We start from the raw sequence: 92,778 nt of genomic DNA, 5'->3' as shown, positions 1-92,778 counted from the left end.
TGGTCCCTGCCAGACTTCAGTCATGGAAGGCAACTGGGGGCCGGGAGAGGCTCCGGACGAGACAGGCCGCGGGATCACGGTTAGGGACCTCATTGGTCTCTTGGCCGCGATCCGCCCCTGCAACGACAGCGCCGCCCTGATTGACCAGCTACGGGATCTGGAAGATCTAAAGTCGGCCGCTGCCGCGATGCAGGCCCGCGACTCGGTCGCGTTCGATGTCCAGCAGCGCTGCGCCCAGACTGAGGCCGGGCTTCCGGCAGATGAACTCGGCAAAGGCGTCGCCGCCCAGATCGCTTTGGCCCGTGGTGAATCGCCCGCCCGCGGCGGACGCTTGCTCGGCATGGCGAAAGCCCTGGTGACGGAGATGCCCCACACCCTGGCGGCCCTCAGGACCGGGCAGCTCAATGAGTGGCGCGCCACGCTGCTGGTGAAGGAAACCGCCTGCCTGTCCGCGGCGGACCGGTGCGCCGTTGATGAACAGCTCGCCGCAGACACCGGTACCCTGGCCGGCGCCGGCGACCGGACGATTATCACGGCAGCGCGGACAGCGGCCTATCGGCTGGACCCTCACTCCGTGGTCAACCGTGCCCGCAACGCCGTTGCCGACCGGCACGTGAGCCTTCGTCCGGCTCCGGATACCATGTGCTATTTGACCGCGCTGCTCCCGGTTACTGCCGGCGTAGCCGTCCACGCCGCGCTCACGCGGCAGGCGGACACCCTGCGCTCGGCAGGAGACACCCGCTCCCGCGGACAGATCATGGCCGACGACCTCGTCGACCGGATCTCGGGCACCCCCGGGGGGATCAGCGGCATCGAGATCCAGCTCGTGATGACCGACCGCGCCCTCTTCCAAAGGGACAGCGAACCGGCGCGCTTGCCCGGGTACGGAGTCGTCCCTGCAGGCTGGGCCAGGGCGGCGGTTGCAGGGTTGCAGCAAGGTGGGGGCGGCCAGTGTGACGCGGCGTTGACTACCTGGCTGCGCAGGCTCTACACCGCCCCGGGGACGGGGGAGCTGGTGGCGATGGATTCCCGTGCCAGGATCTTCCCGGACGGGCTGCGCCGTTTCATCCAAGCCCGGGATGACACATGCCGCACGCCCTACTGCGATGCGCCGATCCGCCACCACGACCACATTGTTGCGTGGCACCACGGAGGACCCACCAGCCACAGCAACGGCAGCGGGCTCTGCGAATCCTGTAACTACGCCAAAGAATCTCCCGGTTGGCATACCGAACCAAGGCCTGGGCCACGGCACACCCTGCAGGTCCAGACTCCGACCGGGCACACGTACCGGTCGACCGCCCCGCCGCTGCCCGGGACATCATCACCCGGCGCGCCAGCGCCGCTGAGCCGCCGCCAGAGACGCGAGCTTCTCCACCGCGTCAAGATTCTGAAACGCACACGCCTCAGCCCACTGGCAGCCTGAAGAAACAGGCGAGCGTGAAGCAGCGGGCCAGCCTCCAGAAACGGCCCAGCAGGAGTCGGTGCGGCGGCTGCTATGCGACGGCGACTAACCGTTCATGATCTCGTCGCGCCGGGCCATGTATTCCTCCATGGCGATTTCGCCGTTGCTGTACTGCTGGTCGAGCTCTGCCAGCTTCCGCGCGCGGTAACCCTGGGGGGCCGACGGCAACGGGGGAGTTGCCGGGGCCGACGGCTGCTGCTGCGGTTCCTGGCGTGACTGGTTGGCTGGATACGAGGGGCTGTCCTCGTAGGGGACCTGTCCCGGGGCGCCCGGAGCCGGGTAACCCGGATTTTGGTAGCTGGAGTCCTGGTACCCGGGGTTCTGGTAACCAGGGGCCGGGAAGCGGGGGTCCTGATACGGCTGGTCGAGCGGGGGCTGCTGCCCGCGGCCGAGCTGCCGGAAGCCACCGCCGAAGTAGTCCTGCTGGGTGTAGCCGTCACGCGGCTGGTTATTGGGGCGCCCTGGCTGCTGGCCCGGGAACTGCCCGGGAAACTGGCCCGGGTACTGTCCATTGAAATCCTGGTTCTGGTTCCTGGCAACGCGCTTCCGGTACATGCGCATGGCGAAGGGAATCAGGAACGACAGGACGATGATCCAGAAGAACACGTTGTTCACGGGGGAGGGCCTCTCAGAAGTGTCCTTTCAGTTTAACCCCCGCCCTCACCGCGGGCACTCCCAGGAACGTCCCGTACCCGGCAATCGCCTCATCAATCGCGCGGTTGCCGGCAGGTCCGGGATCCTGCTCCGTGCGGATGACCAGCTCACAGCGTCCAGCAGCAAGGACATGACGCCAGGAGCCGATCATCCTGCCATCCCTGAGCACCACATGCATCGGGGTGTCGCCGTCAGGACGGGCCGGGGCGGTGCCACCCAGGAAATAACGAGACTGGGAATAGCCCATGATGTATTCGTCGTAGCACTGGACCAGGTCGATCCGGGGTTGCCCTCCGAACTCCACATCAGGCCCGGCAGTCCCGTCGCCGGCGGGACAGAAGTGGAAGTCCAGACCGTCCAGCACGGTAGTTTCGAGCACGCCGGGATCGGCTTCCAGCGACCGGCCGAGTCCCAGCCGGACGTCCGCGATCGTGAGCCCGGACCAGTCGGCACAGTCCTTGACTGTGGCCGGTCCGCGGCTGCGGAAATAGCGGCGGACGAGTTCCGCCAGCGCCGCGGGACGGTCGGCGGGGTCTCCCGTTAACGCAGGGACCCGTTCCTCGAAAAGCGCGTAGGTCTGCTTCAGCGCGCCGCTGGTGCTGCGCACGGGTGTGCCGCTGGCCAGGACGCCACTGATCTCCGCATGCATGATCAGGTACGCGAGCCCCAGGCCTTTGGCCTCGAATCCGTGACGCTGCAGTTCCCCAGCGAGCTCCTCGCGGGTTTTGTGGGCGCCGCCGGCCACTGCCGCGCCCAGGACCCGGGCGCTCCGGGACGCCGCGTCGGCATCGATGCCCGTCTGGCGGTAGATCGCCCCGTTCCCCCGGTGCAGCCGGGGCGCGGAGAGCGTCAGCAGCCAGCGAAGGTCATCGCGGTGCACGAAATGCCAGGTGGGCCGCAGGATATGCGTTCGGAGGATCAGGCCGTCGGCCACAGCCTGTTCGACGTCGGCTGCGGAGGCTCCCGCCGTGCGCTGCGCCAGTGACCAGCGGGCATACGCAAATTCCTGCGACTGGACGGCCAGGAGGTTCTTCAGCGCGGCTTCAGCGGAAACTGCGCGGGGAGGACGGAGCTGCTGCTGTCGCAGCCGCTGCCGAACGACGTCGTCGGCGTCCACCCGCGCCCTACCCCCGTTCGGACTCGAATCCCGGCGCTTCGCCCGAGCCCAGCGGCATCCCGGGACCGAACACCGGACCCGGCGTCGGCCGCTTGGCCGTGACGCCGTCGCCGGATGATTGATGGCGCAGCCGGCGGACAACCCAGGGAACGAAGTATTCGCGCGCCCACACCAGGTCTCCGGACCGCGCCTGCCGCCAGCTGCGCTGGGGCAGGGGCTTGGGGGAGAGCGGCTCCAAGGTGTGGTTGATATTGAGCGAATCAAGCACCATCGCCGCGATGGTGTGGTGGCCCAACGGCGAGAAGTGCAACCGGTCCTGGTCCCACATCTGCGGATTACCGAGCTGGCGAAGCGACCACATATCGGCGATGACGGCGTCGTGCCGCGCGGCTACGGTCCGGAGGTTCTCGTTGTAGATGGCGATCTTGCTGCGGACCCTGCCCAGGACGGATGAACCGGTGTCCGGTCCGTTGAACAGCACCACAGTGGCCCCGCCCAAGCTGAGGATGTGCACCACCGAGTCCAGCTTTTCGGCCAGCGCGTCAGGGTCTCCGCCTGGCCGAATGAGGTCGTTGCCTCCGGCCGAAAGCGTCACCAGGTCCGGCTTGAGGGCCAGGCAGGGTGCAAGCTGCTGGTCAACGATTTGTTCGAGGAGGCGTCCGCGCACTGCAAGGTTGGCGTAGGCAAAATCTGTGTGGCCCCGGCTCAATTCTTCGGCCACGCGGTCCGCCCAGCCGCGGTGCCCGCCCGGGCTTCCCGCTTCCGGGTCGCCGATGCCTTCGGTAAACGAGTCACCCATGGCGACGTACCGGCCCCAGGGATGGGCATCAACGGTGTCCTGCGGGTTCGGAATGGCTTCAGTTTCGCTCACGTTTCCATCCTGCCTCGTGCAACCAAAGCTACGCCACCGTAGGTTGTTACCGGGCGGTAACTGCAAGAATGGTTCCATGACTGAAGCCGAAGTTTCCACTGCCCCTGTTGTCCTGTGGTCCACTCCTGACGAAGAGCGCTCGGGGAAACCCCTGCTGGTTCTGCTGCACGGCTACGGTGCGAATGAACAGGACCTGCTCAGCCTGGCGGACCTGTTGCCCGGGGATTTTGCCGTGGTGTCTGTCCGTGCCCCTATTGCCATGGGGCCGGGCTTCACGTGGTTCCCCCTGACGGACTCCGCAGAATATTCACTGGATGCGGTCAAGGACGCCGCCGCCTTTGTGCTTGACTGGCTCGACGGCGTCAAGGACGACCACCCGTCAGTCACGTTGCTCGGGTTCTCAATGGGAATGGCGATGGCCACCACGCTGCTGAGGCAGCGCCCCACGGACTTTGCCGCCGTCGTCGGGCTTTCCGGCTTTGCGGTGAACGCCGGAGGGGATCCCAGTTTCCGCGACGACGAACTGGACGGCTCCGTCCCGCTGTTCTGGGGCCGTGACCAGCAGGACCCCGTCATCACCCAGGACAAGATCGAATACACCATGGGCTGGGTGCGGAAGCACGTGAAGCTGACGAAGGTCCTCTACACGGGGATGTGGCACGGGATCAACCAGCAGGAGATCGGCCACGTTGGCGAATTCCTCACGCACGAGGTGCTGAAGAAGTAGCTCAGGAACCGGAGGGTGTCATGATCCGCACGGTCCGGCCGTTGACGGTGACAGTGTCGCCGTGGTGCAGTTGCCGGCCGCGGCGGTCCTCGATCTCGCCGTTGACCTTGACCAGCCCGTTCTTGATCAGCTCCGTGGCCTCAACGCCATCTTCCACGAGGCTGGCCAGCTTCAGCAGCTGGCCCAGGCGGATCATGTCGTCGCGGATGGGGATGTCTTCGATTTCCGGGGTGCTCATACAGCAATGATGCCTGACGTAAGGTGAATCCAGTGACCCATTCACCCCGTCTCCCACTCATTGCAGGACTGCCGATGGCCGTGGCCGCCGGACTCGCCATCCCCGTCCAGGGCCGGATCAACGGCGCGCTGGGCGCCAGGCTGAACGACGGCATAGCCGCCGCTGTGGTGAGTTTCACCACGGGCCTGGTGGTGATGATCGTGGTGTCGCTGGTCCTCCCGCGGGGACGCCGCGGCTTGGCCCAGATCCTGCCTGCGCTCCGGGAACGCCGTTTTCCGCCGGTCTACGTGATGGCCGGCGGCATCGGCGCCTTCTTTGTTTTTGCCCAGTCCTTCACTGTGGGCCTGCTCGGTGTGGCGCTGTTTACCGTGGCCACGGTCACCGGGCAGACGCTGAGCGGGCTGCTGGTGGACCGGCTCGGCATCGGCCCTGCGGGCAAGAAGTCCGTCACCGGGATCCGGGTCCTCGGCACCGTGCTGACCATCGCAGCCGTCGCGTGGGCGGTGTCCCCGCGGTTTGGCGGTGCCGGCGGGACGGGCGACGGCAGTGCGGACCCGGGCCGGCTGCTCCTTCCGGTGATCCTGCCCGTCCTGGCCGGTTTCCTGATGAGTTTCCAGCAGGCCATGAACGGGACCGCCACCGCGCACTACGGCACGCCCATTGCGGCCACCCTGGTGAACTTCGTCTCCGGCGCCACGGTGCTGTGGCTGGCCTGGCTGATCAAGGTGGCCGTTGCCGGGCCCGGCAACGGACTGCCCCCGGAGTGGTGGTACTACCTCGGCGGCCCGATGGGCTGCGCCTTCATCGGGCTGGGCGCGCTGCTGGTCAGGAGCCTGGGGGTCCTGGTCACCGGACTGGGCATGATTGCCGGCCAGCTGCTGGGTTCGCTGGGCCTGGACCTGGCCTTTCCCGCACCCGGCACGGTGGTTGCCCTGCCCACCGTCCTCGGCACGATCCTGACCCTCGGCGCCATTGTGCTGGCCACGCTTCCATGGCCGCGCGGCGCCCTCAAGGGGCGGCCGGGCCGGTAGGCTAGGACACGCAGCTTCCTGCACATCTTTCCTTCGCACCGCCCCGCCCGGCAACCAGCCGGGTGCAAGGGGCCTAGAAACCGCGCGGACCGCACCCAGCGGCCCTGTAGAAATTGGAGTTCCCATGGCAGCAAAATCCGTTCTCGACCAGGTCATCTCCCTCTCCAAGAGGAGGGGCTTCGTTTTCCAGGCCGGTGAAATCTATGGTGGCTCCCGTTCTGCCTGGGACTACGGGCCCCTCGGCGCGGAGCTGAAGGAAAACATCAAGCGCCAGTGGTGGCAGTCAGTGGTCCGCGGCCGCGAGGACGTGGTGGGCCTTGATTCCTCCGTCATCCTTCCCCGCCAGGTCTGGGAAGCTTCCGGCCACGTGGAGGTCTTTTCCGATCCCCTGGTGGAGTGCCTTTCCTGCCACAAGCGCTACCGCGCCGACCACCTCGAGGAAGAGTACGAGGAAAAGAAGGGCCGTCCGGCCGAAAACGGCCTGAAGGACATCGCCTGCGCCAACTGCGGCACCCGCGGCGAATGGACCGAACCCCAGGAATTTTCCGGCCTGCTCAAGACCTTCCTCGGCCCGGTGGCTAACGAGGAAGGCATGCACTACCTGCGCCCGGAAACCGCGCAGGGTATCTTTGTGAACTTCAACAACGTCCTCACCACATCCCGGAAGAAGCCGCCGTTCGGCATCGGCCAGATCGGCAAGTCCTTCCGCAACGAGATCACGCCCGGAAACTTCATCTTCCGCACCCGTGAGTTCGAGCAGATGGAGATGGAATTCTTTGTCGAGCCCGGCACGGACGAGCAGTGGCACCAGTACTGGATGAAGGAACGCATGGACTGGTACACGGGCCTGGGCCTCAAGGCCGAGAACCTTCGCTTCTTCGAGCACCCGCTGGAGAAGCTGAGCCACTACTCCAAGGGCACCACCGACATCGAATACCGCTTCGGGTTCCAGGGCTCGGAGTGGGGCGAGCTGGAAGGCATCGCCAACCGCACGGACTTCGACCTCTCCACGCACTCCAAGGCCTCCGGCCATGACCTGAGCTACTTCAACCAGGCCACCAACGAGCGCTACACCCCGTACGTGATTGAGCCCGCGGCCGGCCTGACCCGGTCCTTCATGGCGTTCCTCATCGACGCCTACACCGAGGACGAGGCCCCCAACGCCAAGGGCGGCGTGGACGTCCGCACCGTGCTGAAGCTGGACCCGCGCCTGGCCCCCGTCAAGGCCGCCGTGCTGCCGCTGAGCCGCAACGAGGACCTGTCCCCGAAGGCCAAGGCCCTGGGCACGCAGCTGCGCAAGAACTGGAACATCGACTTCGACGACGCCGGCGCCATCGGCCGCCGCTACCGCCGCCAGGACGAGATCGGCACCCCGTTCTGCATCACCGTGGACTTCGACACCCTCGAGGACCAGGCCGTCACCATCCGCGAACGCGACACCATGAGCCAGGAGCGCGTCTCCCTGGACAAGGTGGAGGGCTACCTGGCCGCGCGGCTGATCGGCGCCTGAGCATGGCCATCGAATACCGTGAATGGCGCGAGGGCGACGACCTTGCACTGCTCGAGCTCTGGGGAGGCCCGGAAACCGAGCAGGCACGGCAGTTCCGCGGCACCCTGGCGCCTTCGGGCAACTCGCCGTGGCGCCGCTGCATCGTGGCCGAGGACGTCGTCGACGGCGTGGCCATCCCGGTCGCGGCAGGCGTGGTCCACGAGGCATCCCTCCATCCCGAACGGCTCTGGGCCTACATCGAGGTGGCAAAGGACCACCGCCGCGCCGGCGTCGGCTCCACCCTGCTGACCATGCTCCGGCACGAGGCCGGCCGGGCGCCGTCGGGCGTTTCCCGACTCCGGACCAAAGTGGAACCCGGCACGCCCGGAGCCGCTTTCGCCGAAGCCGCCGGCCTGGCTCCCATCCAGCGCTCCCGCCTGGTCGTGGTGGAACCGGGGGCGCTCAAGCTGCCCGTCTTCGGCGACGGGTCGGAGGCCGCGGCGTCTGAACAGATCGAGGACCTCGCCACCGGATCGGTGGAGCTGAGCGACGTCGTGGGCCGGTACTACACGGCCGTGCACGGCTGGGACAGCCCGGGCGAGCTGGGCATCGGCACCGTGCAGCGGTTGTTCCTCGACGAACTCAGCGGAGCGCACGGCGCCATTGTGCTGCGGGCGCCGAAGGCCAGCGCTTTCGGCCAAGGTGTTCCCGCCAGCAGGAAGGGCCGGCTCGAGGCTTTCGCCATCAGCTATGCGGAGTTCGTTCCCGGCGGGGAGAACCCGGCAGCGGGCGGCGACGGCTCGGGCCAGCCCACGGACGTATTCGTCGGCCATGAGCCGAAGCTGTCGGAAGAGGAAGCCCGCTCCGCGGTCCGCGACCTGCTGGCGCTCATTGCGTTCCAGCACCCGGTGGTGCTGGAACTGGACGACTCGATGACTGCGCTGCGCGCCGTCGTCGAACCTTTGCTGGAGGGCGGCAAGGCCAGCCTCCGGGGCAACGAAACCCTGGTGGTTTCCGACCCCGCCTAGGCGCCGAACGCTACCGGCCCGCAGTAGTCCGCTACTGCGGGCCGGCGTGCTTAACGTTTCCGGCCGCCCGCGCGGCGTGGTCCTTCGGCCCGGTCCAGCCGCCGGCGTTCCGCGTCCGTGGGGGCGCCGCCGCCCAGGTGCGCCGGCATCCACCAGGCCCCGGGCCCGGGTGTGAGCGGGAAGTCCGCGATGGCGGTGTCAATCCCGGCCTGCAGGACCCTCCTGAGCTGTTCGGTGGCAGGCTGGGCGTCCTGGGCGGGGCCGGGCAGGTCCGCGGCAGCAGCGGCCGGCCCACGTGGATCCGCACCGGCGCGCGCCAGGCGCGCCGCGGTGAGAAGCCGTGGTGGCGGGTCAGCAGGCGGTGCGCTCCCCACACCGAGACGGGGATCAGGGGCACGCCGGCTTCGGCCGCCATCCGGACGGCGCCGGTCTTGCAGTCGCGGACCGTGAAGCTGCGGCTCACGCCTGCTTCGGGAAGGACCGCGATGATTTCCCCTTCGCGAAGTTTCGCGACGGCGGCGTCGTAGGCGCCGCTGCCCGAACCGTAGGGCACCACAACGTGCCCGGCGGCGCTGATGGCGGGACCTGCGAACCAGTGGTCGGCCGCGCCCTGCGTGACCAGGTAGCGCATCTCGGCCCGGTTGTTCCACCACAGCGCCAGCTCGGCGAAGGCAAAATCGACGTACCCGAAGTGGGTGATGGCGACGACGGCTCCCTGGCCCGGAACCACCTTGCGGGATGGTCCATTAAGCGGTCCCGGCGGTGGCAGGTGTTCCCGGCCCGTGACGATCACACGGATCCCGAAGAGCCGGCGCAGCGCCAGCCCGGTGCGGACAATGAAGCGGTAGAAGCGGTCATTGGGCTGCGGCCGCCACGGCATGTCAGCGTCCGCCCGGCGGACCGCCAGCCGGACGGCGAGGCGGCCATGGGATAAAGCCCGACGTCGACTCGACGTATTCCTTGTAGCCCGGCCGGGCGGACATCGCCTTCTCCGTGAGCGGCTTCCCCGTTTTGCCGGCCAGCGCCCAGACCATCAGGGCAGGGGACAGGATGGTCAGGATTCCGGGCCAGGAGTCGGCGGTAATCAGGAACAGGCCGGTCCAGACGGCGGCGTCGCCGAAGTAGTTGGGGTGGCGGGTGTATCGCCACAGCCCGGTGTTCAGGACGGTTCCCTTGGTGGCCGGGTCCTTCTTGAACTGTGCGAGCTGCCAGTCACCCACGGTCTCGAACACAAAGCCGATGACCCACAACAGCACGCCCAGAAGGGCAAGCCAGCCCAGTGGACCGGTGGCGAACATTCCCACCTGCACCGTGAGGGAGACGAAGAACATCACCATGCCCTGGGGCAGGTAGACACGGCGCAGAGCGTACACATTGCGCGAGCCGGGGGCCTCGCTGAGCATTGCCTCGTAGCGGGGGTCCTCATGGCCCCCGCGGGCGCGCCAGCCGATGTGCATTCCGAGGCGCAGCCCCCACAGCCCTGTCAGCAGCACGAGGAGCAGGCGCCGGCCGTCGTCGCCCGTTCCGGCGGACAGCAGCCACGAGACGGCAGCCACGGCAACGAAACCGGGCCCCCACGCCACGTCCATGACGGAGTGCCGTCGCTGCGCGACGGCCACGGCGAAGGTGACCGCCAGGACGCCTGCCACGGCCAGGGCCATCCACGGAAGGCTGGCAAGGAATTCGGCGAGGGGAAAGACGGCCATGGTCAGAGCACCACCGGAATGCCGGGTGAGGTGGCCGGCAGCAGCGCATCAAAGCGCGCGGCGCTGCCGCCCGTTTCCGCGCCGGTAGATTCCGCGAAGGCCTTGAGGACAAAGCCGGTGGCCAGGGTGTGCCACAGCCGGACCTTGCGGAACATAAAATGCCCTGCCCCGGCCAGCGACACGTAGCGCAGCTCGTCAGCCGGTCCCAGGGCACGCTGCGCGAACTTGAGTGATTGGGCGGGGCTTGTCCAGCGGTCCATGGAGCCGTGGACAATAAGCACCTTGCGTCCGGCCAGGTTCCCGGCCGGCGCCTCGGCGTTCAGCCACGGCGCCAGGGCCACGACGGCGTCCACCTGCGGATCGTCGGCCGCGCAAATGGCCGTGAGCCCGCCCATCGAATGCCCCAACAAGTACACGGGAACTCCCGGGTGCTCCTCGTGGATCCGGGAGAGCGCCCACCGGGCATCCTGCAGCGGCGACATGTCCGGGCCGTTCCAGCCGCGCACGCTGTTCCGAAGCGTCCAGACCGCGAGTCCGTGCTTGCCGCCTGCCCGGTGCAGATGCTTTGCGAAAGGCACCATGCGGGCGGGGCTCAGATGGCGGGCCTCCACGGGCTCGTAGCTGTGCGAGCGGCCGCCATGCAGGACCAGGGCCACGCCCCGGGTGACGCCGGCCGCCTCCTGCACAGTGAGTACAGGCTTGGTACTTCCTACGACATTTTTGCGATTACCCATGCGGGCCTCCAGACTCCTCGTCCTACATTTATAAACCCGCGGGTTCCGGTGTTTAGTTCCCCGCCCGACATTCCGGCTTACACAGGGCATTCGAAGCAGCCGGGCGTGAAGATTGGCGGTCGCCGGCATGCAGCACATTGCCCTTGACTGCGCCCGCGGGCGGGTGTAGTCCGGACGCGTAAGCTCCGGTCTCTGAACCCGATGGGAGGCGACGTGGGCGGCCGGATCCGAAGTCGAAGAGGATCGGCGGTACTGGAAAATGAACGCACAATCGCTTGACGCGCTGCGGGAACAGGTGCGGGGGCAAGTGATCACACCGGATGACGCGGACTACGACTCCGCCCGCGCCGTCCACAACGGAATGATTGACAAGCGACCCGCTGCCGTCGTGCGGGTATCGCAGGTGGCGGACGTCATCGCCGCCGTCAATTACGCCAGGGACAACGCCCTGGACGTCGCGATCCGGGGCGGCGGACACAGCGGTCCGGGCTTTGGCACGGCGGATAATGCGGTGGTCATCGACTTCTCCAACACCAGGGGGGTCCGGATTGATCCGGCCGGCAAGACTGCCAGGACCGAGGCCGGCGCCACGTGGGCCGACTTCAACCACGCCACGCACGCCTTCGGGCTGGCTACCACCGGCGGCATCGTCGGTTCGACCGGTGTTTCGGGGCTGACCCTCGGCGGAGGCATTGGCTACCTGGACCGGAAATACGGGCTCAGCTGCGACAACCTCCTTTCCGCCGACGTCGTCACCGCGGACGGGAAGTTCCTCACCGCCAGCGAAAGCGGGAACGAGGATCTCTTCTGGGCGCTGCGCGGCGGTGGCGGGAACTTCGGTGTGGTGACCTCGCTGGAATTCCGCCTGCATCCCGTGGACATGGTCCACGCCGGCATCATCGTCTACCCGCTGGAGCAGGCCGAAACCGTCGCGAAGTTCTACCGCGAGTACATTGCGGCGGCCCCCAGGGAGTTCGGCGCCTTCCTCGCCTTCCACCAGGGGCCGCCGGTGCCGTTCCTCCCGGAGGAGTGGCACGGGAAGCCGGTCTGCATTGTGGTCGGCATGTGGACAGGCGACCCGGCCGAAGGGCCTTCCCGCTGGCAGCCGTTCCTCGACGCCGCGCCGGTGGCAGGCTCCATGGTGGGGCCGATGCCCTATCCGGCCCTGAATTCGGCTTTCGACGGAATGTACCCCAAGGGGCTGTTGGCCTACTGGAAGGCGGCCTTCCTGACGGAACTCAACGACGGGGCCATCAACGCGCACCTGGAGTACGGGAAGCGGGTGCCCAGCGTGCAGACCGCAGTGCACATCTACCCGATCGACGGCGCCGTGCACGATGTTGGAGTGACGGACACAGCCTTCCCCAACCGGAACGCCAGGTTCTCGCCGGTCATTGCGTGCCATTGGGAGGATCCCGGGGACAGTGAAGCAAACATCGCCTGGGTGCGGGACTTCGCGGCGGCGCTTCAGCCCCACTCTGAGACCGCGGGCTACATCAACTTCATGGACGGCGATGACACGTCCCGGGTCGCGGAAAACTACGGCGGAAACTACGCGAGGCTTGCCTCGATCAAGGGCAAGTACGATCCGGGGAACCTGTTCCGGGTAAACCAGAACATCAAGCCCCAGTAAAGTGCAGGCATGAGGTTTTACTGCTGATGGGTGCCGGACACCCGCACGGCCACACAGATCATTCGGAGCCCACACCCCGGGCCCTCGCTGCGCGCAAACGGGCCAACTGGCTTCTGGCGGCAGTGCTGATTCCGCTGACGCTCCTGACCCTGGCGGCCATGGCCATGATGTGGCCGTCAGGGAACAAGGAGGACCTGAAGCTGGCCAGCCCGTATGCGGCCGCACCGGGCGTGACGTTCGATACCGGCACGATCCAGCGGGTGGTGGTGGAAAGCTGCACGCAGGGCGGCAGCGCCCAGGGCGGCGCCGCCCCCGGTACGGGCCAGGACAGTACTGGCCAGGACGGTACGGGGCAGGACAGTACAGGCCAGGGGAGTGCGCCGCAGGGGAGCGACTGCACCTTCGCCTACACCGAGCCTGACAAGGGCGGCAACCCTGTCAAGGTGGTCATCAACCCGGACGTGGTGAAATCCCACGGCGTCAAGGTGGGGGATGACATCCGCTACCTGAACCTTTCCAACGCCCAGGGCGCGTCAGCAGGCCAGGGTGCGCCGGCGTACATCTTCGTGGACTTCGTCCGCACGCTGCCCATCATCCTGCTGGCCGTTCTCTACGCCGCCGTGGTGATCGCCGTGGCACGCTGGCGAGGGCTGCGGGCACTGATCGGCCTCCTGGGAGCCTACGCCGTGCTGGTGACCTTCATGCTGCCCGGCCTGGTGGAAGGAAAGCCGCCCCTTTTGCTTGCCCTGGTGGGATCCACCGTGATCATGATCGGCGTCCTCTACTTCGCCCATGGCTTCTCGGCGCGGACCTCCACGGCCTTGCTGGGCACCATGTTCGGACTGGGCATCACGGCGCTCCTGGCTGCCTGGGCCACCGACGCGGCCAACCTGGCCGGCGTCGGCAGCCATGACGCAGCCACCCTCGCGAACATTTCGGACAACATCTCCATATCCGGCATCATCCTGTGCGGGCTGATCATTTCCGGACTCGGTGTGCTGAACGACGTCACCATCACCCAGTCCTCCGCTGTGTGGGAACTCTACGAACTCGCGCCGGAGACAAGCGCCCGCCAGCTCTTCTCCTCCGCCATGCGGATCGGCCGCGACCACATCGCGTCCACTGTCTACACCATCGCCTTCGCCTACGCGGGCGCGGCGCTGCCCATCCTCATCATCGTGATGCTGTACGACCGTCCCCTGGGCGAGGCCCTGACCAGTGCGGAACTGTCCGAGGAAGTCATCAGGACGCTGGTCGGTTCCGTGGGGCTGGTGCTGGCCATCCCCGTCACCACGCTGATTGCGGTGCTGGTGGTCAAGGCCACGGGTATCAGGCAGGCTGCCGTTCCCGAAGGGGGCGGCGCCTCGTCCGGCGGCAGATCTTCCGGGCGTGCGCCCGTAACGCCCGACGACGTAGGGGACACCGGCGCGCTCGCAGCGGCGGCGGCGGTCTCACGCGCCGGGCGGACGCGCGCGGCCGGTGTCCCCGCCACGCGTGAAGGCGGGCGGGACCCCGGAGGAGCACCCCTGCCCGGCAGCCGCCGCGCCCGGCGCGCTGCGGAAGGGGAGTAGCCGGCGCTCACCGGCGTCGGACGGACCGGCGTTTCGGCAGGCGGCTCGCCGATTTGCCCGGCTTTGCGACAATGGACAGGTGACTGTCGTAGCAACGCCTCCCGCCCCTAAGCTGGAACTCCCGCCCCTGAAGCTGGGACCCCTCACGGTGGATACCCCCGTGATCCTCGCTCCCATGGCGGGCATCACCAACTCCGCTTTCCGCAGGCTCTGCCGTGAATACGGTGGCGGCATGTACGTGGCGGAGATGGTCACCTCCCGCGCCCTCGTGGAACGCACGCCCGAGTCGCTGCGCATCATCTCCCATGACGACGACGAAAAAGTGCGGTCCGTCCAGCTCTACGGCGTGGACCCCGTGACTGTCGGCCAGGCGGTCCGGATGCTCGTCGAGGAAGACCGGGCTGACCACATCGACCTCAACTTCGGCTGCCCCGTTCCCAAGGTGACCCGGCGCGGCGGCGGCTCGGCGCTGCCATGGAAGATCGACCTGTTCACCTCGATTGTCCAGACGGCAGTCAAAGAGGCGACCAAGGGCAACGTCCCGCTCACCATCAAAATGCGCAAAGGCATCGACGAGGACCACCTGACGTACCTCGACGCCGGCCGGATCGCGCGCGATGCCGGCGTCGCCGCCGTCGCCCTCCACGGCCGCACCGCGGCGCAGTTCTATTCCGGCCAGGCAGACTGGTCCGCGATCGCACGGCTGCGCGAAGCACTGCCGGACATTCCGGTCCTGGGCAACGGCGACATCTGGTCCGCCGAGGATGCCGTCCGCATGGTCCGGGAGACCGGCGTCGACGGCGTGGTGGTGGGCCGCGGCTGCCAGGGCAGGCCCTGGCTCTTCGGGGACCTCCAGGCGGCCTTCGAAGGCAGCGACACCCGCCACAAGCCGAACCTGCGGCAGGTGGCGGAGGGCGTCTACCGGCACGCGGAACTCATGGTGGAAACTTTCGGCGACGAAGGCAAGGCCCTGCGTGAAATCCGCAAGCACATGGCGTGGTACTTCAAGGGCTACGTAGTTGGCGGGGAACTGCGCACCAGGCTGGCCCTGGTCACCAGCCTGCAGGTGCTGCGCGAAACCCTGGCCGAACTGGACCAGGATTCCCCGTACCCCGGTGTGGACGCCGAGGGCCCCCGCGGCCGTGCCGGTTCCCCCAAGAAGCCTGCACTGCCCAAGGACTGGCTGGAGTCCCGGGCCCTGAACACCGAACAATCCCAGGACATCGCCGCCGCGGAACTGGACGTGTCAGGTGGCTGAAACGCGGACCACAGCCCCCGTGCTGCCGGGCTACGAGGCCCACGACTCCGCCCGCTGGGTGGAGGAACCGCCCAAAACCACCTACCGCTCCGACTTCGAACGGGACCGGGCGAGGGTCCTGCACTCGTCCGCACTGCGCCGGCTGGGCGCCAAGACCCAGGTGGTCGCCCCGGACACTGACGACTTCGTCCGGACCCGGCTGACGCACAGCCTTGAAGTGGCCCAGGTGGGCCGCGAACTGGGCCGGACGCTGGGGTGCGATCCCGACGTCGTGGACACAGCCTGCCTCAGCCATGATCTCGGCCACCCGCCGTTCGGGCACAACGGGGAATCCGCACTGAATGAGATGGCGCACGCCATCGGCGGCTTCGAGGGTAACGCCCAGACCCTCCGGCTGCTGACCCGGCTGGAACCCAAAGTGCTTGCTGCCGACGGAACGCCCGCCGGGCTGAACCTCACCCGCGCCAGCCTGGATGCTGCCGCCAAATATCCCTGGTCGGCACTGAACGCCCCGGTGATCCACGGCCAGCGGACCAGCAAGTTCGGCGCCTACGAGGACGACCTTCCGATTTTCGACTGGATCCGCGAGGGTGCACCGGAGCGCCGGTCCTGCCTGGAAGCACAGGTCATGGACCTCGCGGACGACATCTCCTACTCGGTCCACGACGTCGAGGACGCCATCGTGGCAGGGCACTTCCAGCTGCGCTGGATGGACAACCCGGACCACCGTGCCCGCGTGGTGGGGTACGCCAGGCAGTGGTACCTGCCGCACAACGATCCCGCAGCCATCGACGCCGCCCTGGCCCGGCTCGAGGCCACCGACGTCTGGGTGCGCGAAGCCGACGGCAGCCGCAAGGCGATGGCCGCCCTCAAGGACATGACCAGCCAGCTGATCGGCCGGTTCTGCCAGAGCGCCCTGGAAACCACGCGGGCGGTCTACGGTCCCGAAGACCTCACCAGGTACAACGCCGAGTTGATGGTGCCTGATGAAACCGTGATGGAAATCGCAGTCATGAAGGGCCTGGCCACCACCTTCGTGATGACCACCGAGCACCGGCAGCCGATCTATGAGCGCCAGCGCGAGGTCCTGCATGCCCTGGTGACGGCGCTGAACGCCACCGGCGACCGCCACTTGGAGCCGATGTTCGCCGCTGACTGGCGGGACGCGGCCGACGACGGCGCCCGGCTTCGGGTGGTCATTGACCAGGTCGCGTCACTCACTGACGGTTCCGCGCTGGCCATGTACGAGCGGTTGGTGGGCAGCCTGCCGTCGCTTTGGTAAGGACTAGGATGGCTCTGTGGCCGGGCTGATTAAACGCGAAGATATTGACGAAGTACGCCAGCGCACGGACATCAAGGAAGTCGTGGACGGCTACGTGACGCTCAAGGGCGCCGGGCTGGGATCGTTCAAGGGCCTGTGCCCCTTCCACGACGAGCGCTCGCCGTCGTTCACGGTCCGCCCCCAGGTGGGCAGGTACCACTGCTTCGGCTGCGGCGAGGACGGCGACGTCATCTCCTTTGTCCAGAAGCTGGACCACACCTCGTTCCATGAGGCTGTGGAAAAACTGGCTGCCAGGATCGGCTTCGAACTGCGCTACGAAGACGGCGGCACGGGCCCCAACCGCGAGGAAGTGGGCAAACGCCAGCGGCTCCTGGACGCCCACAAAGTGGCTGATGAGTTCTTCCGCGCCCAGCTGCTGACTCCCGGCGCAGCCGAGGGCCGCAACTTCCTCTACGGCCGGGGCTTCGACCGGGCAGCCGCTGAGCAGTTCGGCGTCGGCTACGCGCCGCAGGGCTGGGACGCGCTGCTCAAGCACCTGCGCGGCCGGGGATACACGGATGCTGAGCTCAAGCTCACGGGCATGTTCAGTGAAGGCAACCGGGGCATTTATGACCGCTTCCGCGGCCGCCTGATCTGGCCCATCCGCGACATCGCCGGCGACACCATCGGCTTCGGCGCCCGGAAGCTCTACGAGGACGACCAGGGCCCCAAGTACCTCAATACACCGGAAACCACGCTCTACAAGAAGTCCCAGGTGCTCTATGGCATCGACCTCGCCAAGCGGAACATCGCAAAGGAACGGCAGCTCGTGGTGGTGGAGGGTTATACCGACGTCATGGCCTGCCACCTGTCCGGCGTTACGACGGCGGTGGCCACCTGCGGTACCGCGTTCGGCGCCGACCATATCAAGATCGCCCGGCGGCTGCTGTCCGATGACGGAACCGGGGGAGAGGTCATCTTCACGTTCGACGGCGACGCCGCGGGCCAGAAGGCTGCCCTGCGCGCTTTCGAGGAGGACCAGCGCTTTGTGGCGCAGACGTACGTGGCAGTCGAACCGACCGGAGCCGATCCCTGCGACCTGCGCCAGGCCAAGGGTGACTCGGCGGTCCGGGACCTGATCAGCAGCCGCCGTCCGCTCTTCGAATTCGCCATCAGGGCCTCCCTGAAGCGCCACAACCTGGACACCGTGGAAGGCCGCATTGCGGCCCTGCGGGAGTCCGCCCCGGTGGTGGCCCAGATCCGCGACGCGGGAATCCGCCCCGGCTACGCCCGCGAGCTTGCCGGCTGGCTTGGCATGCCGGTTGAGGAAGTGAGCCGCGCGGTGGCTGTTGCCGCCAAGCGCGCCCAGGGCGAAACGCCCGCAAGCCAGGCTGCAGGCCCCGGCGTTGCCGCACTGCCGGCGTCGGGCGTTGTGCCGTCCTTCAACCGGCCGGACCCCCGGGACCCCGTGGCGTCCATGGAGCGCCAGGCACTGGAAGTGGCGCTTCAGGAGCCCGCCATGCTGGCCGGCGGGACTTGGGAGCGGTTCAGTGCTGCCGGGTTCAGGACCCCCGCCTACCAGGCCGTCCACGACGCCATGCGGGCCTCCGGGCCGGACTTGGCCGGGGATCCTGTGCGGTGGGTGGAGCAGGTGATGAATGAGGTGCCCGAGCCGCTCCGCCCGTTGGTCTCGGAGCTAGCGGTGGTGCCGCTGCCGGCAAGCAACGCGGACGGCGTGCTCAGGTACTGCCGGGATATCCTTGCGCGGCTGTTCGAACTGCAGATCACAAGGGTCAAGGCGGACAAGATGGGTCAACTGCAGCGGCTGGATGCCTCGGCCCATCCTGAGGAGTTCCAGCGTCTGAACCGTGAGCTGATGATGCTGGAGATGGAGCGCCGTTCACTGCGTTCCGATGCCTGACGGGAGCCGCACGCACGGCCCGCTGTAGCGTCGGTGCGCTCAATTTCGTTTAGGGGCCGGGTGTTTGCTAGGCTAGTACCCGCTTCATTCCTCCTTAGCTCAATTGGCAGAGCATTCGACTGTTAATCGAAGGGTTGCTGGTTCAAGTCCAGCAGGAGGAGCGCACAGTCCCCGTTCCGGGTCACCGGGACGGGGACTTTTTTATACCCGGGCGGGGTATTCGGGGGAGCCGCGGACGCCGATTTCACATTGGGGCAAAACCTTTGCTAATGTCATACCTGCTTCATTCCTCCTTAGCTCAATTGGCAGAGCATTCGACTGTTAATCGAAGGGTTGCTGGTTCAAGTCCAGCAGGAGGAGCGGACAGGCCCCGTGACCGGCGAACAGCCGGGTGCGGGGCCTTTTTTGTTCGGTTTTCAGACGAAGTCCATCTCCACCTGCAGGAACCGCTCGGCCTCATCGATGGCGGCCCGGAACGCTTCCGCTTCCGTGGGGGACTTCCGTGGCTCACGCGGGTGCCATTCATGGGGCGCTGAGTGCACTCTGGTGAAGCCGCTACTGGGCGGGGCATAGAAGATGCCAAACCGCTGTACGGGCCATTCAGGGGACGTTTCGGGGGCCACCAGGAGTGCGGCGTTGAACGCGGGGTTGAACCATTGCGCGATGGGGCGGCGCCGGTCCTCAGTGAAAAGTCCCGCGGCGTACAGGGCTGCCGACTGGGGACTTGTCTGCGCGCACAGCCGTTCCCACCACAGGGGCAGGATGCCGGCGTCGCAACGCTGCCAGGTGGCCGGAAGGGGCGGATGATGCTTCTGCCAGTCGGGCACAGAACAACTTTATCGCGCGGGCAATTGCCGGAACAGGGGCACAAAGCCCGTGCCCGGGGGAGCTTGTCAGGGCCGGTTCCACGGGCCGGGATTGACCCGGAAGAGCAGCGCTGAACCGGCGAGCGCCCCGAGGATGATGCCCATGGCGGGGTTCCCCATCGCCCGCCCGGCGAAGTAACCGGCGACGGCGCCAATCACCGCGCCGAGGAACAGCCCCCTGCGGTTGCGGTGCGGTCTTTTGGCCATGGACCCAGCGTACCGGTGCGGCTGCGGCGCCAGCGGATGGGTGGCGCTAGTGGATGGAGGGAACCGTGCGCGGGCGGACCACCAGCCACAGGGCTGCCGCGGCCAGCAGGATGCTGGTGGCCTGGACTCCGCCCATGACGGTTGCGGAAATTTCGCCGAACCAGCCCACCACCGGGGACACGATGCCGGCCATCATGAAGGTTGCAGCGCCCAGCAGCGATGCGGCGGTTCCTGCCTGCGCGCCGTGCTTGGAGAGGGCGAGGACCTGGACGCAGGGGAACGTGAATCCCGTGCCCAGGATGTAGAACCACAGTGGCACCATCACGCCCCAGAGCTCGAAGCCGAGCTGGTCGAAAATGACGATCAGCACCGCCATCAGGAACATCCAGGCGGTGGAACAGGCCAGGATCCATTGCGGCGGAACCCGCTTGATCACCCGCGAGCTGGTCTGCACACCGGCCACGATGCCCAACGAGTTGATGCCGAAGAGCAGGCCGTACTGCTGGGGGGTAAACCCGTAGATGTTCTGGAACAGGAACGGGGAAGCGGAAAGGTAGGCGAAAAGCCCGGCGAAGTTCATGCCGCCAAGCATCAGCAGGCCCACGAAAATCCGGTCCGAAAAGAGCAGTTTGTACCGCTGCCCCGCCGTCAGGCCGGACTGGCCCCGTAGTTCCCGGGGCAGGGTTTCGCGCACCAGGAGGATGGCCGCGATGATCACCAGCGTGCCGTAGCCGGCCAGGAAGTAGAAGATGCCCGGCCAGGGCATGATCAACAGGAGCTGGGAACCGATGACCGGCGCCAGGATCGGGGCCAGGCCGTTGACAAGCGCCATTCTGGAGAACATCCGCACCATGGCGTATCCCGAGAAGAGGTCCCGCACCATGGCCATGGCCACCACGCCGCCGCCAGCCGCGCCAATGCCCATGAGCACCCGGAAAAGCCCCAGCGTCGCCAGATCCGTGGACAGCGCCGCGCCGAGAGAAGCGGTGATGTGCAGTGCCGTGGCCAGGATCAGCGGCAGCCTCCGGCCGAACTTGTCGCTGAGCGGCCCCACCACCAGCTGGCCCAGGGCGAAGCCCACGGTTGTGCCGGTCAGAGTGAGCTGGACTTCCGCTTCCGATACCCCGAGGCTCGCCTCGAGGGCGGGGAATGCCGGCAGGTAGAGGTCGATCGTAAAAGGACCGAGCGCTGTCAGGGCGCCGAGGAGGAGGATGTACAGGATTTTCCGGTTGCGGCTCAGCGAATCGCCCGGATTGGCGGGAATGCTCACAGGGACCAATCCTAGGGCCCTCAGATCATACTTTTACAGCGTTGCAGGGCGCGCCACGGGTTATTACCCGAAGAACGGTACGAACGTGAATGATAGTTTTGTCAACGGGGAGTGTGTGAAGCCGCGCAGGCCCCCGGAATCCACCGGAATCCGAATCAAAGATGGAACCAGTTAGGCGGGATCGATGAGCGGACGACACAGCGGCCGGACAACAAGCGGACTGAGCATTGGAGCACTGCCCAAAACGCTGAGGCTTGTTGCCAAACTGGCACCACGCCAGCTCAATGACGAGATTGCCCTCGCGAAGATCGAGGTCAAGCGCAAGGGTATCCAGGTCGGGGCGGCCGCCGCGTTCCTGGCCGTGGCACTGGTGTTCGTCGCCTTCCTCATCACGGGGCTCATCGTGGCCGCCATCATGGGGCTCGCCACCATCATGCCCGCCTGGCTGGCAGCCCTCCTGGTGTGCGCGGTCTTCCTTGTCATCGCCCTTATCGGCGCCCTCATCGGCATGCGCAAGTTCAAGAAGGCCATGCCGCTTGTACCGGAAGACACCATCCGCGGACTCAAGCACGATCTCGGCATCATGAAGGAAGGCTCGGAGTTCAACCCCGCCGTCCTTGATCCGACCTCCGAAGAGGCCAAGGCCGCCAAAGCCGCCAAGGAAGCCGCCAAAGCCAAGGAGAAGGCAGAAAAGGAAGCCAAGGCCGCTGCCGAAAGGGTTGACGTGCCCGCCCCCACGGAAGCCGAACTGCGGAGCCGCCTGGACAAGCGCCGCCGGCACCTGACGGGTGTGCGCGACGAACTGGACGAGGAGCTTGACGTCAAGACCCAGGCGCAGCTGCTGCTGGCTGCGACGGAAGCCCGGCTGAAGTCCGGCAAGGCCCGCGCCGGCCATCAGGTGGAATCCCTCAGCCACTCCACGTCCAGCTTCCTGAACCGCGCCGGCGAAAGCCAGGCCGGGGCACGCTGGAAGCCGCTGGCAGCGTTGGTCGCATCAGCGGCTGTCCTCGTCGTCCTCCTCCGCAAGCTCCTCAAGGGCTAGGACTTACCGGCGCTACCCAGGCAGCCGAAGCGGGAAGGGAAGGAGGCGAGGGATGAAGTTCATTAACGCAGGTGCGCGTCCGGGCCAGCGGCACGTTGACAGTGACGCCGTTTTCACCATCCCCAACATCCTGACTGTCGTCCGCTTCATGGGTGTTCCGCTGTTCATCTGGCTGGTCCTGGGGCAGAAGGAGTACGCCCTCGCCACGATCGTGCTGGTGGTCATGGGCAGCACGGACTGGGTGGACGGGTACATCGCCCGCCGCTTTAACCAGACGTCCAGACTGGGCCGGATCATGGATCCGATAGCCGACCGGATGGCACTCATTGCCGTGGCCGTCACCCTGGTGATCGCCGGCGTCGTGGAATGGTGGTACCTGACTGCCCTGGTGGTCCCGGATGCCATCCTGATGGCCGCTTCGCTGTACTACTTCCGCAGCCACCCCGACCTCCCCGTCAGCCGTATCGGAAAGATCCGCACCGCGCTCCTCCTTGTGGGCACCCCGTTGCTGGTGCTCGCCAAACTGCCCATTCCGCTGACCGAGGTCTATTTCGTGGCGGCATGGATCTTCCTGGGCTTCGGCCTGGTCGGCCACTGGGTGGCGGCGTACAACTACTTCCGGGCCATCATCCGCAAGGGCAGGCTCAAGACTGCGGACGACGGCGGACGCGGCTGATGGTGTGGCTCGCCGTCTTCCTGGCGGTGCTGGGTGCCTTTTGCCTCGCCATCGGCGCACAGCGCCAGGGAAGTGCGGTCAAGGCGGACACCGGCGGGCTGGCGCTCAGCTCGCACGGCTTCCTCCGGCTCATCCGCAACCCGCGCTGGGTGTTCGGGCTGTTGCTGCTCGGGGCCGGCATGGCCATGAACGCTGTCGCCCTCGTCTCAGCGCCGCTGACAGTGGTGCAGCCGATCGGGGCCATCGCCCTGGTGATCACCACTGTCGTCAATGCCAAGGACCAGGGCCTGAGCATCAACCGGGCCACGGTGGTGGCCATCTCGGCCTGCGTCACCGGCTCCGCGGCCTTCGTCCTGCTGGCGGTGAACGCGACGCAGGAGAACCATCATGTGAGTTTCGACGACGAACTCACCATCGTCCTGCTGCTCACCCTCGCGGTGGGCCTGTTCGGTACGCTGGCGCTGGTGTTCAAGCACCGCATGAGCGCCTTCATCTACATCCTGGGGGCCGGGGTACTTTTCGGCTTCGTGGCAGTGCTGACGCGCATCATCGGCAAGCACCTGCTCGACCCCAACGGGCTGGCTTTGCTCAACGTGCAGTGGTATTCGGTGGTGGCCATCGTCGCAGCGGGCGGGCTGGGCTCGTGGTTTGTCCAGTCGGCGTACTCAGGCGGCCCGCCGGACCTCGTCATCGCCGGGCTGACGGTCATCGACCCTATCGTGGGTATCGCCATCGGCATTGCGATCCTCGGCGAACTCCGGCCGGATGTCCACGCCGTGCTGGCGATTGCCATGGGGGCGGCGGCTTCGCTTGCTATCGTGGGGGTAATCGCCCTCTCGCGGCACCATCCCGAAGTGACCAAGCGCAAGAAGGACGCGCGCAAGGCCGCCGGGCGGGTGTCCTAGGGGCGAGTGATACCCAGACTTCACCGGAAGTCCCGGCGCGACTGCGCCGAGGGGCAGCAGGCCGCCACAGCCAGCGCTGACCGCACCGTGACCACCAGGAGCTCTCCACGTGACCATGCCCGACAGCCAGCAACCACTTACTATCCTGATCGCTGCGGACACCTACCCGCCCCACGTCAACGGAGCCGCGCAGTTCGGATACCGGCTGGCGAAGGGCATGACGGCCCGCGGACACGACGTCCATGTGCTCGCGTGCCGGCCGGACAAGGGCAAGAGCTTCACCGAGTTCCGGACCGAGGGCACCGTTCACCGGATCCGCTCCCACTCAGTGCCCACGCACGAGTACTTCCGGATCACGTTCCCTTGGGAGATCAAGAAGGAAATCAGCCTCCTGTTTGACCGCGTCAAGCCGGACGTAGTGCACATCCAGAGCCACTACATGATCGGCGAGCACGTGCTCTACGAAGCCGAACGGCGCGGAGTGCGGATCGTGGCCACCAACCACTTCATGCCGGAGAACCTCAACCCGTTCCTCCCGTTTCCGCAGTGGTTCAAGGACATCGTGGGACGTATCTCCTGGAAGGACATGGGCAAGGTCATGGGGCGGGCTGACGTCGTCACCACCCCCACGCCGCTTGCCGCCAAGGCCATGCACCAGCACGCGTTCCTGCGCAAGGTCCTGCCGCTCTCCAACGGCATTGACTCGGCTGCCTACGAACTCCGCGAGGGCGAAGTGATCGAGCGCCACCCGCACCCCACCGTGCTGTTCGCGGGCCGCCTGGCCGAGGAGAAGCACGTCAACGTCCTCATCGATGCGGTGGCGAAGACCCCGGCGGAGCTGAACGTCCACCTGGAGATCGTCGGGGGAGGCGAGGTACGCGCCCCCCTCGAAGCGCAGGTGGCGCGGCTGGGGCTGGAACCGCGCGTGAAGTTCCTGGGCCTGGCCAGCGACGCCGAACTGCGCGAGGCCTACATCAGAGCGGACCTGTTCTGCATGCCGGGAACGGCCGAGCTCCAGTCCCTGGTCACACTGGAGGCCATGTCCGCTTCCACCCCTGTGCTGCTGGCGGATGCCATGGCGTTGCCGCACCTGGTGCGCGACGGCGGGAACGGCTACCTATTCACGCCGAACGACAGCGACGACCTCGCGGCCAAGATCACCAAGGTGCTGCAGCTGCCGGCCGAGGAACTGGCGGCAATGGGCAAAGCCAGCCGCTGCATGGTGGAACCGCACAGCATCCAGGGGACCCTGCAGACGTTCGAGGATCTGTACCGCGGGGCCACCTACGACGACAAAGTGGTGTAATCCCGACGCGGTGCCCCTGTGCGCCGCCGGCAGCGAGACCGCTGGTGCGCGTTCAGGCCATTACTATTGCTAGAGTGTTTTTGCCCCGGAACTGCCGAGGCTCCCTGCGGAGCCGGCAGCCCGCAGGGCGCACGGGGCTATAGCTCAGCTGGTTAGAGCGCGGGACTCATAATCCTAAGGTCCTCGGTTCAAGTCCGAGTAGCCCTACCAAACTTCCAGCCGCCGGCCCTGCCGCAGCCGGGAAGCCTGTGCCAACAGCACCCACGCCAGGAGCCGCGGCCGATGTCCAGACATCGGCCGCGGCTCTTTTTGTTGCCCGGCGAGCCCGGGACAGCGTGGGTTTCGCTTGCCCGGCACCCCGCCCTGCGGTATGTTACTCATGAGTAACTTAAGCGCATGCGCGACACCCGCGCCTTTTGGGCGCTGCTGATCACCCGTGAAGGAACAACATGTCCAAAGCTGCCATCGACATCAATGACCTGCCGTACGCCGACGGCGACTTCTTCGCCTTCGAGCAGCTGCTCAGCGGCAAGGAACGCGACCGGCTGGCCGAAGTCCGGGATTTCCTGGCCCGCGAGGTCAAGCCGATCGCGGTCGATTGCTGGAACCGGGCGGAGTTCCCGATGGACCTGATCCCCAAGTTGGCCGAGATCGACCTCGTCAGCCCCGTGCGGCGCCAGGGATACTCCAATCTGTTCGCCGGTATCCTGCACGCCGAAGCCACGCGCGCGGACACGTCCATTGCCACCTTCCTGGGCGTCCACGACGGCCTCTTCACCGGCTCCATCGAGGCCCTTGCCTCGCAGGAACAGCAGGAAGCCTGGCTGCCGGACATCTATTCGCTGAAGAAAATCGGCGCCTTCGGCCTCACAGAGCCGCTGGGCGGTTCCGATGTTGCCGGCGGCACCCGCACCACAGCCCGCCGCGAGGGTGACAGCTGGGTCCTCAACGGCGCCAAGCGCTGGATCGGCAATGCCACCTTCTCTGACTGGGTGGTCATCTACGCGCGGGACATCGCCGACAACCAGGTCAAGGGTTTCCTTGTTGATACCCGGACCGAGGGCTACGGCGCCACCAAGATTGAAAACAAGATCTCCCTGCGGACCGTCCAGAACGCCGACATCACGCTCGACAACGTCGTGGTGCCGGACTTCTTCAAGCTCGCCAACGCCAACAGCTTCCGGGACACCAACAAGGTCCTGAAAGTGACCCGGCTTGCCGTGGCCTGGCAGGCTGTCGGCCAGCAGCTCGCGGCCTTTGATGTCGCCCGGCGCTACGCCGTGGAACGCAGCCAGTTCGGCCGGCCGATCGCTTCCTTCCAGCTGGTCCAAAACCAGCTGGTACAGATTCTTGGCAACGCCGTCAGCTCCATGGGCATGATGGTGCGCCTGTCCCAGCTGGAAGATGCCGGGGAGGCCAAGGACGAGCAGTCCGCCCTCGCCAAGGCCTTCACGACGGCCCGGATGCGCGAAAGCGTTGCCATCGGCCGCAGCCTCCTGGGCGGCAACGGCATCGTCACGGACTTCGAGATGGCCAAGATCTTCTCCGACGCCGAAGCGATCTACTCCTACGAAGGCACGCACGAGATCAACACCCTGGTCACAGGACGCGCGATCACCGGGATTTCCGCCATCGTGTAACCGTCCCGGGTGGCCGTTCGCGGGCGCCCGCCGCTGATCCATCGCGGCCCTTCATCCTCAACCCGGTGCACCCACGGGAAGCAGGATGGAGGGCCGCAGGTCTGTCACGAGGGACAGTGGATTGAGATAGTCCTCGCCCCGGCGCACTCCCCAGTGCACGCACGGAGTCGACGCACAGTGCCCCGTCACCACTGTCCCGATGACATCCCCCTTCGATACCGCCGCTCCGGTCCGCAGGCTGCTTTCCACCGGCTCGAAACTGCTTCGCAGGCCGTTGCCGTGGTCGACGGTGATCACAGGCCGGTCCACCACTACTCCCACGAAGCTGACGGTGCCGGACTCCGGTGCGGTGACCGGGGCGCCGTCGGCCGCCGTCTGGAGGTCCACGCCGCGGTGCCCGCTCAGCCACGGCTTGTCCGGGGGATCGAACGCCCGGACTACTGCCGGCCTGGGTGCTACGGGCCAGTCCCAGGTGCCGGCGCGGGGCGTGACGGCCCCGCCGGAGGCAGGGGCGATGGCTAGCATGGACAGCAATACGGCGGCCGGGATGGTTCGGGCTTTCATCTCTTCAGCCTGCAATCCCGGGGCGCCGGCCGGAAGGGATGCCCATCGCTATGTGGACAAGCCGGGTGGGCGGCTTGTCGGGCAAGGGGACCGGGCGTGGCGGGGCGTGAATTTGGTCTGATCCGGCGGGGCCGCTGTAGTACACTTGACGGAGCAGTTTGCTGTGCCCTCAACGATGCCCGGCCGGCGGTTCATGCCACCTCTTGGTCGCTTGGTCTTTCCGGTCGTTCTAGTCAGCACGTCTCATTCAGAGGTGCGGGGGAGCAGTGGCTGACTACGCGTATCCAGCCCTCCTCAGAAGAAGCTTCACGCTTCCGGTGCGGAGGACTGCGCCTCCTGCGGTCCGTGCCATGTGGCACGGATGGGAAGCGCAGTGGATACCAGGAGTAACGCCCGCTGGGCGAAACTAATCAACCGTCAACTATTGGCAGGGTAAGAGAGCCATGGGCTCTCTCATGAATGACCTGCCGGAAGGAGCGTCGGCATGCCCGTCGTAACTATGCGCCAGCTGCTTGACAGCGGCGTCCACTTTGGACACCAGACCCGTCGTTGGAACCCGAAGATGAAGCGCTTCATCTTCACGGAACGCAACGGCATCTACATCATTGACCTGCAGCAGTCGCTGTCCTACATCGACCGTGCCTACGAGTTCGTCAAGGCCACCGTTGCACACGGCGGCACCGTTCTCTTCGTCGGCACCAAGAAGCAGGCACAGGAATCCATCGCCGAGCAGGCCACCCGCGTTGGCCAGCCTTACGTGAACCAGCGTTGGCTCGGCGGTATGCTGACCAACTTCCAGACGGTCTCCAAGCGCATCCAGCGCATGAAGGAACTCGAAGAGATCGACTTCGACGACGTCGCCGGCTCCGCTTACACCAAGAAGGAACTGCTGCTCCTTCGCCGTGAACTCACCAAGCTCGAGACCAACCTCGGCGGTATCCGCAACCTGACGAAGGCACCGTCCGTGCTCTGGATCGTGGACACCAAGAAGGAACACCTCGCCGTTGACGAGGCCAAGAAGCTGAACATCCCGGTTGTTGCCATCCTGGACACCAACTGCGACCCCGACGAAGTCGACTTCCCGATCCCGGGTAACGACGACGCCATCCGCTCCGTCAACCTGCTGACCCGCGTTGTTGCCGACGCCGTTGCCGAGGGTTTGATCGCCCGTAACCAGCGCGCAACCGGCACCACGGAAGCTCCGGAAGAGCCGCTGGCCGAGTGGGAGCGCGAGCTCCTCGAAGGCAGCAAGGCTGAAGAAGCTCCCGCTGCTGCAGAGGCTCCCGCCGCAGAGGAAGCCCCGGCAGCTGCCGAGGCAACCGAAGCTGAAGCCGGCGAAGCAGACGCTGCCAAGTAGGCAGACAAGTAAATCTGGACCATCCCCGGCACTGTCCGCAGTGCCGGGGGTTTCTGACAGGATGGCCGCTCACTCGGTGAGCTGCCGTCCTGTCAGTCCGTACACCACACAAAATTTCTAGACAGAGGGGTTCACATGGCGAACTACACTGCCGCTGATATCAAGGCTCTGCGCGAGCGCACCGGCGCCGGCATGATGGATGTCAAGAAGGCTCTTGACGAAGCCAACGGTGACGCCGAAAAGGCCATCGAGATCATCCGCATCAAGGGCCTGAAGGGCGCTACCAAGCGCGAAGGCCGCTCCACCGCGGAAGGCCTGGTTGCAGCCAAGGTTGCCGGCGGCGTCGGCGTAATGATCGAGGTCAACTGCGAGACCGACTTCGTCGCCAAGGCTGACAAGTTCATCCAGCTGGCCGACAAGGTCCTGGCCGTCGCGGTCGAGTCCGGCGCAGCCGACATCGAGACCCTGCTGGCCACAGAGGTTGACGGCAAGCCGCTGTCCGAGGTTGTTGTCGAAGAAGGCGCAATCCTCGGCGAGAAGGTTGTTGTCCGCCGGATCTCCCGCATCGAGGGCGGCACGGTTGACGCCTACCTGCACAAGACCTCCAAGGACCTCCCGGCCCAGGTCGGCGTCCTCTTCGCTGTCGACGGCGAAGGCGAAGGTGCAGCGACCGCTGCACACGACGTCGCCGTCCACATTGCCGCAATGGCTCCGAACTACCTGAGCCGCGAAGACGTTCCCGCCGAGCTGGTTGAGTCCGAGCGCCGCATCGCCGAGGAAACGGCAAAGGCTGAAGGCAAGCCCGAAGCTGCCATGACCAAGATTGTGGAAGGCCGCGTGACGGGCTTCTACAAGGGTGAGGTTCTGGTTGACCAGGCATTCGCAAAGGACGCCAAGAAGTCTGTGGCGCAGGTCCTCGAAGAGGCCGACGTTAAGGGCACCGCTTTCGCGCGTTTCCGCGTCGGTTCCTAGTTAGACACGCAAAGGGGTGGTCACTTCGGTGGCCGCCCCTTTTGCATGCAACCGCAGCGTTGCAGGCTGCATTTACGGCCCGGGGAAATAACACCTTTGGCCATCCGGCACGATAACCTAGCTCAGAGCTCATTTACGGGAAGGCACCATGGAAACCGTCAACAATTCTGTCCAGTCAGAGAAGAGCCGGCGTCGCGTCCTCCTGAAACTCTCCGGCGAGGTCTTCGGCGGCGGAAAGCTGGGCGTGGACCCGGACACCGTCCGCGGAGTCGCCAAGCAGATCGCCGCGGCCGTTCCCGATGTCGAGGTTGCGATCGTAGTGGGCGGCGGTAACTTCTTCCGCGGCGCCGAACTGTCCCAGAGCGGCATGGACCGCTCCCGCGCCGACTACATGGGCATGCTGGGCACTGTGATGAACTGCCTCGCCCTCCAGGACTTCCTGGAACAGGCCGGCGTGGAGACCCGCGTGCAGAGCGCCATCACGATGGGCCAGGTGGCTGAGGCATACATCCCGCGCCGCGCCATCCGCCACATGGAAAAGGGCCGCGTCGTGATCTTCGGAGCCGGCGCCGGACTGCCATATTTCTCCACCGACACCGTGGCTGCCCAGCGTGCGCTGGAAGTGCATGCCGACGTCGTGCTGATGGCAAAGAGCGGCGTGGACGGCGTCTACACCGCAGACCCCAAGAAGGACCCCGGCGCCGAGAAACTTGACCGGCTGAGCTACGACGACGCCCTGCGCCGCGACATCCGCGTGATGGACCAGACCGCCATGACCATGTGCAAGGACAACAACCTCACCATGGTGGTGTTCGGCATGGAAGGCGAGGGCAACGTCACCCGGGCGATCCGCGGAGAGCAGCTGGGCACCGTAGTCACCCCCTAGCAACGGCTAGGATGATTTGAGGAGGGCCGGCCCGGAGGGCGGGCCGCAAAGACGGAACGAACCGTGCATTCCGGCCAACCGGCATGCACCAATTTCTGAGGAGAGACCGTGATCGAAGATACCTTGCTCGAAGCCGGGGACAAGATGGACAAGGCAGTCGAGGTAGCCAAGGAAGACTTCGCCTCGATCCGAACCGGACGGGCAAACCCCGGCCTGTACAACAAGGTTCTGGTGGACTACTACGGCTCACCCACCCCGCTGCAGCAGCTGGCCTCCTTCGCGATCCCCGACGCGCGGACCATCCTGATCACGCCGTTCGACAAGACGGCCCTGCGTGACATCGAGCGGGCCCTCAGCGACTCCGAAGTAGGCGCCAACCCGTCCAACGACGGCAACGTCATCCGGATCACCATCCCGGAGCTGACCAAGGAACGCCGCAAGGAATACGTCAAGATCGTCAAGGCGAAGGGCGAGGACGCCAAGGTGTCCATCCGGAACATCCGCCGCAAGGCCAAGGAAACCCTGGACAAGCTGGTCAAGGACGGCGAAGCGGGCGAGGACGAGGGCGCGCGCGGCGAGAAGGAACTCGACGCCCTCACGAAAGCACACGTTGACGGCATCGACGATCTGCTCAAGCGCAAGGAAGCCGAGCTGCTCGAGGTCTGATGGATCAGGCACAGCAGGCGCCCGGACCCAGGGTCCGGGCCCGGGGGAAGCAGCGCTCCAACCCAACGCCCAAGGCGGGAAGGAATCTTCCAGCCGCCACCGCGGTGGGTCTCGCGATGCTTTTCGCCGTTCTGGGGGGCCTCCTGTTCCTGCCGCTCGGCTTTGTCCTGGTCACCACCACGTTTGCGGTGTTCGGCGTCTGGGAGATTTTCCGGGCGCTTGAGGTCAGCGGCACCCGCCTGCCCATCGTGCCGGTGATGGTGGGCACGGTGGGGATGCCGCTCGCCGCGTACTTCGGCGGACTGGAGAGCCTGCTGTTCGCGCTCGTGGCAAGCAGCGTGGCCGTGCTGCTGTGGCGGACCATTGAGAGCGCCGCCGGATCCGCCCGCAGCATCTTTGCCGGCGTTTTCACCCTGGCGTGGGTGCCGTTCTTCATCAGCTTCGCGATCCTGCCGCTGCACGGGACGGGAAGCGTGGCACCCGTAGGCCTCTGGCCGGGCGGAGTGATTCCGGCCGGTGCTTGGCAGATCGCCACCATGCTCCTGCTGGTTGTTTCCAATGACACGTTTGGCTACCTGGTGGGGGCGTCCTTCGGGAAGCATCCCATGGCGCCCAAGATCAGCCCCAAGAAATCCTGGGAAGGGTTCGCCGGCTCCATCGCCGGCGCCACTGCCGTCGGCGTCCTGGCCTGCCTCTTCCTGCTGGACAAGCCCTGGTGGGTGGGCGTGGTGCTCGCCGTAGGCATGGTGGCCGCGTCGACCATCGGCGATCTTGCCGAGTCCATGGTCAAAAGGGAACTCGGCATCAAGGACATGAGCAGCATCCTGCCCGGACACGGCGGAGTGATGGACCGGCTCGACTCAATCGTCTTCGCCTCCCCGGCGGCGTTTATCCTGTTCACAGCCGTTTCCGGAGCCTGAGGCGTCCTGCCCGGCAACAACTCGGCGCCTTAGACTGGTGCGGAGCAAAACAGCTGATCAGCACTGAAGGAAAGCAAAATGACAGTGGACATTCAACGGCAGATCCCTGCGTCATTTGACCGCGTGCAGCGGAACGAATACGGCTACAACGCCAAGCAGGTGGACCAGTTCCTCCAGCGCGCACGGATTTCGTTCGAGAACCCGGGAGCAGCCGCCCAGGTTATCAAGAGCGCCGACGTCCGGGCTGTATGCTTCGATCCCGTCAAGGGCGGCTACGCCGCGGCGGGGGTCGACGCCGCCCTGGACCGCCTGGAAGACGCCTTCGCCCGGCGCGAACGTGATGAGCTCATCGCAGCCCGCGGCGAGGACGCCTGGCTCCGTGAAATCGGCAAGCTGTCCGGCCTCCTGCGGGGCCGGCTGCACCGCCACGACGGCGAACGGTTCCGCCGGCCGGCAGGCGGCCGCGGCCGGAGCTACAACACGGTGGACGTGGACAACCTGTGCCACGACCTCATCGGCTACCTCGAGCATGACCAGCCGCTCAGCGTCGACAACGTCCGCCGCGCGGTCTTCCGCCAGGCCAAGGGCAAGGACGGCTACGAGGAAACCCAGGTGGACGCCTTCCTGGACCGCGTCGTCGAGCTCATGGCGGCCATCGACTGACGTTCCGGGCTTTCGTGGGGGCCGGCCTTCAGCGGTATCCCTAGCGTTCCGTGGTGCCCAGGCGTTCGGTGGCCAGCGGGCGTTCCGGCGTGTGCAGCCTGGTCATGACCTTCGTCAGGTTCCGCGGCACCCGCGCCTTGGTGGCACGGGAGACGAGGACCATCACGGCGAAGGCCGACGGAACTGTCCAGGCGGCCGGCTGTGCCAGCCACTGCGGCATCGCGGCACCGGACAGGGCCGGACCGGACAGGGCGCCGGCAACCAGGGCTCCGCCGCACAGCACCCCGCCGGTCACCATTCCGGCGATGGCTCCGGCATCCGTCAGGCCGCGCCACCAGATCCCCAGCAACAGGGCGGGGCAGATCGTGGAGGCAGTGAACGCGAACACGAGGCCCACGCTGCCGGCCAACGCCAGGGAGTCGGTCATGAAAGAGAAGCCCAGCGGCACGGTTGCCGAAATCAGGGCGGCCAGCCGGAAACCGCGGACGCTCCCGCCCAGCACGTCCTGGCTGATGACGCCGGCGAGTGATACCACCAGCCCGGACGTGGTGGACAGGAACGCGGCGAACGCCCCCGCCACCACGAGCGCGGAGAGCATGTCCCCGGCCGGTCCGCCGATCAACCGGCCCGGCAGCAGCAGGACCAGCGCATCGGACCTGCCGCCCTGCGCCAGACCCGGCGCGAACATCCGCCCCACCAGTCCGTAGGCGGTGGGAAAGAGGTAGAAAACAGAGAGCAGCCCCAGGACGATCAGCGTGGTGCGGCGCGCCGAATGCCCGTCCGGGTTGGTGTAGAACCGCACCAGGACGTGGGGCAGCCCCAGCGTCCCAAAGAGCAGGGCCACCAGCAGCGAGATGTTCTGGTATGGGCCGGTGGGTGCGAGCCCGGTGGGGTTGGCATTGGCTTCGGCCACCGACGGCGTCCCGTTGCCCGCCAGGACGAGGGCGATGAATACGATGGGCACGGCCAAGGCTGTCAGCTTGAGCCAGTACTGGAACGCCTGCACAAAAGTGATGGAGCGCATCCCGCCGGCCACCACCGTCAGGCACACGACGATGACCACCGCCACGGATCCCACCCAGGACGGAAGCCCGGTGGTGATGCGGATCGTCAGGGCCGCGCCGTGGAGCTGCGGCACAATGTAGAGCCAGCCCACCACCACTACCACCAGGCTGGTGACGCGGCGGACAGCCCGGGAGTCGAGCCGCACTTCGGTGAAATCCGGGATCGTGTAGGCGCCGGAGCGCCGGAGCGGTGCGGCAACGAAGAGCAGCAGCATCAGGTATCCCGCCGTGTAGCCGATGGGAAACCAGAGTGCATCCGTGCCGGACAGCAGCACCAGTCCCGCCACACCCAGGAAGCTGGCGGCGGACAGGTACTCCCCGCCGATCGCGGACGCGTTCCACCACGGCCGGACGGTCCGCGAGGCCACGTAGAAGTCCCCTGTCGTGCGTGAGATCCGCAAGCCGTAGAACCCGATGACGGCGGTGGCCACGGAAACGGCCACCAGCGCCACTATGCCCACCACAGGGTTCACCGCCGCCTCACCTGTCCTCGGCCAGGTCGCGGTACCGGGCTTCGTTCCTTGCGGCCGTGCGGATGTACAGCCAGGCACTGAGCCCGATGACCGGGTAGATCCCGGCGCCGAGGAGAAGCCAGCCGAAGGGGATGCCCGCGATCTTCGCCTCGGCCAGGCCCGGAACCAGTCCCAGCATGAGCGGAAACGCCAGCAGGATCAGCAGGAAACCCGCGGCCACAACGAGCGCCAGGCGCAGCTGGGAGCGGATCAGGGACCGGACGAACACCTGGCCCACGTCGGACTCCTCGGCGGCTACCCGGGAATCCATCACGGGCTTGGCGGCGGACCGCGGGGCCGTCACTTTGACGCGGGTCATGCCTGCGGCCGGATCCGCGTGGCTTCGAGCTTCTCCCGCACGGACGGCAGGTGGCGGCGGCTGATGGGCAGTTCCGCCCCGGCCACGGTAACGGTCGGCCGGGCGGCGGCGAGCTTCATGTGGCTGACGTGGTTGAGGGCAATGAGGTAGGACCGGTGTGTACGAAGGAACCCGGCCTCGGCCCACTGCTGCTCCAGGTCGGCCAGCGGTACGCGGATGAGGTAGCTGGCATCCGCCGTGTGCAGCCGGGCATAGTCGCCTTGTGCCTGGACGTACGTGACGTCGTCGCGCCGGATCATGCGGGTGGTGCCGCCGAGGTCCACCGTGATCATTTCCGGTGTTGCGGCGCCGTCCTTCATGAGTTCGCTGATGCGGCCCACCGACCTGGCCAGGCGCTCTGCGCGGACGGGCTTCAGCAGGTAGTCGACGGCGGCAAGTTCGAACGCTTCCAGGGCGCAGTCCTCGTCCGCGGTAACGAACACGACCGCCGGGGGATTGCTGCTGCGCGAAATGGCGCGGGCAATGTCCAGGCCTGACAGGGCGGGCATGTGGATGTCCAAAAACACCGCATCCACCGTCTCGGCGTCGAGCACCCGCAGGGCCTCGGCGCCGGAGGACGCCCGGTGGATCGCCCCGATCCGGTCGTCCCGGCCCAGCAGGAACGCCAGTTCCTCGACGGCGGGCAGCTCGTCGTCTGCGACGAGGACGTTAATCATGGTTCTAGATTATCCCGGCGTTACGGCTGGCGATGCCTGTGGCGCTCAGGCGTCGTGGCCGGGCTGCGACTTGGGAACGCGCATGGTGATCAGTGTTCCCTCCCCGGGTGCCGTTTCGATGACCAGTCCGTTGTCTTCGCCGTAGACCTGGCGGAGCCGGGCATCGACGTTCCGCAGCCCCACATGGTCGCCGTCGCTGTGGCCGGCCAGCATGGACCGCAGCTGTTCCGGATCCATCCCCACGCCGTCGTCCTCAATGGTTACCTCCGCGAAGGCGCCGGAATCGTTCGCCGCAATGGTGATATGGCCCGGACCTTCCTTGGCCTCCAGGCCGTGCCGGACGGCATTTTCGACGAGGGGCTGCAGGCTAAGGAACGGGATTACCGTGCTCAGCACCTCGGGGGCGATCCGCAGGCTCACCTGTACGCGGTCGCCGAAGCGCGCCCGTTCCAGCAGCAGGTAGCGGTCGATGCAGCGGAGCTCTTCGGCGAGGGTGGTGAAGTCCCCGTGGCGGCGGAACGAGTAGCGGGTGAAGTCGGCAAATTCCACCACCAGTTCACGGGCCCGCACGGGGTCGGTGTTGATGAAGGACGCGATGGCGTTGAGGGAGTTGTAGATGAAGTGCGGGCTGATCTGGGCGCGGAGGGCGCGGACCTCGGCCTCCATCAAGAGGGTCCGCGAGGCGTCGAGTTCGGCGAGTTCAACCTGCGCCGCCACCCAGTCGGCCACTTCGCTGGTGGCCCTGACCAGCCCGGCGCCCGCGGACGGCGCAAAGGCCGCCACCACGCCCACCACCCGCGCACCCGCCTTGATGGGGGCGATGACCACTGCGCGTTCGACGTCGGGCGTGATCGGACCGGAGGCGGTGTCCCCGGCGAGCATCTGCAGTTCGCCGGCCGGGATGACCGCCGTGTGGCCGCCGTCGAGCACTTTCGCGGCGAGTCCCATCAGGGACGGTTTCAGTTCCTCGGCCGCGCCGTCCCAGGCGAGCACGCCCGACGTGTCGGTGATGGCCAGGGCATCGCAGCCCAGGATGGTGCGGAGCTGCCTGCTGGCTTTGGCAGCGCCCGCGGGGTTCAGCCCGGTGCGCAGGTGCTGGCCCGCCCGTGACGCCGCGTGCAGGGTCTTGTAGGTGGCCCGTTCCGCGTCCGTCCCCAGCTCCCGGAAGGACCGCAGGACTTTGAGGCCCACGAAGACGACGACGGCGATCGCCATCGCGATCACGGCAACGGCCGCAGCTGTGAACAAGGGGGAGTCCGGCATGGTGCCAGCGTAGCCTGCCCGGCGTAGCCGCGGGACGCCGTTTGGCGCAGCAGCGGGACCGCTGAGCGACGGCCCGGCGGGCTTCTATGGAATGTAAGCCGCATCACGGGGCACAGTGATTGGAGTCACATTGGCTGGACTGTCTGTGGGGGACAGGGGCAGCAGGTGTGGACGGCAAGTCTCAATGAGGAGGAATGATGGGTAACGATGCCCCAACTCCGGACGCAGCGGCGTCCGTGGACTTCAAGCAAGTCCAGTCGACCAAGCAGTTCCAGGAACTGCGCAAGCGTCACCGCAGCTTTGTCTTTCCGATGGCCATTGCGTTCCTGCTCTGGTATTTCGCATACGTCCTCCTGGCCGACTACGCCGTCGGCTTTATGTCCACTAAAGTCTGGGGCAACATCAACATCGGGCTGATCATGGGCCTGCTGCAGTTTGTCTCCACGTTCGCGATCACCGGCTGGTACGTGAGCTACTCCAACCGGCGGCTCGATCCCATCGCGGCCGAAATCCGGCACGAAATTGAAGGCCACGAGTTCGATAAAGAAGGCAACAAAATCAGTGGGGTAACCAAATGACGCTTATGATTCCCGCAGCCGTGGACGTAGCGGACCTCAAGGAAACCACCCTGCTGAACATGGGCATCTTCGGCCTGTTCGTGGCGGTCACCATGATCATCGTGATCAAGGCCAGCCGCAACAACAAGACGGCGGCCGATTACTACGCTGCCGGACGGTCGTTCACCGGTCCGCAGAACGGCACCGCCATCGCCGGAGACTACCTCTCCGCCGCCTCGTTCCTGGGGATCACCGGCGCCATCGCCATCAACGGCTATGACGGCTTCATGTACTCCATCGGCTTCCTGGTCGCCTGGCTCGTCGCCTTGCTGCTCGTCGCCGAGCTCCTCCGCAACACCGGCAAGTTCACCATGGCCGATGTGCTCTCCTTCCGGCTGAAGCAGCGCCCGGTCCGTATCGCGGCAGCCATCTCCACCCTCGCAGTCTGCTTCTTCTACCTCCTGGCGCAGATGGCAGGAGCCGGCAGCCTGATCTCCCTGCTCCTGGGCATCAGCGACTGGACCGGACAGGCGCTGGTGATCATCGTCGTCGGTGCCCTGATGATCATGTACGTACTGATCGGCGGCATGAAGGGCACCACCTGGGTCCAGATCATCAAGGCCATGCTCCTGATTGCCGGCGCTGCCGTGATGACCTTCTGGGTGCTGGCCATCTACGGCTTCAACCTCTCCGACCTCCTCGGCGGGGCAGTGGAAGCTTCGGGCAACCCGAACGTCCTCAACCCCGGCCTGCAGTACGGCAAGACCGAGACGTCCAAGCTTGACTTCATGTCCCTGGGCCTGGCCCTTGTGCTCGGCACCGCGGCCTTGCCCCACGTCCTGATGCGCTTCTACACGGTTCCCACGGCCAAGGAAGCCCGCAGGTCCGTGGTCTGGTCCATCTGGCTGATCGGCCTGTTCTACCTGTTCACCCTGGTGCTGGGCTACGGTGCTGCGGCACTGGTTGGCGCCGAAACCATCAAGGGTGCTCCGGGCGGCGTCAACTCGGCTGCACCGCTGCTGGCGTTCCACCTCGGCGGACCGCTGCTGCTCGGCTTCATCTCCGCGGTCGCCTTTGCCACCATCCTGGCCGTGGTCGCCGGCCTCACCATCACCGCTGCCGCATCGTTTGCCCACGACATCTACGCCAGCGTTATCGCCAAGGGCAAGGCCGACGCCGACACCGAGGTTAAGGTGGCGCGGCGAACCGTAGTGGTCATCGGCCTCCTGGCCATTGCCGGCGGTATCTTCGCCAACGGCCAGAACGTGGCGTTCCTTGTGGCGCTCGCCTTCGCGGTAGCGGCTTCGGCCAACCTGCCCACCATCGTGTACTCGCTGTTCTGGCGTAAGTTCACCACCCAGGGCGCAATCTGGAGCATGTACGGCGGGCTGGGCTCGGCGATCATCCTGATTGCCCTGTCGCCGGTGGTCTCGGGCGCCAAGACGTCCATGATCCCGGGCGCCAACTTCGCGATCTTCCCGCTCAGCAACCCCGGCATCGTCTCCATCCCGCTCGCGTTCTTCCTGGGCTGGCTCGGTTCGGTGCTGGACAAGAAGCTGGAAGACACCACCAAGCAGGCCGAAATGGAGGTCCGTTCCCTGACCGGCGTTGGTGCCGAGAAGGCGGTGGACCACTGACCACTGTCCTGCCAGGACATAGCTGAACACCACAGGAGCTCCCGTCAATGACGGGAGCTCCTGTGGTGTCTCTGCAGGGGGCGACTTGGCTGTGTGGCCTTAGGCCTTCGGCCGGAGTTTGATGGTGATCATCTTCATGTCCTTGTTGCCGTCGAAGCGGTACGCGAGGTCCACTTCCTTGCCTGTGCAGTTGATGACCCCGGCGACGTCGGCAGCGTTGTTGCCGTTTTCGCTGCTGACCTTGAAATCGTTGTACGTCGGCTTGCAGGACCCGTCCAGTTCAAGGCTCTGCACACCGGCGGCGAATTCCTCCTTGGAGAGCTTGTCCTGGAGGGCCGGGTCGAGGAAGTCGTTATAAGCGGTATCGGTGTCGCCGGCGATCACGAGCTGCGTGAAATCCTGCGCCAGGCCTTTGGCTTTGCTGGTTGCGCCGCCCACAAGGTTGACCAGCAAGGCCACTCCCACGATGGCGAGGAGCAGAACACCGCCCACAATGCCCAGAATGATCCACATTTTCTTGCGGCTCTTTGCAGGCGGCTGCTGGCCGGGGACGCCGTAGGGCCCGGGATCGTTGTATTCCGGAGTGCCGTACGGCGGGCTTCCGTACTGCGGGTGGCCGGGCTGCGGGGTCCCGGGCTGGGCAGCCGCCTCCTGCGGCTGCCCCTCGCGAGGCTCTCCGGTCCGGGGATCTTCGGGCCTGGGCTCTTCGGGTTGGGGCTGTCCGTGCCGGGGTAGCCCGTACCGGGGTTCGCCGTAATGCGGGATCGGCGGCTGTCCCGGAACTCCGTGCCCGCCCTGGGCCCCGTGCTCGGGGGACCCGTAGTGCGGTGCGGGTGGCGGCTGTGGCCCCGAAGGCGGCGTGGGTTCTGAAGGATCGTAGGGCGGGACGGGAGGAGGCTGCCGGCGCCGGCGCCGCTCGCCAGCATCCGGTTCGCCAGGCTGCTGCGGTTCCTGAGGATTGCTCAAGCTCAAGCCTTTCCGGCAGCCGGCCTGGCCCCTGCCTGATTGCACGGGCCGTTCCCGGCCGCGGTTCGTTCAACTCGACCCAGCCTATAACCCCCGGCCCCATCAGCCGGAAGTGGACACTTCACCCTTCGGCGGGGCCCCGCTCCAGCAGCGGCTGGAGCCGGAAGGGGATGAGCTCTCCCATGGCGAGCGCCGTGTCGGTCCGGTCCACCCCGTCACAGGCCAGGATCTTGCCGTTGATCCGGAAAAGGTCTTCGGCGTCCAGCGCCACCACCCGGAGCAGGAGATCAGCCGAGCCGGTCAGGCCGTAGCCTTCCAGGATTTCCGGGATGCCTGCCAGGTCCACCGCCAGCTGTCCCAGCTTCTGCTGCTGCACGTGGACGGAGATAAACGCCATCAGCGGGTATCCCAGGGCCGCCGGATTGATCCGGCGTTCGAAGGACAGGAAGACATGTTTCTTTTCCAGCTGGGCCATCCGGGCCTGCACGGTGTTGCGCGAGAGCCCGAGCTTCTGCGCCAGGGCCACCACCGTTCGTTTCGGATCCTTCGCGAGGGCTGATAGGAGCCGGGTGTCAGTGCCATCCAAAGCTTGCATAATGCGCAAGATTAGCACGGGCACTGGGGCTCTTGTAGGGCATTCTGCTCAGTTTTTCAGGCGGTGGTTGTACCCAATGAGCATTGTGAGTATCGTCACAATTATCCGGGGCAACGGCGCCCGGGCGGCTGGCGTGCACGGGGATCACGAGTTCCTTGAGCGCCGGTGACACGACGTATGAAGGTTGCGTGCAACTGTGTTTACAGACGAGTTGGGCCAGGGCGGCAACGCCGCGGGCGGCCCGGACAACAGTGCAGGACATCACCACGGGACGGGCGCGAGCCTGGTCCAGCTGATCACTCCCGGGGGTGAGCGTGTCAGCCATCCGCAGTACGACGCCTGGGTCCGGGATGTCACTGATGAGCAGCTGGCTTCCCTTTATGAGGACATGGTGGTCATCCGCCGGATCGATACCGAGGCCACCGCCCTGCAGCGCCAGGGGGAGCTCGGCCTCTGGCCGCCGATGCTCGGGCAGGAGGCCTCCCAGATAGGTTCCGCGAGGTCGCTCCGCGACGATGACTTCGTGTTTTCCAGCTACCGCGAGAACGGCGTCGCATACTGCCGTGGCGTGGACCTTGCAGACATCCTCAAGGTATGGCGGGGCAATGCCTCGTCGGGCTGGGACCCGTACACGGTCAACATGGCCACTCCGCAGATCATTATCGGGGCCCAGACACTCCACGCGACCGGCTACGCAATGGGCATCCAGAATGACGGCGCCGACTCCGTGGCCATCACGTACTTCGGCGACGGCGCCACCAGCGAGGGCGACGTCAACGAGGCAATGGTCTTCGCCGCCAGCTTCCAGTCCCCGGTGGTCTTCTTCTGCCAGAACAACCACTGGGCCATTTCCGAGCCGGTCCGGCTGCAGTCACACATCAGGATCGCCGACCGTGCGGCAGGATTCGGGATTCCCGGCATCCAGGTGGACGGCAATGACGTCCTGGCGGTGATGGCTGCCACGCGCGAGGCAATCGAACGGGCCCGTCACGGCGGCGGCCCCACGTTCATCGAGGCACTCACTTACCGGATGGGACCGCACACCACTGCCGACGACCCCACACGGTACAGGGATGCCAACGAACTTGAGGACTGGGCGGCCAAGGACCCGATTGCCCGGGTCAGGGGCCTGCTGGACCGCAAGGGCCTGCTGACGGAGCAACTGGAGGCCCAGGTGGCTGCCAAGGCCGACGCCGTGGCCCGGGAAATGCGGGCCGGGTGCATCAATATGCCGGACCCGGAGCCGATGGATATTTTCAAGAACGTCTACAGCACCCCCAACTCCTGGCTGGACCGCCAGGAGGACCACTACTCCCGCTACCTGGCTTCCTTCGGCGATCCCGCAGGAGCCAACTCAGAAGAAGGTGCTCGCTGATGACCCAGATGACCTTTGCCCGGGCAATCAACTCCGGGCTTCGCAAGTCCCTCGAAAACGACCCCAAAGTTATCCTGATGGGCGAGGACATTGGCACCCTCGGCGGTGTTTTCCGCGTGACCGACGGTTTGCAGAAGGACTTCGGCAAGCACCGCGTGGTGGACACCCCGCTCGCCGAGTCCGCCATCATGGGCACGGCCGTCGGCCTTGCCTACCGCGGCTACCGGCCGGTGGTGGAAATCCAGTTCGACGGGTTCATCTATCCCGCCTTCGACCAGATCGTGTCCCAGGTGGCCAAGCTCCACTACCGCACTCAGGGCGCCGTGAAGATGCCCATCACCGTGCGGGTTCCCTTTGGCGGCGGCATCGGTTCACCGGAACACCATTCCGAGTCTCCCGAGGCGTACTTCACCCACACGTCCGGCCTCCGCGTGGTCAGCCCCTCCACTCCGCAGGACGCCCACACCATGATCCAGCAGGCCATCGCCCTCGACGATCCGGTGCTGTACTTCGAACCGAAGCGCCGGTACCACGACAAGGGCGAGGTGGATGAGTCGATCGAGCCCGGCGCCGCACTGTCCATGGAAAAGGCTCGGGTGGTGGCCGAAGGCAAGGACGTCACGCTCGTCGCGTACGGTCCGCTGGTCAAGACCGCCAAGGACGCAGCCCTGGCCGCGGCGGACGAGGGCATTTCCATTGAGGTGATCGACCTTCGCTCGCTGGCCCCCGTGGACTTCGCAACGCTGGAGGCCTCGGTGCGCAAGACGGGACGGCTGGTGATCACACACGAGGCCGGTCAGTCCGGCGGGCTCGGCGCCGAAGTGGCCGCCAGCATCACCGAACGCTGCTTCTACCACCTTGAAGCCGCCCCGGTCCGCGTCACGGGCTTCGACATCCCTTACCCGTATTCGAAACTTGAAATGCACCATCTGCCAGGTCTGGACAGAATCCTTGACGGTGTGGACCGTGCCCTGGGCCGTCCCAACTCCCTCAGCGGGCTGGAAGGATGAGCGCCGCCATGATCAAGGAATTCAGGCTCCCCGACCTCGGTGAAGGGCTGACGGAATCGGAAATCCTCAGCTGGAAAGTGGCCGTGGGCGATACGGTGGCACTGAACCAGGTCATCGCCGAAGTGGAAACCGCCAAAGCGGTGGTCGAACTGCCGTCGCCGTTCGCGGGCGTGATCACCGCCCTCCACGAAAAGCCGGGAACCGTGGTGGAGGTTGGCAAGCCGATCGTTTCGTTCGAGGTTGAGGGCGACGACGGCGGCGGCGCCGCCGGAGGTCCGGCTCAGGCGGAGACCGCCAAACGGGAACCCAACCTCGTGGGGTACGGCGCCGTCGTCGAAAGTTCCGGCCGTCCGGCACGGCGTGCCCGCACGTTTGCATCGCCGGCGGCGGCGCCCGCCAAAGCCGCGGCACAAGCGGACGCTGCTCCGGCGCCTGAGCCGGCGGCGGAACCGGCCGCCGAAACCCGGGCCCCGGTGGCCGGGCGCGTCGAGACCGCAGTCCCTGCCGAACGTCCGAGGTCCACGCCGCCGGTCCGGAAGCTGGCCAAGGACCTGGGGGTTGAGCTCACGGAGGTGGCCGGCACCGGCGCCGGCGGGCTCATCACCCGCGACGACGTGCGGAACTTTGTCGGCGGGGGAGACCTTCCGGCGGCTGCCCGCGCCCTGGCCGGAGCGGGGACCGGAACCGGCACCCCGGGAGAACGCGAAACCCGGACGCCCATCAAGGGCGTCCGCAAGCTGACCGCGGCGGCCATGGTGTCCAGTGCCTTCACGGCGCCGCACGCCACGGAATTCCTGACCATTGATGTCACTCCCACCATGGAGCTGCTGGCCCGGCTCAAGGCAAGCCGGGCTTTTGAAGGACTCAAGCTGACGCCGCTGACACTCGTCGCCAAGGCGTTGCTGATCGCCCTCCGCCGCCAGCCGTCGCTGAATTCGCGCTGGGAGGAGGCCAGCCAGGAGATCGTGCAGTTCAACTACGTGAACCTAGGCATTGCCGCGGCCACTCCCCGGGGACTGACCGTGCCGAACATTAAGGACGCGGACCGCATGTCCTTGACGGAGCTGTCCACGGCGATCACGGCCCTGACCGAGACCGCCCGCTCCGGCAAGACCAGCCCGGCCGGGCTCTCCGGCGGAACCATCTCCATCACGAACATCGGAGTCTTTGGCATCGACGCCGGCACGCCGATCCTCAACCCCGGCGAAGCTGCCATCCTCGCCATGGGTGCAGTGCGGAAAATGCCGTGGGAATACAAGGATGAGGTGGCACTCCGCCAGGTCATGACCCTGAGCCTGTCCTTCGACCACCGGCTGGTGGACGGCGAACAGGGGTCCCGCTTCCTGGCGGACATCGGGGCGATCCTCGCGGACCCGGGCATGGTCCTGGCAATGGTTTAGCCTGCGGGCTCCGGCAACTGACGCCGCAAAAACTGCCGGCCGCCTCTTCCGAAAGGAAGCGGCGGCCGGCAGCGTTCGGCTGCGGAAGGCTGCGGGTCCGGCGCCGGTCTATTCGGCAGGAACGGGTCTGGCCGTCACCAGGAGGGCGGCGAGGGCCATGCTCTCGAGCAGCGGGTGGGCCGATTCGACCGCGTCCCGCCGGCCGTGGCTGCGGACCGAATGCGGTGTGGAGTTGATGAGGCCGAACACGGCGTGGGCACGCATCCGGAGTTCGGCGGTGTCCGTGCCTGCGTGCAGGGCCTGCAGCACCTCCACCCACAGCTCCACATAGTTGCGCTGCAGGGTGCGGACCTCGGCCTGGTCGTCGTCGGAAAGGTTGCTGAAATCGCGGTCCTGGACCCGGATGACGTCAGGATTGCTCAGGGCGAAATCGACATGGAACTGAACCAGTCGGGCCAATGCGGCGGCGGGATCACCGGCGTCCGCAACCACGCGTCGCCCGCCCTCCAGCAGCTCCTGGCTCACGCTGAGCAGAAGTGCCCCGAGGACGGCCTGCTTGCCCGCGAAATGCCGGTAAACGGCCGGGCCGCTAACACCGGCGGCGGCGCCCAGGTCTTCCAGCGAAACGCGGTTGAAGCCGTTGACGGCAAAAAGCGTGGCCGCCGAGGAAAGCAACGCCTGCCGCCGGCTTTCCTTGGCCTGACTGCGCTGGGTGGCCTGGCTGCGCTGGGTTGCCAGGCCGCGCTGGGTGGCCCGGCTGCGCTCAGTGATCGGCACATTTCCTCCTTGGAACTGCAAATCCTAGCAAGGCGTGCGCGTGTTGGACATCACAGTTAATAGAGACTAACCTAAATCTCAGTTATGCGGTACTAACCGAATCGCTCAGGACGGCCCCGCCGGGTGTCCGGGAACGGAAGCAGTCAATGGAGACAATCGCCAGCCTGGTGGACACCGGCAGCGCCGGCTACGCCGCGAACCGCGAGGCCCAGCTGGGGCTGGCCCGCGAGCTGAAGGAACGCCTCGCCACGGCAGCCCTCGGCGGCCCGGAGAAGTCGCGGGAACGGCACATGGCACGCGGCAAGCTGTTGCCCCGCGAGCGCATCGACCAGCTGCTCGACGACGGCAGCCCCTTCCTCGAGATCGCGCCGCTAGCCGCCAACGGCATGTACAACGACGATTCGCCGGGTGCCGGCGTCATTGCGGGGATCGGCCTGGTCCACGGCCGCCAGGTGCTGGTCATCTCCAACGACGCCACGGTGAAGGGTGGAACCTATTATCCGATGACGGTGAAGAAGCACCTCCGCGCGCAGGAAATCGCGCTGGAGAACCGGCTGCCCTGCATCTACCTCGTGGACTCCGGCGGGGCGTTCCTGCCGAAACAGGACGAGGTCTTTCCGGACAAGGAGCACTTCGGCCGGATCTTCTTCAACCAGGCCAGGATGTCCGCGGCGAAGATCCCGCAGATCGCCTCCGTGATGGGTTCCTGCACTGCCGGCGGTGCCTACGTGCCGGCTATGAGCGACGAAACGGTGATTGTCCGCAACCAGGGCACCATCTTCCTGGGCGGTCCGCCACTGGTGAAGGCCGCGATCGGTGAGATTGTCACGGCCGAGGAACTCGGCGGCGGCGACGTGCACTCGAAAATCTCCGGCGTCACCGACCACCTGGCCGAGAACGATGAGCATGCCCTCCAGATCGTCCGGGACATCGTCTCCACCCTGCCCCGCCCGGCCGCCCCCGCCTGGGACGTTGACACCGCCGTCGAACCGGTTGCGGATCCGGAGGAGCTCTACGGCGCCGTCCCCACGGACGTCAATGCGCAGTATGACGTGCGAGAGGTGATCGCCCGGCTGGTGGACGGAAGCCGCTTCCACGAGTTCAAGAAAAACTACGGCACCACCCTGGTGACCGGCTTCGCGAAGCTGCACGGCCATCCGGTGGGCATCGTGGCGAACAATGGCGTGCTCTTCAGCGAATCGTCGCTCAAGGGTGCCCACTTCATCGAGCTCTGCGACCAGCGCGGCATCCCGCTGATCTTCCTGCAGAACCTCTCCGGCTTTATGGTCGGCAAGGACTATGAGCAGGGCGGCATCGCCAAGAACGGCGCCAAGATGGTAACCGCCGTCGCCACCGCCCGGGTGCCCAAACTGACCGTGGTGATCGGCGGTTCCTTTGGCGCCGGCAACTACTCCATGTGCGGTCGCGCCTACTCACCGCGGTTCCTCTGGATGTGGCCGGCAAGCCGGATCTCCGTGATGGGCGGCAACCAGGCCTCCAGCGTCCTCGCCACCGTGAAACGGGACCAGTACGAGGCCCGGGGCGAGGAATGGTCGGCCGCGGACGAGGAAGCCTTCAAGGCACCCATCAAGCAGCAGTACGAGGACCAGGGCAGCCCCTACTACTCCACCGCCCGCCTCTGGGACGACGGCGTGATCGACCCCGCGGACACCCGCACCGTCCTGGGACTGGCGCTCGACGTCGTCTCCCGCACCCCGCTGCCGGAGACCTCCTTCGGCCTCTTCCGGATGTGAGCCAGCTGTGACTACTCCTTCAACACCCCGGCAGACAACGCCTTCCCCGAAGCCGCTCTTCGGCACCGTGCTCGTAGCCAACCGCGGCGAGATCGCCTGCCGCGTCATCCGCACCCTGCGTGCCCTGGGCATCCGTTCGGTGGCCGTCTACAGCGACGCCGACGCCGGAGCGCGCCACGTGCGGGAAGCCGACCTTGCCGTCCGGATCGGTCCGGCGGCCGCCGCCGAGAGCTACCTCAAGATCGAGGCGATCATCCAGGCCTGCCGCGAGACCGGCGCCGAAGCCGTGCACCCGGGGTACGGCTTCCTCAGCGAGAATGTCGACTTCGCCCGCGCCCTGGAGAAAGCCGGCATCACGTTCATCGGCCCCGGCGTCGAGTCCCTCAATGTCATGGGGGACAAGATCCGGTCCAAGAACCACGTCACGGGCTACGGGGTCCCGGTGGTCCCGGGCATCGCCGAACCCGGCATGACGGACGCGCAGCTGATTGAGGCCGCGGCCGCCGTCGGCTTCCCGCTGCTGATCAAGCCTTCCGCCGGGGGCGGCGGAAAAGGCATGCACATCGTGGAACGTCCCGAGGAGCTCGAAGCCACCCTGGCTACCGCACGCCGCGTCGCAGCCAGCGCCTTCGGCGACGACACGTTGTTCCTTGAACGCCTGGTGCTGACGCCTCGGCACATCGAGGTCCAGGTGCTGGCGGACAACCACGGCAACGTCATCCACTTGGGGGAGCGCGAGTGCTCACTGCAGCGCCGCCATCAGAAGGTCATCGAGGAAGCCCCCTCGCCGCTGCTGGAATCCCTCCCCGACGGAGCCGCCGTCCGCGCCCGGATCGGCGAGGCCGCCTGCAATGCGGCCCGCAGTGTCCACTACAGCGGTGCCGGGACCGTGGAGTTCCTGGTCTCGGACAACGCCCCGGACGAATTCTTCTTCATGGAGATGAACACCCGGCTGCAGGTGGAGCACCCCGTCACCGAAATGGTCACCGGAATCGACCTCGTCGAATGGCAGGTGCGCGTCGCCGCCGGCGAGGAACTCACCGTCCGCCAGTCCGACGTCGTGCTTAACGGGCACTCGGTGGAAGCGCGGGTCTACGCCGAAATTCCCGAACGGAACTTCCTGCCGTCCACCGGCGAAGTGGTTCTGCTGGACGAGCGGGGGGAAATCTTCACTGCCATGGACGATCTGGATTCCTTGACTCCGGCTGCCGCCGATCCGGACATCCGCATCGATTCCGCCCTGCTCAGGGGACTCGAAATTTCCAGCGATTACGATCCCATGGTGTCCAAAGTGATCGCCTGGGGCCCGGACCGCGCAGCTGCGCTGGACAAACTCGACACGGCACTTTCGCGCTATACAGCGCTCGGCATCGACACCAACGTAGAGTACCTGCGCCTGCTCATCAACGACCCCGAGGTCCGCGCCGGCCGGCTCGACACCGGGCTGATCGAACGCAAAATGCCGGACTTCACCTTCCGGCGCATCGGGGATGCCGAGCTCATCGCCGCCGCCGTGCAGTTCTGGGTATTGGCGGAGGCCCCCGCCACGGTGAAATCCCCGTGGGACACCACCACCGGCTGGCGCCTTGGCGCATCCGCGCCCTGGCGGATGAGCTTCGGAACGCCCGGCGGGGGACTGGCCACCGTGGCCGTCACCTGGCTGAGCAACATGGATCTTGGCCACGCCCAGGTCCGCGTCAACGGTGGCCCCGTGCACAAGGTGATTGTCATCGGCCTGTCCGATGACAACGTCTACCTGGAGATCGACGGCGAGGAACTCCGGTTCGCACTGGGAGCCCTCTGGGCGGACTACCCGCCGCGGGGCAATCCGCAGACAGTCTTCCTCGGCAACGGGGGCTGGTCCTGCAGGCTGGAGGTGCTCACGCGCGAGGCCCGGCTTGTCCGGGTGCTGGCGGCGATCGAGCGCGAGGAGGGCGCGGCGGACCCGGCGGTGCGCTCGCCGATGCCCGGGACGGTGGTGTCCGTCTCTGTCAGCGACGGCGACCACGTGGAGGCCGGCCAGGTCCTGCTCTCGGTGGAGGCGATGAAGATGGAGCACCAACTCGTGGCACCGCTCGAGGGCACCGTCCACATCAGCGCCGCGTCCGGCGACCTGGTCAAGGCGGATCAGGTGCTTGCCACTGTCCACCCTGTTGCGCCGCCATCGGCGTCGGACGCAGCCGAGGACGCGGTGGAGGAATCCGTCATCGCCATGGGCGCGGCAGAGTAGCCGTCCCGCAGCACGGCACCCACCACAGACCAAGCAGTACGCCAACAGACCCGTTACAGAGTTAAGACAAGGAAGTCCCAACATGGCTGATTTTGAGCTCAGCGAGGAATACCAGGACCTCAGCAACACCGTCCGCGAATTCGCCGACGAAGTGGTGGCACCGGTTTCCGCAAAACACGACGAGGAACACAGCTTCCCCTACGAGGTGGTCTCCCGGATGGCGGACATGGGCCTCTTCGGCCTGCCGTTCCCGGAAGAGTTCGGCGGCATGGGCGGGGACTACTTCGCGCTGGCCCTGGCCCTGGAGCAGCTGGGCCGGGTGGACCAGTCCGTGGCCATCACGCTGGAAGCCGGCGTTTCCCTGGGCGCCATGCCCGTGTACCGCTTCGGCACCGAGGCCCAGAAGGAGGAGTGGCTCCCGTCGCTGGCGTCAGGCAAGGCGCTCGCCGGGTTCGGCCTGACGGAGCCCGAGGCCGGCTCCGACGCGGGCGGAACCAAGACCACCGCCCGGCTCGAGGGCGTTGGAGACGCAAAAACCTGGATCATCAACGGCAACAAGGAGTTCATCACCAACTCCGGCACGGACATCACCACCCTGGTCACCGTAACGGCCGTGACGGCCAAGCACGAGCGCCCGGACGGCAGCGTCAAAAAGGAAATCTCCACCATCCTGGTGCCGACCAGCACACCCGGGTTCAAAGCGGAGAAGGCCTACAACAAGGTGGGCTGGAACGCCTCGGACACCCACCCGCTCACGCTCAAGGACGTCCGCGTGCCGGAGGCGAACCTCCTCGGCCAGCAGGGCCGCGGCTACGCGAACTTCCTGTCCATCCTGGACGAGGGCCGGATCGCCATCGCCGCACTCGCCACGGGAGCGGCCCAGGGCTGCGTGGACCTGTCGGTGAAGTACGCCAAGGAGCGCAGCGCGTTCGGGCAGAACATCGGCAAGTACCAGGCCATCGCGTTCAAGATCGCCCGCATGGAAGCACGGGCACACACGGCCCGGCTGGCCTACTACGACGCCGCCGCCAGGATGCTGGCAGGCAAGCCGTTCAAGACCCAGGCGGCCATCGCTAAGATGGTCGCAGGCGAGGCAGCCATGGACAACGCGCGGGACGCCACCCAGGTGTTCGGCGGCTATGGCTTCATCAACGAATTCACCGTGGCACGCCACTACCGCGACTCCAAGATCCTTGAGGTGGGGGAGGGCACCACGGAGGTCCAGCTGATGCTGATCGCCCGCGAACTCGGCCTTTAGCTACCCCTGCAGGGAGCAGCGCGGGGAGCGAAACAGGGAACGAAACCAGGAAGGATCGATGATGATTGACAAGGTTGTTGCCAGTGCCGAGGCCGCGGTTGCCGATATCCCCGACGGCGCCTCGCTCGCCGTCGGCGGTTTTGGGCTGTGCGGCATTCCGGTGGCCCTGATCGATGCCCTCCACCAGCACGGGACCACCGGACTGGAAACCGTCAGTAACAACTGCGGCGTGGACGACTGGGGGCTGGGAATCCTGCTGAAGGACGGCAGGATCCGCCGCACCATCAGCTCCTATGTCGGGGAAAACAAGGAGTTCGCCAGGCAGTACCTCTCCGGCGAACTCGAGGTGGTGCTGACGCCGCAGGGCACGCTCGCGGAGAAGCTGCGCGCCGGCGGTGCCGGCATCCCGGCGTTCTACACGCCTGCCGGGGTGGGAACCCAGGTGTCCGACGGCGGCCTGCCGCAGAAGTACGACGCCGACGGGGCCATCGCCATCGCGTCCGCGCCCAAGGAAGTCCGCACCTTCAACGGTGCCGACTATGTGCTGGAGGAGTCGCTCACGCCGGATTTCGGCCTCGTCCACGCCTGGAAAGGCGACCGTCACGGAAACCTCGTCTTCCACGCCACGGCCATGAACTTCAACCCGCTGTGCGCCATGGCCGGGCGGATCACCATCGCCGAGGTCGAGGAACTGGTGGAGCCGGGCGAGCTGGATCCGGAGCACGTCCACGTTCCCGGCATTTTCGTCCAGCGGGTTGTCCTTGCACCCCAGGGCGAGAAGCGCATCGAAAAGCGGACGGTCGCAGTGTCCGCCGGCGGCAACCCCGTACAAGGGGCTGACCGGCGAGGGACTGACCAGCAAGCATCCGACCAGGCAGGAGCATGACCGTGGAATCGAACAGCACGCCCGAAGCACCGCCCCGCCCCGAAGCCGTACGACACGAATACCGGCCGCCCGCCGTCGGGCATCCGGAGGGGACCCTCCCCGAAACGAAAGGCTGGACGCGCAACGAACTCGCTGCCCGGGTGGCTCGCGAACTCCACAACGGACAGTACGTGAACCTCGGCATCGGAATGCCCACACTGATCCCCAACTACATTCCGGCGGGCATCGAAGTGGTGCTGCACTCGGAAAACGGCATCCTGGGCGTGGGGCCGTACCCGGGCGAGGACCAGGTGGATCCGGACCTGATCAACGCCGGCAAGGAAACCGTCACCGTCAACAAGGGAGCCGCGTTTTTCGACTCCGCAGCCTCCTTCGGCATGATCCGCGGCGGGCACGTGGACGTTGCCGTGCTCGGCGCCATGGAAGTGGCCCAGAACGGGGACCTGGCCAACTGGATGATCCCGGGAAAGATGGTCAAGGGCATGGGCGGTGCCATGGACCTGGTGTTCGGTGCCAAGAAGGTGATCGTGATGATGGAGCACGTGGACCGCAACGGCAAGCCCAAGATTGTGCAGCAGTGCACGCTGCCGCTGACCGGCAAGGGGTGCGTGGACCGGATCATCACGGACCTCGCCGTGATCGACGTCGTCACCGAAAACGGAGCCTCCCGGCTCGTGCTGCGCGAACTCGCCCCCAATGTGACTGCCGAGGAAGTCGCCGCGGCCACCGGAGCGGAACTCTTCGAAGAAGACCAGGAACTGACCGTATGACGCTGGAGCCGGATATCGCCCCCCGCGTTATCGAACAGCGGGGCCTCTACTTCGACGAGCTGGAGGAAGGCGTCACTTACGCCCACCGCCCGGGCCGGACGGTGACCGAGACGGACAACGTCCTGTTCACCACCATGACCATGAACACCCAGGCGCTGCACCTGGACGCGGCCTGGAGCGCCGGGCAGCCGTTCGGCCAGCGGCTGATGAACTCGATGTTCACCCTGGCCACCGTGGTGGGGCAGTCGGTCACGCAGCTGACCCAGGGGACCATCATCGCGCAGCTGGGACTGACGGATGTGTCGTTCCCGCATCCGCTGTACCACGGCGACACCCTGTACACGGAGACGGTCATCACCGGTAAGCGTCCGTCGGCGTCACGGCCGGGGCAGGGCATCGTGACCATGGAGCACACGGGCCGGAACCAGGACGGGACGGTGGTGGCACGTGCCTCGCGCAGTTGCCTGATGTGGACGCGGGAGGCGCACGAAGCCGCCGAAAAGAGGACAATCTAAGCATGACTTTCCTGATGGGTCCCGCCCTGCTCTTCTGTCCTGCCGACCGTCCCGAGCGCTACCAGAAAGCCGCGGAACGTTCCGACGCCGTCATCGTGGACCTCGAAGACGCCGTCGCCCCTGCCGACAAGCAGCGGGCCCGCGGCGCCATCCTGGCCCAGCTCGGTGCCACCGGCGACGTTCCGGAGCTGGATCCCAGCCGGACGATCATCCGGATCAATCCGGCCGGAACGGAGGAGTTCGAGAAGGACCTGCACTGCCTCAAGCACACCCCGTACCGCCATGTGATGCTCGCCAAGGCTGAAAACGCCGGCCAGCTCAAGGCGCTGGAGGGTTACGAGGTGATTGCGCTGTGCGAGACGGCGGCCGGAATCATCAACGCCGCCGCCATCGCCGCCGAACCCAACGTGGTGGGCCTGATGTGGGGCGCCGAGGACCTGCTCGCGTCACTGGGCGGGACCTCCAGCAGGAACGACGACGGCGGCTACCGGGCAGTGGCGCTGCACGCCAGGTCCACGGTGCTGCTCGCGGCGGGGGCCTTCGGCAAGGAAGCCATCGATGCGGTGTACGTCAACATTCCGGACCTTGAGGGGCTGGCGGCCGAATCACGCGACGCTGTCGCCTCCGGGTTCGGGTCCAAGGCCTGCATCCACCCCAGCCAGGTTGCCATCGTCCGGGGGGCCTACGCTCCCGCGGAATCGGACGTCGCGGCGGCCAAAGAGCTCCTGGAAGCTGCCGCCGCGGCCGGGAGCGGCGTGTTCCAGTTCAACGGAAAAATGATCGACGGGCCCATCCTGAGGCACGCGGAATCCACCCTGCGGCGGGCAGTCCACTAGGGAGCGCCGCCTGGAAAAGGACTGAACCAATACGGGTGCTGAACCAATACCGGTGCTGAACCAATAACAGGACTGAGCCGCGGAGAGGCCGGGAGTCAGATGACTCCCGGCCTCTCTGGCATGTTCAGCTGTATCGCTTAGCCGGCCTTCACAGCGAGAACGGGGCAGTCCGCTTCCAGGAGTATCCGCTGGGACGTGCTGCCCATGATCAGCTTGCCGACGGGCGTGCGCCGCCGCAGCCCAATCACAATCAAATCGGCCTGGTGTGCCTCCGCCGCTTCCAGGACCTCATTGGCGGCGTCGTGGCCGCGCACCGGCTGGAGGATGATGTGCTCGATCCCTTCCTTGCCGAGACGCAGGTCGATGCCCTCGATTTCGGCTTCCCCGGCATACCGCTTGTCCACCAGGGAATCGCCCCGGGAGGAATTGATGACCACCAGCTTGGACTGCGCCTTCCGTGCCTCCTTGATGGCCTGGTCAAAGGCCGCTTCGCCCTCCGGTGTTGGTACGTAGCCCACAACGATGGTCATGGTTTCTCCTTATCGTGCTGGGTGGTGTCACGGGGGACGGTGTCGTGGGGGACCGTGCTGCGGCGTGCGGCGTCGCCGTCGTCGGTGGTGTGGCGGGCCCCGGGTGCGAATGAATCCTGCTGCTGCTCCGTGTGGTCTGCAGCTGCGGGCTGGACTGCAACTGCGGGCCTGACTACAGCGGCGGGCCGGCTCCGGCGGATCAGCTTGAACAGCAGCGGCCACAGGAGAATGAGCGCCACGATGATGTAGACGGTGACGGCGATCGGCTCGCTCCAGAGGCCGGCAGGGTCGCCGGCGCTGAGCTGCAGCGTCTGGCGGAGCTGCTTTTCCAGGCGCGGTCCGAGGATGACACCGAGGATAAGCGGCAGGACGGGAAGTCCGAAGCGCCGCATCATGAAGCCCAGCGCGCCGAGCGCCAGCAGGAGCACCAGATCGAACGCCTGCAGGTTCACCGAGTAGGCGCCCAGGGTGGCGAAGAACAGGATGCCGGCGTACAGGTAGGGCCGGGGGATCTGCAGGAGCTTCGCCCACATCGGTGCCAGCGGCAGGTTGATGATCAGGAGCAGCAGGTTGCCGATGAAGAGGCTGGCGATGAGGGCCCATACCAGCGGTCCCTCGCTTTCGAACAGCTGCGGCCCGGGCTGGATGCCGTACTGCGTGAACGCTGCCAGCATCACTGCGGCCGTGGCATTGGTGGGCAGGCCCAGGGCCAGCATGGGCGTCAGCGTGCCTGCAGCTGCAGCGTTGTTGGCTGCTTCCGGACCGGCCACACCCTCGATTGCGCCTTTGCCGAACTCTTCGGGGTGTTTACTGAGGCGCTTCTCCGTGACGTAGGAGAGGAACGTGGGAATCTCGGCGCCGCCGGCGGGCAGTGCACCGAAGGGGAAGCCGAAGGCGGTGCCGCGAAGCCAGGGCTTCCAGGACCGCTTCCAGTCCTGCTTTCCCATCCACGGGCGTCCCACGGGAATGACCTGCAGGGGGTTGCGGCGGAGGTGCGCGGCAACCCAGAGTGCCTCGCCGACGGCGAAGATGGCCACTGCCACCACCACGATGTCCAGACCGTCCGCCAGGAGCGGCACGCCGAAGGTGAGCCGGGCCTGGCCGGTGACCACGTCCAGGCCCACCAGACCGATGGCGAGGCCAAGGCCCAGGGATGCGAAGCCCCGAAGCCGCGAGGAGCCCAGGACGGCGGTGACCGCCAGCAGGGCCAGGACCATGATGGCGAAGTAGCTCGGAGCGCCCAGGCTGACGGCGAAGTCCACCACGATCGGAGCACAGACTGCCAGAAGGGTGGTGCCGATGGTGCCGGCCACGAACGAGCCGATGGCCGCCGTCGCAAGTGCCTGTGCGGCCCTGCCCGCTTTCGCCATCTTGTTGCCTTCGATGGCGGTGACCACCGACGACGATTCGCCTGGCGTATTAAGCAGGATGGAGGTGGTGGAGCCGCCGTACATGCCGCCGTAGTAGATGCCGGCGAACATGATGAAGGCGCTGGTGGGTTCCAGGGCGTACGTGACCGGAAGCAGCAGTGCCACGGTCATGGCCGGGCCGAGGCCCGGGAGAACCCCGACGGCGGTACCCAGGACGACGCCGATGACGGCGTAGAGGAAATTCATGGGGGTCAGGGCGGTGGCAAAGCCGTCCATCAGGGAGGAAAAGACATCCATCAGAGAATCCCTTCCAGGAGACCGGCGGGCAGCGCAATGCCGAGGCCAAGGTAGAAACCATAAAAGGTCAGGAGGGACAGGGCTACGGAGATGAGGCCGTCACGGATGTACCTCCGGCCACCCAGTGCCCAGACGCTGCCCCAGAACAGGATGCTTCCCGAGATAACCCAGCCTGCCCAATCGATCAGCAGGATGTTGGCCACGAAGGCTCCCACCAGCGGCAGGATCGTCTTCCAGTCGGCGGGGTGGGTGAGGTCCACGTCCTCGCCGCCTTCGGCTTCGCCCTGGCCACCGCGGAGCACGTCGACGGCCAGCATGACAGAGCAGACCAGCAGCAGGCCGCCCACAATGAAGGGCAGGGTTTTTGGTCCCACGGGATCAGACTGGGAATAGGGGGTGACGATGCGGGCCGCGTCCGCGATGACCAATGCCCCGGCCGCCCCGAGCAGGAGGGCAACCCCCAGCTCGGAGCGGCCTTTGAGCCGTGAGGCCAGTGTTGGTGAGGAGCTCACGCCAAGCCAAGCTTCGTGAGGACGTCCGCCACCCGCTTGTCCTGCTCTGCCAGGAAGCTTTCGAACTCAGCGCCGGTGATGAAGGCGTCGCTCCAGCTGTTGGTCTTCAGGGCTTCTTTCCAGGCGGCCGTGCCGTGCATCTTTTCGAGCGCGCCGATCAGCTTGGCCTTGTCAGCGTCAGTGATGCCCGGAGGGGCCACGATGCCGCGCCAGTTGGTGAACACCAGGTCGATGTTGGATTCCTTCAGCGTGGGGGCATCCACGCCTTCGAGCCGCTTCTCGCCGCTGGTGGCCAGGACGCGGACAGCGCCGGATTCGATCTGCTTGAGGTACTCACCCGCACCGGAGGCCGCGAAGCCCACCTTGTTGCCCAGGATGGCCGGGAGGAGGTCTCCACCGCCGTCGTAGGACACAAAGTTGACCTTGGTGGCGTCGATGCCCAGGGCGCCGGCCAGCTGCATAGGCAGCAGGTGGTCCGGGCCGCCCGGCGAGGAGCCGCCGCCAACGCTGATGGAACCCGGGTCAGCCTTCCAGGCGGCGACCAGGTCGTCGATGGTCTTGTAGGGCGAATCCTTGCTGACCATGATGGCGCCGGGCTCTTCAATCAGCTTGGCCAGGGGAGTGGTGGCCGTCAGCTTGGACTCGGACTTGTTGGTGTAGCTCGCGCCCACCACGCCCAGGCCCATCAGCATGGTGAGGTCGCCGTTGCCCTTTTCGTTGACGATGCGTGCGAGGCCCACGGTGCCACCGGCGCCGGCGAGGTTGAAGACTTCGGGGTTCGTGGCGATTTTCTCGTCTTCGAGGACCTTGGCCGCCACGCGGGCGGTGGTGTCGTAGCCGCCACCCGCAGTGTTGGGGACCATGATCTGGAGGCCGGTCAGCGGGCCGGCAGGAGCGCCGGAGGTGGCGCCGTCGGTGGAGCTTTTTCCGGTGGCACCGCAGCCGGTGGCCATCAGGGCGATGCCGGCGGCGACGGCGGCAATACGCAATGCGCGGATCTGGCGCATGGTGTTCCTCTTCTCAGTAAAGTTCTCGGTAAAGCTGGTCAGCAAAACTGACTGGTGATTTGATGCTAGGCCCGACCGTGACGGGCATCACTCTTGTGTACGCAGAGAAAGTTAAGTTCATTGCGTTCACGTTTCCGCTGTCCCACCGGTGCTCCCTCAGGCACCTGCGAAGGAGCGGCCGTGCGCCCGCCCGCCGGAGTGCGTTGGGGTATAGTTCCGGTACCCCAACCACCAGAGGAAAGAACCACAGTGACTCGACGTAGAGGAATGTCCCTCGCGGGGCAGTACCTGGTTCTGCAGTTGCTGATTGTCTTCGCGGTCCTGGTGGCGGTGGTGGCGATCTCCCTGGCGCAGTCCGCTGCGGCCTTTGAGCGGATCGAGGGCAGGCGGGCACTGTCCGCTGCGGAGGCGCTGGGCAACAACCCCGCCGTGCGGGCCCTGCTGCCCTCCGCGGAACCACGGGCCGGGTCAGCCCTTCCGGCGGTTGCCGAGTCGGTGCGGACGGTGTCCGGATCGTCGCACGTGGCGCTCGCCAAACTGGACCGCACAGTAGTGGCATCGTCCGATCCCGGCTTGCTGGGCAAGCCGTTGGAGCTGGGCGGAAGCCGGGTGCTGGAAGGAAGGGCCTGGACCGGAGTCGTTGGCGGATCCGGTGCGGAGGCGCTGTCCGCCCACGTCCCGGTCCTGGACGACACCGGGAAAATGATCGGCATCGCCTCCATCAGCCGGAACTACCCCTCCACCTGGGAGCGGCTGGGCGACGCCGTCCCCAACCTGCTCACCTACCTGGGCGTGGCCAGCGTTCTGGGCGTTGCAGGCTCGCTGCTGCTGGCCCGCCGCGTCAAACGGCAGACCCTGGGCATGGAACCCAGTGAAATCACCGGGCTGGTGGAGAACCGGGAAGCCATGCTGCACGGCCTGAAGGAAGGCGTCGTTGCTCTCGACCCGCACGAACGCGTTACCGTGGCCAATGACAGCGCCCGCGAACTGCTTGGCCTGCCGGCAGACTGCGTAGGCAAGGTCCTTGCGGTCCTGCCGGTGGATCCGGCGCTGAAGGACGTCCTGACCCGGGAACAGCCCGGGCCGGACCAGCTGGTGCTGGTGGGAGAGCGGCTGGTGGTGCTGAACCGTGTGCCCATCCGTTCACGCGGCCGCGACATCGGTTCGGTCACCACCCTGCGCGACCGGACCGAGCTCTCGTCCCTGGAGCGGGAACTGGGCGCCACCCGGACCGCCACCGATACCCTGCGCGCGCAGGCCCATGAGTTCGCCAACCAGCTCCACGTCATTTCCGGCCTGATCCAGATCGGCGAGTACGATTCCGTGGTGCAGTTTGTTAATGGCGCCACCCTGGACAGGACCCGGCTCAACGATGAGGTGACCAGCCGCATCCAGGACCCGGCGCTTGCCGCCCTGCTGATCGCCAAGTCCAGCCTCGCCACAGAGCGGGGAGTCACCCTCCAGCTTGACCCTAAGTCCGCGCTGGAGCGGGTTGACGACGAGCTCTCCCGGGACCTGACCACCGTGGTGGGCAACCTCGTGGACAACGCACTCGACGCCGTCACCGGAGCCGCGGAGGCGTCTGTCCGGGTCCTCGTCGAGGACAGCCCGGAACAGGTGGTGGTCACGGTTCGGGACACCGGCCCGGGCATCGACGCTTCGGCCACAGAAGATATCTTCCGGCAGGGCTTCACCACAAAAAAGCCCGGGCCCGCGGGCGGCAGGGGCTTCGGCCTGGCACTCTCGCGCGTCGTGTGCCGGCGCAGCGGCGGCGAGCTTGCCGTTGCCAATGACGGCGGTGCGGTGTTTACCGCGCGACTGAAAAGGGCGCCGCTGAAACGGACGCCCACCAAGGGAAAGGTGGCCACGCCATGATCAATGTCCTGATCATCGACGATGACTTCATGGTGGCCAAAGTCCATGCCGGCTTTATCCAGCGCACGCCGGGATTCGCCGTCGTCGGCGTTGCGCACACCGGAGCCCAGGCGATGGCGGAAACCGCCCGCCTGCAGCCTGACCTGGTCCTGCTGGACATCCACCTGCCCGATATCAACGGGCTGGACCTCATGACCAAGCTGCGGGAAGCGGCGCCTGAACTGGATGTGCTGGTGATCAGTGCCGCCCGCGAGGTGGAGACGGTCCGCCGTGCGCTGCGTGGCGGGATTGTCCACTACCTGATCAAGCCGTTTTCGCAGACGGACCTGCAGGAACGCCTGGAGCATTACCGCAGCGCCTACCAGGGCCTGGACCTCGCCAAGGACGTTGCTGAGCAATCGGACGTCAACCGGGTCTTCGGGCTGGAAAGCGCCGAACGCACTGAACCGCACCTTCCCAAGGGCTGCAGCCCGGAAACCCTCAAGCGCGTGGTGGACGTGCTCAACTCCGCCGAAGCGGATCTGTCGGCGGCCGAAGTCGCCGACCTGCTGGGCACGTCCCGGGTCAGCGCCCGCCGGTACCTCGAATACCTGCACGACGAGTCCAGGGTGGAGGTGCGGCTCAAGTACGGTGCGGGCCGGCCCGAGCGGCGGTACGCGCTGAAGTCAGCGTGACCCCGGCGGGAGGGACAACGGCGGAATGGCCTCATACAGCCGGGTCCTGACCCATCGCTGTCCCGTCTCCCGGTATTCCGCCCTGCTTGCGAAACGGTACAGGTAGCTGTGGACACGCACCCAGCGGGGGCGGACGCCGTCGAACGGGTCCTTGCGCAGGAGCCGCAGCACCGCCCGATCAGCTTCCAGCAGCTTGGCCAGGAAGGCATAAAACCATTCTTCGTGGACGGTGCGCAGCGGCAGGAACCACATCAGCCAGTCCAGCCGGAGATGGTAGGGAGCCCACTGGCGCGGCAGCCGGCGGACGTCACCGGGCTTCCCGCGGAAACCGTACTCGCGCCAGTCGGAGTCGTCGTCGGGCTCGGGGTCGAGAGTGCCTTCCACCACAATCTCGATCCGCATTTTGGTCACCGTGCCGAACGCCCCGTAGGTGTTCACCAGCTGCCAGCGGTTGAAGCTGGCGTTCATGAGCTGCCGGTGCTGCAGGAGGTTCCGGGCGGGCCAGTAGCTGAGCACCAGAAGCAGCACCGTCACAGCAAGTACGACGGCGAGCCACCACACCGGGGTCTGCGCACCGCCGGCGCCCATACTGTCGGCTGAGCCGTACGTGTGCCAGTCCAGCGGGATAACGGGTAGGACAGCGTGGGCCACCGGATCGCTGACAGCGGCGAAGGCCAGCAGGATCGCCATCCAGTTCAGCCAGGCGAAGTTTCCGCTCGCCACGAGCCACAGCTGCGTGAAGATGATGATGCCCGCAGCGATCCCGGCCAGCGGCTGAGGGGCAAACAGGAAGAAGGGCACCACCAGTTGCGCGAAGTGGTTGCCGAGGACCTCCATCCGGTGCAGGGGCTTGGGGAGGAGGTGAGCCTGCCGGCTCAGCGGACCCGGCATCGGCTGGGTCTCGTGGTGGTAATACAGTGCGGTCAGGTCACGCCACTCGCTGCCCCCGCGGATCTTGATCATCCCGGCGCCGAACTCCAGCCTGAACAGCAGCCACGCGAGCAGGATCAGGATGGTCCGGGGCGGCGGGGTCTGGTCCGAGCCGAGGAAGGCCACGGTAAAGCCGGCCTCCAGCAGCAGCATCTCCCAGCCGAAACCGTAGAACGTCTGGCCCACGTTGACGATCGACATGTACAGCAGCCACAGGGCCAGGAAGGCGATCATCGGCAGCCACGGCGGTCCCAGCTGCGGAAGGCCCAGGACGAGTGTGGCCGAGATGGTCATGCCGCACCAGCAGACCCCGTGCAGCAGCCGGTCGGAGTAGCGCCATAGGAAAAGGCTGGGCCGGCGGCGGCGCCTGAAGCTGTCCAGGTAGTCGGGGACGGGAAGCAGGCCGCGCTCGCCGAGCAGCGCCGGGAACTGGTTGCGGCAGGAGAGGAACGCCACAAAGAAGATCGTGGCAATGCCGCGCTGCAGCACCTGCCGGGCGAACTCGTACTCCGGCGCGTCGAACCAAGCGGCCCACTCCACGTTGTTCACGTTACGCCTGCCGCGCACGGCGTCAATGTCCGGCGAGACAGGCATTGGCGGAGGATCGATCTGCCTCGTGCTGGACCACTCTGCCGCGGGGCTAGGATCGAACCATGTTTGCTCTGGTCCTCATCGCCGTCGTCGCCGGGGCGCTGGCCCAGCGGATTGCGGGGCTCGGCTTCGGCCTCCTGGTGTCACCGGTACTGGTGGTGCTGCTGGGACCATTTGACGGGGTGATGATCATCAACCTCTGCGGTGCGGCGTCGTCGCTGCTGATCCTGTCCAGGGTGTGGCGGCACGTCAACTGGCGGCGCTACGCCGGCCTGGCCGCGTCCGCTGTGGTGGGTGTGGCACCAGGCGCCTGGCTGGCCAGCAATGTCCCGGCGGCGCCCCTGGAAATCTGCATCGGAGTGCTGCTCATCATCGCCCTGCTCGCTTCGCACCGGCTGAACCGGAGTTCCTGGCGCGCCACGGGGCCGGTCCCCATGGTGTCATTGGGCTTTTCCAGCGGCCTCATGAACGCCGCGGCAGGCGTGGGCGGACCGGCAATCACCGCATATGCGATCGCCACGCGGTGGGACCAGAAGAGCTTCGGTGCCACCCTGCAGCCGTACTTCGTGACCACCGGCCTGACCTCGCTCGTCACCAAGTACTTCTTTTCCGGCGGACATGTTCCCGCTTTGGCCGGCTGGCAATGGCTTGGCGTGCTCGCGGCCATGCTGCTCGGTATCGTGGCAGGCGACCTGCTGTCCGGACGGGTGCGGCCTGGAGCCGTCCGCCGGATTGTTGTGGTGATCGCCTACACCGGGGCGGTGTCCACGATTGCCAAGGGCGTGGTTGAGCTGGCCTCCGGGTAGGCCGGGGGAGCGCAGGCGGGCACGCCAACGTGCGGGATACTTAACGGATGCAGCCACGCAGAATCGTTCTCCTCGGATCCACCGGTTCCATCGGCACCCAGGCGATTGACGTCGTCGACGGCGCCCCGCACCTTTTCGAGGTTGTGGCACTGAGTGCAGGCGGCGGAAACCTGGAGCTTCTTGCCCGCCAGGCCGTCCATACGAAGGCCAAGGCCGTGGGCACGGCCGGCAGGGACGCGGCCGGGCTGCAGGAAATGATCGATGAGGCCGCCCGCGCGGCCGGGATCACCGGCTACCGCCCGGAGATCATCACCGGCCCGGACGCCTCCACCCGGATTGCGGGGATCGACGCGGACGTCGTGCTCAACGGCATCACCGGTTCCATCGGACTGGCACCCACGCTGGCGGCCCTGAAGTCCGGGGCAACACTGGCGCTGGCCAACAAGGAGTCGCTGATCGTCGGCGGCGCCCTCGTGAAGGCCGCCGCCCGGGACGGCCAGATCGTGCCCGTCGATTCCGAGCATTCGGCCATCGCGCAATGCCTGCGGTCCGGGACATCTGACGAGGTGGACCGGCTCATCCTGACGGCGTCCGGAGGGCCCTTCCGCGGCAGGACCCGCGCGGAGCTTCACAACGTCTCGCCGCAGGAAGCCCTGGCGCACCCCACCTGGGACATGGGCCTGATGGTCACCACCAACTCCGCCAGCCTGGTGAACAAAGGGCTTGAAGTGATCGAGGCGCACCTGCTGTTCGACATCCCGCTGGACCGTATCGACGTGGTGGTCCACCCGCAGTCCGTGGTCCATTCCATGGTCCAGTTCGTGGACGGCTCCATCATCGCCCAGGCTTCGCCGCCGGACATGCGCCTGCCCATCGCCCTCGGGCTGGGCTGGCCGGACCGTGTCCCGAAGGCGGCCACGCCGTGCGACTGGACCCAGGCAACCAGCTGGACCTTCGAGCCGCTCGACGCCGACGCGTTCCCCGCCGTCGGGCTTGCCAAGGACGCTGCCAGGCAGGGGAGCACCTACCCCGCCGTTTTCAACGCGGCCAACGAAGAGGCCGTGATGGCCTTCCACTCAGGCCGGATCCGGTTTACCGACATTGTGGATACCATCGAAGCGGTGCTCAGCGAACACCCAGGATCCTCCGGGCTGACAGTTGAGTCCGTGCTGGATGCTGAAACGTGGGCACGAGCGCGCACCCACGAACGTTTAGCAGTGAGCAGTCTCTAGGAAGCAGCAGATCTCAGCATGAGTCCCGTCATTCTTTTTATCCTCGGTGTCGTCTTTGTGGCCATCGGCATCGCCGTCTCCATCGCGCTCCATGAAGTGGGCCACCTCGTTCCTGCCAAGCTGTTCAAGGTGCGCGTCACCAAGTACATGATCGGTTTCGGCCCCACATTGTGGTCCAAGCGCAAGGGGGAGACCGAGTACGGCGTCAAGGCCATCCCGCTGGGGGGCTACGTGTCCATGATCGGCATGTACCCGCCGAACAAGGACGACGGCACAGTACGTCCCTCCAGCACCGGGATGTTCCAGACCCTCGCCACCGAGGCGCGTTCCATGGCGCACGAGGAAGTGGGACCCGGCGATGAGAAGCGGGTCTTCTATCGGCTGCCGGTGTGGAAGAAAATCATCGTGATGCTCGGCGGCCCGGCGATGAACCTGCTGATCGGCGTAGCGCTGACAGCGGTTCTGCTGATGGGATTCGGGATCAGCACCCCCACCACCACCATCGCGGACGTATCCAAATGCCAGGTCAAGGCGGGGGAGACCGTGGACCCGGATTCCGCGGACTGCAAGCTCACGCCCGCGGCTGCGGCACAACTCAAGCCCAACGACACCATTACCTCGTTCGACGGCAAGGCAGTGACCAGCTGGGATGAACTCACCGGCTGGATCCGTGCATCCGCGGGCCGGGAAGTCAGCATCACCGTGGAGCGGGACGGCTCGCCCGTCACCACCACAGTGACCCCCGTGCTCTCCGCGCGGCCGGTCGTCGGCGCGGACGGCCGCCAGGCCACCGATGCAAACGGAACCCTCCAGTACCAGGAGGTCGGCTTCCTGGGCATCGGTGCCCAAACCGCCCTGGTGGCCCAGCCGGCGTCGTCCGTCCTGCCCATGGCCGGGGAAAACATCCAGCAGGTTGCCGGCGTGGTCCTGAATCTCCCTGCACGGGTGGTGGGCGTTGCGAAGGCAGCCTTCAGCGAGGAACCGCGCGATCCCAACGGACCCATCAGCGTGGTGGGGGTGGGCCGCGTCGCGGGTGAAGTTGCCGCCATGGAGGAAGTTCCGCTGCAGTCCAGGTTCGCCGCACTGGTGGGACTGCTGGCCGGACTGAATTTCGCGCTTGCGGTGTTCAACCTGGTTCCGCTGCTCCCGCTGGACGGCGGCCATGTGGCCGGCGCCCTGTATGAGGGAGTTCGACGGCGGCTGGCCAAATTGTTCGGCCGGCCCGACCCCGGAGCGTTCGACATCGCCAAGCTCCTGCCGGTGACCTACGTGGTGGCGGCGCTGCTGATGGGCATGAGTGCGCTGCTGATCTACGCGGACATCGTCAAGCCGGTCAACCTCTTTGGCTAGTCAGCTCTTTCCGGCTTATTTTCATAAATCAGCCGAAAGCGATTGATTCTGTGTAATCAGTCGATTATGTTTGTGCCATGTACGTACTCACCATCGACCAGAAGGGCAGTACGGGCGACAAGGACCGGGTCCCCGGGCTCCTGGCCCAGCTGCACGGGATGTCCACCGCCGGCCGGTTCGAACGCTCCGTGGGCGACGAAGTCCAGGGCGTGGTGGAAAAGCCGGCGGAAGTCGTGGAAATCGCCCTTCACAGCCTGCGCAGCGGCCAGTGGTACGTGGGCATCGGGGTGGGCGCCGTGGACCTGCCGTTGCCGGCGAGCCCGCGGGAAGGGTCCGGGGCGGCCTTCGTCGCCGCCCGCCTGGCCGTTGAAAAAGCCAAATCCGCTGCGGCCCACGTGCCCTTGTCCGTCGTTTCGGGCGGCCTCCGCCGCGGCGGTGCGGCGCCGCCCGAAGCCGGACCCGGCATCATTGCCTGCGCCAACGCCGAGGCTGTGCTCCGCCTCATTGGCCGGCTGGTGCAGGACCGCACGGAGGCCCAATGGAAAGTGGTGGACGCCCTCCGTGAGCTGCAGCAGGACGCAGCAGCCAGGCACGGCAGCCAGAAGCTTGCGGCCGCAAAACTCGGAATCACCGAGCAGTCGGTGAGCCGCGCCGTCCTGAGGTCCGGCTGGCAGGAAGAATGGGCGGCACGGCCGGCCGCCGAGATGCTCCTGGCCCTGGCCCATGACGCAGTGCTGGAAGGACACAGGTGAACGCTCTCTGGATTACGCTCGCCCTGCTTACGGCAGGCTTCGCGGGCTGGCCCGTCACTGCGCTGGTGTTCCGGCTGGCCCGGACCATCGACGACAAAGCGGACGCGGCCAAGGCCGCCGAGGACCGGGCCGCCGAAGAGTCCGCCGACGACCCCGCCGCCGATGTCACCGTGGACAGGACCGGCCCGGACAGGGAATCAGCAGCCCGGGGGGCGGTCGACGGCGAGATCACCGTTGCCGCCGACAAGGCCGCCGAGGACGCCGGAAACGCGCCCAAACCTTCAACCGCTGCACCGGTACCCACCACAAGGATCCTTCGCGGCGGCGCCATCATCGGCGTCCTGGAAAGGCTGGCGGTCTGCCTGGCCATCCTGGCGGGCCAGCCAGTGGCCATCGCCTACGTGGTGGCCATCAAGGGCCTGGGGCGCTTCGCCGAACTGAAGGAGACCCCTGTTGCCGCCGAGAGGTTCATCATCGGCACGCTGTCATCCATGCTCTGGGCCGCCGGGGTAGCCGCCCTCGCCAAGATCCTGTTCCTCAGCTGAACGGGATACGTACTCGGGCGGGCAGGGCGATAGGGTATCCGTATGACTGTTTTTGCTGTTGAGTACGTATACGCCGCCGAGTCCGCCGAAGCACGCAACGCCGCCCGCCCGGCACACCGGGAATGGACTGCCCGCCTTGCCGATGAAGGTGCGCTCCTGGCCAGCGGACCTTACGGCGATGGAGCCGGTGCACTGCTCATCTTCAAGGCCGCCGACGAAAACGCGCTGAACGGAATGCTCAAGCAGGATCCTTTCGCTGCGGCCAACGTTATTGCGGGCACGCGCACCACGGAATGGAACCCGGTGACCGGCCTCCTGGCCGAACACGCCGCCTAGCCCGCCGGAACCATCCACCATCGACAGTTCGATACAAAGAGGAGTCCACGTGACCTCGGTCAGCCTGGGAATGCCGTCAGCACCGCCCCCCGTCCTTGCCCCGCGCAGGAAGACCCGCCAGATCAAGGTGGGGTCGGTGGGGGTCGGCTCGGATTCGCCCATCAGCGTGCAGTCGATGACCACCACGCCCACCACGGATATCAACGCCACCCTGCAGCAGATTGCCGAACTGACGGCTTCAGGCTGCGACATCGTGCGCGTCGCCTGCCCGTCCGCGGACGACGCCGAGGCCCTGCCGATCATCGCGCGGAAGTCCCAGATCCCCGTCATTGCAGACATCCACTTCCAGCCCAAGTACGTCTTCGCCGCGATCGAAGCCGGCTGCGCGGCAGTGCGCGTCAACCCCGGCAACATCCGCAAGTTCGATGACCAGGTCAAGGAGATCGCCCGTGCCGCCAAGGACCACGGCACATCCATCCGGATCGGCGTGAATGCCGGATCCCTGGAGCCGGGGATCCTGAAGAAGTACGGCAAGGCAACCCCGGAGGCCCTCGTGGAGTCGGCGGTCTGGGAAGCCTCGCTGTTCGAGGAGCACGGGTTCCACGACTTCAAGATCTCCGTCAAGCACAACGACCCCGTCATCATGGTTGCCGCCTACGAGATGCTGGCTGAAAAGGGCGACTGGCCCCTGCACCTCGGCGTCACCGAGGCCGGACCGGCGTTCCAGGGAACCATCAAGTCCGCCACGGCGTTCGGCGCGCTCCTGTCCAGGGGAATCGGCGACACCATCCGTGTTTCCCTTTCGGCTCCTCCGGTCGAGGAAATCAAGGTGGGCAACCAGATCCTTCAGTCGCTGAACCTGCGTCCCCGCAAGCTCGAAATCGTCTCCTGCCCGTCCTGCGGCCGTGCCCAGGTGGACGTCTACACCCTTGCCGAACAGGTCACCGCCGGCCTCGAAGGGATGGAGATTCCGCTGCGCGTGGCCGTCATGGGCTGCGTCGTCAACGGGCCCGGCGAAGCACGCGAGGCTGACCTCGGCGTGGCATCCGGCAACGGCAAGGGACAAATTTTTGTGAAGGGCGAGGTCATCAAGACTGTCCCCGAGAGCGAAATTGTTGAGACACTGATCGAAGAGGCCATGCGAATCGCTGAAGAGATGGGGGAGGCCGATGGCGAAGATGCTGTCAAGGGTAGCCCCGTGGTTAGCGTCTCGTAAGGAGACTGCGGGGCCCGGGATATCACTCCGGGTCCTGTCCGGGCCGGATACCGCACAGCTGCGGGACCTGGCCCGGACGGACGTTGTAGCCAACGTCTTCATCCTGTCGCACCTGGCTGCGACGGGAACGGCCGCGCCCACCATGGGCGGGGCAAGCATCTATGGAGTGTTCGACGGCGACGCCCTGGTGGGCGCGTGCTGGGCCGGGGCGAACCTTGTCCCTGTCCAGCTGGACCCGGACCTAGCCGGACTCGTGGCCGAGCACGCGCACAGGTCCGGCCGCCGGTTCGCGTCCATCTTCGGCCCTGCGGATACGGTCCTGGCCATGTACGGGCAGCTGGAGCAGCTCGGGCAGCCCGCCCATGAGGTCCGGGAGGACCAGCCCCTGATGACCATCACCGGATCGCCGGCGGTCCAGGCGAACACCGGACTGGGCATCAGCCAGCTCGCCGATTTCGACAGGATCCTGCCAGCCTGCGCCGCCATGTTTGAAGAAGAAGTGGGTTACTCTCCTTTCCTTGGCGGCCGCGAGTTCTATAGCAGGCGCGTGGAAGGCCTCATCAGGCAGGGCCATTCCCTCGTCCACCTCGAGGACGGCCAGGTCATGTTCAAGGCCGAACTGGGCGCTGTTACTCCCGACGTGACCCAGGTCCAGGGCGTATGGATGAACCCCTCCTTCCGCGGGCTCGGACTCAGCGCCGGCTACATGGCCGCCGTCGTGGTCCTGGCGCAACAACTGGCGCCGGTCACCAGCCTGTACGTGAACGACTACAACGCACGGGCGAGGGCCACCTACGAGCGTGTGGGCTTCCGCCAGGTGGGTACGTTCGCTACAGTTCTGTTCTAGCTGGCCGCAACCGGCCGGCATTCGAACTTATTGGGGGATAAATGAATACGTCCGTTGTGCGCTTTTTCGGGGCATCTGCCCTTCTGGTGCTTGGCCTGTCCGCATGCGGCGGACCCGCGAACACCCCGGACGCCGGCACTGCGTCGGAAACTCCGGCCGCGTCCGCCACTCCCAGTCCGACCCCCACGGAAGCTCCGTTCAAGATGCTGACGTCCGACGAGCTCTCGGAGATCGCCGGGGCGGTGAAGGACTCCGATAATGCGGCACTGACGGTGATGCCGGCGGAAAAGGTCTCGCAGGCCCTGGACCAGATGATGTCCATCATGAACGAGGTGCAGGTGGAGCCCGCCGAGTGCAATTCCATCGCTACGGGCACGGCATTCAAGCCGGACAGCAACACCACCATGGCAGTCGGCGCCTCCACGTCCTCAACCGCTGAACTGACCCAGACGCTTTCCCTGCTCTCCGGCGTTAACAAAGAAACCCTGGACGAGACGCTCACCCGGCGCTCCAGTGAAATCGCAGCCTGCGGCAACATCAGCATGAACATCGGGGGAATGGCTATGACAGCTGCCACCACCGAACTTGACAGCGGTGCCAGCACCCCGGGTGCCGTCGCCCTGCAAACGGACGTCACGCTGCCCACCGGAGCCACGCAGAGCACCGTGATGACCTTTGCAGTCAAAGGCGGCGTCCTGATCTCCGCCCAGGCATCAGGCACGGGAGTCACCTCGTCCCACCTCGCTTCAGCTGAAACCCTGCTGGACCAGGCAGCCGCCCTCATTGACTAGATATCCATGACCGTGGCGGCCCGCGGTAACAACGAGTCAACTGCAGAAAACTGCGTGACGACTCTTGTAATGGTGCCGTGGATCACATAGGTTCTTTCCTAACCGCGCCGATGGGGTGCGTGCGGTCTCAGGGGGAAATCAGCAGATGGCACTGGACGTTGACCTTCCCAGCAGGCACGCCTAGCGCTCCTCCGGACTTATCGGTCTGACGGGCCGTAAGAGCCACGCCAAAACAGGATGACCAGCCGGCAACGGCCAGGGGCTTCCTCTAGTTCTGGCGTGGCTCTTCCTCCTTCCGGCGCCGCACCCCGGGCCCCGGCATTGCGGACACCGGAGCCGGCATCGCGCCGCCGGGAACCCGGCACCCGCCGCGCCACGGTAGATTAGTACCCAGACGAATTTGCCCAGCCCGTCATCCGAACAGGCACCTCCCAAGAAACGGATTCCTACCCGTGGTCCTTCGACTTTCCAAGCTGTTCCTGCGCACCCTGCGCGAAGATCCCGCCGACGCCGAGGTGGCCAGCCACCGGCTCCTGGTCCGCGCCGGGTACATCCGCAGGGCCGCACCGGGCATCTACACCTGGCTGCCACTGGGTCTGAGCGTGCTGCGCAAGGTGGAAAAGGTCATCCGCGAGGAGATGTCCGCCATCGGCGCCCAGGAAGTCCATTTCCCGGCACTCCTGCCTAAGGAGCCCTACGAGGCCACCAACCGCTGGACTGAATACGGCGAGGGCATCTTCCGGCTCAAGGACCGCAAGGGCGGGGACTACCTGCTGGCCCCCACGCATGAGGAAATGTTCACCCTCCTGGTCAAGGACCTGTACTCCTCGTACAAGGACCTTCCGCTGAGCATCTACCAGATCCAGAACAAGTACCGCGATGAGGCACGGCCCCGCGCCGGCCTGCTGCGCGGCCGCGAGTTCATCATGAAGGACTCCTACTCGTTCGACATCGACGACGCCGGCCTGGACGCAAGCTACAACGCTCACCGCGCCGCCTACCTGAAGATCTTCGAACGCCTCGGCCTGGAGGTTATCCCCGTGGCGGCCACGGCGGGTGCCATGGGCGGCTCCCGGAGCGAGGAGTTCCTGCACCCCACCGAGATCGGCGAGGACACTTTCGTGCGGTCTGCCGGCGGGTATGCAGCAAACGTTGAGGCCGTGACCACCGTGGTCCCCGCCGAGATCGATTTCACCAATGCACCTGCAGCCGAGATCCGGGACACCCCGAATACCCCCACCATCGACACGCTGGTGGACGCGGCCAACCAGCTGGTTCCCCGCGCGGAGAACGACGGCGGCGCCTGGACGGCCGCTGACACGCTGAAGAACGTTGTCCTCGCCGTCACCCTGCCCACCGGGGAGCGCCAGATCGTTGTCATCGGCGTGCCCGGTGACCGCGGCGTCGACCTGAAGCGCGTCGAAGCCAACATCGGCGCCTACCTGCCGGTCGCCGGCGAGATCACCGTGGAAGCCGCAGGCGAGGAAGACCTCGCCCGTAACCCCCTGATCGTCCGGGGATACCTCGGCCCGGGCATGTCCCTGGGCACGCCCCTCCTCGGCCTGGAAGGCGCCGCCAAGCTCCTGTACCTGGTGGATCCTCGCATCGTCAGCGGCACCGCCTGGGTCACCGGCGCCAACATGGCCGGAAAGCACGTCTTCGGCCTCGTGGCCGGCCGCGACTTCAGCTGGGACGGCGTGATCGAATGCACCGAAGTGCGCGCCGGCGATGAGGCCCCGGACGGTTCCGGCCCGTTGGAGACCGCACGCGGCATTGAGATGGGCCACATCTTCCAGCTCGGCCGCAAGTACGCCGAAGCCCTTGAGCTGAAGGTACTGGACCAGAACGGCAAGCAGGTTGTGGTCACCATGGGTTCCTACGGCGTCGGCGTCACCCGCGCCGTCGCGGCCCTGGCCGAGTCCAACCACGATGCCAAGGGCCTGGTCTGGCCCCGGGCAGTGGCTCCCGCCGATGTCCACGTCGTGGCTGTGGGCCGGGGCGAGGAAATCTTCGCGGCCGCCGAGAAGCTGTCACTCGAGCTGGAGGCCGCAGGCCTCGAGGTCATCTACGACGACCGCCCCAAGGTTTCCCCGGGCGTCAAGTTCGGCGACGCCGAGCTCGTCGGCGTGCCCACCATCCTGGCCGTTGGCCGCGGACTGGCGGACGGCGTCGTGGAAATCAAGGACCGCCGCAGCGGCGAGGCGGAGAACGTGGCTGTTGAGAAGGCTGTTGACTACGTGGTCAACGCCGTCCGCAGCAAGTAACCCCCACGGCTGAAGGAGTGATCTCGGGATTCGAGTCGCTGGAGCCCGCCACGCTGGTCCTCATCATCGTGGCGGGCTTCGCCGCAGGGTGGATTGATGCCGTGGTGGGCGGCGGGGGACTGATCCAGCTCCCGGCGTTGCTGCTGGTTCCGGGCATCACCCCGGTCCAGGCTCTTGCCACCAACAAGATGGGCTCGATCTTCGGGACCACCACCAGCGCCGTGACGTATTACCGCCGCGTCCGGCCCGACCTGCGGACTGCCATACCCATGGCGGTCATTGCGCTGGCCGGGAGCTTTGGCGGCGCCGTCCTCGCCGCCACCCTGCCAGCGAGCGTTTTCAAACCCATCATCGTGGCGGCGCTGGTCGCCGTGGCGCTGTTTACGGCGTTCAAGCCCAACGTCGGTGACCTCACCTCGCTCCGCCATGACGGCAGGACCCACTACGTGGTGGCCTGCATTATCGGAGCGGCCATCGGTTTCTACGACGGCCTGATCGGGCCCGGCACTGGTTCGTTCCTGATCATCGCCCTCGTGTCCGCGATGGGCTACGCGTTCCTTGAAGCCAGTGCCAAAGCCAAAATCGTGAACATGGCCACCAACGCCGGCGCCCTGATCTTCTTCCTGCCGCACGGTTCACTGCTGTGGGGCGTGGGGCTCGTGTTGGGGCTCGCCAACATGGCAGGCGGCTACCTCGGGGCGCGGACCGCGGTGAAGCAGGGCAGCACTTTCATCCGCAACGTTTTCCTCGCTGTCGTCGGCGCCCTGATCCTCAAGCTGGGCTACGACATCTGGCAGGACACCCTTCGCCCAGGCAATTAGGCAGTCACGCCAAAGAGGCGCGAAAGACCCTCCCGGCCGGGGCAGGAGGGGGCGTACCATGCTCCTATGTCAGCAGGGGAGGAACCCTTCCGGGACGCCTTGGATGCAGCAGCCGGACATGCCCGCGAATGGCTGGAAAGCCAGCCGACCCGGCATGTAGGACCCCGGGCCACCGCAGCCGAGCTGGAAGCCGCCTTCGGCGGCCCGATGCCCGAAAACGGCCTCCCGGCGAGCGAAGTGATCGACTATCTCGCTACCAATGCTGAACCCGGCCTGATGGCCATGCCCTCGGGCCGCTTCTTCGGCTGGGTCATCGGCGGCACGCTGCCCGCCGCCCTGGCGGCGGACTGGCTGGTCAGCGCCTGGGACCAGAACTCCGTCTTCCGTGCCGCCACGCCCGCCACCGCGGCCATCGAGGCGGCAGCCGGTCAATGGTTCCTGGAGTTGCTTGGCCTGCCGGAAACGTCCGACGTCGGTTTCGTCACCGGCGCGACCATGGCCAACTTCGCCGGCCTCTCGGCTGCCCGGTGGCGCATCCTGGAAAGGGCAGGCTGGGACGTGAACACGGATGGTCTCGCCGGTGCTCCGGCAATCAGCTGTTTGGTAGGACGGGAACGCCATGACTCGATCGACCTTGCCTTGCGGTACCTGGGCCTGGGACGCCCCGTCGAGGTTCCCTCGGACCGGCAGGGACGCATCAGTCCCGCGGAACTGGATTGCGCCCTGGACCGCGCGCTGGTCGCTGCTTCGAGCGGAACCGATGGATTCGCCCGAACCCCGGTGCTTGTGTGCCTGCAGGCAGGGAACCTTCATTCCGGGGACTTCGATCCCTTCCTGGAGTCGATCACGGTGGCCAAGGCACACGGCGCATGGGTGCACGTTGACGGTGCTTTCGGGCTTTGGGCAGCGGCGGTGCCTGAACTTGCCGCCCTGACCGGCGGCCTCCACCTGGCTGACTCGTGGGCCACCGACGCGCACAAGACGCTCAACGTGCCTTACGACTGCGGCATCGTGGCCGTGCGGGACGGCGAAGCGCTTGAGGCCGCGATGAGCGTCAACCCGAGCTACATGATCCGTGACGCCGGGGCCGCGGCCGACCCCTTCCAGACCGTCCCGGAACTCTCCCGGCGTGCCCGGGGCGTTCCGGTGTGGGCGGCGCTGAAGTCCCTCGGCCGGAATGGTTTGGCGGCTCAGGTGCGCAACTTGGCGACCCGCGCTTCGCAGCTGGCGCAGGAACTATCGGCGCTTGACGGCGTCGAAGTGCTCAACGACGTCGTGTACACGCAGGTTTCGCTTGCCTTCGGCGATGACGCAACAACGCGCGCCGTGACGGCCCGGATCATCGAGGACGGGCTGGTGTGGATGTCCGGTTCGCGCTGGCAGGGACGGGATGTCCTGCGGATTTCGGTGAGCAACTGGACTACGGACGACGCCGACGTCGAAACGGCCGTCGAAGCTGTACGTAAGGCCCTGGCGGCAGTCCGCGGTTAAGGCGAAGCCTGCCCGGCCGCTGCACCCGGTACTGCTACCCCCGGAGTTGCTTGTCCCGGTACTGCTTCCCCCGGTTCGGGAAGATCGTGGGCGGCAGGCAATCCGGGGAGGGTGCGTCCCGCGAGCGTGCTCGCCACCCACAGGGAGCGGAAGAAGTCGCCGTTGTGGTGCGGGCGGGAGGCATACGACAAGGCGTTTTCAACTTCGCGGGCCAGGCTCCACTGCCGCGCCACCTCCGCATCCAGCCCCGCGGAGGCGCTGAAATCCCGGCACCTGTCCAGCAACCCCTGCCGCGGATCGGACCGGGGGAGGTCCCGGATACGGTTCCACAGGAGCGGGGCCACGGAGAATTCGGCTTCTCCGATCATCGGCTGCGGATCTATGGCGGCAAAACCGCACTGCGGCCGGGCCAGGATGTTCAGGTAGTGAAAGTCTGTGTTGACCAGAACGTCGGTCCCCGCCCGGCGGCCCACCGCTCCGCGCGTCTGGCAGACCTCCAGGGCGGCCTCCAGCAGCCAGCGCGGAAATGGCCTCCCGAGCTGCTCCCAGTCCGCCGGGAGGTCATCGCTCCATTGTTCGGCGCGGGCAGCCACATGGTCGAATTCCTGCCACTCCGGGCGCTGGTCCGGCGTCAGGCTTAGCTGCCGCGTCAGCCCGCCCCACACCTCCACGGCAGTATCCAGCGGTACGTCCTGGAGGGAGCGGCAGGCGTCCAGCCTCTCCAGCAACATGGAACATGTTCCGGCGTCGGATTCCAGGAGCCGCACGGCACCGTGGCCGTCCCAGAGCCGGAGGGCGAAACGCTCAACCCGGGCTTCGTCGTGCGGGTAGGAAACCTTCAACGCTGCAGGGACACCGGCCCGGGTCACCGGGACAACCACACCGCCATGACCGCTCCATGGCAGCTCGCCGGGATCGAGGTCCACCTCCAGGCCCCACCGCTCCACCCGTCCGCAGATCAGTCCCTGCAGGGAGCCCAGCCAGGCGCGTCCGCCGCTGGTCCGGCTGTAGCGGCGGCTGAGGTCAGGCGGGATGGGGACAGCTGCGGGTGCATTCATTGGATCCAGCGTACCGCCGGGTGGCTGAGCTGAATCGTTGGCGGTGCCGGGTCATTGGCGGTGCCGGACCGTGGGCAGCGCAGCGCGTCAGGCGACGACGCCGCTGGCGCCGAGCAGGTTGCCGATGGCGAAGGTGGCGATGAGCGCCAAGGCGCCGCCGACTACCACCCTGAAGGCGGCCTTCGTTTTGGAGCCCCCGCCGATCCAGGCACCGAGGGCACCGGTCAATGCCAAAGCCACGAGCACGGCCACGAAGGTCAGGGGGACCCTGATGTTTTCCGGGGGCAGCAGGATTGCCAGCATGGGCAGGATCGCGCCGATCAGGAAGGCTATGGCGGACGCGAAAGCCGCGTGCCACGGGCTGACGATGTCGGTTTCGTCAATGTGGAGCTCGGCGGAAAGGTGGGCGCCGAGGGCATCATGGGCCGTGAGTTCCTTGGCAACGGTGCGGGCAGTGGCGGCGCTGAGGCCCTTGCCCTGGTAGATGGCGGCGAGCTCCTCCAGCTCTTCCTCGGGCTGTTCGGCGAGTTCACGCCTTTCCTTTTCGATCAGCGCCTGCTGGCTGTCCTTCTGGCTGCTGACGGACACATACTCGCCCAGGGCCATGGAAATGGCGCCACCCACCACGCCGGCAGCACCGGCGATGAGGATGGGGCCCGAATCGGTGGTGACACCGGCAACACCCACCACAATTGCCGCGACGGAGACAATGCCGTCGTTCGCTCCGAGCACACCGGCGCGCAGCCAGTTCAGCCGGTGGGCGATGTCGTTGTGGTGCGGTTCATTCTCGTGCTGCGTCGCTGTCCCGGCGGTATCCATGCCTATAGCAAACCATTGGTGTCCGGACCCCGCCAGTAACACAGGACTAAGGAAGGTAAGGCGCGCTTTAGCCAAACCTTGAGGGCGGCGGCTGAGCGGAGCCGGCCTTACCCGGCGTCCGACTTCCGGGGCGAAGCCGCCGGCGCCGTCGGTTCCAGGCCTCGTCCTTCCTGCGGGAGTTCGGGAAGCTGCGCAGTGTCCACCACGATGCCCGGCAGGGGACCGGGATCGGCGCCCCAGAGCACGGCGCGGCTGGCGGCGGCCAGCAGACCCGAAATGGCCCATTGCCGGGTGCTGCCGTCGCTGAGCGCCACAAGGTCCCCGTACACCGGGAGGGTGCCTGCTTCGAGGCTACCCAGGCCCGCCGCGGGCGATTCGAGGAACAGCGGCCCGAGCGTGTACCCCGCCTCCCGCGGAGGAATGTCCGCGCACTGTGCCCGGCTCAGGGCCTCCGCCTGGGCAAGGACCGCTTCATGCCGCGCCAAAAGCTGGGATGCCGAGTCGGCGGCAGCGCCCTCAAGGCGGGCTACGGCCACCTGATAGCCGTAGACCGTTTCGGCTTCGGTCTTGACGGTCATCGCCAGGGCAGCTGCCGGAGTCACTGGCGCTGCAGCTGGTTCTGCAGCCGTTCCGGAGGCAGCCGGCGCCGGCGGGCATGAATCTTCGGCCGCCTGCGCGCCTGCCGGCGATGACGGCCCCGCCGACGGCGTTGCCGGATGCGCTGGCGCTGCCGGTGCGGCTACCCCCACCGCCGGCGCCAGCGAGGATGCCTGAAGAAGCTGGGCGGCGCCGACGGCGGCCAGCAGCCGTGCCATCCCGCCGTCGGACGCTTCCGCATCGGTGAGGCGTTGCCCGCCGCTGGCGGACAGCGCGGCCACAAGCCCGGCGGGGGAGCCCGGCACCGCCGTCTCGCTGCCCGTTGCGGCGGAGGGGACTCCCGCGCCGGTCCCGGAAGCGGGACTTGCGGCTGTTAGTTTCTCATCGGGCACGGTTTGATCGGGCGCGGCCAATGCCCTGGCCTGGGTTGTCAGCAAAGTCACAGAGCGGAGCAGGGCCTGGCGCTCGGCGCCGGAAACGGAATCGGCCAGCTGGCTGCCAGCCGTGCGCAGCTGCAGCGTTTCGGCGAGGGCTGCGGCCCTTGCCCGTTCGGAAAAGGCGGGTTCCGGCGCCTCCGGCGGCGGCCCCGGGGTCAGTGCCAGCCCGAGGCTGATGACCAGCACTGCCAATGACGCCAGGATGCCGTACCGGAAATAGCGGCCCGGCCGTCGTTTTTCCTTGGTGTCGTCTTTCACAACAGACCATGTTGTCATGCCCGGCGGCAAGCGAGTGCACCACGGCGCCCATAAAATCGCTACGCTAGTACACACAACATCATCTAGCGGGAGGCGGCCGGCATCGTGAGTAATGCAGAAGCCACGACTTCATCAGACCGGACCGGGACGGGCAAGGCTGAGGCCGAATCCGTGCACAACCCGGAGGCCGAGCGCGTCCGGGCGCTGCTGGAGCCCTCGGTCCAGGCACACCGACTGTACCTGGAGGACGTTTCCATTCAGGTCGCCGGTGCAAACCGGGTGGTCCACGTAGTGGTGGACCTGCCGCAGGAGGAGACCGGCGGAGTAAGCCTTGACGTCATTGCGGAGATTTCCAAGGAGCTGTCCGGAATCCTGGACAGCGATCCCAGCTACGACAGCCGCCCCTACGACCTCGAGGTGTCCTCGCCCGGCGTCGGGCGCCCCCTGACCGAACCGCGCCACTGGCACCGTGCCCGCGGCCGTATGGTCAACGTGAACGTCATCCAAGGGGACAACATCACCGGCCGGATCCAGTCCGTTGACGACGACGGCGTGACCGTCATACCGGAGATCGCGGCCAAAAAGGGAATGAAGCCCAAGCAGGGCGAGCCCGAAAAGATTCCTTTCGACAGGATCCGCAATGGAAAAGTCGAGATAGAGTTCAGCCACCTTGATGAGGTCGGTCTGGAAGATGAGCACAATGGACCTTCTGAGGAGGCCTGATGGATATTGACATGAGCGCACTGAGACTTCTGGAGCGTGAGCGTGAAATCCCGCTGGACCTCCTGATCCCCACCATCGAGCAGGCACTGCTGGTGGCCTACCACAAGTCTCCGGGAGCCTTCGAAAAGGCCCGCGCAGAGCTGGACCGCAAGAGCGGCCACGTGACCATCTGGGCAACCGAAATCGACGACGACGGCGCGCCCATCGGCGAGTTCGAAGACACCCCGGCAGGGTTCGGCCGCATCGCTGCCAGCACCGCACGGCAGATCATCCTGCAGCGCCTGCGCGACGCCGAGGACGACAATGTCCTGGGCCAGTTCAAGGGCCGTGAAGGCGAGTTGGTGGCCGGTACTATCCAGCAGGGCAACAACCCGCACATGATCCAGGTCAACCTTGGAACGGTGGAGGCGCTGCTGCCCCCGCCCGAGCAGGTCCCCGGCGAGAAATACATCCACGGCAACCGGCTTCGCGCCTTCGTCATCGACGTGCACCGCGGCACCAAGGGTCCGTCCATCACCCTGTCCCGTTCGCACCCCGGCCTGGTCCGGAAGCTTTTCGAACTGGAAGTCCCGGAGATCGCCGACCGCTCGGTGGAAATCGTGGCACTGGCCCGCGAAGCCGGCCACCGCACCAAGATCGCCGTCAAGGCCAACATCCCCGGCATCAATGCCAAGGGTGCCTGCATCGGTGAAATGGGTTCCCGTGTCCGGGCCGTCATGACCGAACTCAACGACGAGAAGATCGACATTGTTGACTTCAGCGAGGACCCGGCCACCTTCATCGCCAGCGCGTTGTCGCCGTCGAGGGTGAATTCCGTCACCATCACGGACGAGGCAACGCGCTCCGCACGCGTTGTTGTACCGGACTATCAGCTGTCGCTGGCCATCGGCAAGGAGGGCCAGAACGCCCGACTGGCCGCCAAGCTCACCGGCTGGCGTATCGACATCGTCTCCGACGCTGCGGCTCCGCGCGAAAACTAGGCCGCTTCGGCGGGAGCGCCCTCGGATTGTCCCGCCCCGTTTTGACCCGTCATTTCGGGGCCGGGGCACCTGAGGGGCTAGAATAGAGATTGACCGTGCCTTATGGCCGGTATTCGTGCGCCTTGAGCGTGCCTGCGGAATCTGCGTTCCTTACGGACGCGGCATCAGCTGGCGGGTTCGGGGCGGCAGATTTGCAGGGGCAGGAAGATACTCACCGTGGCACTAGTGCAACACCTTGAGGATCAGCCGCAACGTACCTGCATCGGATGCCGGAAGAGGGGGCCGCGGTCAGAGCTACTCCGGCTCGTCGCCGAAGGCAGCGGTTCCGCCGCTGTCGTAGTGGACGAACGACGCCGGATGGCTGGCCGGGGTGCATGGCTGCACCCCAGCGAAACGTGCCTGGCGCTGGCAATCAAGCGGCGTGCGTTCGGACGTGCCCTCCCGGGCACCACCGGAACCGCCGCCGTCGAACGCCGGATAACGGCAGGCACGCAAGCCGTGGACACTCCGGTGGCCGCAGCAACAACCGTCCAACCTGAAAGCGGGTCAGAAAACTGATGGAAACCCGATGAGTTCCCAGCGATGAGTGCGCAACGATGACAACTTTGTTGCGCTCTGCAATGGACCTTTCAGCTGCACTCGCGGCGGAGGTCCGCAGTAAGAAGTAAACGGTTCGTGCCTGGCTCGGTGCGGACCGAGACAGGAGAAATGTGGCCAAGGTCCGCGTACATGAGCTTGCTAAAGAGCTCGGTATTACTTCCAAAGATGCAGTAACCAAACTGCAGGAACTGGGCGAATTCGTTCGCTCTGCCTCTTCCACCATTGAGGCCCCCGTTGTGAGGAAACTCCGCAACGCTTACCCCGCCGCCGGCGCTTCGAAGTCCGAAGCTCCCGCTGCAGCGCCCAAGGCGCCCGCCAGCCCCGCAGCTACCCGTCCGGCCCCCGCGCCGGGCCCGGCAGCTCCCAAGGCTCCGGAACCCAAGGCTGAAGCACCGGCCGCAGCCCCTGCTCCGTCGGCGCCCGCTCCGGCAGCAGCACCTGCTCCCGCGGCCCCGGCTGCTGCAGCAGCAGCTCCGTCGGCACCGGCTCCGGCCGCACCGTCCACCGGTGCAAAGCCCGGCGCACGCCCGGCCCCCAAGGCTGAAGCTCCGGCTGCCCCGTCCCGCTCCGGCGGACAGGGTTCGGCCCCCCGTCCGGGCGGCCCCCGTCCCGGCAACAACCCGTTCGCCACGTCCCAGGGCATGCCCCGTGGCCGCGGCGGCGACAACGAACGTCCGCCGCGTCCGGGCAACAACCCGTTCGCTCCTTCCCAGGGCATGCCCCGTCCGGGCGGAAGCCGCACCGAGGGCGAACGCCCCGGCGGCCCGCGTCCGGCAGCCGGTGCAGGAGGCCCCCGTCCGGGTGCTCCGCGTCCCGGTGGTACCCAAGGTGCACGTCCCGGCGCTCCGCGTCCGGCCGGTGCTCCCGGCGCACGCCCCGGTGCAGGTGGCGGAAACCGTCCTACTCCCGGCATGATGCCTAACCGAACCGAACGTCCCGCACCCGCTGGTGCAGGTCGTCCCGGCGGCGGCGGCCGCGGTCCCGGACGCCCCGGTGGCGCACCCGGTACCGGTGGCGCTCCCGGCGCCGGCGGCGGTGCTCCGGCCGGCGGTGGCTTCGGCAAGGGCGGCCGCGGTCGCGGTGGCACCCAGGGTGCCTTCGGTAAGGGCGGCGCAGGCCGTGGCAAGCAGCGCAAGTCGAAGCGTGCCAAGCGCCAGGAACTCGAGCAGATGAGCGCTCCGTCGCTGGGCGGCGTCAGCGTGCCCCGCGGCGACGGCAACACTGTTGTCCGGCTCCGTCGCGGCTCGTCCATCACGGACTTCGCCGACAAGATCGAGGCGAACCCCGCAGCACTGGTGACCGTGCTCTTCCACCTCGGCGAAATGGCCACGGCCACGCAGTCGCTGGATGAAGAGACCTTCGCACTGCTCGGCGAGGAGCTTGGTTACAAGCTCCAGGTCGTGTCCCCGGAGGACGAGGAGCGCGAGCTGCTCTCCGGCTTCGACATCGACTTCGACGCCGAGCTGGAAGCCGAAGGCGATGAGGAACTCGAGGCACGTCCTCCGGTTGTCACCGTCATGGGTCACGTTGACCACGGTAAGACCCGCCTACTGGATGCCATCCGTAACTCCGACGTTGTCGCGGGCGAACACGGCGGCATCACGCAGCACATTGGTGCTTACCAGATCACCACTGCACACGAAGGTGTCGACCGCAGGATCACCTTCATCGATACTCCGGGCCACGAGGCGTTCACCGCCATGCGTGCCCGTGGTGCGAAGGTCACCGACATCGCCATCCTGGTGGTGGCAGCGGACGACGGCGTGATGCCGCAGACCGTTGAGGCCCTCAACCACGCACAGGCGGCCAACGTGCCGATCGTCGTGGCTGTAAACAAGATCGACAAGGAAGGCGCCAACCCGGACAAGGTCCGCGGCCAGCTGACCGAGTACGGACTGGTTCCGGAAGAATACGGTGGCGACACCATGTTCGTGGAGGTCTCTGCCCGCCAGAACCTCAACATCGACGAGCTGCTCGAGGCCGTCCTGCTCACCGCAGACGCAGCCCTGGACATGCGCGCCAACCCGAACAAGGACGCCCGCGGTATCGCGATCGAAGCCAACCTGGACAAGGGCCGCGGTGCGGTTGCCACCGTCCTGGTCCAGTCCGGTACCCTGCACGTCGGCGACACCATCGTGGCAGGCACGGCCCACGGCCGCGTCCGTGCGATGTTCGACGACGACGGCAGCGTCCTGACCGAGGCCGGCCCGTCCCGCCCCGTGCAGGTGCTGGGTCTGTCCAACGTCCCGCGTGCAGGCGACACCTTCTTCGTGACCGCTGACGAGCGCACCGCCCGCCAGATCGCCGAGAAGCGTGAAGCAGCCGACCGCAACGCCGCCCTGGCCAAGCGCCGCAAGCGCATCAGCCTGGAAGACTTCGACCAGGCCGTCGCCGAAGGCAAGATCGACACCCTCAACCTCATCCTCAAGGGTGACGTGTCCGGTGCCGTGGAAGCCCTCGAAGACGCGCTGCTCAAGATCGACGTCGGCGAAGGTGTCCAGCTCCGCGTTATCCACCGCGGTGTCGGTGCGATCACGCAGAACGACGTCAACCTGGCCACGGTCGACAGCGCCGTTATCATCGGCTTCAACGTCAAGCCCGCCGAGCGTGTTGCCGAACTGGCAGACCGCGAAGGCGTGGACATGCGCTTCTACTCCGTCATCTACGCAGCAATCGATGACATTGAGATGGCCCTCAAGGGCATGCTCAAGCCGGAGTACGAAGAAGTCCAGCTTGGCACCGCCGAGGTCCGCGAAGTGTTCCGTTCCTCGAAGTTCGGCAACATTGCCGGTTCCATCGTTCGCTCGGGTGTTATCCGACGCAACACGAAGGCCCGCATCAGCCGCGACGGCAAGATCATCGGCGACAACCTCACCGTTGAGACGCTCAAGCGCTTCAAGGACGACGCCACCGAGGTCCGCACGGACTTCGAGTGTGGTATCGGTCTTGGCTCGTACAACGACATCAACGAGGGCGACATCATCGAGACCTTCGAGATGCGCGAGAAGCCGCGCGTCTAGTCGTGTGAGTTTCACAGGGTCGGGGTCGTTGGATTTTTTCCGGCGGCCCCGCCCCTTCGCTGGGTGGCCAACGTCTTACGACGTCGGCCACCCAGCTTCGGCAGACCCGATGCCACTCCCAGGCCGCCGAAAAAATCCAACGGGAGTCCGTCGTAGACTCGCCTTAGGTGCGTGGCATCAAAACCCAACAGTTGTGCGGCCACCGTTCCGGCGCCGTCGTACATCCAAATATTTAGGAGTGGAAATGGCTGATCCGGCACGCGCTGCCAAGTTGGCGCAGCGGATTAAGGTTGTTGTTGCAGAGGCTTTGGGCCGGAAGGTCAAGGATCCGCGGCTTGAAGGTATTACTGTTACCGATGCCCGTGTGACCAATGACCTGCAGCACGCCACGATCTACTACACCGTGTTCGGGGACCAGGTGGTTCAGGCGGATGCTGCCAAGGGCCTGGAGAAGGCCAAGGGTGTCCTCCGTCAGGAAGTCGGCCGCAACATCACTGTCCGGCTGACTCCCACGCTGGAGTTCGTGGCGGACCAGATTCCGGTCAACGCCTCCAACCTGGAGGAACTGCTCCGCGCCGCCAAGAAGCGCGACGCCGAGGTGGCCGCCCTGGCTGCCGGCGCCAAGCACGCCGGCGACGCCGATCCTTACAAGAGCGACATTCCCGAAGACGTCGAAATCGACGAAGACGACTTTGACGAAGAGGATGAAGACCTCACCGACGACGAAGAAATCGACGAGGACAACAGCAAATAGAACGTCGCAGTACGAGTGTGGCCGGACCCCGCCACCGGGGGCCGGTCACACCCGTTTTTAAGCGCTGCGTCAGTGGCGGGTATGCCTGTTGAGGTCCACGGAAACCAGTTTGCCGTCGGGTGCCTGGTTCGGCGCCGGGAGGGCGTCGGTGGTTGCGTACAGCACGGAATCCCTGATTGCGACGTCCGCCGTGAGCTTGCCGGCCAGGACCGTCCGCTGCCTGTGGTCGCCGTCTATTTTGAGAACGCCCTCCCCGAACAGGGACGCGACGTACACGTCGCCGTCGTCGTCCAACGCCAGCCCGGTGGGTGACATCACCTCATCAGCGAAGAGCCGGACACGGCCGTTGTCCGGGTTGACCCGGTACACGGCGCCGCGGGCACCCAGCGCAGGATCCTCCGGTCCGCCCGGGAGCACGGCCACGTACAGCCAGCCGTCGGGGCCGACCGCGAGGTCCGTGGGAACGGGCTCAAAGTTATAGGTGAGGCCCGCAACGCAGTCCGGGAGCTGCAGGGCTGACGCCACTTCGGCTGTGACGGTGTAGGGACGCGGCGGCAGGACCGCGACAGTTTCAGCATCTCCGGAGTCGGCGTCGACGGCCACGATGCTGTTGGCCCCGGCATCTGCCACGTAGACGGTGTACCCGGACAATGCGATGCCGTAGGGGTGGGAGTCGACCGTTCCGGTATACGACGCGGGCACCTCGGGCGGGAGCTGGGCCGCGCACGCCTCCGGCAGGTCTTCAAAACCGTACGTGACGTCGCCGTCGGCGTTCTCGTTAGTCTCCAGGGCGGCAAGATCACCGAAGGTGGCCTGGGTACCGTCGCGGGCAATGGTCCGGATATGACCGGCGAGCGGACGGGCATCCATGGGCCCGGCTCCCTGGCTTTCGGCGAAATATGTGGTGCCCCGCCGGAAGGCGCTGCCGGCCACATCCCAGGCGGGGTCCGAATACAATTCCGTTTTGGCGCCGTCAGAGCCGATCCGGGTCAGCCGCCCGGTGAATTCTTCGCTGACAGTGACTGCACCGTCACGGGCCGTGCTGACGTGGAGCGGACTCACCAGCCCGCCCGCGCGGGTAACGGGTTCGGGTTGTGGCGGTGCGGCAGCGCCCGCAGGGCCGGGTGCCAGGAAGACCGCGGCGGTAACAGCAGCAGCGGCAAGCGAAACGTGCTTTCTCATGGTGGTCTCCAAATGGACAGGATGATTCCCGGGAATCATTGAGACCACGGATCCGGCTGGCGGAAACACCGCCGCCCCCCACAGCGCACATTCTATTTCTTCCCCGCCGGGCACGTCGATGGCACCTGGAAACTCCGTCGTCCTTCAGCCCGGGAAATCCTGGCCGGCTGGCTATGATCGGAGCATGGATGCCCAACCTTCCGCCGCAGATATCCAGGACTTCCTGGGCCAGGCCGTCAACCTCGCCGTGCAGAATGTGGGTGACGGCGGCGGACCCTTTGGTGCGCTGGTGGTCACTGCCGACGGGAAGCGCTATTTCGGCGTCAACAGGGTAACGCGGGACAACGACCCCACCGCACATGCCGAGGTGGTGGCCATCCGCACGGCCGCGGCGGAATCCGCCAACTTCGATCTCAGCGGGGCCGTGCTCTACGCCAGCTGTGAGCCCTGCCCGCTGTGTCTGGCCGCCGCGCTGTGGGCGCGGATCGGCCGCGTCTATTATGCCGCGGACCGGCACGGCGCAGCGGCCGCCGGGTTCGACGACGCTTTGTTTTACGAATATTTCGAGGGCACCCGGCCGGAACTCATGCCCGTGAGGCAAACCGACATCCCGACGTCGAACGTCCCGTTTGAAGCGTGGCGCGACAACCCGGACCGCACCGAATACTGAACCGGTTCCGGGCCCCCGGCCCGCCGCCGGGGCGGCGGGACCTTCGACTCTATCCGCCTCCGGCCGTCAGGCGTCCGATTAACGCATGCCTTCAGGAGCGACCGGACGCCCGCGCGGAGCAGTACAACCGAGACTCATCAAGTGCCCGGGTTGCGGGAAAACGAACAGGATTCCCGCAGCTGCTCCCGGCCGTCCCCGCTGCGGCAATTGCAGCCACGACCTCCCGTGGATCGTCGACGCCGGCGACTCTGACTTCAAGCACATCGCAGAGGATTCGACAGTGCCTGCCCTGATCGACTTCTGGGCGGAATGGTGCGGGCCTTGCCGGTTGGTCAGTCCGGTCCTTGACCAGTTGGCGACCGAGAAGGCGGGACGGATCAAGCTGGTCAAAGTCGACGTTGACCGGGCACCGGGGCTCTCCGCGAGGTTTGCCGTCCAGGCGATCCCCACGCTGATGGTGATTGTCGGCGGCATGGTGGTCGCCCGGCAGGCGGGTGCCGCTCCGGCGCCGGCCCTGCGGACCTGGCTGGAACACGCGCTTTCCTCCAGCCTCAGCTGAGCGCCCCCAGGCTGCGCTCCCGGGATTTTTTTGGCACATGTTCGGCACGGTTCGCCACACGGAGGAAGCGATGACAGAGATACTGCGCTACGAAGTCGGATCAGGTGTGGTCCTGGTGGAAGCCGAGGAGAGCAGCTTCGGAGTGGAACACCGCTCACGTGACGAACACGGGATCCAGGACACGGGGCGCAGGCTCGAAGATGCACTCGCAGCGGTCAGGCCGGCCGCCAAGGCAGCGGCGGAAGTGTTGGGGGATCTTGCTCCCGAACATCTGGAACTTCAGTTCGGCGTCAAATTGGCGGGAGCGGCAGGGGCCATCATCGCCAAGAACGTGACCGAAGCGCACTTTATCGTCAGGATGTCCTGGTCACCCGAACAACCGCCGTCCGACGAGGAGATCGAGTACTAGGGCAGCAATGATCCCGTCGCCGGACCGACGACGGGCGACAGAAGGGACACGGCATGGGACTCATCCATATCGACCTGTTCACCACGCTCGACGGCGTCGCGCAGGCGCCCGGCGGGCCGGACGAGGACGCTGACGACGGTTTCGCGTTTGGCGGCTGGCAGGCGCCCCTCATCGACGAGGTCGTCGGCGAGGAAATCGACTCCGGGATGGCGGGGATGGACGCGCTACTGCTAGGGCGCCGGACCTACGACATTTTCGCTTCGTACTGGCCGCACGCGGAGGGGAACATCGCGCGGCTGTTCAACCGCCTGCCGAAATATGTGGCCTCGCGACAGACTCCGACCCTCGAGTGGGCCCACTCCACACTGCTCGGTCCTGATGTCGTCGCCGCCGTGCGCGAACTGCGCGACCGGCACGAGAACATCCACGTCATCGGCAGCCTCGACTTCGTGCAGACCCTGTTCGCCGAGCGGCTCTTCGATCGGCTCACGCTTTGGGTGTATCCGATCCTCCTCGGCGGTGGAAAGAAGGTATTCGCCCGCGGGGTGGTTCCTACGAACCTCAGACTCATCGAACCGGTGGTCGCCTCACCGAAGGGTGCGGTGATGCAGCGCTATGCCCTCGCCGATGGCACGCCTGGCGTCGGCGATATGTCGGACGTCGACCAAGCGCGTGATCAGGAGGCTCGGTGACCGGATCCTGGTGCTACCTTCGCGACCGGCGGCCGCCGCGGGCACCCAGACCGCCGAGCAGCGGCGACCCCATCCCCAACAGGAATCCGAAGTCATACCAGTTGCCTGCCCTGGCGGTGTTGTAAAACGGGAATTCCGCCCAGGCTCCGAACACGTGCACGATGAGCACGATCCACGCCGTAAAACCGTTCCAGAAGCCCCACAGCAGGTCCTGCCACCACATGATGTTCCTCTCCGGTGCCGCCCCTGTGGACAGGTTAGGGCGCCACGGGGTTTTGCACTAGGGACTCAGTGCCTGACTTGGGATGGTCCGTGCGTCCTGCGCCGGTGCCGGAACGTGTTGCGTCAGTGCCGGAACGTGTTGCGTCAGTGCCGGGAGGGCAAGCGGCCCACGCCTTCCACGAGTTCCGTCCGGGCGGCGCAGAGCGCGATCCGGATCCAGCCTTCACCGATCGACCCGAAGGCTGTGCCCGGCGCGAAGGAAACCCCGGAGTCGGCCAGGAATTGCCGCACCCAGGACCGGACATCGCCGCCGCTCACGTGGGAAACATCCGCCCACAGGTAGAAGGCCCCCTGCGCCGAGAGGAACGGGATGCCCTTGGACTCAAGCACAGCCGCGGCCGCGTCCCGGTTGGCCCGGTAATGTGCGTGGGCCTGGCTGACGTAGTCCTGTGGCCCCGTCAGTGCGGCGATCGCGGCGTACTGGGACGGAGAAGCGACGCAGGAAACGATCGACTCCATCACGTTGTTCATCTTCCGCTCCAGCCCGGGCGGGCAGATCAGCGCGCCGATCCGCAATCCCGTCAGCCCATAGGTCTTGGACAGCGTCAGAGACGTGAACACCCTGGCCTCGCCAGGGACGTCGCTGTCAAAGCGGGCCGGGCTGACATGGGGTACGTCGTAGGTGAAAGCCTCGTAGCATTCGTCGGAGATGATCCAGAGGTCGTGGCGACGGGCCAGGTCAACGAGGTCGCGGGTCAGCTCGCCGCCCAGGACGGCGCCCAGCGGATTGGACGGCGAATTCAGGATCAGTACTTTGGTCTGCGGCGTGATGAGGGCCTCAAGGTCCTCGATCCTCGGCTGGAAGTCGTTCTCCGGGTAGAGCGGGTACCGCACGGGCACTGCATGCAGGAGTCTGCTGGTCATCGCAAACGTGGGGTAGCCGGGGTTCGGGATCAGGATCTCGTCACCGGGGGAGAGCAACAGGCTCATGGCGAAGTGGAGGCCCTGCTGGGCACCGTCCACCACATAGACCCGCTCGGCTCCGACTTCAACGCCGTTGTGCTCACGGAACCTGGCCGCGAAGGCTTCGCGCAGGGCCGGAATTCCGGCATTCGGTGTGTAGTTGGTCTCGTCGCGGTCCAGGCAGGCCATGCCGGCCTCGAGGACATGGCGGGGGAGGGCGAAGCCTGGTTCGCCGATGCTCAGCACAATGGCGCCGGGGGTGCCCCACGCGGCCTCGGTGATCTCGCGGATCTGGTTGGCGGGGAAGTCGCTGACATGGGCGGCAAGCTCGGGCATGTCTGCCATCCTAACTGCCGTCGTCGTGCTGGCCGCGGGACCCGTCCGCCCGCCGTCGTGCTGGCCGCGGAACCCGGCCGCCCGCCGTCGTGCGAAATGGGAGCGCCGTGGGCGCGGATATACTGGGAGGCGTGCTTTCTGGACTGGTAATAGTGGACAAGCCGCAGGGATGGACCAGCCACGATGTGGTTGGACGGATGCGGCGGCTGGCCGGTACCCGGAAAGTGGGGCATGCCGGCACGCTGGATCCTATGGCTACCGGTGTGCTGGTCCTCGGTATCAACAAGGCCACCCGCCTGCTGACCTACATCGTCGGCACGTCCAAGACGTACACGGCCACCATCCGCCTCGGCGAATCGACCGTGACGGACGACGCCGAAGGCGAGGTGGTCAGCAGCCAATCGGCCGCTGCCATCACTGAGGAAGCCATCCGGGCCGGCGTCGCAGCACTCACCGGCGAGATCCAGCAGGTCCCCAGCAGCGTTAGCGCGATCAAAGTCAACGGCGAACGCGCCTATGCCCGGGTCCGGTCCGGCGAAGACGTGAAGCTGGCGTCACGGCCGGTCACCATCCACCGTTTTGATGTCCATGCAGTCCGCCCTGACCGTGACGGGGAAGTCCTTGATGTGGACGTCACCGTGGAATGCTCGTCCGGAACGTATATCCGTGCCCTGGCGCGGGACCTCGGCGAAGCGCTGGGCACGGGAGGCCACCTGACGGCGCTTCGGCGGACCCAGGTTGGCCCGTACACGCTTGACCAGGCCCGGACTCTGGAACAGTTGGCCGAGGAACTCGAAGTACTGGAGATGTCGCAGGCGGCAAGGGCGCTCATGCCGAACCGCGAGCTCAGTGCGGATGAGACCACTGAGATTTCCTTCGGGCGACGCATCGCCGCAGGTGCGGGTGCCGGGACCCCGGACGCGGCCACCGCAGACAAACCTGCCGCCGCCTTCGCACCGGACGGTTCGCTGGTGGCACTGCTGGCCGACGCCGGCGGCTATGCGAAGCCGGTCCTGGTGTTCGCTCCCAGTAACGAACAGCAGGCCAAGTAGTTTGGACGTGTACTTTTACATCATCCTCGCCGTCGGGTTGCTATCCACGATCATCTGCACCGCGGCGGGGATCATGAAGAAGGCTCCGAACGATGCGACCATCCTGTCCGTCGCCGCCGTCGAACTGGCACTCCTGGTGTACCTGGTGGGTTCCATCGTCCGCGTGGCGTCGGGAGAGCAGATCGCCGGCGAAGCGTGGGAGTTCTGGGGTTATCTGGTCACTGCCCTCATTCTGCCGGTGGGCGCGGTGTACTGGTCCATCTTGGAGCGCACCCGGTGGAGCAACTTTGTCCTGGCTGCCGTGGGTGTGACCGCCCTGGTGATGGCCGCCCGCATGAACCAGATCTGGTACTGAGTGGAAGAAGCAGACGTGACTCCGCAAACACCCGTCAACAAGGCCGACGCAGCTCCGAAGGCCCGGTCCAAAGACACCCGGAACACCGGCCCCGGGCGGCTGCTGATCGCGGTCTATGCGGTGTTCGCCATCTCCGCCACCGCCCGGGCCGGATACCAGATTCTCACCAAGTTCTCCGAGGCTCCGCTCGCGTACCTGCTCTCGGCGTTCGCGGCACTCGTTTACGTTGTCGCCACTGTCTCGCTGGCGAAGGCCGGCAGGTCCTGGTTCAAGGTGTCAGTGGCTGCCGTGCTCGTGGAGCTCGTGGGCGTGCTGGTGGTGGGAGCGATCAGCGTTTTCGACTCCGTCAGCTTCCCTCATGAAACCGTCTGGTCGCTCTTCGGCCGCGGCTACGCCTTCATCCCGCTTCTGCTTCCCGTTCTAGGCTTGGTGTGGCTTTATAAGCGGCGGCCGGCACCCCACTCGCGGCCGGTCTGACCCCGCCCGCCTTTACTGTCAGACCCCCTTGGCATAGTTATCGCATGGAAGCCATGGGGGAACTTGCAGCAGGAGGGGCGTTGCGGTGGGCCAAACTGCCCGCAGTCGGTTCTGCGGAACCCCTTCCCTTCCGAAGCCTGCGCAGTGCCCCTGCGTCAGGCGGGCGTCTGGAAAATTCAGATTCCGACGGCGGTGCTTTCGGTGATCTGGCCGGGTGCCTTGAGCTGGTGAGCGCTTTGAGTTCGACGGCGGCGGCGGACTCGTCGGAGTTCGACTTCCGCCAGGCTGCTGACTTCGCCGCCGGGGTGGAGGAGATCTCCCGGACCCTTGAATACCTTCAGGTGGTTGCGGCCGGGGCGGTGGACCGGACCCGGCGCGAGGCAATTTCCGCGGCGCGGGCGGGCTCGGGTCCTGCGGTCACGTGGACCACGGGCTGGGGCAACGAAGCTGCTGTACACGGACCCATTGGCTGGACCACGGGCTGGGGCGAGGAAACCGCCGTCCACGGCCCCATCGGCTGAGCAGGTGGCCAACTTTCCGGTGACGCGGGGGCAGCGTCGGCCGCGGACCCCGAAGCACAGAAGTCCACAGCCCCGGATCCGGCGGATGACGGGTACCGGAATGCTGCCGAGTTCCTCCGGGGACGGTTGCGGATCAGCGTCGCCGAAGCCCGCCGCCGGATCAGCCTGGCCGAATCGGTGCTGCCCCGGACCGGGATCACCGGCCACGTCCAGGAACCGGTCCGGCCCGTGCTCGCCGCCGCCGTTGCTGCCGGCACTGTCGCTTCCCGGCCCGCGACCATCATTGCCCTGGCCATAGACAAGGTCCGCCACCACGCCCCGGAGGACACCGTGGCCGGGATGGAGCGTGCCCTGACCCGCGCCGCGGCAGAGCACGACACCGATTTCGTGGCCCGGGTTACCCGGCAGTGGGTGGAGGCGATCGACCAGGACGGGGCCGAACCGTCCGAGGCCGAACTCCGCCGCCGCCAGGGCGTGTTCCTCCGCCAAACCCGCCACGGACTCCACCATCTGGAGATCTTCGCCACCACCGACCAGTACGAACCCCTCCTGACCGTGATGAACACCGCCACCAACCCCCGCGCGCAGGACAAGACAGCCGGGTCCGGCGAGGCGGAGCAAAACCTGGACGAGCGGACCCGCCAGCAGCGGCTCCTGGACGGCCTCGTCGGCGCGGTCAAAGCGGGCCTGACCACTGGCGGCCTTCCTGCTGCGGGCGGGCTGCGTCCCCAGGTCATGGTCACCATCGACTACCGCGACCTCCTGGAACGGTTGGACCGCCTGGATCAGTCCGGGACGACAAACGACGTCACCCCCGGTTCCGGGCGGATCCCCGGCACCGGCATGGGCTCGTTTACGTTCACCGGCCCGGTCACCGCGTCAACTGTCCGGAAGATCGCCTGCGACGCGGACATCATCCCCGTCCTCCTCGGCAGCGAGGGCCGTGTCCTCGACGTCGGACGCACCACCAGGACCTTCCCGCAACACATCCGCAAAGCCATCACCGCCAGGGATCAGGGCTGCGCGTTCCCGGGCTGCACCATCCCGGCCCCGTGGACCGAAGCCCACCACATCAGTTACTGGTCCGAGGGCGGAACCACCAGCGCGGACAACGGCACCCTTTTGTGCAGCCATCACCACCACCTGATCCACAAAGAGCAATGGCACATCCAGGTCAAAACGGGCGTCCCGTGGTTCATCCCGCCGCCGCATATCGACCCACGCCAGGTCCCGCGAAGAAACAACTATTTCCGACTCGAGTGAGAAACGACAGCAATTCAAACCGTGTGCCCCGCTATCCCATGACGGCAGGATGGACTTCCGGCCAGGCCGGTGCGGCTGAGGATGGCTAGCGGAAGAGGGCGAACATCCTCAGCGGTTCCGGTTTGTAATCCGAGCCTTCGGTGAATCCCAGGGCCTCATAGAACGCGCGCTGTCCGGGTTCGTTGTCGGTGACGAGTACTGTCTGCCTGACGTGACCGTATCTGGACTGGATGGCTTCAAGCATTGACCGGCCTGCGCCGGAACCCTGAAACGCTGGATTGACCAGGACGTCCTGCACGTAGCAGATGGTGGCGTCATCCGAGATTGCGCGCGCCAGACCCACGAGCGCCCCGGCATCATTACGGCAAGCCACCACGAACGCGGACCCGCGGATCGCACGGAGGAGCGCCGCGGGTTCAGCCGTGTAGCTGGTCCAGCCCACTGATTCGTATAAGTCAATGATTTCTGCGTCGGAAAGCTCGCTCCCAAGGTGAACACTGAACTCTGGCATCGGACCAGTGTTGCATGACCGCTGTTCGTTCAAAGGGGCTCGAGCCCTCGTAAGCGGCAGACTTGGCAGTGCTATCGTGGCAAATCGCGGTGCGCCAGAGTTCGGGGGGACGCCGGAGTTCCGAGCACAATAGGGGAGCAGCTTGTGAAACCCATCCCGGTAAAACCGTCCCGGGTCCTTTTCTACGGTGTGACAGGCAGCGGCAAGTCGTCGGCTGCCCACGCATACGCGGCCGCTTCCGGCCTCCCGGAGTTTTCAGCCGATGACGACATTGGCTGGCTTCCCGGCTGGCAGCAACGCACGGTCGAAAACCAGCGGGAACTCGCGGCGGACGTCGCATCCCGTGACCGCTGGGTTTTGGACAGCGCGTATGGGGTCTGGCGGGACATTGTTGTACCGCGGGCCGAGCTGGTTGTCGCCCTGGATTATCCACGCTGGCTGTCGCTGACCAGGCTCGTGAGCCGCTCCATCCGGCGGGTCGTCACCAGGCAGCCCGTCTGCAACGGAAACGTCGAAACGCTCGCCAGGCTTTGTACGCGGGACTCGATCTTCTACTGGCACTTCAACTCATTCGCCAGGAAAAAGCGAGTTTTCAGGGAATGGCAGTTCAGCCCTGACATGCCCCCCGTGATGGTATTTCGCAGGCCCAGGGACCTCGACAACTGGCTGGCACAGGTCGCAACGGCGGCTGGCGCGAACGTCACCTGATCAGAACGCGGTGATGCTCCCGCACCATGAGGGGCGGGAGCATCTCGCAGCCCAGCTATTTCTTTCCGAAGAGCCCGCCCAAGAGCCCGCCGAGCCCACCGCCGTCGTCTTTCTTTTTCCCCTCCGGGCGATCGTCGGTCTGGTTCTCGGTCCGCTCGCCGGGGAGATCGACGTCGACCACCTCGCCCGGAACGGGGGCACCGCCCTGCTGCCTCGGCTGCCCCAGCGGCCCGGTCGGGGTTTGCGGCGCCGAATCGTTCACGCGGTCCGGTACTACCGCGCCCCGGGACT

The 92,778-nt window shown here is 66.4% G+C and carries 92 protein-coding genes, 3 tRNA genes and 1 pseudogene; 65 read left to right on the top strand and 31 right to left on the bottom strand.

Annotated elements, in window-relative coordinates; genetic code table 11:
- The first annotated feature begins 22 nt into the window (after nt 1-22).
- Complete coding sequence (locus WMN78_RS04380; RefSeq protein WP_340532263.1) at nt 23-1,426, top strand: HNH endonuclease; 1,404 nt, start codon at nt 23-25, stop codon at nt 1,424-1,426.
- An 84-nt stretch (nt 1,427-1,510) separates the two neighbouring features.
- On the opposite strand, the gene WMN78_RS04375 is transcribed toward WMN78_RS04380, so the two are convergent.
- Genes WMN78_RS04375 through WMN78_RS04365 form a run of 3 tightly spaced genes read right to left on the bottom strand, consistent with a single transcriptional unit; the run spans nt 1,511 to nt 4,035 of the window.
- Nucleotides 1,511-2,080 (bottom strand): hypothetical protein, encoded by a 570-nt coding sequence (locus WMN78_RS04375; RefSeq protein WP_340532251.1) that lies wholly within the window; start codon nt 2,078-2,080, stop codon nt 1,511-1,513.
- Nucleotides 2,081-2,093: 13 nt separating this feature from the next.
- A complete protein-coding gene (locus WMN78_RS04370) occupies nt 2,094-3,236 on the bottom strand; it encodes a winged helix DNA-binding domain-containing protein (protein WP_340532250.1) in 1,143 nt (380 codons plus the stop codon).
- Between the two features lie 7 nt (nt 3,237-3,243).
- On the bottom strand, nt 3,244-4,035 hold the full coding sequence (locus WMN78_RS04365) for an SGNH/GDSL hydrolase family protein (protein ID WP_340532261.1): 792 nt from the start codon (nt 4,033-4,035) through the stop codon (nt 3,244-3,246).
- Nucleotides 4,036-4,183: 148 nt separating this feature from the next.
- On the opposite strand from WMN78_RS04365, the gene WMN78_RS04360 reads away from it, so the two are divergent.
- A complete protein-coding gene (locus tag WMN78_RS04360; RefSeq protein ID WP_340532248.1) occupies nt 4,184-4,834 on the top strand; it encodes an alpha/beta hydrolase in 651 nt (216 codons plus the stop codon).
- A gap of 1 nt (nt 4,835) precedes the next feature.
- Here WMN78_RS04360 and WMN78_RS04355 read toward each other — a convergent pair whose 3' ends face one another.
- A complete protein-coding gene (locus WMN78_RS04355) occupies nt 4,836-5,072 on the bottom strand; it encodes an RNA-binding S4 domain-containing protein (RefSeq protein WP_340532246.1) in 237 nt (78 codons plus the stop codon).
- A 32-nt stretch (nt 5,073-5,104) separates the two neighbouring features.
- Here WMN78_RS04355 and WMN78_RS04350 point away from each other — a divergent pair, with 32 nt between their 5' ends.
- From WMN78_RS04350 to WMN78_RS04340, 3 genes are all read left to right on the top strand, one after another.
- Nucleotides 5,105-6,103, top strand: coding sequence for a DMT family transporter (locus tag WMN78_RS04350; protein WP_340532244.1), 999 nt, complete (start codon nt 5,105-5,107; stop codon nt 6,101-6,103).
- 124 nt (nt 6,104-6,227) lie between these two features.
- Nucleotides 6,228-7,613 (top strand): glycine--tRNA ligase, encoded by a 1,386-nt coding sequence (locus WMN78_RS04345; protein WP_104172591.1) that lies wholly within the window; start codon nt 6,228-6,230, stop codon nt 7,611-7,613.
- A gap of 2 nt (nt 7,614-7,615) precedes the next feature.
- Nucleotides 7,616-8,620 (top strand): GNAT family N-acetyltransferase, encoded by a 1,005-nt coding sequence (locus WMN78_RS04340; protein WP_340532242.1) that lies wholly within the window; start codon nt 7,616-7,618, stop codon nt 8,618-8,620.
- A gap of 31 nt (nt 8,621-8,651) precedes the next feature.
- On the opposite strand, the gene WMN78_RS04335 is transcribed toward WMN78_RS04340, so the two are convergent.
- From WMN78_RS04335 to WMN78_RS04325, 3 genes are read right to left on the bottom strand one after another with little or no spacing between them, the layout of a single operon-like run.
- Nucleotides 8,652-9,500: a 1-acyl-sn-glycerol-3-phosphate acyltransferase gene (locus WMN78_RS04335; RefSeq protein ID WP_340532240.1), complete on the bottom strand. Its 849-nt coding sequence runs from the start codon at nt 9,498-9,500 to the stop codon at nt 8,652-8,654.
- A gap of 1 nt (nt 9,501) precedes the next feature.
- Nucleotides 9,502-10,326 (bottom strand): DUF1295 domain-containing protein, encoded by an 825-nt coding sequence (locus WMN78_RS04330; protein WP_340532238.1) that lies wholly within the window; start codon nt 10,324-10,326, stop codon nt 9,502-9,504.
- Nucleotides 10,327-10,328: 2 nt separating this feature from the next.
- A complete protein-coding gene (locus WMN78_RS04325; protein WP_340532236.1) occupies nt 10,329-11,060 on the bottom strand; it encodes an alpha/beta hydrolase in 732 nt (243 codons plus the stop codon).
- Between the two features lie 259 nt (nt 11,061-11,319).
- Here WMN78_RS04325 and WMN78_RS04320 point away from each other — a divergent pair, with 259 nt between their 5' ends.
- From WMN78_RS04320 to WMN78_RS04290, 7 genes are all read left to right on the top strand, one after another.
- Complete coding sequence (locus tag WMN78_RS04320) at nt 11,320-12,693, top strand: FAD-binding oxidoreductase (protein WP_340532235.1); 1,374 nt, start codon at nt 11,320-11,322, stop codon at nt 12,691-12,693.
- A gap of 26 nt (nt 12,694-12,719) precedes the next feature.
- A complete protein-coding gene (locus WMN78_RS04315) occupies nt 12,720-14,264 on the top strand; it encodes a YibE/F family protein (protein ID WP_340532234.1) in 1,545 nt (514 codons plus the stop codon).
- 79 nt (nt 14,265-14,343) lie between these two features.
- Nucleotides 14,344-15,522, top strand: coding sequence for a tRNA dihydrouridine synthase DusB (gene dusB / locus WMN78_RS04310; RefSeq protein WP_340532233.1), 1,179 nt, complete (start codon nt 14,344-14,346; stop codon nt 15,520-15,522).
- Nucleotides 15,515-16,804, top strand: a complete 1,290-nt coding sequence (locus WMN78_RS04305; protein WP_340532232.1) for a deoxyguanosinetriphosphate triphosphohydrolase — start codon at nt 15,515-15,517, stop codon at nt 16,802-16,804. Before dusB ends, WMN78_RS04305 begins: the two co-directional genes overlap by 8 nt.
- A 16-nt stretch (nt 16,805-16,820) precedes the next feature.
- Entirely contained in the window at nt 16,821-18,704 is a 1,884-nt protein-coding gene (gene dnaG, locus WMN78_RS04300) for a DNA primase (RefSeq protein WP_340532230.1), read from the top strand.
- Nucleotides 18,705-18,792: 88 nt separating this feature from the next.
- A tRNA-Asn gene (locus tag WMN78_RS04295) sits at nt 18,793-18,865 on the top strand.
- A gap of 126 nt (nt 18,866-18,991) precedes the next feature.
- Nucleotides 18,992-19,064 (top strand) — tRNA-Asn (locus tag WMN78_RS04290).
- Between the two features lie 56 nt (nt 19,065-19,120).
- Here WMN78_RS04290 and WMN78_RS04285 read toward each other — a convergent pair.
- From WMN78_RS04285 to WMN78_RS04275, 3 genes are all read right to left on the bottom strand, one after another.
- Nucleotides 19,121-19,531: a hypothetical protein gene (locus WMN78_RS04285; protein WP_340532229.1), complete on the bottom strand. Its 411-nt coding sequence runs from the start codon at nt 19,529-19,531 to the stop codon at nt 19,121-19,123.
- A 66-nt stretch (nt 19,532-19,597) separates the two neighbouring features.
- Nucleotides 19,598-19,777, bottom strand: coding sequence for a hypothetical protein (locus tag WMN78_RS04280; RefSeq protein WP_340532228.1), 180 nt, complete (start codon nt 19,775-19,777; stop codon nt 19,598-19,600).
- A gap of 46 nt (nt 19,778-19,823) precedes the next feature.
- Nucleotides 19,824-21,047 carry a multidrug effflux MFS transporter gene (locus WMN78_RS04275; RefSeq protein WP_340532227.1) on the bottom strand — a complete coding sequence of 408 codons (1,224 nt, stop codon included), beginning with the start codon at nt 21,045-21,047 and terminating at the stop codon, nt 19,824-19,826.
- Between the two features lie 184 nt (nt 21,048-21,231).
- On the opposite strand from WMN78_RS04275, the gene WMN78_RS04270 reads away from it, so the two are divergent.
- The 6 genes from WMN78_RS04270 (at nt 21,232) to WMN78_RS04245 (ending at nt 26,616) form a co-directional block, all read left to right on the top strand.
- Nucleotides 21,232-22,089 carry a phage holin family protein gene (locus WMN78_RS04270; protein WP_340532226.1) on the top strand — a complete coding sequence of 286 codons (858 nt, stop codon included), beginning with the start codon at nt 21,232-21,234 and terminating at the stop codon, nt 22,087-22,089.
- A 52-nt stretch (nt 22,090-22,141) separates the two neighbouring features.
- Nucleotides 22,142-22,765, top strand: coding sequence for a CDP-alcohol phosphatidyltransferase family protein (locus tag WMN78_RS04265; protein ID WP_340532224.1), 624 nt, complete (start codon nt 22,142-22,144; stop codon nt 22,763-22,765).
- The gene (locus WMN78_RS04260; protein ID WP_340532223.1) at nt 22,765-23,670 is read left to right on the top strand and encodes a DMT family transporter; all 906 of its coding nucleotides are present in this window, start codon (nt 22,765-22,767) and stop codon (nt 23,668-23,670) included. Before WMN78_RS04265 ends, WMN78_RS04260 begins: the two co-directional genes overlap by 1 nt.
- 109 nt (nt 23,671-23,779) lie before the next feature.
- Nucleotides 23,780-24,976 carry a glycosyltransferase gene (locus tag WMN78_RS04255; RefSeq protein WP_340532222.1) on the top strand — a complete coding sequence of 399 codons (1,197 nt, stop codon included), beginning with the start codon at nt 23,780-23,782 and terminating at the stop codon, nt 24,974-24,976.
- Between the two features lie 133 nt (nt 24,977-25,109).
- Nucleotides 25,110-25,186 (top strand) — tRNA-Ile (locus WMN78_RS04250).
- 239 nt (nt 25,187-25,425) lie between these two features.
- Nucleotides 25,426-26,616, top strand: a complete 1,191-nt coding sequence (locus WMN78_RS04245) for an acyl-CoA dehydrogenase family protein (RefSeq protein WP_340532221.1) — start codon at nt 25,426-25,428, stop codon at nt 26,614-26,616.
- 57 nt (nt 26,617-26,673) lie between these two features.
- Here the strand turns inward: WMN78_RS04245 and WMN78_RS04240 are convergent, their stop codons facing one another.
- A complete protein-coding gene (locus WMN78_RS04240; protein ID WP_425341112.1) occupies nt 26,674-27,180 on the bottom strand; it encodes a M23 family metallopeptidase in 507 nt (168 codons plus the stop codon).
- 484 nt (nt 27,181-27,664) lie between these two features.
- Here WMN78_RS04240 and rpsB point away from each other — a divergent pair, with 484 nt between their 5' ends.
- From rpsB to WMN78_RS04210, 6 genes are all read left to right on the top strand, one after another.
- Entirely contained in the window at nt 27,665-28,537 is an 873-nt protein-coding gene (gene rpsB / locus WMN78_RS04235; RefSeq protein ID WP_340532220.1) for a 30S ribosomal protein S2, read from the top strand.
- A 135-nt stretch (nt 28,538-28,672) separates the two neighbouring features.
- Nucleotides 28,673-29,509: a translation elongation factor Ts gene (gene tsf, locus WMN78_RS04230; protein WP_340532219.1), complete on the top strand. Its 837-nt coding sequence runs from the start codon at nt 28,673-28,675 to the stop codon at nt 29,507-29,509.
- Nucleotides 29,510-29,657: 148 nt separating this feature from the next.
- Nucleotides 29,658-30,395, top strand: coding sequence for a UMP kinase (pyrH, locus tag WMN78_RS04225; RefSeq protein WP_028272131.1), 738 nt, complete (start codon nt 29,658-29,660; stop codon nt 30,393-30,395).
- A 108-nt stretch (nt 30,396-30,503) separates the two neighbouring features.
- Nucleotides 30,504-31,061 carry a ribosome recycling factor gene (gene frr / locus WMN78_RS04220; protein WP_340532217.1) on the top strand — a complete coding sequence of 186 codons (558 nt, stop codon included), beginning with the start codon at nt 30,504-30,506 and terminating at the stop codon, nt 31,059-31,061.
- Entirely contained in the window at nt 31,061-31,981 is a 921-nt protein-coding gene (locus WMN78_RS04215) for a phosphatidate cytidylyltransferase (RefSeq protein WP_340532216.1), read from the top strand. Before frr ends, WMN78_RS04215 begins: the two co-directional genes overlap by 1 nt.
- 78 nt (nt 31,982-32,059) lie before the next feature.
- Nucleotides 32,060-32,644 carry a DivIVA domain-containing protein gene (locus WMN78_RS04210; protein ID WP_340532215.1) on the top strand — a complete coding sequence of 195 codons (585 nt, stop codon included), beginning with the start codon at nt 32,060-32,062 and terminating at the stop codon, nt 32,642-32,644.
- Nucleotides 32,645-32,684: 40 nt separating this feature from the next.
- Here WMN78_RS04210 and WMN78_RS04205 read toward each other — a convergent pair whose 3' ends face one another.
- Genes WMN78_RS04205 through WMN78_RS04190 form a run of 4 tightly spaced genes read right to left on the bottom strand, consistent with a single transcriptional unit; the run spans nt 32,685 to nt 36,518 of the window.
- Nucleotides 32,685-34,181 (bottom strand): cation acetate symporter, encoded by a 1,497-nt coding sequence (locus WMN78_RS04205; RefSeq protein WP_340532213.1) that lies wholly within the window; start codon nt 34,179-34,181, stop codon nt 32,685-32,687.
- 7 nt (nt 34,182-34,188) lie between these two features.
- Nucleotides 34,189-34,539: a DUF485 domain-containing protein gene (locus WMN78_RS04200; protein ID WP_340532212.1), complete on the bottom strand. Its 351-nt coding sequence runs from the start codon at nt 34,537-34,539 to the stop codon at nt 34,189-34,191.
- Complete coding sequence (locus WMN78_RS04195) at nt 34,536-35,255, bottom strand: LytTR family DNA-binding domain-containing protein (RefSeq protein ID WP_340532211.1); 720 nt, start codon at nt 35,253-35,255, stop codon at nt 34,536-34,538. The genes WMN78_RS04200 and WMN78_RS04195 overlap by 4 nt, the downstream gene beginning before the upstream one ends.
- A gap of 45 nt (nt 35,256-35,300) precedes the next feature.
- The gene (locus tag WMN78_RS04190; protein WP_340532210.1) at nt 35,301-36,518 is read right to left on the bottom strand and encodes a sensor histidine kinase; all 1,218 of its coding nucleotides are present in this window, start codon (nt 36,516-36,518) and stop codon (nt 35,301-35,303) included.
- 197 nt (nt 36,519-36,715) lie between these two features.
- Between WMN78_RS04190 and WMN78_RS04185 the strand changes: the two genes are divergently transcribed.
- Both WMN78_RS04185 and WMN78_RS04180 read left to right on the top strand, forming a co-directional pair.
- Complete coding sequence (locus tag WMN78_RS04185) at nt 36,716-37,096, top strand: DUF485 domain-containing protein (RefSeq protein WP_340532209.1); 381 nt, start codon at nt 36,716-36,718, stop codon at nt 37,094-37,096.
- On the top strand, nt 37,093-38,712 hold the full coding sequence (locus tag WMN78_RS04180) for a cation acetate symporter (RefSeq protein ID WP_340532208.1): 1,620 nt from the start codon (nt 37,093-37,095) through the stop codon (nt 38,710-38,712). Before WMN78_RS04185 ends, WMN78_RS04180 begins: the two co-directional genes overlap by 4 nt.
- A gap of 99 nt (nt 38,713-38,811) precedes the next feature.
- Here the strand turns inward: WMN78_RS04180 and WMN78_RS04175 are convergent, their stop codons facing one another.
- Together WMN78_RS04175 and WMN78_RS04170 are read right to left on the bottom strand one after the other, a co-directional pair.
- Nucleotides 38,812-39,678 (bottom strand): hypothetical protein, encoded by an 867-nt coding sequence (locus WMN78_RS04175; RefSeq protein ID WP_340532207.1) that lies wholly within the window; start codon nt 39,676-39,678, stop codon nt 38,812-38,814.
- A gap of 121 nt (nt 39,679-39,799) precedes the next feature.
- Complete coding sequence (locus WMN78_RS04170; protein WP_340532206.1) at nt 39,800-40,273, bottom strand: Lrp/AsnC family transcriptional regulator; 474 nt, start codon at nt 40,271-40,273, stop codon at nt 39,800-39,802.
- 196 nt (nt 40,274-40,469) lie between these two features.
- On the opposite strand from WMN78_RS04170, the gene pdhA reads away from it, so the two are divergent.
- The 3 genes from pdhA to WMN78_RS04155 are packed head-to-tail and all read left to right on the top strand — an operon-like array spanning nt 40,470 to nt 44,058.
- On the top strand, nt 40,470-41,648 hold the full coding sequence (gene pdhA / locus WMN78_RS04165) for a pyruvate dehydrogenase (acetyl-transferring) E1 component subunit alpha (RefSeq protein ID WP_340532205.1): 1,179 nt from the start codon (nt 40,470-40,472) through the stop codon (nt 41,646-41,648).
- Nucleotides 41,648-42,658, top strand: coding sequence for an alpha-ketoacid dehydrogenase subunit beta (locus WMN78_RS04160; protein ID WP_340532204.1), 1,011 nt, complete (start codon nt 41,648-41,650; stop codon nt 42,656-42,658). The genes pdhA and WMN78_RS04160 overlap by 1 nt, the downstream gene beginning before the upstream one ends.
- Nucleotides 42,659-42,666: 8 nt before the next feature.
- Complete coding sequence (locus tag WMN78_RS04155) at nt 42,667-44,058, top strand: dihydrolipoamide acetyltransferase family protein (RefSeq protein ID WP_340532202.1); 1,392 nt, start codon at nt 42,667-42,669, stop codon at nt 44,056-44,058.
- 108 nt (nt 44,059-44,166) lie between these two features.
- Here the strand turns inward: WMN78_RS04155 and WMN78_RS04150 are convergent, their stop codons facing one another.
- Nucleotides 44,167-44,835 carry a TetR/AcrR family transcriptional regulator gene (locus WMN78_RS04150; protein ID WP_425341111.1) on the bottom strand — a complete coding sequence of 223 codons (669 nt, stop codon included), beginning with the start codon at nt 44,833-44,835 and terminating at the stop codon, nt 44,167-44,169.
- A gap of 146 nt (nt 44,836-44,981) precedes the next feature.
- On the opposite strand from WMN78_RS04150, the gene WMN78_RS04145 reads away from it, so the two are divergent.
- From WMN78_RS04145 to WMN78_RS04115, 7 genes are all read left to right on the top strand, one after another.
- The gene (locus tag WMN78_RS04145; protein ID WP_340532201.1) at nt 44,982-46,589 is read left to right on the top strand and encodes a carboxyl transferase domain-containing protein; all 1,608 of its coding nucleotides are present in this window, start codon (nt 44,982-44,984) and stop codon (nt 46,587-46,589) included.
- Between the two features lie 7 nt (nt 46,590-46,596).
- A complete protein-coding gene (locus tag WMN78_RS04140) occupies nt 46,597-48,819 on the top strand; it encodes an acetyl/propionyl/methylcrotonyl-CoA carboxylase subunit alpha (protein ID WP_340532200.1) in 2,223 nt (740 codons plus the stop codon).
- A gap of 82 nt (nt 48,820-48,901) precedes the next feature.
- The gene (locus WMN78_RS04135; RefSeq protein WP_340532199.1) at nt 48,902-50,077 is read left to right on the top strand and encodes an acyl-CoA dehydrogenase family protein; all 1,176 of its coding nucleotides are present in this window, start codon (nt 48,902-48,904) and stop codon (nt 50,075-50,077) included.
- Nucleotides 50,078-50,138: 61 nt separating this feature from the next.
- Nucleotides 50,139-50,963 (top strand): CoA transferase subunit A, encoded by an 825-nt coding sequence (locus WMN78_RS04130; protein WP_340532257.1) that lies wholly within the window; start codon nt 50,139-50,141, stop codon nt 50,961-50,963.
- The gene (locus WMN78_RS04125; protein ID WP_425341110.1) at nt 50,960-51,733 is read left to right on the top strand and encodes a CoA transferase subunit B; all 774 of its coding nucleotides are present in this window, start codon (nt 50,960-50,962) and stop codon (nt 51,731-51,733) included. The genes WMN78_RS04130 and WMN78_RS04125 overlap by 4 nt, the downstream gene beginning before the upstream one ends.
- Nucleotides 51,730-52,248 carry a MaoC family dehydratase gene (locus tag WMN78_RS04120; RefSeq protein ID WP_340532197.1) on the top strand — a complete coding sequence of 173 codons (519 nt, stop codon included), beginning with the start codon at nt 51,730-51,732 and terminating at the stop codon, nt 52,246-52,248. Before WMN78_RS04125 ends, WMN78_RS04120 begins: the two co-directional genes overlap by 4 nt.
- Nucleotides 52,249-52,250: 2 nt before the next feature.
- Nucleotides 52,251-53,084: a CoA ester lyase gene (locus WMN78_RS04115; RefSeq protein WP_340532196.1), complete on the top strand. Its 834-nt coding sequence runs from the start codon at nt 52,251-52,253 to the stop codon at nt 53,082-53,084.
- A 137-nt stretch (nt 53,085-53,221) separates the two neighbouring features.
- Here WMN78_RS04115 and WMN78_RS04110 read toward each other — a convergent pair whose 3' ends face one another.
- From WMN78_RS04110 to WMN78_RS04095, 4 genes are read right to left on the bottom strand one after another with little or no spacing between them, the layout of a single operon-like run.
- A complete protein-coding gene (locus WMN78_RS04110; protein WP_340532195.1) occupies nt 53,222-53,614 on the bottom strand; it encodes a universal stress protein in 393 nt (130 codons plus the stop codon).
- Nucleotides 53,611-55,281, bottom strand: coding sequence for a tripartite tricarboxylate transporter permease (locus tag WMN78_RS04105; RefSeq protein ID WP_340532194.1), 1,671 nt, complete (start codon nt 55,279-55,281; stop codon nt 53,611-53,613). The genes WMN78_RS04110 and WMN78_RS04105 overlap by 4 nt, the downstream gene beginning before the upstream one ends.
- Nucleotides 55,281-55,793 (bottom strand): tripartite tricarboxylate transporter TctB family protein, encoded by a 513-nt coding sequence (locus tag WMN78_RS04100; RefSeq protein WP_340532193.1) that lies wholly within the window; start codon nt 55,791-55,793, stop codon nt 55,281-55,283. Before WMN78_RS04100 ends, WMN78_RS04105 begins: the two co-directional genes overlap by 1 nt.
- Entirely contained in the window at nt 55,790-56,800 is a 1,011-nt protein-coding gene (locus WMN78_RS04095) for a Bug family tripartite tricarboxylate transporter substrate binding protein (protein WP_340532192.1), read from the bottom strand. Before WMN78_RS04095 ends, WMN78_RS04100 begins: the two co-directional genes overlap by 4 nt.
- A gap of 267 nt (nt 56,801-57,067) precedes the next feature.
- On the opposite strand from WMN78_RS04095, the gene WMN78_RS04090 reads away from it, so the two are divergent.
- Complete coding sequence (locus WMN78_RS04090; RefSeq protein WP_340532256.1) at nt 57,068-58,675, top strand: sensor histidine kinase; 1,608 nt, start codon at nt 57,068-57,070, stop codon at nt 58,673-58,675.
- Nucleotides 58,672-59,349 carry a response regulator gene (locus WMN78_RS04085; RefSeq protein WP_340532191.1) on the top strand — a complete coding sequence of 226 codons (678 nt, stop codon included), beginning with the start codon at nt 58,672-58,674 and terminating at the stop codon, nt 59,347-59,349. Before WMN78_RS04090 ends, WMN78_RS04085 begins: the two co-directional genes overlap by 4 nt.
- Here the strand turns inward: WMN78_RS04085 and WMN78_RS04080 are convergent.
- The gene (locus WMN78_RS04080; RefSeq protein ID WP_340532255.1) at nt 59,341-60,819 is read right to left on the bottom strand and encodes a lipase maturation factor family protein; all 1,479 of its coding nucleotides are present in this window, start codon (nt 60,817-60,819) and stop codon (nt 59,341-59,343) included. The genes WMN78_RS04085 and WMN78_RS04080 overlap by 9 nt on opposite strands.
- Nucleotides 60,820-60,932: 113 nt before the next feature.
- Here WMN78_RS04080 and WMN78_RS04075 point away from each other — a divergent pair, with 113 nt between their 5' ends.
- From WMN78_RS04075 to WMN78_RS04020, 12 genes are all read left to right on the top strand, one after another.
- Nucleotides 60,933-61,676, top strand: coding sequence for a sulfite exporter TauE/SafE family protein (locus WMN78_RS04075; protein WP_340532190.1), 744 nt, complete (start codon nt 60,933-60,935; stop codon nt 61,674-61,676).
- Nucleotides 61,677-61,723: 47 nt separating this feature from the next.
- Nucleotides 61,724-62,908, top strand: coding sequence for a 1-deoxy-D-xylulose-5-phosphate reductoisomerase (gene dxr, locus WMN78_RS04070; protein ID WP_340532189.1), 1,185 nt, complete (start codon nt 61,724-61,726; stop codon nt 62,906-62,908).
- An 18-nt stretch (nt 62,909-62,926) separates the two neighbouring features.
- Nucleotides 62,927-64,258: a site-2 protease family protein gene (locus WMN78_RS04065; RefSeq protein ID WP_340532188.1), complete on the top strand. Its 1,332-nt coding sequence runs from the start codon at nt 62,927-62,929 to the stop codon at nt 64,256-64,258.
- Nucleotides 64,259-64,335: 77 nt separating this feature from the next.
- The gene (locus tag WMN78_RS04060) at nt 64,336-65,010 is read left to right on the top strand and encodes a MarR family transcriptional regulator (RefSeq protein WP_340532187.1); all 675 of its coding nucleotides are present in this window, start codon (nt 64,336-64,338) and stop codon (nt 65,008-65,010) included.
- A complete protein-coding gene (locus WMN78_RS04055) occupies nt 65,007-65,555 on the top strand; it encodes a hypothetical protein (RefSeq protein WP_340532185.1) in 549 nt (182 codons plus the stop codon). Before WMN78_RS04060 ends, WMN78_RS04055 begins: the two co-directional genes overlap by 4 nt.
- A 42-nt stretch (nt 65,556-65,597) precedes the next feature.
- Complete coding sequence (locus WMN78_RS04050) at nt 65,598-65,891, top strand: YciI family protein (RefSeq protein WP_340532184.1); 294 nt, start codon at nt 65,598-65,600, stop codon at nt 65,889-65,891.
- A 49-nt stretch (nt 65,892-65,940) separates the two neighbouring features.
- Nucleotides 65,941-67,107 carry a flavodoxin-dependent (E)-4-hydroxy-3-methylbut-2-enyl-diphosphate synthase gene (ispG, locus tag WMN78_RS04045; RefSeq protein ID WP_011691265.1) on the top strand — a complete coding sequence of 389 codons (1,167 nt, stop codon included), beginning with the start codon at nt 65,941-65,943 and terminating at the stop codon, nt 67,105-67,107.
- Entirely contained in the window at nt 67,070-67,954 is an 885-nt protein-coding gene (locus WMN78_RS04040; protein WP_340532254.1) for a GNAT family N-acetyltransferase, read from the top strand. The genes ispG and WMN78_RS04040 overlap by 38 nt, the downstream gene beginning before the upstream one ends.
- Nucleotides 67,955-67,995: 41 nt before the next feature.
- The gene (locus WMN78_RS04035; protein WP_340532183.1) at nt 67,996-68,745 is read left to right on the top strand and encodes a hypothetical protein; all 750 of its coding nucleotides are present in this window, start codon (nt 67,996-67,998) and stop codon (nt 68,743-68,745) included.
- Nucleotides 68,746-69,197: 452 nt separating this feature from the next.
- A complete protein-coding gene (locus WMN78_RS04030) occupies nt 69,198-71,009 on the top strand; it encodes a proline--tRNA ligase (protein WP_340532182.1) in 1,812 nt (603 codons plus the stop codon).
- Between the two features lie 17 nt (nt 71,010-71,026).
- A complete protein-coding gene (locus tag WMN78_RS04025; protein WP_340532179.1) occupies nt 71,027-71,830 on the top strand; it encodes a sulfite exporter TauE/SafE family protein in 804 nt (267 codons plus the stop codon).
- 66 nt (nt 71,831-71,896) lie between these two features.
- Nucleotides 71,897-73,321 (top strand): pyridoxal phosphate-dependent decarboxylase family protein, encoded by a 1,425-nt coding sequence (locus tag WMN78_RS04020; RefSeq protein WP_340532178.1) that lies wholly within the window; start codon nt 71,897-71,899, stop codon nt 73,319-73,321.
- On the opposite strand, the gene WMN78_RS04015 is transcribed toward WMN78_RS04020, so the two are convergent.
- The 3 genes from WMN78_RS04015 to WMN78_RS04005 all read right to left on the bottom strand — a co-directional run bounded on the left by WMN78_RS04015 (nt 73,318) and on the right by WMN78_RS04005 (nt 76,490).
- Nucleotides 73,318-74,379: an aminoglycoside phosphotransferase family protein gene (locus tag WMN78_RS04015; protein ID WP_340532176.1), complete on the bottom strand. Its 1,062-nt coding sequence runs from the start codon at nt 74,377-74,379 to the stop codon at nt 73,318-73,320. The two genes, WMN78_RS04020 and WMN78_RS04015, sit on opposite strands and share 4 nt — an antisense overlap.
- A gap of 87 nt (nt 74,380-74,466) precedes the next feature.
- Nucleotides 74,467-75,198 (bottom strand): VIT family protein, encoded by a 732-nt coding sequence (locus WMN78_RS04010; protein ID WP_340532174.1) that lies wholly within the window; start codon nt 75,196-75,198, stop codon nt 74,467-74,469.
- A gap of 107 nt (nt 75,199-75,305) precedes the next feature.
- Nucleotides 75,306-76,490 carry a ferritin-like domain-containing protein gene (locus WMN78_RS04005; RefSeq protein WP_340532172.1) on the bottom strand — a complete coding sequence of 395 codons (1,185 nt, stop codon included), beginning with the start codon at nt 76,488-76,490 and terminating at the stop codon, nt 75,306-75,308.
- Between the two features lie 105 nt (nt 76,491-76,595).
- Between WMN78_RS04005 and rimP the strand changes: the two genes are divergently transcribed.
- From rimP to rbfA, 5 genes are all read left to right on the top strand, one after another.
- Nucleotides 76,596-77,213: a ribosome maturation factor RimP gene (gene rimP, locus WMN78_RS04000; RefSeq protein ID WP_340532169.1), complete on the top strand. Its 618-nt coding sequence runs from the start codon at nt 76,596-76,598 to the stop codon at nt 77,211-77,213.
- Nucleotides 77,213-78,193, top strand: coding sequence for a transcription termination factor NusA (gene nusA / locus WMN78_RS03995; RefSeq protein ID WP_340532168.1), 981 nt, complete (start codon nt 77,213-77,215; stop codon nt 78,191-78,193). The genes rimP and nusA overlap by 1 nt, the downstream gene beginning before the upstream one ends.
- A 216-nt stretch (nt 78,194-78,409) precedes the next feature.
- Entirely contained in the window at nt 78,410-78,751 is a 342-nt protein-coding gene (locus tag WMN78_RS03990) for a YlxR family protein (RefSeq protein WP_340532166.1), read from the top strand.
- 152 nt (nt 78,752-78,903) lie between these two features.
- Nucleotides 78,904-81,813: a translation initiation factor IF-2 gene (gene infB / locus WMN78_RS03985; RefSeq protein ID WP_340532164.1), complete on the top strand. Its 2,910-nt coding sequence runs from the start codon at nt 78,904-78,906 to the stop codon at nt 81,811-81,813.
- 244 nt (nt 81,814-82,057) lie between these two features.
- The gene (rbfA, locus tag WMN78_RS03980; RefSeq protein WP_340532162.1) at nt 82,058-82,567 is read left to right on the top strand and encodes a 30S ribosome-binding factor RbfA; all 510 of its coding nucleotides are present in this window, start codon (nt 82,058-82,060) and stop codon (nt 82,565-82,567) included.
- Between the two features lie 69 nt (nt 82,568-82,636).
- Here rbfA and WMN78_RS03975 read toward each other — a convergent pair whose 3' ends face one another.
- Nucleotides 82,637-83,749 carry a ScyD/ScyE family protein gene (locus WMN78_RS03975; RefSeq protein WP_340532160.1) on the bottom strand — a complete coding sequence of 371 codons (1,113 nt, stop codon included), beginning with the start codon at nt 83,747-83,749 and terminating at the stop codon, nt 82,637-82,639.
- Between the two features lie 184 nt (nt 83,750-83,933).
- Between WMN78_RS03975 and WMN78_RS03970 the strand changes: the two genes are divergently transcribed.
- From WMN78_RS03970 to WMN78_RS03955, 4 genes are all read left to right on the top strand, one after another.
- The gene (locus WMN78_RS03970; RefSeq protein ID WP_340532159.1) at nt 83,934-84,419 is read left to right on the top strand and encodes a nucleoside deaminase; all 486 of its coding nucleotides are present in this window, start codon (nt 83,934-83,936) and stop codon (nt 84,417-84,419) included.
- A gap of 85 nt (nt 84,420-84,504) precedes the next feature.
- Nucleotides 84,505-84,978 carry a thioredoxin gene (trxA, locus tag WMN78_RS03965; RefSeq protein WP_340532158.1) on the top strand — a complete coding sequence of 158 codons (474 nt, stop codon included), beginning with the start codon at nt 84,505-84,507 and terminating at the stop codon, nt 84,976-84,978.
- A gap of 70 nt (nt 84,979-85,048) precedes the next feature.
- Entirely contained in the window at nt 85,049-85,387 is a 339-nt protein-coding gene (locus WMN78_RS03960) for a CU044_2847 family protein (RefSeq protein WP_340532157.1), read from the top strand.
- Nucleotides 85,388-85,440: 53 nt separating this feature from the next.
- Entirely contained in the window at nt 85,441-86,079 is a 639-nt protein-coding gene (locus tag WMN78_RS03955) for a dihydrofolate reductase family protein (RefSeq protein WP_340532156.1), read from the top strand.
- 13 nt (nt 86,080-86,092) lie between these two features.
- Here the strand turns inward: WMN78_RS03955 and WMN78_RS03950 are convergent, their stop codons facing one another.
- Together WMN78_RS03950 and WMN78_RS03945 are read right to left on the bottom strand one after the other, a co-directional pair.
- A complete protein-coding gene (locus tag WMN78_RS03950) occupies nt 86,093-86,302 on the bottom strand; it encodes a hypothetical protein (RefSeq protein WP_340532155.1) in 210 nt (69 codons plus the stop codon).
- Between the two features lie 143 nt (nt 86,303-86,445).
- A complete protein-coding gene (locus tag WMN78_RS03945) occupies nt 86,446-87,600 on the bottom strand; it encodes a pyridoxal phosphate-dependent aminotransferase (RefSeq protein ID WP_340532154.1) in 1,155 nt (384 codons plus the stop codon).
- Nucleotides 87,601-87,731: 131 nt separating this feature from the next.
- Between WMN78_RS03945 and truB the strand changes: the two genes are divergently transcribed.
- From truB to WMN78_RS03920, 5 genes are all read left to right on the top strand, one after another.
- A complete protein-coding gene (gene truB, locus WMN78_RS03940; protein ID WP_340532153.1) occupies nt 87,732-88,652 on the top strand; it encodes a tRNA pseudouridine(55) synthase TruB in 921 nt (306 codons plus the stop codon).
- A 1-nt stretch (nt 88,653) separates the two neighbouring features.
- Nucleotides 88,654-89,007 carry a hypothetical protein gene (locus WMN78_RS03935; RefSeq protein WP_340532152.1) on the top strand — a complete coding sequence of 118 codons (354 nt, stop codon included), beginning with the start codon at nt 88,654-88,656 and terminating at the stop codon, nt 89,005-89,007.
- A gap of 15 nt (nt 89,008-89,022) precedes the next feature.
- Complete coding sequence (locus WMN78_RS03930; RefSeq protein WP_340532151.1) at nt 89,023-89,484, top strand: hypothetical protein; 462 nt, start codon at nt 89,023-89,025, stop codon at nt 89,482-89,484.
- Between the two features lie 44 nt (nt 89,485-89,528).
- Complete coding sequence (locus tag WMN78_RS03925) at nt 89,529-90,005, top strand: hypothetical protein (protein WP_340532150.1); 477 nt, start codon at nt 89,529-89,531, stop codon at nt 90,003-90,005.
- Nucleotides 90,006-90,131: 126 nt separating this feature from the next.
- Nucleotides 90,132-91,268, top strand: coding sequence for a DUF222 domain-containing protein (locus tag WMN78_RS03920; protein ID WP_425341109.1), 1,137 nt, complete (start codon nt 90,132-90,134; stop codon nt 91,266-91,268).
- Nucleotides 91,269-91,353: 85 nt separating this feature from the next.
- Here WMN78_RS03920 and WMN78_RS03910 read toward each other — a convergent pair whose 3' ends face one another.
- Nucleotides 91,354-91,779, bottom strand: a complete 426-nt coding sequence (locus WMN78_RS03910; RefSeq protein ID WP_340532149.1) for a GNAT family N-acetyltransferase — start codon at nt 91,777-91,779, stop codon at nt 91,354-91,356.
- A 144-nt stretch (nt 91,780-91,923) separates the two neighbouring features.
- Here WMN78_RS03910 and WMN78_RS03905 point away from each other — a divergent pair, with 144 nt between their 5' ends.
- Nucleotides 91,924-92,487, top strand: a complete 564-nt coding sequence (locus tag WMN78_RS03905; RefSeq protein ID WP_340532148.1) for an adenylate kinase — start codon at nt 91,924-91,926, stop codon at nt 92,485-92,487.
- A 55-nt stretch (nt 92,488-92,542) separates the two neighbouring features.
- Here the strand turns inward: WMN78_RS03905 and WMN78_RS03900 are convergent.
- Nucleotides 92,543-92,778, bottom strand: a pseudogene (locus WMN78_RS03900) (DUF937 domain-containing protein); the annotation flags it as partial.

Origin of the sequence: Arthrobacter oryzae (assembly GCF_037911235.1) — a bacterium.
Taxonomy (GTDB): domain Bacteria; phylum Actinomycetota; class Actinomycetes; order Actinomycetales; family Micrococcaceae; genus Arthrobacter; species Arthrobacter oryzae_E.
The sequence above is the reverse complement of the archived record's forward strand: the minus strand, read 5'-3'. Positions and strand labels throughout refer to the sequence as shown.

Coding starts and splice junctions, on each gene's coding strand:
- WMN78_RS04130 (WP_340532257.1), top strand. CDS start 50,139: ATGATTGACAAGGTTGTTGCCAGTGCCGAGGCCGCGGTTGCCGATATC.
- WMN78_RS04115 (WP_340532196.1), top strand. CDS start 52,251: ATGACTTTCCTGATGGGTCCCGCCCTGCTCTTCTGTCCTGCCGACCGT.
- WMN78_RS04210 (WP_340532215.1), top strand. CDS start 32,060: ATGACAGTGGACATTCAACGGCAGATCCCTGCGTCATTTGACCGCGTG.
- WMN78_RS04145 (WP_340532201.1), top strand. CDS start 44,982: ATGGAGACAATCGCCAGCCTGGTGGACACCGGCAGCGCCGGCTACGCC.
- WMN78_RS03955 (WP_340532156.1), top strand. CDS start 85,441: ATGGGACTCATCCATATCGACCTGTTCACCACGCTCGACGGCGTCGCG.
- WMN78_RS03960 (WP_340532157.1), top strand. CDS start 85,049: ATGACAGAGATACTGCGCTACGAAGTCGGATCAGGTGTGGTCCTGGTG.
- WMN78_RS04215 (WP_340532216.1), top strand. CDS start 31,061: ATGGATCAGGCACAGCAGGCGCCCGGACCCAGGGTCCGGGCCCGGGGG.
- WMN78_RS04185 (WP_340532209.1), top strand. CDS start 36,716: ATGGGTAACGATGCCCCAACTCCGGACGCAGCGGCGTCCGTGGACTTC.
- WMN78_RS04260 (WP_340532223.1), top strand. CDS start 22,765: ATGGTGTGGCTCGCCGTCTTCCTGGCGGTGCTGGGTGCCTTTTGCCTC.
- WMN78_RS04280 (WP_340532228.1), bottom strand. CDS start 19,777: ATGGCCAAAAGACCGCACCGCAACCGCAGGGGGCTGTTCCTCGGCGCG.
- WMN78_RS04330 (WP_340532238.1), bottom strand. CDS start 10,326: ATGGCCGTCTTTCCCCTCGCCGAATTCCTTGCCAGCCTTCCGTGGATG.
- rpsB (WP_340532220.1), top strand. CDS start 27,665: ATGCCCGTCGTAACTATGCGCCAGCTGCTTGACAGCGGCGTCCACTTT.
- nusA (WP_340532168.1), top strand. CDS start 77,213: ATGGATATTGACATGAGCGCACTGAGACTTCTGGAGCGTGAGCGTGAA.
- WMN78_RS03910 (WP_340532149.1), bottom strand. CDS start 91,779: ATGCCAGAGTTCAGTGTTCACCTTGGGAGCGAGCTTTCCGACGCAGAA.
- WMN78_RS04090 (WP_340532256.1), top strand. CDS start 57,068: ATGTCCCTCGCGGGGCAGTACCTGGTTCTGCAGTTGCTGATTGTCTTC.
- WMN78_RS04060 (WP_340532187.1), top strand. CDS start 64,336: ATGTACGTACTCACCATCGACCAGAAGGGCAGTACGGGCGACAAGGAC.
- WMN78_RS04120 (WP_340532197.1), top strand. CDS start 51,730: ATGACGCTGGAGCCGGATATCGCCCCCCGCGTTATCGAACAGCGGGGC.
- WMN78_RS04335 (WP_340532240.1), bottom strand. CDS start 9,500: ATGCCGTGGCGGCCGCAGCCCAATGACCGCTTCTACCGCTTCATTGTC.
- WMN78_RS04380 (WP_340532263.1), top strand. CDS start 23: ATGGAAGGCAACTGGGGGCCGGGAGAGGCTCCGGACGAGACAGGCCGC.
- dxr (WP_340532189.1), top strand. CDS start 61,724: ATGCAGCCACGCAGAATCGTTCTCCTCGGATCCACCGGTTCCATCGGC.
- WMN78_RS04190 (WP_340532210.1), bottom strand. CDS start 36,518: ATGCCGGACTCCCCCTTGTTCACAGCTGCGGCCGTTGCCGTGATCGCG.
- WMN78_RS03925 (WP_340532150.1), top strand. CDS start 89,529: ATGGAAGCCATGGGGGAACTTGCAGCAGGAGGGGCGTTGCGGTGGGCC.
- WMN78_RS03945 (WP_340532154.1), bottom strand. CDS start 87,600: ATGCCCGAGCTTGCCGCCCATGTCAGCGACTTCCCCGCCAACCAGATC.
- WMN78_RS04180 (WP_340532208.1), top strand. CDS start 37,093: ATGACGCTTATGATTCCCGCAGCCGTGGACGTAGCGGACCTCAAGGAA.
- WMN78_RS04075 (WP_340532190.1), top strand. CDS start 60,933: ATGTTTGCTCTGGTCCTCATCGCCGTCGTCGCCGGGGCGCTGGCCCAG.
- WMN78_RS04325 (WP_340532236.1), bottom strand. CDS start 11,060: ATGGGTAATCGCAAAAATGTCGTAGGAAGTACCAAGCCTGTACTCACT.
- WMN78_RS04360 (WP_340532248.1), top strand. CDS start 4,184: ATGACTGAAGCCGAAGTTTCCACTGCCCCTGTTGTCCTGTGGTCCACT.
- WMN78_RS03970 (WP_340532159.1), top strand. CDS start 83,934: ATGGATGCCCAACCTTCCGCCGCAGATATCCAGGACTTCCTGGGCCAG.
- WMN78_RS03975 (WP_340532160.1), bottom strand. CDS start 83,749: ATGAGAAAGCACGTTTCGCTTGCCGCTGCTGCTGTTACCGCCGCGGTC.
- WMN78_RS04110 (WP_340532195.1), bottom strand. CDS start 53,614: ATGACCATCGTTGTGGGCTACGTACCAACACCGGAGGGCGAAGCGGCC.
- WMN78_RS04265 (WP_340532224.1), top strand. CDS start 22,142: ATGAAGTTCATTAACGCAGGTGCGCGTCCGGGCCAGCGGCACGTTGAC.
- WMN78_RS04125 (WP_425341110.1), top strand. CDS start 50,960: ATGACCGTGGAATCGAACAGCACGCCCGAAGCACCGCCCCGCCCCGAA.
- trxA (WP_340532158.1), top strand. CDS start 84,505: ATGCCTTCAGGAGCGACCGGACGCCCGCGCGGAGCAGTACAACCGAGA.
- WMN78_RS04040 (WP_340532254.1), top strand. CDS start 67,070: ATGCTGTCAAGGGTAGCCCCGTGGTTAGCGTCTCGTAAGGAGACTGCG.
- WMN78_RS04105 (WP_340532194.1), bottom strand. CDS start 55,281: ATGGATGTCTTTTCCTCCCTGATGGACGGCTTTGCCACCGCCCTGACC.
- WMN78_RS04270 (WP_340532226.1), top strand. CDS start 21,232: ATGAGCGGACGACACAGCGGCCGGACAACAAGCGGACTGAGCATTGGA.
- pyrH (WP_028272131.1), top strand. CDS start 29,658: ATGGAAACCGTCAACAATTCTGTCCAGTCAGAGAAGAGCCGGCGTCGC.
- WMN78_RS04245 (WP_340532221.1), top strand. CDS start 25,426: ATGTCCAAAGCTGCCATCGACATCAATGACCTGCCGTACGCCGACGGC.
- WMN78_RS04170 (WP_340532206.1), bottom strand. CDS start 40,273: ATGCAAGCTTTGGATGGCACTGACACCCGGCTCCTATCAGCCCTCGCG.
- WMN78_RS04020 (WP_340532178.1), top strand. CDS start 71,897: ATGTCAGCAGGGGAGGAACCCTTCCGGGACGCCTTGGATGCAGCAGCC.
- WMN78_RS04050 (WP_340532184.1), top strand. CDS start 65,598: ATGACTGTTTTTGCTGTTGAGTACGTATACGCCGCCGAGTCCGCCGAA.
- WMN78_RS04240 (WP_425341112.1), bottom strand. CDS start 27,180: ATGAAAGCCCGAACCATCCCGGCCGCCGTATTGCTGTCCATGCTAGCC.
- rbfA (WP_340532162.1), top strand. CDS start 82,058: ATGGCTGATCCGGCACGCGCTGCCAAGTTGGCGCAGCGGATTAAGGTT.
- WMN78_RS04015 (WP_340532176.1), bottom strand. CDS start 74,379: ATGAATGCACCCGCAGCTGTCCCCATCCCGCCTGACCTCAGCCGCCGC.
- WMN78_RS04355 (WP_340532246.1), bottom strand. CDS start 5,072: ATGAGCACCCCGGAAATCGAAGACATCCCCATCCGCGACGACATGATC.
- WMN78_RS04160 (WP_340532204.1), top strand. CDS start 41,648: ATGACCCAGATGACCTTTGCCCGGGCAATCAACTCCGGGCTTCGCAAG.
- WMN78_RS04315 (WP_340532234.1), top strand. CDS start 12,720: ATGGGTGCCGGACACCCGCACGGCCACACAGATCATTCGGAGCCCACA.
- WMN78_RS04340 (WP_340532242.1), top strand. CDS start 7,616: ATGGCCATCGAATACCGTGAATGGCGCGAGGGCGACGACCTTGCACTG.
- WMN78_RS04065 (WP_340532188.1), top strand. CDS start 62,927: ATGAGTCCCGTCATTCTTTTTATCCTCGGTGTCGTCTTTGTGGCCATC.
- WMN78_RS04320 (WP_340532235.1), top strand. CDS start 11,320: ATGAACGCACAATCGCTTGACGCGCTGCGGGAACAGGTGCGGGGGCAA.
- WMN78_RS04095 (WP_340532192.1), bottom strand. CDS start 56,800: ATGCGCCAGATCCGCGCATTGCGTATTGCCGCCGTCGCCGCCGGCATC.
- WMN78_RS03950 (WP_340532155.1), bottom strand. CDS start 86,302: ATGTGGTGGCAGGACCTGCTGTGGGGCTTCTGGAACGGTTTTACGGCG.
- WMN78_RS04345 (WP_104172591.1), top strand. CDS start 6,228: ATGGCAGCAAAATCCGTTCTCGACCAGGTCATCTCCCTCTCCAAGAGG.
- WMN78_RS04035 (WP_340532183.1), top strand. CDS start 67,996: ATGAATACGTCCGTTGTGCGCTTTTTCGGGGCATCTGCCCTTCTGGTG.
- WMN78_RS04010 (WP_340532174.1), bottom strand. CDS start 75,198: ATGGATACCGCCGGGACAGCGACGCAGCACGAGAATGAACCGCACCAC.
- WMN78_RS04085 (WP_340532191.1), top strand. CDS start 58,672: ATGATCAATGTCCTGATCATCGACGATGACTTCATGGTGGCCAAAGTC.
- WMN78_RS04365 (WP_340532261.1), bottom strand. CDS start 4,035: ATGGGTGACTCGTTTACCGAAGGCATCGGCGACCCGGAAGCGGGAAGC.
- WMN78_RS04195 (WP_340532211.1), bottom strand. CDS start 35,255: ATGATTAACGTCCTCGTCGCAGACGACGAGCTGCCCGCCGTCGAGGAA.
- WMN78_RS04135 (WP_340532199.1), top strand. CDS start 48,902: ATGGCTGATTTTGAGCTCAGCGAGGAATACCAGGACCTCAGCAACACC.
- WMN78_RS04200 (WP_340532212.1), bottom strand. CDS start 34,539: ATGACCCGCGTCAAAGTGACGGCCCCGCGGTCCGCCGCCAAGCCCGTG.
- WMN78_RS04155 (WP_340532202.1), top strand. CDS start 42,667: ATGATCAAGGAATTCAGGCTCCCCGACCTCGGTGAAGGGCTGACGGAA.
- tsf (WP_340532219.1), top strand. CDS start 28,673: ATGGCGAACTACACTGCCGCTGATATCAAGGCTCTGCGCGAGCGCACC.